The organism is Flavobacterium zubiriense (assembly GCF_041729725.1).
GTDB lineage: Bacteria > Bacteroidota > Bacteroidia > Flavobacteriales > Flavobacteriaceae > Flavobacterium > Flavobacterium zubiriense.
In genome coordinates this window covers 115343-196590 of the sequence record NZ_JBCFQL010000008.1, presented here as the reverse complement: position 1 = coordinate 196590, position 81248 = coordinate 115343, and the positions used below count along the sequence as shown (strand labels likewise).

Annotated in this window: 80 protein-coding genes, 1 tRNA gene and 1 pseudogene (1 of these 82 cut by a window edge); 30 read left to right on the top strand and 52 right to left on the bottom strand. The window is 32.5% G+C overall.

From position 1 onward, the window contains the following. The first annotated feature begins 14 nt into the window (after positions 1-14). Entirely contained in the window at positions 15-362 is a 348-nt protein-coding gene (locus AAGV28_RS09260) for a HipA N-terminal domain-containing protein (RefSeq protein WP_373406538.1), read from the top strand. Then, positions 349-1311 (top strand): HipA domain-containing protein, encoded by a 963-nt coding sequence (locus AAGV28_RS09255; RefSeq protein ID WP_413789751.1) that lies wholly within the window; start codon positions 349-351, stop codon positions 1309-1311. Before AAGV28_RS09260 ends, AAGV28_RS09255 begins: the two co-directional genes overlap by 14 nt. Before the next feature lie 177 nt (positions 1312-1488). Here AAGV28_RS09255 and ilvC read toward each other — a convergent pair whose 3' ends face one another. From ilvC to AAGV28_RS09225, 6 genes are all read right to left on the bottom strand, one after another. Beyond that, positions 1489-2961 carry a ketol-acid reductoisomerase gene (ilvC, locus tag AAGV28_RS09250; RefSeq protein ID WP_373406535.1) on the bottom strand — a complete coding sequence of 491 codons (1473 nt, stop codon included), beginning with the start codon at positions 2959-2961 and terminating at the stop codon, positions 1489-1491. A gap of 15 nt (positions 2962-2976) precedes the next feature. Further along, positions 2977-3504, bottom strand: coding sequence for an acetolactate synthase small subunit (gene ilvN, locus AAGV28_RS09245; RefSeq protein ID WP_373406534.1), 528 nt, complete (start codon positions 3502-3504; stop codon positions 2977-2979). 118 nt (positions 3505-3622) lie between these two features. Continuing rightward, on the bottom strand, positions 3623-5311 hold the full coding sequence (gene ilvB, locus AAGV28_RS09240; protein ID WP_373406533.1) for a biosynthetic-type acetolactate synthase large subunit: 1689 nt from the start codon (positions 5309-5311) through the stop codon (positions 3623-3625). Positions 5312-5435: 124 nt separating this feature from the next. Continuing rightward, a complete protein-coding gene (ilvD, locus tag AAGV28_RS09235) occupies positions 5436-7109 on the bottom strand; it encodes a dihydroxy-acid dehydratase (protein ID WP_373406532.1) in 1674 nt (557 codons plus the stop codon). A 272-nt stretch (positions 7110-7381) separates the two neighbouring features. After that, complete coding sequence (leuB, locus tag AAGV28_RS09230; RefSeq protein ID WP_373406531.1) at positions 7382-8500, bottom strand: 3-isopropylmalate dehydrogenase; 1119 nt, start codon at positions 8498-8500, stop codon at positions 7382-7384. Positions 8501-8560: 60 nt separating this feature from the next. Then, the gene (locus tag AAGV28_RS09225) at positions 8561-9736 is read right to left on the bottom strand and encodes a 2-isopropylmalate synthase (RefSeq protein WP_373406530.1); all 1176 of its coding nucleotides are present in this window, start codon (positions 9734-9736) and stop codon (positions 8561-8563) included. Between the two features lie 154 nt (positions 9737-9890). Here AAGV28_RS09225 and AAGV28_RS09220 point away from each other — a divergent pair, with 154 nt between their 5' ends. Next, positions 9891-11435 carry a hypothetical protein gene (locus tag AAGV28_RS09220; protein WP_373406529.1) on the top strand — a complete coding sequence of 515 codons (1545 nt, stop codon included), beginning with the start codon at positions 9891-9893 and terminating at the stop codon, positions 11433-11435. A 33-nt stretch (positions 11436-11468) separates the two neighbouring features. Here the strand turns inward: AAGV28_RS09220 and AAGV28_RS09215 are convergent, their stop codons facing one another. After that, positions 11469-11696 carry a hypothetical protein gene (locus AAGV28_RS09215; protein ID WP_373406528.1) on the bottom strand — a complete coding sequence of 76 codons (228 nt, stop codon included), beginning with the start codon at positions 11694-11696 and terminating at the stop codon, positions 11469-11471. A 230-nt stretch (positions 11697-11926) separates the two neighbouring features. On the opposite strand from AAGV28_RS09215, the gene AAGV28_RS09210 reads away from it, so the two are divergent. The 13 genes and pseudogenes from AAGV28_RS09210 (at position 11927) to AAGV28_RS09150 (ending at position 20853) form a co-directional block, all read left to right on the top strand. Next, positions 11927-12700: a DUF4369 domain-containing protein gene (locus tag AAGV28_RS09210; protein WP_373406527.1), complete on the top strand. Its 774-nt coding sequence runs from the start codon at positions 11927-11929 to the stop codon at positions 12698-12700. Between the two features lie 18 nt (positions 12701-12718). Then, positions 12719-13105, top strand: a pseudogene (locus AAGV28_RS09205) (TlpA family protein disulfide reductase); the annotation flags it as partial. Positions 13106-13290: 185 nt separating this feature from the next. Beyond that, positions 13291-13371: transfer RNA gene (locus AAGV28_RS09200), tRNA-Tyr, on the top strand. Between the two features lie 260 nt (positions 13372-13631). Then, positions 13632-14099 carry a Crp/Fnr family transcriptional regulator gene (locus AAGV28_RS09195; protein WP_373406526.1) on the top strand — a complete coding sequence of 156 codons (468 nt, stop codon included), beginning with the start codon at positions 13632-13634 and terminating at the stop codon, positions 14097-14099. Positions 14100-14161: 62 nt separating this feature from the next. After that, complete coding sequence (locus AAGV28_RS09190; protein WP_373406525.1) at positions 14162-14686, top strand: heme-binding protein; 525 nt, start codon at positions 14162-14164, stop codon at positions 14684-14686. Between the two features lie 20 nt (positions 14687-14706). Then, positions 14707-15114 (top strand): hydroxyisourate hydrolase, encoded by a 408-nt coding sequence (gene uraH / locus AAGV28_RS09185; protein ID WP_373406524.1) that lies wholly within the window; start codon positions 14707-14709, stop codon positions 15112-15114. A gap of 107 nt (positions 15115-15221) precedes the next feature. After that, a complete protein-coding gene (locus tag AAGV28_RS09180) occupies positions 15222-15845 on the top strand; it encodes an HPP family protein (RefSeq protein WP_373406523.1) in 624 nt (207 codons plus the stop codon). Between the two features lie 231 nt (positions 15846-16076). Then, positions 16077-17027, top strand: coding sequence for an isopenicillin N synthase family dioxygenase (locus AAGV28_RS09175; protein WP_373406522.1), 951 nt, complete (start codon positions 16077-16079; stop codon positions 17025-17027). A gap of 163 nt (positions 17028-17190) precedes the next feature. After that, positions 17191-17589 carry a GxxExxY protein gene (locus tag AAGV28_RS09170; protein WP_373406521.1) on the top strand — a complete coding sequence of 133 codons (399 nt, stop codon included), beginning with the start codon at positions 17191-17193 and terminating at the stop codon, positions 17587-17589. A gap of 73 nt (positions 17590-17662) precedes the next feature. Beyond that, entirely contained in the window at positions 17663-17992 is a 330-nt protein-coding gene (locus AAGV28_RS09165; protein WP_373392072.1) for a translation initiation factor, read from the top strand. 100 nt (positions 17993-18092) lie between these two features. Then, positions 18093-18959, top strand: coding sequence for a nucleoside phosphorylase (locus tag AAGV28_RS09160; protein ID WP_373406520.1), 867 nt, complete (start codon positions 18093-18095; stop codon positions 18957-18959). An 89-nt stretch (positions 18960-19048) separates the two neighbouring features. Beyond that, positions 19049-19900 carry a substrate-binding domain-containing protein gene (locus AAGV28_RS09155; RefSeq protein ID WP_373406519.1) on the top strand — a complete coding sequence of 284 codons (852 nt, stop codon included), beginning with the start codon at positions 19049-19051 and terminating at the stop codon, positions 19898-19900. Between the two features lie 20 nt (positions 19901-19920). Continuing rightward, a complete protein-coding gene (locus AAGV28_RS09150; RefSeq protein ID WP_373406518.1) occupies positions 19921-20853 on the top strand; it encodes a transglutaminase in 933 nt (310 codons plus the stop codon). Positions 20854-20943: 90 nt separating this feature from the next. Here the strand turns inward: AAGV28_RS09150 and AAGV28_RS09145 are convergent, their stop codons facing one another. Beyond that, positions 20944-21948 (bottom strand): LLM class flavin-dependent oxidoreductase, encoded by a 1005-nt coding sequence (locus AAGV28_RS09145; protein ID WP_373406517.1) that lies wholly within the window; start codon positions 21946-21948, stop codon positions 20944-20946. 169 nt (positions 21949-22117) lie between these two features. Here AAGV28_RS09145 and AAGV28_RS09140 point away from each other — a divergent pair, with 169 nt between their 5' ends. Continuing rightward, positions 22118-23566, top strand: a complete 1449-nt coding sequence (locus tag AAGV28_RS09140) for an FAD-dependent oxidoreductase (protein ID WP_373406516.1) — start codon at positions 22118-22120, stop codon at positions 23564-23566. A 43-nt stretch (positions 23567-23609) separates the two neighbouring features. Here AAGV28_RS09140 and AAGV28_RS09135 read toward each other — a convergent pair whose 3' ends face one another. The 30 genes from AAGV28_RS09135 to AAGV28_RS08990 form a co-directional block, all read right to left on the bottom strand. Continuing rightward, positions 23610-25919 carry a DNA topoisomerase 3 gene (locus AAGV28_RS09135; RefSeq protein ID WP_373406515.1) on the bottom strand — a complete coding sequence of 770 codons (2310 nt, stop codon included), beginning with the start codon at positions 25917-25919 and terminating at the stop codon, positions 23610-23612. Positions 25920-26588: 669 nt separating this feature from the next. Next, complete coding sequence (locus AAGV28_RS09130) at positions 26589-26792, bottom strand: hypothetical protein (protein ID WP_373406514.1); 204 nt, start codon at positions 26790-26792, stop codon at positions 26589-26591. Between the two features lie 18 nt (positions 26793-26810). After that, on the bottom strand, positions 26811-28211 hold the full coding sequence (locus AAGV28_RS09125) for an exopolysaccharide biosynthesis polyprenyl glycosylphosphotransferase (protein WP_373406513.1): 1401 nt from the start codon (positions 28209-28211) through the stop codon (positions 26811-26813). After that, positions 28201-28629, bottom strand: a complete 429-nt coding sequence (locus AAGV28_RS09120) for a VanZ family protein (RefSeq protein ID WP_373406512.1) — start codon at positions 28627-28629, stop codon at positions 28201-28203. Before AAGV28_RS09120 ends, AAGV28_RS09125 begins: the two co-directional genes overlap by 11 nt. A gap of 64 nt (positions 28630-28693) precedes the next feature. Next, positions 28694-31024, bottom strand: a complete 2331-nt coding sequence (locus AAGV28_RS09115; RefSeq protein ID WP_373406511.1) for an exopolysaccharide transport family protein — start codon at positions 31022-31024, stop codon at positions 28694-28696. Positions 31025-31031: 7 nt separating this feature from the next. Then, positions 31032-31793, bottom strand: coding sequence for a polysaccharide biosynthesis/export family protein (locus tag AAGV28_RS09110; protein WP_373406510.1), 762 nt, complete (start codon positions 31791-31793; stop codon positions 31032-31034). Positions 31794-32037: 244 nt separating this feature from the next. Then, positions 32038-32784 (bottom strand): glycosyltransferase family 2 protein, encoded by a 747-nt coding sequence (locus tag AAGV28_RS09105; RefSeq protein ID WP_373406509.1) that lies wholly within the window; start codon positions 32782-32784, stop codon positions 32038-32040. A gap of 98 nt (positions 32785-32882) precedes the next feature. Continuing rightward, complete coding sequence (locus AAGV28_RS09100; protein WP_373406508.1) at positions 32883-33827, bottom strand: UDP-glucuronic acid decarboxylase family protein; 945 nt, start codon at positions 33825-33827, stop codon at positions 32883-32885. Between the two features lie 31 nt (positions 33828-33858). After that, positions 33859-34776 carry a glycosyltransferase family 8 protein gene (locus AAGV28_RS09095; RefSeq protein WP_373406507.1) on the bottom strand — a complete coding sequence of 306 codons (918 nt, stop codon included), beginning with the start codon at positions 34774-34776 and terminating at the stop codon, positions 33859-33861. A gap of 199 nt (positions 34777-34975) precedes the next feature. Further along, complete coding sequence (locus AAGV28_RS09090; RefSeq protein WP_373406506.1) at positions 34976-35794, bottom strand: glycosyltransferase family 2 protein; 819 nt, start codon at positions 35792-35794, stop codon at positions 34976-34978. Then, complete coding sequence (locus tag AAGV28_RS09085) at positions 35787-36272, bottom strand: LbetaH domain-containing protein (RefSeq protein WP_373406505.1); 486 nt, start codon at positions 36270-36272, stop codon at positions 35787-35789. The genes AAGV28_RS09090 and AAGV28_RS09085 overlap by 8 nt, the downstream gene beginning before the upstream one ends. A gap of 61 nt (positions 36273-36333) precedes the next feature. Beyond that, the gene (locus tag AAGV28_RS09080) at positions 36334-37407 is read right to left on the bottom strand and encodes a glycosyltransferase (RefSeq protein ID WP_373406504.1); all 1074 of its coding nucleotides are present in this window, start codon (positions 37405-37407) and stop codon (positions 36334-36336) included. 328 nt (positions 37408-37735) lie between these two features. Beyond that, the gene (locus AAGV28_RS09075; protein ID WP_373406503.1) at positions 37736-38824 is read right to left on the bottom strand and encodes a glycosyltransferase; all 1089 of its coding nucleotides are present in this window, start codon (positions 38822-38824) and stop codon (positions 37736-37738) included. Beyond that, entirely contained in the window at positions 38821-39984 is a 1164-nt protein-coding gene (locus AAGV28_RS09070; protein ID WP_373406502.1) for a glycosyltransferase family 4 protein, read from the bottom strand. The genes AAGV28_RS09075 and AAGV28_RS09070 overlap by 4 nt, the downstream gene beginning before the upstream one ends. Before the next feature lie 2 nt (positions 39985-39986). Continuing rightward, a complete protein-coding gene (locus AAGV28_RS09065; protein WP_373406501.1) occupies positions 39987-41180 on the bottom strand; it encodes a glycosyltransferase family 4 protein in 1194 nt (397 codons plus the stop codon). Positions 41181-41199: 19 nt separating this feature from the next. Then, positions 41200-42501: a hypothetical protein gene (locus tag AAGV28_RS09060; protein WP_373406500.1), complete on the bottom strand. Its 1302-nt coding sequence runs from the start codon at positions 42499-42501 to the stop codon at positions 41200-41202. Further along, positions 42498-43664, bottom strand: a complete 1167-nt coding sequence (locus AAGV28_RS09055) for a glycosyltransferase family 4 protein (RefSeq protein WP_373406499.1) — start codon at positions 43662-43664, stop codon at positions 42498-42500. Before AAGV28_RS09055 ends, AAGV28_RS09060 begins: the two co-directional genes overlap by 4 nt. Further along, the gene (locus AAGV28_RS09050) at positions 43664-44680 is read right to left on the bottom strand and encodes a glycosyltransferase family 4 protein (protein ID WP_373406498.1); all 1017 of its coding nucleotides are present in this window, start codon (positions 44678-44680) and stop codon (positions 43664-43666) included. Before AAGV28_RS09050 ends, AAGV28_RS09055 begins: the two co-directional genes overlap by 1 nt. Beyond that, positions 44677-45753, bottom strand: a complete 1077-nt coding sequence (locus tag AAGV28_RS09045; RefSeq protein ID WP_373406497.1) for an acyltransferase family protein — start codon at positions 45751-45753, stop codon at positions 44677-44679. Before AAGV28_RS09045 ends, AAGV28_RS09050 begins: the two co-directional genes overlap by 4 nt. A gap of 7 nt (positions 45754-45760) precedes the next feature. Continuing rightward, positions 45761-46846: a glycosyltransferase family protein gene (locus AAGV28_RS09040; protein WP_373406496.1), complete on the bottom strand. Its 1086-nt coding sequence runs from the start codon at positions 46844-46846 to the stop codon at positions 45761-45763. Positions 46847-46867: 21 nt separating this feature from the next. After that, positions 46868-47839 carry a hypothetical protein gene (locus tag AAGV28_RS09035; RefSeq protein ID WP_373406495.1) on the bottom strand — a complete coding sequence of 324 codons (972 nt, stop codon included), beginning with the start codon at positions 47837-47839 and terminating at the stop codon, positions 46868-46870. Positions 47840-47842: 3 nt separating this feature from the next. Beyond that, positions 47843-48862: an alpha-mannosyltransferase gene (locus AAGV28_RS09030; RefSeq protein ID WP_373406494.1), complete on the bottom strand. Its 1020-nt coding sequence runs from the start codon at positions 48860-48862 to the stop codon at positions 47843-47845. Between the two features lie 64 nt (positions 48863-48926). Then, positions 48927-49409, bottom strand: a complete 483-nt coding sequence (locus AAGV28_RS09025) for an acyltransferase (RefSeq protein ID WP_373406493.1) — start codon at positions 49407-49409, stop codon at positions 48927-48929. Positions 49410-49682: 273 nt separating this feature from the next. Then, a complete protein-coding gene (locus AAGV28_RS09020) occupies positions 49683-50750 on the bottom strand; it encodes a glycosyltransferase family 4 protein (RefSeq protein WP_373406492.1) in 1068 nt (355 codons plus the stop codon). Positions 50751-50987: 237 nt separating this feature from the next. Continuing rightward, entirely contained in the window at positions 50988-52286 is a 1299-nt protein-coding gene (locus AAGV28_RS09015) for an MATE family efflux transporter (RefSeq protein ID WP_373406491.1), read from the bottom strand. An 18-nt stretch (positions 52287-52304) separates the two neighbouring features. Further along, entirely contained in the window at positions 52305-53750 is a 1446-nt protein-coding gene (locus AAGV28_RS09010) for a UDP-glucose 6-dehydrogenase (protein ID WP_373406490.1), read from the bottom strand. A 53-nt stretch (positions 53751-53803) separates the two neighbouring features. Next, a complete protein-coding gene (gmd, locus tag AAGV28_RS09005) occupies positions 53804-54928 on the bottom strand; it encodes a GDP-mannose 4,6-dehydratase (RefSeq protein ID WP_373406489.1) in 1125 nt (374 codons plus the stop codon). Positions 54929-55032: 104 nt separating this feature from the next. Beyond that, positions 55033-55986 (bottom strand): GDP-L-fucose synthase family protein, encoded by a 954-nt coding sequence (locus AAGV28_RS09000; protein WP_373406488.1) that lies wholly within the window; start codon positions 55984-55986, stop codon positions 55033-55035. 28 nt (positions 55987-56014) lie between these two features. Beyond that, complete coding sequence (locus AAGV28_RS08995) at positions 56015-57019, bottom strand: mannose-1-phosphate guanylyltransferase (protein ID WP_373406487.1); 1005 nt, start codon at positions 57017-57019, stop codon at positions 56015-56017. Then, positions 57019-57444 (bottom strand): adenylyltransferase/cytidyltransferase family protein, encoded by a 426-nt coding sequence (locus AAGV28_RS08990; RefSeq protein ID WP_373406486.1) that lies wholly within the window; start codon positions 57442-57444, stop codon positions 57019-57021. The genes AAGV28_RS08995 and AAGV28_RS08990 overlap by 1 nt, the downstream gene beginning before the upstream one ends. Before the next feature lie 565 nt (positions 57445-58009). On the opposite strand from AAGV28_RS08990, the gene AAGV28_RS08985 reads away from it, so the two are divergent. Continuing rightward, a complete protein-coding gene (locus AAGV28_RS08985; protein ID WP_373406485.1) occupies positions 58010-58477 on the top strand; it encodes a UpxY family transcription antiterminator in 468 nt (155 codons plus the stop codon). 577 nt (positions 58478-59054) lie between these two features. On the opposite strand, the gene AAGV28_RS08980 is transcribed toward AAGV28_RS08985, so the two are convergent. The 7 genes from AAGV28_RS08980 to AAGV28_RS08950 all read right to left on the bottom strand — a co-directional run bounded on the left by AAGV28_RS08980 (position 59055) and on the right by AAGV28_RS08950 (position 62420). Beyond that, positions 59055-59264: a helix-turn-helix transcriptional regulator gene (locus AAGV28_RS08980; RefSeq protein ID WP_373406484.1), complete on the bottom strand. Its 210-nt coding sequence runs from the start codon at positions 59262-59264 to the stop codon at positions 59055-59057. Between the two features lie 129 nt (positions 59265-59393). Then, positions 59394-59633 (bottom strand): helix-turn-helix domain-containing protein, encoded by a 240-nt coding sequence (locus tag AAGV28_RS08975; protein ID WP_373406483.1) that lies wholly within the window; start codon positions 59631-59633, stop codon positions 59394-59396. Between the two features lie 824 nt (positions 59634-60457). Beyond that, the gene (locus AAGV28_RS08970) at positions 60458-61018 is read right to left on the bottom strand and encodes a helix-turn-helix domain-containing protein (protein ID WP_373406482.1); all 561 of its coding nucleotides are present in this window, start codon (positions 61016-61018) and stop codon (positions 60458-60460) included. Between the two features lie 47 nt (positions 61019-61065). Beyond that, on the bottom strand, positions 61066-61407 hold the full coding sequence (locus AAGV28_RS08965; RefSeq protein WP_373406481.1) for a cupin domain-containing protein: 342 nt from the start codon (positions 61405-61407) through the stop codon (positions 61066-61068). 240 nt (positions 61408-61647) lie between these two features. Then, positions 61648-62019, bottom strand: coding sequence for a YchJ family protein (locus AAGV28_RS08960; RefSeq protein WP_373406480.1), 372 nt, complete (start codon positions 62017-62019; stop codon positions 61648-61650). A gap of 5 nt (positions 62020-62024) precedes the next feature. Continuing rightward, on the bottom strand, positions 62025-62255 hold the full coding sequence (locus tag AAGV28_RS08955) for a hypothetical protein (RefSeq protein WP_373406479.1): 231 nt from the start codon (positions 62253-62255) through the stop codon (positions 62025-62027). Positions 62256-62267: 12 nt separating this feature from the next. Then, positions 62268-62420 carry a hypothetical protein gene (locus AAGV28_RS08950; RefSeq protein ID WP_373406478.1) on the bottom strand — a complete coding sequence of 51 codons (153 nt, stop codon included), beginning with the start codon at positions 62418-62420 and terminating at the stop codon, positions 62268-62270. Between the two features lie 646 nt (positions 62421-63066). On the opposite strand from AAGV28_RS08950, the gene AAGV28_RS08945 reads away from it, so the two are divergent. Both AAGV28_RS08945 and AAGV28_RS08940 read left to right on the top strand, forming a co-directional pair. Next, positions 63067-65424 (top strand): sensor histidine kinase, encoded by a 2358-nt coding sequence (locus AAGV28_RS08945; RefSeq protein WP_373406477.1) that lies wholly within the window; start codon positions 63067-63069, stop codon positions 65422-65424. After that, positions 65421-65813, top strand: coding sequence for a response regulator (locus tag AAGV28_RS08940; RefSeq protein WP_373406476.1), 393 nt, complete (start codon positions 65421-65423; stop codon positions 65811-65813). The genes AAGV28_RS08945 and AAGV28_RS08940 overlap by 4 nt, the downstream gene beginning before the upstream one ends. On the opposite strand, the gene AAGV28_RS08935 is transcribed toward AAGV28_RS08940, so the two are convergent. Beyond that, on the bottom strand, positions 65810-66370 hold the full coding sequence (locus AAGV28_RS08935) for a hypothetical protein (protein WP_373406475.1): 561 nt from the start codon (positions 66368-66370) through the stop codon (positions 65810-65812). The two genes, AAGV28_RS08940 and AAGV28_RS08935, sit on opposite strands and share 4 nt — an antisense overlap. Before the next feature lie 87 nt (positions 66371-66457). Here AAGV28_RS08935 and AAGV28_RS08930 point away from each other — a divergent pair, with 87 nt between their 5' ends. Continuing rightward, positions 66458-66706: a hypothetical protein gene (locus AAGV28_RS08930; protein WP_373406474.1), complete on the top strand. Its 249-nt coding sequence runs from the start codon at positions 66458-66460 to the stop codon at positions 66704-66706. 161 nt (positions 66707-66867) lie between these two features. Next, on the top strand, positions 66868-67308 hold the full coding sequence (locus tag AAGV28_RS08925) for a KTSC domain-containing protein (RefSeq protein WP_373406473.1): 441 nt from the start codon (positions 66868-66870) through the stop codon (positions 67306-67308). Between the two features lie 278 nt (positions 67309-67586). On the opposite strand, the gene AAGV28_RS08920 is transcribed toward AAGV28_RS08925, so the two are convergent. Both AAGV28_RS08920 and AAGV28_RS08915 read right to left on the bottom strand, forming a co-directional pair. Next, positions 67587-68276, bottom strand: coding sequence for an SIMPL domain-containing protein (locus tag AAGV28_RS08920; protein WP_373406472.1), 690 nt, complete (start codon positions 68274-68276; stop codon positions 67587-67589). A gap of 47 nt (positions 68277-68323) precedes the next feature. Next, a complete protein-coding gene (locus tag AAGV28_RS08915) occupies positions 68324-68962 on the bottom strand; it encodes a rhomboid family intramembrane serine protease (protein ID WP_373406471.1) in 639 nt (212 codons plus the stop codon). Positions 68963-69077: 115 nt separating this feature from the next. On the opposite strand from AAGV28_RS08915, the gene AAGV28_RS08910 reads away from it, so the two are divergent. Beyond that, positions 69078-69953, top strand: coding sequence for a lysophospholipid acyltransferase family protein (locus tag AAGV28_RS08910; protein ID WP_373406470.1), 876 nt, complete (start codon positions 69078-69080; stop codon positions 69951-69953). 68 nt (positions 69954-70021) lie between these two features. Here the strand turns inward: AAGV28_RS08910 and AAGV28_RS08905 are convergent, their stop codons facing one another. From AAGV28_RS08905 to AAGV28_RS08895, 3 genes are all read right to left on the bottom strand, one after another. Then, positions 70022-70600 (bottom strand): porin family protein, encoded by a 579-nt coding sequence (locus tag AAGV28_RS08905; RefSeq protein WP_373406469.1) that lies wholly within the window; start codon positions 70598-70600, stop codon positions 70022-70024. A 17-nt stretch (positions 70601-70617) separates the two neighbouring features. Further along, positions 70618-71376 carry a membrane metalloprotease gene (locus AAGV28_RS08900; RefSeq protein ID WP_373406468.1) on the bottom strand — a complete coding sequence of 253 codons (759 nt, stop codon included), beginning with the start codon at positions 71374-71376 and terminating at the stop codon, positions 70618-70620. A 77-nt stretch (positions 71377-71453) separates the two neighbouring features. Beyond that, positions 71454-72497, bottom strand: a complete 1044-nt coding sequence (locus tag AAGV28_RS08895; protein WP_373406467.1) for a hypothetical protein — start codon at positions 72495-72497, stop codon at positions 71454-71456. A gap of 241 nt (positions 72498-72738) precedes the next feature. Here AAGV28_RS08895 and AAGV28_RS08890 point away from each other — a divergent pair, with 241 nt between their 5' ends. The 4 genes from AAGV28_RS08890 to AAGV28_RS08875 all read left to right on the top strand — a co-directional run bounded on the left by AAGV28_RS08890 (position 72739) and on the right by AAGV28_RS08875 (position 77237). Further along, positions 72739-73254 carry an RNA polymerase sigma factor gene (locus tag AAGV28_RS08890; RefSeq protein ID WP_373406466.1) on the top strand — a complete coding sequence of 172 codons (516 nt, stop codon included), beginning with the start codon at positions 72739-72741 and terminating at the stop codon, positions 73252-73254. Positions 73255-73311: 57 nt separating this feature from the next. Further along, positions 73312-74226 carry a FecR family protein gene (locus AAGV28_RS08885; RefSeq protein ID WP_373406465.1) on the top strand — a complete coding sequence of 305 codons (915 nt, stop codon included), beginning with the start codon at positions 73312-73314 and terminating at the stop codon, positions 74224-74226. Further along, on the top strand, positions 74213-76741 hold the full coding sequence (locus AAGV28_RS08880; protein WP_373406464.1) for a TonB-dependent receptor: 2529 nt from the start codon (positions 74213-74215) through the stop codon (positions 76739-76741). Before AAGV28_RS08885 ends, AAGV28_RS08880 begins: the two co-directional genes overlap by 14 nt. A 97-nt stretch (positions 76742-76838) precedes the next feature. Then, positions 76839-77237 (top strand): DoxX family protein, encoded by a 399-nt coding sequence (locus AAGV28_RS08875; RefSeq protein ID WP_373406463.1) that lies wholly within the window; start codon positions 76839-76841, stop codon positions 77235-77237. Between the two features lie 63 nt (positions 77238-77300). Here the strand turns inward: AAGV28_RS08875 and glmM are convergent, their stop codons facing one another. Next, positions 77301-78701, bottom strand: a complete 1401-nt coding sequence (gene glmM, locus AAGV28_RS08870) for a phosphoglucosamine mutase (protein ID WP_373406462.1) — start codon at positions 78699-78701, stop codon at positions 77301-77303. Between the two features lie 99 nt (positions 78702-78800). Here glmM and AAGV28_RS08865 point away from each other — a divergent pair, with 99 nt between their 5' ends. The 3 genes in view from AAGV28_RS08865 to AAGV28_RS08855 are tightly spaced (at most 34 nt apart) and all read left to right on the top strand, a layout consistent with a single transcriptional unit that may run on beyond the window. Further along, the gene (locus AAGV28_RS08865; protein WP_373406461.1) at positions 78801-79385 is read left to right on the top strand and encodes an acyl carrier protein phosphodiesterase; all 585 of its coding nucleotides are present in this window, start codon (positions 78801-78803) and stop codon (positions 79383-79385) included. A gap of 24 nt (positions 79386-79409) precedes the next feature. Further along, positions 79410-80084, top strand: a complete 675-nt coding sequence (locus AAGV28_RS08860; protein WP_373406460.1) for a DNA alkylation repair protein — start codon at positions 79410-79412, stop codon at positions 80082-80084. Between the two features lie 34 nt (positions 80085-80118). After that, positions 80119-81248, top strand: partial view of a chloride channel protein gene (locus AAGV28_RS08855; RefSeq protein ID WP_373406459.1) — the 5' portion only. 655 nt of this gene lie beyond the right edge of the window; 1130 of the gene's 1785 nt are visible here — the first part of the coding sequence; the start codon lies at positions 80119-80121; its stop codon lies off the right edge, out of view.

The following is an 81248-nucleotide window of genomic DNA, read 5'->3' as shown; positions in this document are numbered from 1 at the left end:
GATTAACTGCTATTATGAAAAAAATAAATATTGAAGATGGTTCAGAAGCCAATAAAGACTATCTGGCGGGAACACTTACAGAAACGGACGACGGTGACTACCACTTTCAATACGATGAAAATTACATTACTGAACATCCTAAAGAAAGCATCAGTTTGACGATGCCAGTTCGCTCAGAAACATACACTGACAAACGATTATTCCCTTTTTTTGAAGGTCTAATTCCTGAAGGATGGTTACTGGATATCGCTTCTAAAAACTGGAAAATTAATCCAAACGACCGCATGGGACTCCTTTTGGCTTGTTGCCAAAATTGTATCGGTGCGGTAAGTGTTCAACCAATACCAAATGAAGATGCCTAAGAAATGCTTATATTGTTACCAATCATTAAACGATACAATTGTAGGTGATTTCCACGAGCAATGCAGTCTGGAGTTTTTCGGTACTAGGCAACCACCTGCATTCGAACATTCACTCCAACAAATGTCGGAATTAGCCAAAAATGTGGTGGAAAGAAGTGTGGCTGTTCCTGGAGTGCAACCCAAGTTATCGTTATCTATAGTAAACAATACGATACAAGATGGAACCAAGGGACGTCTTACGGTAGTTGGTGCTTTGGGCGGAAATTATATTTTCAAACCACCATCCGAACATTTTTCTGAAATGCCCGAAAACGAACACCTCACTATGCGAATAGCGGAAGCTTTTGGAATTAACACCGTCCAGTCCAGCTTAATCCGATTGCAGTCAGGAGAACTGTCCTATATCACTAAACGCATCGACAGAACTGAAAACGGAGAAAAAATCCACATGCTCGACATGTTCCAAATCACAGAAGCATTCGACAAATACAAAAGCTCCATGGAGAAGATAGGCAAGGCTCTGGACGAGTTCTCAGATAACACCTTACTCGACAAACTATACTTTTTAGAACTGGGCATCTTCAGTTACCTTACAGGCAACAATGATATGCATTTGAAAAACTTTTCGATGATTCATTCGGTAGATACTTGGACATTGGCACCAACCTATGATTTATTAAACGTAGCCATAGTAAACCCAGACGACACCGAAGAACTCGCACTAACATTGGAAGGAAAAAAGAAAAAATTGAAATGGGAACATTTTAAAAGACTAGGAATCAGCCTTGGCTTAAATGAAAAACAACTAAAAGGAATCGCAAACCGTTTTCAAAAAAACAAACCCACCGCCCACCAGTGGATTGATAATTCATTTCTATCTGATTCTTTCAAAGAAAAATACAAAACACTACTAGAAGAAAGATACCATAGATTATTTGGAACAGATTAAGCAAACACTTTTTTTTATAAATTTATGCTTAATAATTGAAGTATTGAGAGAACGTTCAAAACTGCTTAGAAAAACAGTATACACCTTTGACGACTAATTCAAAGAACTTATACCCCAAAAAAAAAAGCGAAGTAACTAAATACTCCGCCTTTTTGAATTAACTATAATTGTAAAAAATTATACAATTTTCTTCATTGCAGTCATTGATTCTCTTAACCAAGCTCCCACTTCTTCAACTGGGTGGTTGCGGATGATATCATTTACTTCAATTAATTCTTTGTTATCTACTCCGTTGTTTCCATTGTTGAATGGACGACCAATTAAGTTTGATGGTGCATTTTTAACATACTCAGCGATTAACGGCTTACAAGCGTGATCGAATAAGTAACATCCGTACTCAGCAGTATCAGAGATTACACGGTTCATTTCGAACAATTTCTTTCTTGCAATTGTGTTAGCAATAAGTGGTGTTTCGTGTAATGACTCGTAGTAAGCAGACTCTTCGATGATTCCTGAATCAGTCATAGCTTCAAAAGCTAATTCTACTCCAGCTTTAACCATGGCTACCATTAATACTCCATTATCGTAGTATTCTTGCTCAGAGATTTCAACATCTCCAGCTGGTGTTTTTTCGAAATTAGTTTCTCCAGTTGCTGCTCTCCAAGACAATAAATTTTTATCATCATTAGCCCAGTCTTCCATCATTGTCTTAGAAAAATGACCAGAAATAATATCATCCATGTGTTTTTGGAACAACGGACGCATGATGTCTTTTAATTCTTCAGCAGCATTAAATGCAGCAATTTTAGCAGGATTAGACAAACGATCCATCATGTTTGTGATACCACCGTGTTTCAATCCTTCTGTAATAGTTTCCCATCCGTATTGAATTAATTTAGAAGCATATCCAGCATCAACACCTTCAGCTACCATTTTGTCAAAACATAAGATAGAACCCGTTTGCAACAATCCACAAAGGATAGTTTGCTCTCCCATTAAATCTGATTTTACTTCAGCTACGAAAGAAGAACGTAAAACTCCTGCTCTATTTCCTCCTGTTGCAACAGCATACGCTTTAGCTTGATCTAAACCTAAACCATTTGGATCATTTTCTGGGTGAACAGCAATAAGTGTTGGTACACCAAATCCTCTTTTGTACTCTTCACGTACTTCAGAACCTGGACATTTAGGAGCACACATAATAACGGTTAAGTCTTTACGAATTTGCATTCCTTCTTCAACAATATTAAAACCATGAGAATACGCTAGAGTAGCTCCTTGTTTCATTAATGGCATGATTGCAGTAACTACAGCAGTATGTTGTTTATCTGGTGTAAGGTTACAAACTAAATCAGCCGTTGGAATTAATTCTTCATAAGTTCCCACTTTGAAACCATTATCAGCAGCATTCATGAAAGAAGCTCTTTTTTGAGCAATAGCTTCAGCACGCAACGCATAAGAAATATCTAAACCTGAGTCTCTCATGTTCAAACCTTGGTTCAAACCTTGAGCACCACAACCAACAATAACTACTTTTTTACCTTTTAAAGCTTCGATTCCATTAGCAAATTCTGATTGATCCATGAATTCGCAAACGCCTAATTGTTCTAATTGTAATCTAAGTGGTAATGAATTGAAATAATTTGCCATTTTCTAATATTTAATTTATGATTTTAATTCTTCTAATAATAAACTTGTTACTTCCATTTTTTCTTTAGAAACGGATATTCTTCCTGAACGTACAAACTGCATAATTCCAAAAGGTTTTAATTTAGCATGTAATTCTTCAATTTCTGATCGTCTTCCTGATTTTGAGATTACAAAAAAGTCTCTTGATACGGTTACAATTTCAGAATGACTTTCTTTGATAATGTTTTGAATTTGTCTTTCGTCAAATAATAAACTCGAATTGATCTTGAATAAAGCACTTTCTAAAAAGATCGTTTCTTCATCGATGTGATAAAACGCTTTGATTACCTCAATTTGTTTTTCTATTTGTCCAACAATATTCTGTACCCATTTTTCAGTAGTATCTACTACAATTACAAATCTTGAAACGTTTTCAATTTCCGATTCGGATACATTTAAACTCAATATATTAATGTGACGTTTTAAGAATATTCCTGATATTCTGTTCAATAAGCCAACGTTGTTTTCTGAATAAACAGAAATGGTGAATGTTTTATTTTCCATAATTTTAGCCTCCCCCCAGCCCCCTCCAAAAGAGGGAGAGCCAAAACTGGCACAGGGAATATTTTAATTTTATACTAATATTTTTAATTCCTAATTCCCCCTTCGGGGGTTAGGGGGCTTATCTTAATCGGATGTCAGAAACCGAAGCTCCTGTTGGAATCATTGGGAATACATTGTTTTCTTTTTCTACCATAACTTCAAGGAAATAAGCATCTTTAGATGCTATCATTTCAGCAATTGCTTCATCTAACTCTTCTCTCTTAGTTACCTTTCGAGCTTTGATATAATACCCTTCGGCAATAGCACAAAAGTTAGGGTTTACCATTACTGTAGAAGCATATCTATAGTCAAAAAACAATTCTTGCCATTGACGAACCATACCTAAAAACTCATTATTTAAAACTACAATCTTCACTGGAACCTTTGTTTGATAAATCGTTCCTAATTCCTGAATATTCATCTGGAAACCACCATCACCTATAACTGCAACTACTTCGCGATCTGGTCTACCCATTTTAGCTCCAATTGCAGCTGGTAAAGCAAACCCCATAGTTCCTAAACCTCCAGAAGTTACATTACTTTTAGTCTGATTGAACTTAGAATAACGGCAAGTAAACATCTGGTGTTGCCCCACATCTGAAACCATTATCGCATCACCTTTTGAGTGTTTGTTAATCATTTCGATAGTTTCCCCCATTGAAATTCCTTTTCCGTTTGTTGGAGCCAATTCTTCGTTGATAACTGCATCCAATTCAATTTCGTATTTCTTCTTGAATTCGTTATGCCATTCTTCGTGAGAATTCTTCTCAATAAGAGGTAATAATGCTGTTAAAGCTTCTTTTAAATCGGCTAATACAGCAACTTCCGTTTTTACGTTTTTATCAATCTCAGCTGGATCAATTTCGAAATGAACTACCTTAGCTTGTTTTGCATAAGTAGCTAAGTTTCCAGTAACACGGTCATCAAAACGCATTCCTAATGCAATTAAAACATCACATTCGTTAGTTAAAACATTAGGTCCGTAATTTCCGTGCATTCCTACCATCCCAACATTTAATTCGTGATCAGTAGGTAAAGCAGAAAGCCCTAAAATAGTCCAAGCTGCAGGAATTCCTGATTTTTCAATTAATGCTTTCAATTCTTCTTCGGCCTTACTTAGAATTATCCCCTGACCAAAAATAATCATTGGTTTCTTAGCTTGGTTAATAACCGCAGCTGCTTCCTTAACAGTGTCTAATTTTAAAACTGGTTTTGGATGATAACTTCTAATATCGTTACATTTTTTATAACTAAAATCTAAAGTATCAAACTGTGCGTTTTTAGTAATATCGACTAATACTGGTCCTGGACGGCCTGAACGGGCAATATAAAATGCTTTTGCCATAATCTCAGGAATCTCATCTGCTTCTGTGATTTGGTAATTCCATTTGGTTACCGGAGTCGAAATTCCAATAATATCTGTTTCCTGAAAAGCATCAGAACCTAATAAATGTTTTCCTACTTGTCCAGTGATACAAACCATTGGAGTAGAATCTATTTGAGCATCGGCAATACCTGTAACCAGATTTGTTGCTCCTGGTCCCGAAGTCGCAATTGCAACCCCTACTTTACCTGTAGCTCTGGCAAAACCTTGCGCAGCGTGAGCCGCACCTTGTTCGTGACGCACCAAAACGTGGTGCAATTGATCTTGAAATTTATATAATTCGTCGTAAACTGGCATTATGGCTCCACCTGGATACCCATAAACCAAGTCTACTCCTTCGGCTAATAAGCATCTGATAACTGCTTCTGCTCCTGATATTTTCATCGTTTGTCTTTTTTTCCTCCCCCCAGCCCCCTCCAAAAGAGGGGGAGCCGGAACCGGCGTAGGGGAATTTATATATTATTTATTGCTCAACTCCCTCTCCCTCCCCTTCGGGGAGGGTTGGGGATTATTTGTCAGTAACACATCCTTCGGAAGCGCTAGATACTGAACGCATATACTTTAGTAAAACACCTTGTTTGATAGATGATTCTGGTTGTTTCCAATTGGCTTTACGTTTTGCGAATTCTTCTTCAGAGATTTTCATATCGATGGTATTTTTCACCGCATCAATTGTAATCACATCTCCATTTTCGATTAAAGCAATTCCGCCACCTTCGTAAGCTTCAGGAGTAACATGTCCTACTACAAAACCGTGAGAACCTCCAGAGAAACGTCCGTCAGTAATCAAAGCGACAGTGTTTCCTAAACCAGCTCCCATAATAGCAGAGGTTGGTTTTAACATTTCAGACATTCCAGGACCACCTTTCGGGCCGCAATAGCGGATAACAACTACATTACCTGGTTTTACTTCACCGGCTTGGATTCCTCTGATTACATCTTTTTCACCTTCAAAAACTACTGCTGTACCTTCAAAAAATTCCCCTTCTTTTCCACTAATTTTTGCTACACAACCTTCTGAAGCAATATTTCCGTATAAAATTTGAATATTTCCAGTTGCTTTTAATGCTTTTTGGATTTCATAAATTACTTCTTGTCCATCATGTAAATCAGGAACTAAAGCTAAATTTTCAGCAATTGTTTTACCTGTTACAGTCAAACAATCTCCGTGTAAAAAACCTTCTTTTAATAAATATTTCATTACTGCTGGTACACCACCTACATTATGTAAATCTTCCATTAGGTATTTACCACTTGGTTTTAAGTCGGCTAATAATGGTGTTTTATCGCTGATATCCTGGAAATCTTTTAATGTTAATTCAATACCTACAGAATGAGCCATTGCAATTAAGTGCATTACTGCATTTGTAGAACCTCCTAAAACAGCTACCATTGTAATAGCATTTTCGAAAGCTTTACGAGTCATAATATCTCTCGGCTTAATATCTTTTTCTAACAATATTCTGATCGCTTTTCCAGCATCAATACATTCTTGTTTTTTTTCTGGACTCAAAGCAGGATTAGAAGAACTGTAAGGCAAACTCATTCCTAATGCTTCAATTGCTGATGACATAGTGTTAGCTGTGTACATTCCACCACAAGCACCTGCCCCTGGACAGGCATTTTGAATTACACCTTTAAAATCCTCAGGTGTAATTGTATTGTTTATTTTTTTTCCTAAAGCTTCAAATGCAGAAACGATATTCAAATCCTCTCCTTTCCATTTTCCTGGGTGAATAGATCCTCCATAAACCATAATAGCAGGGCGATTTACTCTTCCCATAGCCATTAAAGCGCCTGGCATATTTTTATCACAACCGGGAACTGCAATCATAGCATCATACCATTGTGCACCCATAACGGTCTCGATAGAATCGGCAATTACATCACGAGAAACTAAAGAAAAACGCATTCCATCATTCCCATTTGAAATACCATCACTAACTCCAATAGTATTAAAAATCAATCCTACTAAATCTTCTTTCCAAACACCTGTCTTAATATCTTTGGCCAAATCATTTAAGTGCATGTTACAAGGATTTCCATCGTAACCCATACTTACAATTCCTACCTGCGCTTTTTTCAAATCTTCCTCAGTTAATCCAAGTGCATACAACATTGCTTGAGAAGCGGGTTGAGTTTCATCTTGAGTAATTGTCTTACTGTATTTATTTAATTCCATCTTATTTTTTATTTTTTTATCTGATATAATTCCAAAAAAAAACTCCCAATTGATGGGAGTTATATAATATTATTTTTCAATTATATTAATAGCTTCCCTTATGCACTTGTTGATACAACAATGACATTAACGACAGAAACTATTACAATTGAATTTTTCATTTTCTTTTTTTGATGCAACAAAAGTATAAAAACCTTTATATTTAAAAAAATAAAAAATAAAATTTTACGAATTTCTTATCATTAAACTTAATTATATGTCAAAACATTGTATTATACTATTGTTGATTGACCTAAATGTACATTATCATTATTAAAGTACATTAAATCATCCTTATTTAAAATGAAGTTAGAAACAAATTCCCCTACTTCATTGGTTCCAAATTTTGTATCTGGATTCAAATCTATTGTAACCACATTGTATTCGATTGCCTTCTCTACTCCTTCGTACACTTTTTTAGCTTCTTCGGTTAAACCAAAATGCTCTAGCAACATCGCTGCCGAAAGTATCGCTGCAAACGGATTAGCAATATTTCTTCCTTTTGCGTGTGGATAAGAGCCGTGTACAGGTTCAAATAAAACGTGTTTTTCTCCAATTGAAACTGATGCTAAAACTCCAATTGATCCTGTGATTACACTGGCTTCATCAGATAGAATATCTCCAAATAAATTTCCAGTCAATACCACATCAAATTGTTTTGGATTGGTTACAATCTGTTTTGCTGCATTGTCTGCAAACAAAAAATCCAAAGCAACATCAGGATAATCAACACTTATCTTTTTAACTACATTTCTCCACAATCGAGAAGATTCAAGAACATTAGCCATATCTACTAACGTTAATTTTTTTCTTCTTTTTTGAGCCGATTGAAAAGCCAAATGAGTAATTCTGGAAATTTCGTCTTCTGTATATTCACATAAATCAGAAGCTACAGTTCCAGCTTCGTTTAGCTTTTTTTCTCCAAAGTAAATTCCAGCAGTTAGTTCTCTATATATAACAAAATCTACTCCTTCTACAATTTCTCTTTTTAAAGGAGAAACATCTAGCAAACCTTTAAAAGGTTTAAGAGGGCGGATATTTGCAAAAAGCCCCAACTCTTTTCTTAATTTCAACAATCCTTGCTCTGGACGAACATTTGCAGCAGCATCAATACCATATTTTGGATCACCAATGGCACCTAGCAAAACAGCATCGGTATTCAGACATAGATTTAGAGTTTGCTCAGGAAGTGAAGTCCCAGTTTTATCAATTGCAATGGCACCAATAAGTGCCTCTTCAAAAATAAAATCATGTTCATAAACCACTCCTACAGCATACAAGGCTTTTTTGGCTTGCAAAATCACCTCTGGACCTATTCCGTCTCCCGATAATACAGCTATTTTTAAGTTCATGCGGATTATTTTTAATTAAAAAGCTGCAAATTTAATCATTTAAAAACGCTTAATCCCTAACTATCGTTTAATTAAATCACCTTCTATTTTAGAAGCTGCAATAATTAAATGAATATCATCATCTAAAACTTCTTTTTTAACGTCGGCAAATTTCAAAAACTCAACATAAACAACGTCTAACTGCGTTTTTGTTAATTCGTAACCTACTTTTTTAGCGCGGTAAGCTAATGCTGCTCTACCACTTCTAGCGGTAAGAACAATTGAAGATTCATTGACACCCACCTCTAAAGGATCAATAATTTCATAAGTCGCTCTATTTTTAATCACTCCATCTTGATGAATTCCTGAACTGTGAGCAAAAGCATTTGCTCCTACAATCGCTTTATTGGGTTGTACCATCATACCCATACTTTCAGAAACCAAACGACTCATTTCGTTCAACTGTCTTGTATTGATATCAGTATATAAATTCAAGTCTGGATGTTGTTTAAAAATCATCACTACTTCTTCAAGTGCTGTGTTTCCAGCTCTTTCTCCAATTCCGTTAATGGTACATTCGATTTGTCTGGCACCATTGATAGCTCCCGAAATAGAGTTAGCAGTTGCCATACCTAAATCGTTATGACAGTGGCAAGAAATAGTTACATTTTCAATACCCTTTACGTTTTCTTTAAGGTATTTAATTTTCGCACCATATTCATCAGGCAAGCAATATCCTGTAGTATCAGGAATATTAAGTACTGTTGCTCCCGATTTGATTACTTCTTCGCAAACTTGTGCCAAGAAAGCATTATCTGTTCTTCCTGCATCTTCAGCATAAAACTCTACGTCTTCTACATACGATTTTGCATGGGCTACAGCAGCTTTTGCTCTAGCTATAATATCTTCTCTAGTGGTATTTAATTTATGTAATATATGAGAATCAGAAGTTCCAATACCAGTATGGATGCGTGGTCTCTTAGCATGTTTTAAAGCTGCAGCAGCAACGTCAATATCATTTTTAACCGCTCTGGTAAGACCACAAACTGTTGCGTTTTGAACTATTTTACTAATTTCGGTAACAGATAAAAAATCACCAGGACTTGAAACAGGGAATCCAGCCTCAATAATATCAACCCCCATTCCGTCTAATCGTTCTGCTATAACGAGTTTCTGATTGGTATCTAATTTACATCCTGGGACTTGTTCGCCATCTCGCAAAGTGGTATCAAAAATTTGGACTTTCTCTCTATTCATTTTCATTTATTTAATGTAATTTCACATCTTGATAACAAAAATATATTCTTTACTTTGAATAGAAAATTCATTTTACATGAATATACTGTTTATAAGCCTACCAAAGGAGGTTTAAGTAACTAAAAATCAACTAGTTAAATCTATTTAATTTACAATGGCTAACCATCAAAAAGATTTTTTATTCGTTCTAATAAAGTCCTTATCTAAATCAGAAAAACGACAATTTAAGATTTTCGCCAGTCGATTAGAAACTAGTTCGAATACAAAATTCATTGAACTATTTAATATTTTAGACAAAACAGAGAGTTATGATGAAAAACTTATTTTAAAAAGTGGCATCATCAAAAAAGTACAATTATCGAATCTAAAATCGTATTTGTACAAGCAAATTTTAGTAAGTATTCGGTTAAATATTCCAAGTCAAAATATTCGCTATCAATTGAGAGAACAAATTGATTTCGCTACCATCTTATACAACAAAGGTTTGTATAAACAAAGTTTGAAAATTTTGGATAAAACCAAAACACAAGCTATCGAAAATGACGAAAAATTAATGGCGTATGAAATTGTAGAATTCGAAAAATTAATCGAATCGCAATACATCACCCGAAGTATTCAGGGTAGAGCCGACGAATTAGTCATTCAGGCGAAAGAACTGAATTATCAGAATACTATTTCTAGTAAATTATCTAATTTGTCTTTGCAATTATATGGCATCATGCTTAAAACAGGATATGTAAAAAGCGATGAAGAATATAAATATATTGACGATTATTTCAATAAGCACATTTCTAAATTAGACGAAAATAAATTTGGATTTCGAGAAAAATACTGGTTTTACAATGCTAATCTTTGGCGCAGTTTCTTAGTTCAGGATTTCTTAGGCAGTTATAAATTTGCGTTCAAATGGGTGACTCTTTTTTATGATAATTCGAACATGATTTTCTTAAATCCGGTGTTTTTCTTAAAAGGAAATAATTACTTATTGGAATCTTTGTACATGTTAAAATACCAAACCAAGTTCAAAAAATACTTAACATTACTAGAAGAAACCATCAAAGATCCTCGTTTTCCTAGTAATGATAATATTGCTTCATTGGCATTTTTGTACATGTACAACAACAAATTGAATTATCATATTATGGAAGGGACTTTTGCAGAAAGCGAATATTTGATTCCTGAAATTTTAAGCAAACTAAAAACACACAATGAACATTTAGATGAGCATCACGAAATGTTGTTTTTCTACAAAATTGCCAGTATTTATTTTGGAGTTGGGAAATACAATGAATCCATTTTCTATTTAGAAAAAATCATCAACAACAAGAATTTGAGTATGCGCGAAGATTTAATGTGTTTTGCCCGAATTTTATGCTTGATTGCACATTATGAATTAGGAAAAGATTTTTATTTAGAAACGCAATTAAAAAACACGTATAAGTTTCTAATAAAAATGAATGATTTGCACGAAGTACAAAAAGAAATTATTCGATTCCTGAGAAACCTGAATTCCATTTATCCAAGCGATATTAAAAAGGAATTTATTAAAATGAAAGAGCGTTTTGTTGAATTAGAACAAAACACCTACGAAAAAAGAGCTTTTCTGTATCTTGATATTATTTCCTGGCTCGAAAGTAAAATTGAAAACCGAAAAATTAGCGACATTATTAAAGAAAAAGCAAAACGAAGCAACAGATAAAACAGAAAGAGAGAAAGCAACTTCTCTCTTTTTTTATGACAATAATTCTTTCCTCCCTCTAATGATGTCTTCAAAACTGCTGCATTTAACTATTTCCACTTCTCCATCGATTAGCATTGGTAAATGAACGAACTCGACTTCCGATAAATCTTCTTTTAAGTGAAAAGCCATATCGTCTAATTTAAAAAACCATTCTTTATCAAACTGCACTTTATTTATTGTAGCATCTTTTATCAACAGTATTTCTTTTAATCGCTTCATAAAATCGTATTCATTTTTTTTATCAAAAATAAACCAGTCTTATTACAAAAACAAATCAGCAAACTCTGTCTTTCTAAATTATTATTTCATTATTGTTTTAACTAGAATATAGCATCATTCCCAGTTAACTATCAAAATTAATAATTATAACAAAAATTTAGCGAATTAAATTATTGCCATTTTATAAATTTAAATACTTTTGCACACTTAACTAATTTAACTAATTAATAATGAAAAAATTATTTTTATTACTTTCTGCTTCTGCTGTACTATTCTCTTGTAGTAAAGTTGGTAAAGACGAGTACATTATCACTGGTATTGCAAAAGGAATCGAAAACGGAAAAACGATTATTCTTCAAACACAGGATCCTAGCGGTATGGGAGGATTAATCAATATTGATACTGTAAAAGTTGAAAACGGAAAATTTGAAATTAAAGGAAAAGTTACTGAACCTTCATTCCACGTACTTCAGTTAGAAGCGGTGAATGAAAAAATTCCTTTTATATTAGAAGAAGGAGAAATCAATATCGAAGTTAACAAAGATAGTATTCAAAAATCTAAAATTTCAGGTACTTACAACAATGATGAGTATGTGAAATTCAACGAAGAAATCAAAGTGGTTCAAAAGAAATTAATTGATTTTCAATCAGCTAATATGCTGAAAATGAACCAAGCGCAACAAGCTAAAGACACTGCTGTAATTAATAGTTTGATGCAAGAATACCAAAAAATTCAAGAAGAAGTTGGTGCAAACTCGAAAACAAAATATTTGTCTTACGCAGAAACTCACCCAAAATCTTTTATTAGTGCTTTAATTCTTCAAAGTATGTTGCAAGATCCATCTGCTGACATCAAACAAGCAGAAAAAATTTACAACGGTTTTGACGAAGAATTAAAAAACACAAAACCAGGTAAAGAAATCAAACAAAGATTTACTGCAGTTAATTCTTCAGTTCCAGGTGCTGCTGCAGGTGCAACTCCAGCTCCAGGTGCTGCTAACTGAAGAGCCGATTTTTCAGCTCCAAATCCTGAGGGTAAAGTTATTTCCCTTAAAGAAAGTTTAGGAAAAGTTACTATAGTTGACTTTTGGGCTTCTTGGTGTGGTCCTTGTAGGCAGGAAAATCCGAATGTTGTAGCAATTTATAATGAACTACATTCAAAAGGATTGAACATTATAGGAGTTTCACTAGATCAAGATGCTAAAAAATGGAAAGAAGCCATTGCAAAAGATAAATTGACTTGGAACCAAGTTTCTAACTTAAAAGGATGGCAAGAACCAATTGCTGCTCAATATAAAGTAGAATCAATTCCTGCCACTTTTATCCTTGATGCTTCTGGAAAAGTAGTTGCAAGAGACTTGAGAGGTGCTGAATTGAAAGCAAAAATCATCGAACTTTTAGCTAAATAAAGCTGATTTACGTTATAAAAATAAAAAATCTCCCTAGTGGAGATTTTTTATTTTATTCAAGACCAATAGGTTAAAATAAACGATACAAAATAATGCAAAATTAGTCCAGAATTAGTTTGCAGAAACGAAAAGTGTTCCTATATTTGCACCGCTAACAACAAATAATTGTTGTACTCAAAGGCTTCGGGGAGATACTCAAGCGGCCAACGAGGGCAGACTGTAAATCTGCTGTGCAAACTTCGCAGGTTCGAATCCTGCTCTCCCCACAAAAACGCTTCAAGAAATTGGAGCGTTTTTTTTATGCTTATTTCAAAGCAGAAAAAGAAACAACACAAGAGGAAATATCAAAATCAATAAAAAAATTAATAATAGATCATTAATTTTGTAACCAATATTAGCTTGCTCATCTTAATCATAAATGTTTATGTACAGTAGACTTGAAAAATTTATAAAAACCAAAACTGATATAGATGACGAATCACTTCTCAAAATTTTTTCATGCTTTACTTTAGTAAAAACAAAGCGAATGCAAATCTTACTGAATTACGATCAAGTATGCCGTAATTATTATTTTATAAACAAAGGTTGTGTTCGTTTATTTACAAATTCTAAAGATGGTAATGAAAGTTCTAGATATTTTGCTTTCGAGGGTAATTTTGTTACCGCTTTACCAAGCTTTATTGACCAAAAGCAAGCTGAAGAATATTTACAAACCATAGAAAAATCAGAATTGCTTTGTATTTCAAGAATCGATTTTTACAAATTAGTTGAAGAATTACCGAAATTTGCAAAATTATATACCGAAATTTTAGAACTTGGCTTCATAGTCGCTCAAAAAAGAATTTATGGATTTCAAGGATTTGATGCATTAGACAAAGTCAAATGGATTATGAGTCATCAACCTCAATTACTACAACGTCTCTCAAATAAAATGATGGCATCTTATTTAGGAATGTCCCCTTCTACACTAAGCAGAATAAAATCAAAATTATAAAAACGTTGACATAGAGCAACATTTTACAACTTTCCAGCAATTAACTTTGCAGAAAAAACAATATGAGACTTCTATTTTTATATCTGCTAATTGCCAATATTAGTTTCGGGCAAAATAATAGTGCAAACGAAAAATCCCAATACACCACTGATAATTTTGTTAGATCGATTAATAATTTAACCTTGGATGCAGCATTAGAAATCAATAAACGAATTACAAAAGCAGCTGCATTACTTGATAAAAAGGTTTCAATATCAGTACTTGATGCTTCGGGAACAATTATTTTAATAAGCAGAGCAGACGGTATTGGTCCTCACAATACCGAAGCAGCAAGAAGAAAGGCTTACACTGCCCTATCTACTAAAACAGCTACACTTTCTCTCTTAAGAAATACAGAAATAAATCCAGACACAAAAAATTTAAACACTCTCCCTGAATTATTACTCTTGAGTGGTGGTGTACCAATTTGGTATAATGGAAATATAATTGGTAGTGTTGGAGTAGCTGGTGGCGGGAGTCCTGAAAATGACGACTTAATCGCAAAATCAGCGGCAATTGAATCACTTGGAATTACAACAACAAAATAATTTAAAACTTAAAATAGAATATGAAAAAATTAATCACAACATTCGTCATAACATTGTTTTCAACGGTAATTTTTGCTCAAAATACGAACTATCAGCTTTCAAGTCACATCTTGGATATTTCAAAAGGAATACCCGTAAGTGGAGTGTCCATTCAATTAGAACAATTCAATGAACAAACAAAAAAATGGTTATTTGTTGACAAAAAACAAACAGATGTAAACGGAAGAATAACTGATTTTTTAGATTCGCAAAAAACTAATTTAGGAATTTATAAACTGACCTACTACACCGCTGACTATTTCAAAAAAAATAATACAGAGAGTTTCTATCCGTTTATAGAAGTGGTATTTCAAATTAAAGATCAAAATCATTATCATGTTCCCATAACGCTTTCAGCTTATGGCTATTCAACATATAGGGGAAATTGATATGAATGATATGATACAAATAAATTGATTAGCAACAGTTCGATTGCTTCAATACACCCAGCTTTTTATAATTATTGCTTTATTAATCTTAGCAATTACTATTCTCAATGGATAAAATTAAAATTATATTAGATTATAAAATAAAGAGAGGCGTTCGCAAAACCCGATACATTCTTTACAGAGAAACATTAATTAATTATAAAGAACAATTTTGGTCATTTGTAGGTTCGTTTATAGGAATTGGACTAATTGCTTATTCACAGAGCCAACAGTTTTTAAAACAAGATATTGTTTATCTAATTGGTTCCTTTGGGGCTTCAAGTGTATTAGTTTATGGAATTATTGAAAGTCCGTTTTCGCAACCTCGAAATCTCATAGGTGGACATTTAATTTCTGCTTTTACTGGGGTAACAATACATATTTTACTGCCTGACACTATGTATCTGGCTGCACCATTAGCTGTTTCTTTATCAATTGTATTTATGCAAATAACTAAAACCTTGCATCCACCAGGAGGAGCTACTGCTTTAATTGCGATTATTAGTTCAAATAAAATTACTGATTTAGGGTATTGGTATTTACTATATCCTGTTTTAACCGGAGTATTAATATTACTTTTCACTGCCTTGATATTCAATAATGTAACTGCAAGTAGAAACTATCCTTTACCACATTACTCGTATAATCGATACCTAAAAAACCTTAAAAAATTCTTGAATCGAGACTTGTAAAACAGTCGTCTTTTTATACTTTTTTACAACTCTTTAATAATTCTATTTGTCGATATATTGTCAGCATGAAAAATAATAATTAATAAGGCTTCAAGAAATTGAAGCCTTATTTTTATGCCTATTTCTTCCAACGATTTTAGTTTTTAAAATTCTAATTAAAATAATTATTAAATACATTTGTATACCGAAAATAAAATCAGTTTCAACATCAATTAAATAAATATTTATTCAATGCAAAATATCCCTAGTGTTGATTTACGTGACTTCCTCTCCAATGACCCCATACGCAAAGAAAAATTTGTTAACGAAATTGGAAATGCTTTTGAAGATATTGGTTTCGTAGCCCTAAAAGGACATTTTCTAGACCAGCAATTGGTTGAAGAACTATATAGTGAAATCAAACAGTTTTTCAGTTTGCCATTGGAAACCAAAAGAAAATATGAAAATCCTGAATTGGGAGGACAAAGAGGCTATGTTTCTTTTGGTAAAGAACACGCTAAAGGCAGAAAAGAAGGAGATTTAAAAGAGTTTTGGCATTTTGGGCAATACGTGTCCGCTGATTCGAAATATGCCGCAGAATATCCTCAAAACATCACTGTAGACGAATTACCTCGTTTCAATGCAATAGGAAAAGAAGCATACCAAATGCTGGAAAAAACAGGAATTTATGTTTTAAGAGCTTTGGCTTTGCGTTTAGGTCTTGACGAATTTTATTTTGATAATTATGCCAAAGAAGGAAATTCGATTTTAAGACCAATACATTATCCACCAATTACATCTGAACCAGAAAATGCTATTCGTGCTGCGGCTCATGGCGATATTAATTTAATTACGCTTTTGATGGGCGCTCAAGGCAAAGGACTGCAAGTCCAGAACCACAATGGCGAATGGATTGACGCCATTGCAGCACCTGATGAATTAGTTATTAATGTAGGCGATATGTTGTCAAGACATACTAATAACCGATTAAAATCGACCATTCATCAAGTGGTGAATCCGCCGAGAGAATTATGGGGAACTTCGCGTTATTCTGTTCCGTTTTTTATGCATCCGGTAAGTGATATGCCACTGAATTGCTTGGAAAACTGCTTTGATAATGAGAATCCAAAACAATTTGAAGATATTACAGCCGGAGATTTTCTGTATGAGCGATTAGTGGATTTAGGATTGATTAAAAAGTAGTTTTTTGAACACAGATTTAAGAAATTATATTAATTTATCTAAATTTTTATATCATTGTCCTGAAAAAAATAGTATTACAACATACAGATTAATAAGCAATTTGATTTTTTAAATTTCTGTAATTTCTTAAATCTGTGTTCCGTTAAAAAATAACTAATTTGATATGAAAACATTTCCTCATCAAGATTTAACAAAGTCTATAATTGGTATTTATTATGATGTTTATAATGAATTAGGATATGGTTTTTTAGAAAGAGTATATCATAATGCAATGATTCTAGAGTTAAAAGCAAGAGGTTATGAAGTTGAAAATCAAAAAAAGTTAAATGTATTTTATAAAAAAGAAATTGTTGGAGAATACATACCAGATCTCATTATAAATAAATCGGTAATTGTTGAACTTAAATGTGTTGAATATATGATAGAAACTCATGAATGTCAGCTTTTAAATTATCTTAAAGCTACTGATTGTGAAGTTGGTTTATTATTGAATTTTGGAAAAGACCCACAATTCATAAGAAAGATATTTACAAATGAGTTTAAAAAGCATAACAGAGTATAAAAAACATAATTTTTAAAATTTTATAGATTTATAAAATTTCTAAAATCTGTGTTCCAAAAAAATATAAAAAATTATGGATTTACAAGACCAATTAAAAAACCTTTTTCCAGAGCATATTCCCACTCCCGAAGAAGAAATAGTAAAAGAAGAGAAAGAATTATGGATTCAGAAAGAGCCTATGATTTGTAAATTCGAAAAAAGAAAAGGAAAACCAACTACTATAATCGAAGGTTACGAAGGCGATGATGAAGATTTTAAGATTCTTGCCAAAGAAATCAAAACCAAATTAAGTGTTGGTGGCAGTTTTAAAGATGGAGCAATTATCATTCAAGGAGATTATCGTGATAAAATCATGAAAATTTTACAGGAAAAAGGCTTTAAAACCAAACGTGTGGGAGGCTAATAAATCCCAAATTTGAAGTTCCAAATTCCAATGATTCATTTTTGGAATTTGGAATTTTTTAAATTGGAATTTTTATAAATCTTAGTAATTTAAAAAGAAAATGATACAAGCATCAGAATTGATTCTGAATCCAGATGGTAGCATTTATCATCTGAATCTAAAACCCGAACATATTGCCGAAGACATCATTTTTGTTGGTGATCAAGATCGGGTTGAAAAAGTGACAGCGCTTTTTGATTCGATTGAATTTACAACCCAAAAAAGAGAATTTAAAACGCAAACAGGAAGTTACAAAGGCAAAAGAATCACCGTAATTTCTACTGGAATTGGTCCTGATAATATTGATATTGTTTTGAACGAATTAGATGCTTTGGTTAATATTGATTTTGCAACCCGAAAAGTAAAAGAAAAGCTCACATCGCTAAATATTATTCGAATAGGAACTTCGGGTTCACTGCAAGCCAATATTCCCGTTGACAGCATTGTTATGAGTCAGTACGCCATTGGTCTGGACAACATGCTTCGCTCCTATTGTATTGATGAAATTTCGAATACTGAAATTGAAAATGCTTTTATAGAGCAAACTAGTTGGGATTTGAAAAAAGGAAAACCTTATGTAATTGCTTCGAGCGAAACTTTAGCACACCGTTTCTATTCTGTTGAAATTCAAAAAGGTTTTACAGCAACGGCTGGCGGATTTTACGGCCCACAAGGACGGGTTTTACGATTGAACATTCAAGATCCTAATTTGAATCAAAAAATGGATCAATTTGATTTTAACGGAATCCAAATTACGAATCTCGAAATGGAAACTGCTGCCATTTATGGACTCTCAGCTCTTTTAGGACATAAAGCCATTTCGTTAAATGCAATTATTGCCAATCGAGCTGATGGAACTTTTAGTAATGATTCATACAAAACAATAGACAAATTAATTGGTTATACTTTGCAAAAGTTGAGTCAATAAAAAAATTGGAACACAGCTTTAAGAAATTTATAAAATTATTTCAATTTCTCTAATTTCTTGAATCTGTGTTCCTTAAAGAATAAAATACAATGAAAACAATAAAAATAGCTGGAGTACCAGAACATTTCAATTTACCATGGCACTTAGCCATTGAAAACAAAAAATTTGAGACTCAAAATATCGATTTACAATGGACAGATATTCCCGAAGGAACTGGAAAAATGTGTCAGATGCTTCGCGATGGTGAAACTGATATTGCCGTAATTCTTTCGGAAGGAATGGTAAAAGATATTGTAGCAGGAAATCCATCAAAAATTGTTCAGGTTTATGTTGCATCGCCTTTGATTTGGGGAATCCATGTTGCTGCAAAATCCAATTATAAAACCTTGGCAGATATTGAAAATACTAAGGTTGCTATTTCTCGTTTGGGTTCTGGATCGCAATTAATGGCTTATGTAAATGCTAACAATCAAAATTGGGAAACTGATAATCTTCAATTTGAAATTGTAAATACTATTGATGGTGCTGTGGAAGCTTTAAGCAACGGAACTGCCGATTATTTTATGTGGGAACGTTTTATGACCAAACCGCTGGTCGACAAAGGTATTTTTAGAAAAATAGCCGACTGCCCTACTCCTTGGCCGTGTTTTGTAATTGCGGTGCGTGATGAAATTTTAGAAAAAGAGCCTGAAGCCATTCAGAAAATTCTAGATACGATTAATAAAGCAACAGCTTCGTTTAAAACAATTCCAGAAATTGATGCTGTTTTGGCTCAAAAATACCATCAAAAGATAGAAGATATTCAAGAATGGCTTTCTATTACCGAATGGTCGCAAGAGCAATTATCTAAAGAAATGTTAAACAATATTCAAAATCAGCTATTAGAACTGAAAATTATTGATAAAATAGGTACTTTTGATGAAATAGTTAAAACAGTATAGTTTTTCCTTTTTTGCTTCGCATGATAAACTTTAAAAATCTTACTTTTCAAAACATAAAACAAAAACTTCAGGTCAAGAAACCTTGGGATGATGTGATTATTTTTGTCTTGAATATTTTGATTAGTGTTCCACTTTTTATCATTACCCATGAAAATTTAATTGAAATAAATTGGGCATTTAATTTAGATCGCATTTTATTGTTTATTCTTATTGTTGTTGCAACACAATTAATTTTACGTTTACTTAGAACCGTCATTATCATTTGTATTGTCATTTATATTTTGGTTTTAGTTTATGGAACTGTATTTGGTAATTATGGTTTCGAAAGTGTTTATGAAGATTATGATTCGATGATTTATACCATGTCAAACAATCCAAATCCTCAGGATATCATTATTTCTAAACTATTGCCTTTTCCAAATAAATCAAAAATTCTTCGTGCCATTGAATACAAAAATCCCAAGGTTCGAAATTTTGCAGTTATGGCTGTCAATAAGCATTTTAAAAACATCAAAGGATATTCAGATTATCGCACGATTATCCAATGTTTTGCTGTTTTTAAAGAAATTAATAGCCGCTGGAATTATGTGAGCGATCCTAAAGATGGAGATTATATTGCTACTGCTAGCGAGTCCTTAGAATTTTTATCAGGAGATTGTGATGATCATTCGATTTTAATGGCTGCTTGTGTTCGCGCTATTGGAGGAACTCCAAGATTAATTCACACCAAAGGGCATATTTATCCAGAAATCCTTATTGGAAACATGAATGATCTGGAAACAGTCAATTTTTTGATCAAAAACAAACTGTTTGTAAAAGAAAGTCACGGTAAACAGCTCCACTATCACATTGATGAGCGCAACCAAATTTGGCTGAACTTGGATTATACAGCAAAATATCCTGGAGGACCATTTATGTCTGAAGAAATATTGGGTGCTTTGACTTTGAATTAAAAAAATAAAAGTTCTCGATACATTTTTTGCTTCATTTTCATTACACAAAAAACACTCGAACTGACGTTTTAAATAATTTCATTCAAAGGTTTATTCTTTATTTAATTCTCCTAAAATTTCATACGAATGCAATCGTGCTTTGTGTTCGTAAACTGCAGAAGCGACCATCAGTTCATCAACCTGAGTAATTTCTATAAAATTTTCTAATTCTTTTTTCACTTTTTCAGGACTACCAATAAAAGTGTACTGAATCATTTGTTGCAATGCAGCTTCTTCCATTGGATCCATAAAATCTTCATTAGGTTCTTCGGGTGCTTTTAGTTGTTGTCTATTTCCAGTGATAATTCCCAAAAATAATTTTTTAAACGAAGTCGCTAATCGTTCAGCTTCATAATCTGTATCAGCTGCAATAACATTCACACAAGCAATTACATAAGGTGCTGCTAATTGTGCTGATGGTTTAAAATTTCTCCTGTAAATAGCTAATGCATTATGCAATTGAGCTGGTGCAAAATGACTGGCAAAAGCATAAGGCAAACCTAAAGAAGCGGCTAAAAAAGCACTATCCGTACTTGAACCTAGAATCCAAATTGGAATATCCAAGCCTTCTCCAGGAATGGCTCGTACTCTTCCATTCTTATTTCCTTCTGACAAATAGCGTTGTAATTCTTCTACATTAGAAGGGAATTCCATAGCTGCATGTTCGTCTCTTTTTAAAGCTGCAGCAGTAAATTGATCAGTTCCTGGTGCACGACCTAATCCCAAATCAATTCGGTCAGGGAAAAGAGTTGCCAAAGTTCCAAATTGCTCTGCAACAATCAAAGGTGCATGATTAGGAAGCATAATTCCTCCTGAACCCACTCTTAATGTTGATGTTCCAGCAGCAATATGACCAATCAATACTACTGTTGCCGTACTGGCAATCCCTTGCATGTTGTGATGTTCGGCTAACCAAAATCGGTTAAAACCCCATTTTTCGACATTTTGAGCCAAGTCTAAACTGTTTTTAAAAGTATCAGCAGCGTTTCCTCCTTCTCTAACTATTGCTAAATCGAGAACTGAAAATTTTATATTAGAAAGTGTATTTGTAGTCATAATGATTTCTTCTTATTTGTATATACAAAGGTAAGAATTGAAAAACTGGTATTGATAATCTTAAATACTAATAGAACGTTAAATAGAATAAATCCTTTAATAAATGCTTTTTTTTTACAATTGAAAAAGTAGTTTTGCTTAGAAATACTATTGGTCAAAATAAAAAGAAGTGAAAAAAGCAGAATATAAAGAAGGAAGCTGGACTGTTTGTTCTGATTGTCAAGGACGTGGTAAAAAAAGCCGAGGACTTACCCATAAAGCGAAACTTCGTTATCAGAAAGCATTGGATGAATTTGAAAAATCGAATGGTGAAGAAACAGCTCCTGTTCGTCCAAAAGGACACCTATATACCTGCACTACATGTTCCGGATCGGGCTTGATTCCTGCTGCCAATCCTCCTATTGCAGATAAAGATAGCTTTCCACATGTTGCTATTATTGGTGGTGGTATTAGCGGAGTTGCACTTGCTGTGGCTTGTTTGCACCGCGGAATTCCCTTTACTCTTTTTGAGCGCGATAATAATTTCGAAGCTCGGTCTCAGGGTTACGGACTCACGCTACAGCAAGCGAGTAAAGCAATTGAGGGATTGGGTATTTTTTCGTTAGAAGAAGGCGTGATTTCAACAAGACATTTGGTTCATGCTACCGACGGAAAAGTGATTGGCGAATGGGGCGTCAGAAAGTGGATTCAATCCGATACGAAAACCTTTCAGAAACGAACCAATATTCATATCGCACGACAATCGTTGCGTTTAGCACTACTTCAACAGCTCGGCGGACAAAATAAGCTACATTGGGGACATCAATTAGTAGATTTTAAGGAAACTGAAGATAATGTACTTCTCAAATTTCAAGTAAATACCGAAATAAAGAGTTACAAAGCAGATTTGGTGGTTGGAGCGGATGGAATTCGTAGTTCGGTACGAAGAATACTCATTGGTGAAGATGCTACTCCTCTACGCTATCTGGATTGTATTGTGATATTGGGAATTTGTCCTTTGAGTGCTCTCGAAGATATTACCAGTCCTTTATTAGACTCGGCAACTGTATTTCAAACAGCCAATGGCAACGAACGAATTTACATGATGCCTTACAATTTAGATTCTATAATGTGGCAACTAAGTTTTCCAATGAATGAAAAAGAGGCAAAAGAACTAAGTGCCCAAGGAACTCAAGCTCTAAAAGAAGAAGCTTGCCGTAGAACGAAGTGGCACAGTCCTATACCTCAAATTTTAGCAGCGACTCAAGAAGCCCAAATTTCCGGTTATCCAGTTTATGATCGTGAATTACTTAGTTCAGAATTATTATCGAAAGAGGAAAAAGTAACTCTAATTGGAGATGCAGCCCACCCGATGAGTCCGTTTAAAGGACAAGGTGCTAATCAAGCTTTACTAGATGCACTTGCGCTTGCTCGGGAAATATTCAAAGGATGCCGACCTTTATCAGAATGGCGAAATAACGGAATAAGAAAAAATGTATTAACAGAGTTTGAAGCAGATATGCTAGAACGCTCAGCAACTAAAGTAAAAGATTCAGCTGATGCAGCACAGTTTCTGCATTCCAAAATTGTACTTCATGAAGGTGATGAACCAAGAGGACGTTGTTTAAAAAAAATGTAATACCCGATACTTGATGGTAATTATTGAAAAACAAACAGATTGATTATTCCTTCAAAATAGAATAAACCAATTCTTTCGTTGGTTTTTGATCTTTTAATTTTTCTCTAACAACTTCAAAAGTAACTTTAAAATCACAACCTGATTTATAATCACTACAACCATAGGCGGTGTTACCTTTTATAATCGTTCCTTTTTGGCATTTCGGGCAAGCTAAAGCATCAGATGATGGAGCTGATACTTTCGGAGTTGTTTTTTTAGGTTCTAATTTAAGTTTGAAATTTTCATCAAAACGAAGCAAACCTTCCACTATTTCATCATTGATTTTAAAGTCTTTTAAATTGACCGTAGAGCCTTTTTGAAGTAATCGCAAGTATTGGTTTTCTGATATTTTTTTTGTCCCAAAAGTAAAAGGCAATAGAAAATCACAGCCTGCTTTATAATCCCCACAACCATAAGCAGATTTTCCTTTTATCAATGTCGCTTTTTTGCATTTCGGACAGGATTCAGCTTCCATTCCCGCCGCTTTCTTTTTTTCAACAGCAGCTTCTTCTTTTTGAATACTTCCCGCATGCGAAATATTAGCACGAGTCCTTTCACTTCTTACTTCGTATACCAAAGCATCTACCATACGCTTCATATTATTAATAAAAGCAGCAGCAGTAAAAGTTCCTTTTTCAATATCTTTTAACTGCTTTTCCCAAGAACCGGTCAATTCAGCCGATTTTATTAATTCATTTTGAATGATATCAATAAGCTGAATTCCTGTTGGCGTAGGCAAAACTTGTTTTTTATTTCGAATGATGTATTGGCGTTTAAAAAGCGTTTCAATAATATTAGCTCTTGTTGACGGTCGTCCAATACCATTTTCTTTCATCAATTCGCGTAAATCCTCATCATCCACTTGTTTTCCTGCCGTTTCCATAGCTCGCAATAAAGAAGCCTCGGTAAACTGATTCGGTGCTTTGGTTTCTTTTTCTAAAAACGAAGGTTCGTGTGGGCCTTTTTCACCCACAACAAAACTGGGTAACAAATCGGCTTCTTTTTCTTTGGCATTTGTACTGAGCGTAGACGAAGTATCGAAAACAACTCGGAATCCTTTTTTCAGAATTTCTTTGCCAGTGGTTTTGAATAGCACTTCTGCCGCTTTTCCTATTACTATTGTATTGGCAACCAAACAATCCTCATAAAATACAGCAATAAAACGTTTTACAATAATATCATACACCTGTTGTTGATTGTATTGCAAATTCGATTGCACACCCGTTGGTATTATCGCATGGTGATCGGTGACTTTTTTATCATTGAAAACCTTAGGCGATTTTTTTATCTTCTTTCCTAAAAGAACTTCAGTTAATGCTGCATAATTAGTCAATTTTTGAAGAATATCAGGTACTTTTGGATAAATATCGCTTGGTAAAAAAGTGGTGTCGACTCTGGGATAAGTCACTACTTTTTGTTCGTATAAAGTTTGAACTATTTTAAGTGTTTCATCAGCCGAAAATCCAAACTTGGTATTGCAATACACTTGCAAACCTGTCAAATCAAATAACTTGGGAGCAAACTCATTTCCATTCTTTTTTTCGACAGAAACAATTTCGAAATCACTTTCCTTGACTTTATCCGCTAAAATTGCTCCATCTTCCTTGTTTAAAAAACGTCCTTCTTCATAACTAAAAAGGGTTTCTCTATATAAAGTTTGCAACTCCCAATAGGGTTGCGGCTTGAAATTTTCTATTTCCTTAAAACGCTCTACAACCATTGCTAATGTTGGCGTTTGAACGCGTCCAATAGACAATACTTGCTTGTAACCGCCGTGTTTTACGGTGTACAAACGAGTGGCATTCATACCCAATAACCAGTCGCCAATGGCTCTGGAAAAACCAGCATAATATAAATTATCGTAGTTGGCGGATGGTTTTAAATTTTCAAAACCTTCTTTAATAGCTTCAGTTGTTAACGAAGAAATCCACAGGCGTTTTACTTCGCCTTTATAATTGGCCTCATTCATTACCCAACGCTGAATAAGTTCTCCTTCTTGTCCGGCATCTCCGCAATTGATGACCAATTCAGCTTTGTCAAATAAACTTTTTACAATTTTAAATTGCTTCTGAATCCCTGAATTCTCCACTACCTTAGTTTCAAATTTTTCGGGAAGCATCGGAAGGTTATTCAAATCCCAACTTTTCCAATACGGTCTGTAATCGTTGGGTTCTTTTAAGGTACATAAATGACCAAAAGTGTAAGTTACCGCATAACCATTGCCTTCATAATAGCCATCGTGTTTGGTATTCGCTCCTAAAACGGATGCAATTTCACGTGCTACACTTGGTTTTTCGGCAATACAGACCTTCATTTTATCTTGCTAATTTAAGGTCGCAAATTAGGAATTTAGAAATTGGAAATAAAGAGAAATCATCAGGAGTTATGAACCACCTCAACTTTCAAAATAAGCATAAACCATTTTTACACTAAAGCCGCTTCAAAATTAGTTTTGAAACGGCTTTATACCATTTAAATATAAAACAGTTTTTTGTTTTACCTCACCCCTCCCGTCCCGAGTAGTCGGGATCGGGACTCTACACTCGAGCGATAGCGAACTGGCGAAGCAAAGGAGAGGGAGTTAAAAAATTGGATTATTTTATATTTCTAAGAGCCTGTTTAAAATTCATCAAAATTAATTTGCCTATTCCGCCGTGGCGGATGTAATTTTGATGAATTTTTAAGAAATTTTTCACCCTTTAGGGACAGGGAAAAAGAAAATTTATAAAAAAAATAAATTTAAACAGTCTCTAAATGGTAATAGTCATTTGACATAAAAAAAGCCCTCAAATAGTCTATAACATTTTGGGGGCTGTGTCAGTAATCTATAATACATTTTTGTTACAATGTGTTTGATCTAAGTAAGTCGTTAGTTTTAAAGTCGTAAAGTCAAATGAAACTTTATTGATTTAAACAACTACAAGTTAATGTTTTAAACAACATTATATCGTATCAAAAAACCACATTATATAGTTTTCACTACTTACATACTCGTATTATAATTTGCTGTTTTAATAGGTTTCAAGTTTTTTAATTTTTTAATTTCATCATTCAGTTTTAAAATTCGATCCAATTGTTTTTGTTGGATCCTGTATTTTGTATAATATTTATACAATTCTTTTCCGGTAAAAAAGGTGGTCACAGAAACTCCTGTGAGCAACCCAATAAAATAATAAGTAATGTCCATAAGTTCTATTATTTAAGTTTAAAAAGCATTTTTATCTCCTTTTAAGGTTACAACAACTGTTAAAAAACAAATTTTAATATCCGTAATTAAACTCCAACGCTGTACATATTCGATGTCAGTACTTACACGGCGTTTCATGTCAGATACTTTTTTAGTTTCTCCTCTCAGACCCGAAACCTGAGCCAGACCTGTAATTCCTGGTTTGACAAAATGACGCACCATAAAATTATTAATATGATCGTTGTAGTCTGTGGTATGTTTAATCATGTGAGGACGTGGCCCTACAACACTCATATCTCCAATTAAAACATTAAAAAATTGTGGCATTTCGTCTAAACTGGTACGACGGATGAATTTACCAATTGGCGTGATTCGGGCATCCTCTTTTTTCGCTTGTTGGCTTTCATCACCCACATTGATGTACATACTTCTAAATTTATAACACCAAAAAGGTTCATTTTTTTTACCCGTTCGCATTTGTTTGAATAAAACAGGTCCTTTGCTTTGCCTTTTGATAAGAAATGCCAAGATGGGATATAACCATGACAGGATGAAAAGAATGACCAGAAGACTAAAAACAATATCGAAAATTCTTTTGGTTAAACGATTATAGGCATTTTGTAGTGGTTCATAACGAGGCAATATGACATGAAAATTATTGAAATTGCTTGCGCTAAAATGCTTTTTTGAAATGGATGAAAAATCCGGTACAAATTTCAAGCGCATGCAATGCTTATCACCCAGTTCAAAGAAATAATTCAAATCTGAAATAAAATCAGGCTTGGTTACAATGTAAAGTTCACTGACATTTTCTTCGGATGCGTTGTGAATTGCATTGGAAAGTGCAACGCTAAAATCATCTTTGGTTTCATAATTGACTGATGAATTTTCATTGAGAATACCCATAAAATGGATAAAATAAGAGTTGGTTTCCAAATGCGACGCTAATTCAATACTCGTTTTATTAAATCCCCATATTGCAACGGTATACCTTTTAACAACCCATTTTTTAATTTTTACAATTACGAGGGTAAACAAAATTCTGGATAACAAAAAATAGAACAGTAAAAAACTCAATTGAAATAAATTAGCTCTATCTCCTAAAATGTATAGTTTTTCATCATGAAAAAAGTAAATATAACTGCACCAAAGAATCCTTTGTGTTAAAAAAGCACGCCAGCTATTAGCAAAAAAATCTTCTAAACTAAAAAGCACATCCACTCGATACAATCGGAAATAAGTCACTGAAAACAACCAACTCAGTATCGTAATAGGAATCATTTTGTTGAGAAATAAAGTATTCCAACCCACCTCTTCCTGACTGGCAAAATTCAAAAATAGCATTGTGGCTACTATCATTGCTGTCATGTCGGCTACAGCACAGCAAAACATGAAAGTGAATTTATGTCTATTTCGCATTTTTTAATTTTTTAGAATTCATTAGCATAGCAACTAAATAATATCCTAATCCTCCAATGAAACTTCCTAATATTCCAAAAAAGACATCCATTACATCTGGATTTCTTTTTTGAATTAAAAACTGTCCTGCTTCGGCTATGCAAACAATAATAGTTGCAATACCTAAATTTTGCATGAAATAAGAATTTTCGTTATGATTTTTTTTATTTGAACTCATGTGTTGTGTATAGGCTTCTAAAAGAAAACCTACCGCTATAAAAGGAACAGCAGTACGCAAATTGTAATACGAATTACTCCAGTTTAAAAGCCATTTGGGCAAATAGGTTTCAGACTCTAAAGTAGGATCTGTCAACCAGGAAAAATAAAAAACAATACCAATAACAATAAGCAATAGGAACAGCACTATTTTTTTAGACATTTTTTAGTATTTAAGTTTAGAAATAAGTTCATTTTACTACTTGAAATAAATTTGTAAAAGCGAATTATGAGCTTAGGCTTCTTTTAAACCAAGGTTTTTTTATGGTTTTTTCTTGATATTGATAACTATAGTTTGAGCCATAATTATAGCCATAAGCACTTTTTTTGCTAACTCCGTTTATGACAATCCCAACATTTTTAAGTTGCCCTTTTTTGATAAAATTATTTACCTGAACTAAAGTGTTCTTATCCGTAAAATCGTATCTCGTAACAAATACTGTTACATCAGCCAAATGACTAAAATTGAGCGTATCAGACACCATTTGGACAGGAGCAGAATCTATAATTATAAAATCATACAGCTTTTTAGCCTCTTCAATCAATAATTCGAAATTGGCATTAGTCAATAATTGAGTAGGATTTGGAGGGATTTCACCCGAGAAAAGTGTATCCATGTTCTCAGAAAAATTAGTATCCTTTATTAAGAATTCTTTCCAGTCCCCGCTTTTATTAGACAGAAAATTAGACAGTCCAAAATCACTTTTTTCAAGATTAAAATATTCATGCAATTGAGGATTTCTTAAATCAGCACCAATAAGCAATACTTTTTTATTAAGATTACTAATGGTTACAGCATTATGAAAGGCGCAAAAAGATTTTCCTTCCCCCTGAATGGAAGAGCAAAACAATAATACGCTTCCTTTTTCCTCTTTCTTTTTAGGTAGTAAATAGGATATATTCGAAAATAAGGTTCGTGTAGCCTCTGCTATCATTGAACGGGAAGTAGCAGTATTATCTAACTTTTCTTTATCATCTACTTTAGGAACAATTCCTAAAAAAGGAATATGGGAATATAGTTTCTGGATATCATCTTCATTATGTATTTTAGTGTCCAACTGTAAATTAAGATATATGATTCCTAAAGGAAAAAGCAACCCAAACATAAACGCACCTACCATAAAGGATTTGGGCTGAGGAAAAATGGCAGAATAATTAGTTTGAGATGAATTTAGAGTCTTTAAATTAGATTCTAAAACGGCACCATTCAAAACGGCTTCTTCTCTTTTTTGTAATAAAGCCAAATAAGTTACCTCTTTCAAGTCTAAACTATTGTCAATATTACCCAATACCCTGTCTTTTGTAGGAATGCTTTTAGCCTCTGAATTGGCGACACTTTGTTCCGATCTATTTGCTGTATTATTTTGGTTTAGAAAGTTTAAATACCCCTCCAAAGTATTCAAAATAGCTTGTTTTTGCATTTTTAATTGTACGAGCAAATTAAGATACGTTGGGTTGTTTTTTTGTGCCCGTTGTAAAATAAGCTCGCTTTCCAGAATACTTGTATTGTAATTTAAAAGTAGTTGATTGACAGTAGGTGCTTCTAAGTTGTAGCCTGTTCCCAGAGCCGAAGTACTACTTGTTCTTCTTATATCATTTATAGCAAATCTTGTTAATGCAATTTGCCTTTCATTAAGCATAGCACTCTCTCTCTTAGTATTCTTCTCATTGGTTTTGTCAACAATGTATTTGTCCAAAACTAAAATGTCATTGTTTTGCAAATACTTCTCTTTTACGCTTTCAATAGAATCTTTCTCTTTTGAAAAAACAGATATGCGTTTGTTTAAATAAGAAACGGTATTATTAAACAGTTTTTGCTTGTTAGAAACAATATTTTTATCCAGCAATACAATCAATTGGTCTAAAATTTTTCTAGAACGTTCGGGATTTGTTCCTTCATGAGTTAGAAGTAAATTTGTATTTTGACTATCAAATGTGTCAACACTTAGTGCGGATTTTAGATTTTTTATTGCAGATACCGTAGGTTCCAGACTAACTACATATTCTTTATTTACATAAAAAGATAGATTTTGTTTAGCCTTAGGAGTCAGTTGAATTGTAAATGGTAAACCTGCAAAAGTTCGACTGGTACTATGACCGTGAATTAAATAGCTCTTTTCGATAGAAGGACTACTTATTAGGAATCCTTCTTCTACAACTTTGATATCATAGGTGGTTTGAGGCAACGAATCATTAGATACAGTGGTATTAATAACAAAAGGAACATCATTTATACTTGTATTTTGCATGTATCCCTTTTCAAAATAATTAATATTCAGTTTCAAACTGTTTACCACTTTTGATAAGAAATCATTAGACGTAACCAGTATTATTTCGTCATTCAAGTCCACCTCTTTTTTCTCAAAATCTTCTTTGCTAAAAGTGTTTATTTTTGCATTTTCCTCTTGTTTTTTATCAATATTAATTAATGCTGTAGTTTGATAAGTAGGTGAAACTGTTTTTATAAAATAAAAGGCAGCTCCCACACACACAATTAAACTAACCATAATCCAAGGCCAGTACTGGAAGTACTTGAAAAATTCTTTTTTAAAATCCATGTTGTTTTTATTTAATTAATATAAAGAGTGCTACAAGAGTGGCTAGTAAACCCACCACTTGCAATGGATCTTTGATTAAACCTCCACTATTTGTTTTTAACTTATTAGGCATGACCACAATAACATCGTTTTGTCTAATGCGATAATCTGGATTAGACATCCACGAAGCCGTTGTCAAGTCAATATGGTACACTAAACGTTTTCCATCTGACTCTCTAATTAGCTTAACATCTTCCCGAATTCCTGTGTTGGTTAGATCTCCTGCCATTCCTATTGCTTCAAGTAAACTAATAGATTCTTCGGTAAAAGGAATTACACCTGGAGAATTCACTTCTCCCAAAACGGTAAATTTATTATTGAGAACTCGAACTAATACTGTAGGATTTACTAAGTAGCCCTCTTTTATGAGACGATCTTTTATTTTAGTCTCCACATTAGCAGGAGTTAAACCACCAACATTAATTTCATTTAAAATAGGCATCGTGATATTTCCCTTAGGAGTAACTAAGTAACCTGTTAATTTCATCATTTCTACTGATGTTAGTGCGCCAACTCCTGAGGTAACATTAAAAGGGGCTGCAACTACAGGATTGAGATCACTCACATCAATTTTTAAGATATCGTTAGGCTGTATTTTAGCCGTTGCATAAGTCAAAGCCGTATTAGAATATTGATCTACATCTTGTAAATACAATATTTGTTTCTTAGTAGTACAAGACTGTAAAAGCAATAAAAGCAATACTAATATTGGGAGGATATTTTTTTTCATGGTAATTATAGATTATGTAAGTAATATTAATTTTGTTGAAATAAGGAGAATACTATTTAGTGCTAAAATCTTGTCCAGAAACAAAAAGCAAATAGATAAATAAGTAGTAAAAACTATATAAAGTCGTATATTTTGAAACGATATAATTTTGTTTAAAACATTCACTTGTAGTTTTTTAAGTCCGTAAAACCTCTTTTAACTTTACACCTTTAAAACTTTTGACTTACTTAGTTGCTGTTTTTTATTAGTGAACCAAGTACTGTTTTAAAGCAATCGATTTTTTAAGGAAGACCACTCTAAATGCAGCTAAACCGTGATATTTATAGATTTTGTAATCTTCACATAAAACTTCAAAAGCGCGTTTAGTATTGGTACTCATTCCCCCCATTCTCATTTTAACGATATAGGCATTGATGTAATTCATCTTGATTTTGTATTTGTACAAATAGCGAAGTAAAAATTCGGTGTCGGAGGCTATTTTAAAGTCAAGGTTATACAAACCATATTTATCGATTATGGTTTTCTTTAAATAAACGGTAGGATGCAAAGGCAACCAACCCGACTTGACTTTTTGTAGACTGAAAGCGCCTCCTATTCTATTGCGTATCATTCGCCCTTCAGTATCATTCGAAACATAAACACCATCACCATAAACACCGTCTATACTTGGATCGTATATAAACCGAGCTACAATTTTATTAATAGCTTTATCATCATAAAATTCATCATCAGAGTGCATTAAACCAATAACATCTCCTGTTGCTAATTGGAGTCCTTTGTTTATAGCATCATACATTCCTTTATCAGGTTCTGAAATGTAATGGGTTATTTTATCCCGATACGATTCAATAATTTCTTTCGTCCCATCAGTAGAATTGCCGTCAACAATTATATATTCAATATTGGGGTAATTTTGTTCAAAAACACTTTTCATAGCATTTGCTATGGTTGCTTTTCGATTGTAACATACCGTTATTATAGTAACTCTCATAAAATTTATTTTTGAAATTATAAAGCGTAAAAACTGCTTCCTCAATAAGAAATTGAGAAAAACTGTAGCAATAAATCAGGTCTTTATAAAAAAGTTTTTTATTGATTTAACAAAAGCTTGTCAAAATAGCTGATGGTAGTAATCAAGCCCTCACGCAATTGTATTTTAGGCTCCCAGCCATTGAGTTTTTCATTGGCTAGAGAAATATCAGGTTGTCTTTGTTTGGGATCATCTTGTGGCAAATCCATAAAAATGATTTTTGATTTGGAACCCGTCAATTCAATAATGGTTTGAGCCAATTCAATCATCGTAAATTCATTAGGGTTTCCCAAATTTACAGGTCCTAAAAAAGAAGAATCTGAACCCATCATTCGAATCATACCTTCTACCAAATCATCTACATATTGAAACGAACGCGTTTGCAAACCATTGCCAAAGATGGTAATGTCTTTTCCCTGTAAAGCTTGAACGATAAAATTTGAAACTACTCTCCCATCTACGGGATTCATGTTAGGACCATAAGTATTAAAAATCCGAATGATTTTAATGGCTACCTTATTTTGATTATGATAATCCATAAATAAAGTCTCAGCACAACGCTTGCCTTCATCATAGCAAGAACGAATCCCTATAGGATTTACATGTCCCCAATAACTTTCGGTTTGAGGATGCACCAGAGGATCACCATAGACTTCGCTGGTACTGGCTTGCAATACTTTAGCCTTGACCCGTTTTGCCAATCCCAATACGTTTATTGCTCCCATTACTGACGTTTTAATCGTTTTAATTGGATTATACTGATAGTGTACTGGAGATGCTGGACAAGCCAGATTGTAAATTTCATCAACTTCAGCATAATAAGGTGCTGTAATATCGTGTCTCACCATCTCAAAATAAGGATGATCTAATAGTTCAATAATATTAGATTTGGCTCCTGTAAAGTAATTGTCTAAACAAATCACTTCATTGCCTTCATTCAATAATCTTTTACATAAATGGGAACCCACAAATCCAGCTCCTCCAGTTATTAATATTTTTTTCATTTTGTTTTAGTTAAAGATTAAACATGCAGGTTTACGGTAATTCGGATTTTTTTATGAAGTCTCTTGATAATTTATTTTGCTTTTTTTTTAAAATAAATGATCTGGCATAGGATTTACGAATATGCCATGCTCTAACAAAATCACTATAGTTATATTTATAATATGCTTTTTTCCAATCCACATCCAAGTAACTTTTCCAAACTGAAAATCCCTTATGTAAATATCTACCAAATAAGTCCCATGGTTTTGGAGAACCTACAAAATGTAAAATACCTATTCTTCCAACAGGCCTTTTAGTATTTGCATACCAAGAAATATTAAACTTAGAAGGTAAAAAAGCAAAATTACCTGCAAATAATGCGTTTAGTATTGTTTGGTCGTGAGATGTTAATTGGTCAGAATATTTTTTTCCAAAAGTTAAACATTGACTTTTTATATCTTTTTCTCGCCAAACTTTTAAATTCATTAAAAGTATTCCTGAATTAAATACAGCTAAATCAAGATCTAATCCAATCTCCTTACATAAAAAAGGATGATCAAGAGCATATCGCATTTGTCCACCATTTACGGCAGCTATCGCTTTGCCATGAAAATCAAAACCATCTAACAATAAGACATCTAACTCTACAACAAGATCGGCATCTAAATACAGTACGGCATCGTCTACAATATAATCCTGTAATAATAATCTACCATAAGGTGTCCAATCTCCCTGTAAAGAGCTAAAAAAACCAAAATGTTCTTTTACATTAAAATCTATTAATTCTATGTTGATTAAACCGTATTTAAATAATAACTTATGAATATTCTCTTTATCCTTATAATTTAGATCAGCACACAGTATGTAAATATTTATTTTTTTAGGATTAGAACAGTTTTTTAATAGAGAATTTAAGGTCACTCCAAGACCTATCATCGCTAATCTATTAATATTAAATGCTATATTCATATTTTGATTTTAATTTCATTACCCTTCAAATTATTTTATTTCAGTTCCAAATATTTAGCATTCAACCTCTAATAGCAATTGTAAATCTGTAATTTGTCTTTTTTTTTGTGTGTTACTAAAAATGATACTATTCAATGCCTTTTTTAAATTCAACTAAAGTGTTTTTGCAAATAAAAAAAGTATGACTAATTGATAAACATTATTTCATTTTCAATGATTCTACTTTAGTCTGTATTTGAAAAAAATAATGTGACTTAAAGCGAGCCAAATAGAAGCCTTCCTTACCATCTAAAAACCCCAATTTTAAAAAATAGGCGCCCATAAAATAAACTGCAGGAAGCAATCCTGTATTGAGGAGACCGTACTTAATTTTTTGATTTAAAGACAAATCGCTGTTTTTAGATTGCTTCAATTGTAGGTATCTTTGGGCTTCCCAAGTGGAATAAGCATTGTGTTTGGCAATATAATGGTCTAAGTTTTTAAAATCTTTATGTACAACTTTGGCTTTAATCACTCCAACTTTGCCTTCTATAATGGGATGTTCGTGTACTTCCATATCCAAATGGCTCCACAAATCTTCTTCGATTTTTTCATAGACTCCTTTGGATTTCTTAAAAAGTGCCGACTTTTGAAACCCATAACCATACTTGAGTTTCTTACCCATAAAATAGTTTTCAAACTGTATGGTGTAACCATTGAAAGCAGGATCTTGGATTTTAATTGCTACTTCATCAACAAATTCATCGCTAACAAATTCATCTGCATCAAGAAACAAAATCCATTCGTAGAGAAGGTTCGCATTTTGCAGCGCCCAATTGCGTTTTTTTGGAAATTTACCATTCCATTTAAATTGTACTACTTCGGCTCCCATGGCAGTTGCAATTTCCATTGTAGCATCAGTACTACCTGAATCCACCACAATAATTTCAGCAAAACGCATTAATTTTTCTAAGCAAGATGGGAGATTGAGTGCTTCGTTTTTGACTGAAACGATTACGGTAATAGGAATTTTATTCAAAGCTTCTTAGTTTTATAATTTTTGCAGGATTACCTCCTACTATGGTATTTTCCTCCACATCTTTTACAACTACAGCACGTGCAGCAATTACCGCATTATTTCCTATGCTTACTCCAGGCCCAACAAAGGCATCTGCCGCAATCCAAACCCCTTTTTTTATTACAATTGGCTTTAATAATAAAGGGAAATCTTTTTTAGTATAGTCATGAGAAGATGCGCACAGATATGCTTTTTGTGAAACTATCGTATCGGTACCAATGCTTATTTTTCCTTGATTATAGCAATCGACTTCTGGGCCAAAAGTAGCATTAGTACCCATTTCTAAATTCCAGGGAGCCCATATTTTTACTGAGGCATAAACATGTGAACTCCATTCTATTTTTGCACCAAAACATTTCAGTACTAAAACCCTCCATTTTTTGAATAAACGGGAAGCAAATGGTCGAAATAAAATAATATAAACCAGATTCCATATCAATCTCGCAATTTTATTTTTTAAACTAAAAGAGTGACTATAGGTAGATAAATCCAAGTGGCTATTAATTAAGTATTTTTTTATACAATTCGTTTATCTTGTATGCAACAGCTTTAATTTCATATTTTTCTGCTACAAGTTTGCGTCCTTGATTTCCCATGACCTCTAAAATTTCAGTAGAGGTATGAAAGGCTTTAACTAGGGTGTTTTCTAAATTAGCAACTGATAAATCAATCCACCAACCACATTGATATACTTCTAAATCTTCCCAAGGAGTGCCTTTGGTAGTAATTACAGGAACTCCTACAGCTAAGGCTTCGGCAACCACAATTCCAAAATTTTCGCTATAAGAGGGCAACACCAATACATCTGCTGAACGTAAAAAATTCCATTTAGCTTCGCCATATTTTGCACCTACAAAATGAACGTTTTGCAAATCCTGTGCACTTTGATTTAAACTTACTATGTAATTTTCATCACCATTACCTGCAATTTCTAGCGTCCACCCTTTGGTATTGCTATTGCGCCAAGCTTCTAATAATAATTCAATCCCTTTTTTAGGATGAATGCGCGATAAAAACACCATTTTTCTAGTTCCATATTTTTTTTTAATCTCTTTTACATCAGTCAAATCAATTCCGTTTGGAATAATACTAATCGGCTTTGTAAATCCTAAAGCTTGAATATTTTGGGCTTCCATTTGTGCTGTTGCATGTATGTGTACAGCTCTTTGAATTGCTTTCTTTTGATATAAAAACAAGGCTATTTTTTTCTTCCAAGAGTTATGTGCCATAATCCAAGGTTCTAACATCCCTCTTGGAGTAATGATATAAGGTATTTTTTTTTGATAGGCCCAAAAAGCCATTACTTGAATGTAGGGGTTCCAGATATGCTGGAGATGAATCAAATCTATCTCTTTAGAAGATAATCTGGAACCAAATAGAAAAAGTTGCCAAATAGAACAAAAACGAACTGTTAAATGCGCTCTTTCGGCAAGTTTAACCATGTCAGCACTCTCTTGGGTTACCAATTCAACTGTTACATCAAGCCTAGCCAATTCAACACAAGTTTGAGGAACCGAACGCGCTGGACCTCCAGTACTTTTGTCAATGGAATTAGTTATATGTAATACTTTCATAAATCCCGTAATTTGTTATAACACTTAAAAACAACGCTTTGTGATTTATTTGAAAAAAAACAAGCATAGTAAGTAGTGATTGTACTCTTGCAACTGTAATATTGTAGATTGAATTTCAAAGCAAACGCATGAGTTTTATTTTTGCTACGAATAATACTAATTCATTTATCCGCCTTTGCTAATTCGCGTAATTAATGACATCTCAATTTGTGTTATTTGGTGCAACCTGCCTGTCGGCAGACAGGTTCGTGGCTGATTTTTTGTATCTGAAATTAATAGGTTTGCCCTACAGTGAATTCTGTATCGAATCCAGTATTAACCAATTATTTTAAACAGGTACTTTTAGCAGTTTTTTATACAAATCGTTTATCAAATGAACTACCGCTTTGATATCATATTTTTCTGCCACTAGTTTTCGTCCTTGATTTCCCATAACTTTTAAAACCTCATCTGATGTATGGAAAGCTTTTTCTAAGGCTTTTTCTAAATTAGTAACCGATAAATCAATCCACCAGCCACATTGATAAGTTTCTAAATCTTCCCAAGGAGTTCCTTTGGTAGTGATTACAGGGATTCCTATCGCTAGGGCTTCGGTAATCACAATTCCAAAATTCTCACTGTAAGTAGGTAGAACCATTACATCGGCAGAACGTAAAAAATCCCATTTTTCTTCTCCATACTTTGCACCAACAAACCAAACGTTTTCTAGGTCATTTGCATTCTGGATTAGTTTTTTTACATAAGATGGCTCTCCATTTCCTGCAATTTCTAGAGTCCAACCATTAGTATCACTATTACGCCAAGCATCTAATAATAATTCGATCCCTTTTTTAGGATGAATTCGTGATAAAAAAACCATTTTTCTAGTTCCATATTGTTCTTTGCTTTTTATTATTTCGCTCAAGTCAATCCCATTAGGTATGATACAAATAGGGTTGTTGAATCCTAAAGCTTGAATATTTGTAGCCTCCATTTGAGCAGTAGCATGGATATAGGAAGCCTTTTGGATTATTTTTTTTTGATATAAAAACAAGGCTATTTTTTTCTTAAAAGGATTTTGCGCTAAAATCCAGGGTTCCAGCATACCATGAGGCGAAACAACTACCTTAATCCCTAATGTTTGAGCCTTATATTGAAAGGCCCAATTTTGAGGACTCCAAATGCCATTAATATGTACAATGTCTGGTTTTTCACTATCCAAGAATAGATAGAATTCTTGTAACATAGAAAACCATCTTATAATATTAGTATTAAAAAATTTAATTTTTACCCCAGTAATCTCTATTGGGTCTGATGAAATTCTTGTGGCTACTATTAAATCAATATGATTTTTTAACTCCGAACTTAATAATCGTATGTACTGCGTTGTTCCTCCTTCTGTTTTATCAATTCCAGCAATAAAATGGATTACTTTCATACAATTAATTTAATTTCTTTATACATCGCTTCAATGGCATTTAAAGAATATTCTTTAGTGAATTTTTGAGACTGCTTAAAAGATTTTTGAATTGCCAATGTGCGTTGAAAGGTGTTTAGTGAAAGTACCTTTTCTAACATTTTAGCCGAATCCTCTTTCCATTGTTGCCAGTGTTTACTATCAGTCGGTTTTGGGTCAATATAAAAAGCGGTTGCTCCACCTACTTCATTCATAGGAGCTTTATTGGTAGTTATTACTGGGCATCCTGATGCCATTGCTTCAATAATGGGCCAACCAAAACCTTCATCTAAAGAAGGAAACAACAAACAGTTTGCACCAGAATAAGCATTATTGATATAATCATCCGATAAATCAGTAATAAAATGAATATCGTCTTTGAAAGGTGATTTCTGACGGAGGTAATTCAGTTCATCCGATGGCACTGAACCTATCAAGACCAAGTGCTTTTTTGTATTATAAGTGCTTCTCCAGGTTTCGTATATTTCTATTACCCCTTTTCGGTTTTTATAATACTGATTTCCTCCTATGTGCATGATATATCCCTTAGACAAGGTGATATTTAACTTTGTTTTTAATACACTACGAGAAGCTATACGAGGCAAGGAGAAAAAAGGACGACTCAAACCATTGTAACAAACTACGGAACTTACAATTTTTCCTTTATGGAATTCATGCAAATCTTGTTGTGTTTTTTTAGAAATAGATATAAAATATTTCCCTTTTGAAAAACCACTCCTAATATAATTTTGATACACCTTACCTGTAAAGGATATTGGATTTTCTGGAATAGTTCCCAATGCCGATTTCAAAGCCAAAAAATCATGACAATGCACCACATGGTCTCTATTTTTTACTAAAGGCACCCAAGGACCTAGTGCTTGATCCGCAAATACAAAAAGAGTTTCTCTGGAGCAATGGCGCAGTTTGAATTTTACCTCTATTGGAAATAAAAGATACTGATCAATATATCCTAACCATTTTTTGAATGATTTTAAAGGCAGCTTATAAAAACGAGCTTTAGGAGTCCAAACAACTACCTCGTGTCCTCTTTCTTGCATTCCACTCAACAGCATATTCGCATAACGGGGCATACTTTGAGAACCTAAAAAATCAGGATGGGTAAATAGAACTATACGCATTGTTATTTATTTTTTTTAATTCTTTTAATCAAATCCGTAAGGCATTCTCCATGCGCTCTTTTTTGAAAATCTCTGGAAATTTTCACCGAATAATTACTAAATGTTTTGTGTAAGGCTTTATCTTCGATCAACTTTATAACCTTGATGGACATTTCTTCAATATTAGCAAACTCATATACATATCCATTTTTTCCTTCTTGAACATCATCATTTTCTCCATAACTCCCACATCGATCACTTAATACAACGGGCAATCCCATAAAAATGGCTTCGCTAATGGCTAAGGAATGCGGTTCAATTCGGGCTGGATGCAAATACAAATCGCTTGCTGCATAATATTTAGGTAAATCTATTGGATCTACAAAACCAGCAAAATGCACCACATTCGATTTTAACTTGGCCGCTTCAAATTTTAATTCTTCTAAAGTGGTACCTGTTCCTAAAATAATGACATGTGCTTTTTTAGCTTTCCTTTCTAGGTTTTGTAATAAATCAATCAGATGCGATTGATTTTTCCATTCTACTAATTTACCAACTACACTGATGACAAACATGTCCTGAGGAATTCCAAATTTTTCCCGAATGGTTTTTCTATGCAATTCTTTTTCATCATATACCTTAGTGTACACCTCTATGTCAATAGGATAGTGCATCCTGATAAATGATTTCGAATTGACCCCATACAATTTGTAATAATCCTCATTGGCATTACCAACGGTAAAAAAGTAATCTATCTTTTTAAAATACCATCTTAAAGCAAAAAACTTAGCCAAATTCTTGTACCTTTTTCGGTGCTGTCTATTTTCTGCATCTGTAATATAAACAAGTGGAATGGCTTTGCTATTGGCCCATTTATGGCAGGCTCTCTGAAATTTTTGAAAGTAGCCATACGTTATAATTGCATCAGGTTGAAAAGTTTCTAATTCGTTTTCAAGAGTTGGAGCTTCTAGATTTTTATCTGAAGGTAAAACTTGATCACCATTCAAGAATACATGTTTAAACTCCTCTATTCGCAAATTATTCCATACGATTTCATTTCCAAAATTGGCATCAAAATAACGTTTGTAACCCAACATAGAGGCAAAAAACACCTTAACATTAGCATTGGGAATCTTACTCAAACTGATGTATTGCGGGCAAAAATGCTGAATAGGATGTGATACTACAATAGCAATATTTAAATTATTTTTTTTCATTCTTTAGATAGTTATCGTATTATAGTTGAGAATCATATTCGTCAAATTTTTGGATACAAATTAATGCCCCAAAACAAATCCAAAAATAAATGGCTATTGGAGGTTGTATGGTCAATGTTCCTATTAAACCTTGTACAAGAATGTAGGCAAATAGAAAAGCCCCAGCACTGTAAAAATTATTGTCTTTTATGGAAAGTAAAATTCTAAATGAAGTAAAAATCACAAACAATCGAAATCCATACCAAATCACGATTAAATAGAGACCTCCTTCCCAAACAATGGTACTGAAATCTGTTTCTGTCCAAAAACCAGCATTCCGAATTGATGCCGCATAAGAACTAATTTTATCTGAACCATTTGTCATTACCCCCAAACCATGTCCTAGAAATGAACTACTTTTAAGTTGGATAAAAGGCTCTAGAACCCTATCTAAGATCCCTTCATTTTTATTACCACTACTTCGTTCTGTATACGCTGCAAAATATTCTGGTTTCCAAATTTGAATTAGAGGAAAAACAAACAAGAAAATCAGGATAGGTATAATTGTTTTTTTTAAGGCAAAAAAAGGATTGTTTAATCCAATACAAATAAATCCGATTATTATGATTGATACAATACCTAATACTGCCGATCTTCCGCCTGTATTAAACCCACCTATCATCAATAGTAATAATACTCCCAGTTGAATAAATAAAAACAATAGAGAACTTTTTTTATTCTTGATGTTGATAAAGAAAAAAGCTAAAAAAAGGGCACAAGCAAAAACTAAAAAAAAAGAATATTGGGCTGTAAAAGAAAAGGTTGAACTAATTCTTAATAGACCAGCTGATGAAAAAGCTTCTAAAGAACCTCCTCCTACTGACCTATTCAACCAATGTGTAGCTGGTAAATTTAATTGCAAAACTCCTGTTAGAACTGTAACAACAATTAATGTTGCAAAAAGATTTGAAAAAAAGCCAAATCTATTTTTATAATTTGCCGGAAAGGCTATTGTCATTAAAATAGCCATAACAAAATACAATAGATATAATTTCCCTCCCCAAACCAATAATATGGGGTCTATAAATAAATTATAAAGCAGTAATGGATACATAAAAATAATTACTGCCTTGAAAAAATTAGCTGTTTTTTTAGAAATAACTGAAAGTTTTGTTTGTACAAAAAAATACAATCCAACAATACACAGTAAATCCTTTAAAAAAAAGATTCCAATACCCAAAACAGGTAGCGCTTTTCTCAAAACTCCTTCAAAAACAAGTACTACCAGCAAAACATATATTAATTTTCTAGCCTTTGCTTCCTGGTTTGTTATACTATTCAATTGTTTTTATTTTTTAAGAAGACCGTTTCTAATTTTTCACAGAGAATGATTCCAGTTGTATCCCAACCGTTCATACTTGCCGCTTTACTCAAAGCTGCCAATTTCATTTTATCTAACAATTTATTATCTGATGAAAGCAATTTTAATTTTTCATGAATCGCTGTAGCATCTCTTATAGGCACAATAAAACCTTCAATTCCTTCAGTAATCAAATCAATACCACCCGAATTTGTGGTTGTAATTAGAGGCAATCCATAGGACAATGCCTCTCCTAAAACTAAACCATAACCATCTTCAATGGTAGGCAAACAAAAAACATCTGCCCACTGGTATATCTTTTCTAATTGAGTTCCTTTTAATATTCCTGTAAACTCAATATCATCTGTTATTTCTATGCCTTCGATACCAGAAATTTGATCCACAGGTCCTACTATAATCAACTTTTTATTAGGTGTTTCCAGTTTTTTAAACGCTTCAATCAAATACCGAATTCCTTTTCGTACGGATATGGAACCTACATAAAGCACATTGAAAGTAGTGTGCGCTTTTCCTTCAGTATTGGCTTCATGAACCGGAATTGTATAGCCATAAGGAACTTTCAACAATTTTTCTTCTGGAAAACCTTTGGCCAAAAAGCTTTGTTTAACAAATTCCGAAGGAAGCAAAATATAATCTGCGGCAGCATATTCCTTTAATCTACGTTCTTTATCCTTTTTATGAAATGGCTTCCAAGGAAGATTTAAACTCTCATGTTCTTCCCTTAATAGGTCTTCTTGATATTCGACATGCGAATTAACAACTTCAACAACCGTTATTTTTCCCATTTTATTAGCATAATTGCAACTTGACAATCCATTGCCGTTGTAGAATACAAAAACATCCGCCCTTTTTAAAAACTTTTTACAGGCAAAATCTTGTTCGATTTTTGCCAAATATGCTAGATAATTGCTCGTTTTTTTAGATGCCCTAATTTTTAGACTTAATAAATAAATGGTTTGAAGAATATCTGCACGATACAATTTTTGCTTTAGTTCTGTTATTTTAGCCCTGGGACTCAAACGTGGAAAACCGCTAACAAATACTAGTAAAAAGTTGGCTTTATTTAAACTAGAAGCATATCGGTAATGATGGGCTCTATTAGGCGCTGTATAAATAACTTTCATTATTTTAAGGTGTCTAAAATAATGTCAAAATAGCGCTGACTCACTTTTTTTTCAGTATGCAAACTCAAATGTGCTTGCGCATACGCTAATAAGTTTGTTTGTTGTTCCTTATTTTCTAAAAGCTGAATTGTGGATTGAATTAAAGATAAAAGCGAATTTCTTTCAAACACTACTCCTGCTTTTCCTACTGCATCAGGCAGGCCTCCGCCGTCAGAAACAATAGGAATACAACCACAAGCCATACCTTCTAGCGCAACAATACCAAAGGGCTCTTCCCAACGGGACGGCACTAATAAATAACGATGCTCATTTAATTCCTTAGCGATAGCTTCTGCTTGTAAAAAACCCAAAAAACGAATCTGATTAGTTAAATTATAAGTGGCAGCTAATTTTCTAAGCTTTTTCATTTCAGGACCATCACCAATAATCGTTAAAGAATATTGATTTACATTGAAATTATTCAACTCATTTAATAAGTCAATACACATATCCGCTCCTTTATCAGATACTAAGCGCCCTACAAATACAAAGTCATACTTTTTATTTACAGCTTGTTGTAGAAAATTATTAGAATCATAAGGGTTTCCTATTACTATGGCTTTATTATAAATGAAGGTTTTAATTTTACTACTACAGGCTGTCACTACATTGTAATCACTTAATATCTGCTTTTTTAATTTTTGCTGAAACGTTATTTTCTCGTTTGGAGCACCTATCCAGGTTTGTAAGCCAACTATTTTAGGTTTACGCATTAAAAGATTAGGCCAAGTCATGCTTAAACAAGGATTGTTTTCGAATACCACATCACACCAACTTAACAAATTAGTAATTTCTTTAACTGATGGATTTCTAACAACTTGAAACGGAAATAACTGACTCCCAATTTCTTTAGTTCGCGTAACTACAATTACAGAAACATCTTGTCGATTATAAAAATTATTAGCCAACATCAATGAGATGCTTTCAATACCACCAATATTAGGGTAAAACGAATGACTGAATAAGAGAATCTTCATATTGAATTAGAGTTATATTTTTGTAAAACGAGTTTAGTTGGTCTAAGCTCTTTTGGTCTTTTATTAGTTAAAGGAGTTTCGAAATAAACAAATAACCATTTCGAAACCAGAATAGTGAGTATAAAACCTAAAATCTTAACAGATAATTTCATGAACAAACTACTGTTTAAGCTATCTGTCAAGTAATACAAAGTAAATAGTATAGGAATGTGACTCAGATAAATAGAGTACGACCACAAACTTAAATTTGTAATAGCACTTCTTATAAAAATGAACTTGTTTTCCGGAAATTTTAGTCGCTCTATTTTAGGAAGCATTAATGAAAAGGATAAAGGAATCAAGAAAAAAAGTAAAATATTTTCACTATAATCCTTATTGGAAAATAGCATTAACCCTAAACTTAAAATGAATAGCAATACACCTAATAAGGCTAAAGCATTTATTTTTTTCTCATTACAATTTAGTATGATAACTGCAACTAATACTCCTGACGTAATTGAATCCAGCCTTCCTAATGCTACCATCCTTAGATTATGGATTCCAGTTGCTAAAAGATAATTTTTAATTATAAAACACGATCCGTAAAATAGTAGAATGGTAAAACAAAATGAATTTATATTTTTGAAACCTAATTTTCTAAATACAAAAATTGGAATGGGAAATAACAAATAGAACCACTCTTCTACGCACAAACTCCAGGAGATACCATAAAAAAAACTTGATTCTTTTAATAAATTTTGACCAAAATAGAAATACTCTTTAATTACATTCCATTCTATAAAATCCTTTTTTATATAAATATGAAATAGTAGCATTAAAAATAAAAACAAAAAATAATTGGGTAAAGTTCGAAACCATCTCCTTTGCCAAAAATTAAATACAATCTTGAAAGAAGTATCATTATTAAAAACTCTCCACATAATTTGTCCCAAAAGGTAACCACTTAGAGCAAAAAAGAATTCTACTCCAAAAAAGCCTAAAACATCAATTTTTTTAAAAAAATGAGATAATAAAACTAAAACTATCGCTAATGCCCGGGCAAAATCTAAACCAAAAATTCTTTGTTGTTGCATTTAAAAATTAACTGTGAATCGACTTTAAGAACACATCACACACATTGCTTAATCTATTTGTCTCTGTTTCAGGCGTTGTAATTAATCTTAGGTTTCCCTTTTTGTAATGAATAATATCATCAAATGAAACCGAAACATCTTCCTTATCAACCCAAGGTTTAGCCACACTTATGATGTTCAATCGATGTTCGCGCATGGCAGCTAAAACACCACTTTTATCTGAAATTTTGTAAGGAGTAGAAGAAATTCCATAGTCGCCATTCATCAATACTTGTGATATTTTTTCTTCACTTGCTGAACCTAATACTTCATATTGAATAGCATACTTATCTAAAATAGTAATCCAAGTACTCAGCATTGCACCATGACGACCTACAAAAATAAATATGGTTTCTTGATTGAGGTACTGCATTTCTTTTTTTAAATCTATTACAAGATCTTCAAAAGGAGCCTTGTCATGAATTGTGGCAAAGACTACAAATACAAGCGATTCTGGATCTCTAGTCTTCGACGCAGTCACAGAGATATTTCCAAACAGCGGTAAATAATATGATGGTATCGCTATTTTAGATAAATAATGCTGATATATTTTAGATTGAGTATGCACCACTTGAGGGGCAATACTTTTTTTTAATTTTCGAATTAGTATTTTTTGCAAAAACCCGACACATTTTTTTTTAAATGCTGCTTCTCGCTCTATTCCTATCCATAATTCATGAAACATTAAATGCCACTGATGTGTTCCTTTGAGTTTGTTTAAAAAACCAGGCAACCAAAACGGCAAGCCTTTAGGATGAAAACTGTAAGGGACAAATTGGAGACTAATCCAATCGACAGGGGCGGCATTCAAAATTTCCTGAGTCCAAGCCTGCTGTTGATTATAAGAACTGCCAATGGGAATCCTACTCACAATAACAGGACTACCTTCGATAAATTGATTTTCTGTAAAAAAACAGCTAGCGTGTTTATCACACAGAGAAAGAATCTGAGCCTGATGACCTCTTCTTAATAGTTCTCCACATAAACGTCGGATATAATCGCCCACACCATCTTTACCCGGTTCAGCTGAGCCGCAAATGAAGAGAATATTCATGTTATTTTGTGTAATAAAAATTTAAACTTTATAAAACCTTCCTAGAAACTTACTAATCTTTATGGCAATTATTTTTTTAGTTTTTTCGCCTTTAGTATGGGCGAAAATAGGATGAACGGCGTACTGCCAATACCATTCATCAACAACTTTTGGTGATCTACCCTGCAATGCTTTTTGCAAAAAATTTACATTCCAAGGTTTATTACTTCCCAATGCATGATACATGGTTACTTTACCTGGACCAAATCCCATGCCTTCTTTGCCAATGTAACTAACAATGCCATTGTAGGCCTCAACAGTAGCGTTTAGCGCATCTTGATCTGATTTGTCAAAAATCTGGAATCCTTCCATTTTTAATATGGTCGAATTGTACGTTTGCTTTGAAAAAATGGATTTATCAAGACCACCTATTGCGTCTCCCATATTCTCTTGTAGCTTCTTCCATAAACTCAAAAAAGAAATATCTTTTTTAAGAAGTCCGACAAAACCACCATTAGCATAGATTTGGTTTTTGTATTGCAAATCAATATTGTAATTTTTAAAATAGTTTTTCCATCCTTGTCTGCGGGGATGAAATTCCTGCATAGGAGAATTAACATCTTCGCAAAGTGCTACACCACACTTAGCCCATTGTTCAAAACAAGACCAAGAATCATGAACAACAATATCCGGGTCAAAATAAAATAGTGCTGCTGCTTCTTTTGCCAGACCTTCCCATAATTCCAGCATAAAATCAGGCTTGAAATTAGTTAAACTATAATTAGTCATTAGAGGCAAAAAAACAAGTTGCATTCCTTCAACAGGTTTTAAAATAATGGCTTCTTTCCATTTACCAATGGACTCTTTTTTCCCTTTTAATGCCCAATTGGGTAATGCTCCACGATAGCCAACATAGATGGTTCCTCGAAAACCTTGTTTATAAAGTGAGTTAGAAAGTGTAGCAACACCATAATGGTAATTGCCCTCAAAAAGAGTACAAATTGCTGAAATCATTTTTTATTTGTTGGTTGTCATTTTTTTACTAACTAAATATCTTTGAACTCGCTTAATTTGTTTCTTTATATGAGTCACACAGAATAAATCAGCGCTTAGTATTTTAAATAAAAGCAGTTTTCGATTTTCATCCGGTTGATTTGAAAACAGTAATTCATCAATGGGTTCAGAACCTAATATTCCTCTGCCTGAGTAATGTAAATGACTTATAAATACTTTATCTGTCTGTGCTGAAGATGGCTGCTTATATTTATTTTTATTTTCTTCAGACAAACTAGCATACCAGGTTTTAAATGAAGCTATTTTTTGTGCTTCACAACTTTGAATAGCCTGAATTAAATCCAAACTATTTTTATAATCTCCAGACCAGCTGCTCAACCAATTGTGGGGAGGCTTGCATAAATTAAGTAGTTTCCAGTCTCCAAGTAAAGCTGCAATGTGCAATAAGGCTTGGTCATGTTTTTTTGGGATTTCAGGATTTTGATTAAACCAATTTACGGCGGCATTTATATCCTTAATCATTTTTGGATTTTTTTTCACCAGCATGTGTCCTGCTGTAATAGCTGAATTTAAACTGTCCTTCCCAAAAATTTCTTCTATTTTGTGAGGTTGTAAATAATTAAAAATTCCAAAAGTGGTGTACTCCTTATCGGCATGGACCAAGTCAACTCCTTCTGTAAACTCAAACATGCGTTCCCAATTCATCAAAGCAACAATATCATTGTCAGCATAAATAAATTCATCCCAGTCTGAGAACCAAGCTAAAAAACGATACAAATACCCCATTGGACAATCTGTTAAAACGGTTCTTAAATTATTAACAAAAGCTATAGCTTCCTCTGAAAAATCAGCTACCGTTAAAAATTCAACCTCCTCCAGAATGTATTTAGAGTTTACGGGTTCTCCTCCAAAGTGAATCAATCGAATAGGCAAATTACAAGCACTTTTTCGAATGGAATAAATTAAATTTTCACATTGCAACTGGCTTTTTAAGTTTGCCACTAAAACAATACCTTTTTTCATTTTATTACTTTTAAATCGTGGTGGTAATGCTCTTCTTATAAAGTGCAAATTGCTGTTTTCTATTTTATATTCTTTTTTTTATAAAACGTGCGGGTACTCCTGCCCAAACCTCATATTCTGGTATGGATTTATTTACTACTGATCCAGCTCCAATTATGGCTCCTTTACCAATTGTAATTCCTTGTAAAAGGACGGAAGATGTTCCAATCCATACATCATCTTCTATGGTTATTTTACCAGTTGTTAAGGGTTGGTTTTTTATTATTGTGTGTTTTGCATATTCATGGCCTGTATCATTAAATGTGGTGTTACTGGCTATAAAACAGTCATTGCCTATTGTTATTTCTGTACTACATACAAACTCGCAGCAACGGCCAATAAATACTCTGTCTCCAATAGTTATTGTACAGTCGTTATTAAAAGGAGAACCAATCCTAAAATCAACATTATTTTGAATATCACAATCACTTCCAATGAATAAATTATTAGGCCATTCGCATGAAATATTCCCCAAACGAGTTCCTTTTTTAACCTGTAGTCCCCTCATTTCAAAAAATAAAATTCGGAATTTATTGGAAAAATAATTTAATTTATTAAACAGCAACCCTATTTTAGTTGGATACATAAGTTGGTATATATTTAATGATAGAATTCAAAAAAATCGTAAATACTATTAGAGCCTGTTTAAAATTTATTAAAATTAATTTCCCTATTCCGCCGTGTCGGGTGTAATTTTGATGAATTTTTAAGAAATTTTCCACCCGCCGCGGCGGGATGAGGAAAAAGAAAATTTATTAAAAAAAATAAATTTAAACAGGCTCTACTCCTTTAAAACCGATTTTTTTCTTAAATCTCCTAGAATTGCTTTGTAAACCGTTACGTGCTGTTTAGCAATGACATTCCAATCCAACTGTTCTAATGCAAAATTCCGCTGTTTCACCGCAACACTATTTCTAAAATCAGAATCATTATAATACTTTGTAAAAAGGGCACTCATGGCTTTAAAGTCATTTCTTTCAATCACCTCAAATACTTCTCCTCCTCCATAAGATCGTATTCCTCCTATGTCTGTGGTTACAACTGGTAATCCTGTTGCAATGGCCTGAACAATTGCTGTATTAGCACCAGAATCAATCATGGGCATTAACAGTAAATAACTAGTTTGATAAAATTCCAGTAGTTCTTCATCACTTAAGCCTCCGTGAAAAAAGACCTTATCTGAATTAACAATTGGTGCCAATGCATCGATGTTTCTAAACGCTACAGGAATAATAAAATGAAACTCTAATTCTTTTCCAAAATCACTCTCTAAAAGCAAATCATATACTTTTATAAACATATCAAAATCACGTAGAAAATGCCCCACAAACAGAATTTTATTCTTTTTAACCAATGTTGAAAAACCTGGTTTAAAAAAATCAATATCGACCCCGTGTTTTATAACATGGATTTTTTCTCGAGAAATGTATTTACTAAATTCATCTACCTCTTCTCCATACAAAAGGATGGCGTTTTCTAAATAATTCAATTTCTGAAGCCACTCTTCACTCCATTGACTTATGGGTAAATGAATAGTAGCTACTATTTTTTTTTGCTTTTTTTGTACTAGAGGCAAAATATGAAGATGGCTTTCCATGTAAAGGATATGGGAAATATTATTCTTAGACATCTTGTTCGCAAAACTGAATTCTGCAAAAATTTCTGAAGGGCTGGTTTCATTCCATTTCTCATATTTTTGAATCAATTTACCAAAAGCCTTTTGAAAAAAATGCGAATTGGAACTGGTGATTTTTAAACTCACACTTTTAGGAAAATATTCGGTTAAGCATTCATAACCCGAGAATTTTCCAAACCAACCTATCTTATTACTGAGAATATTTAATTTCATGTTTTGTACTTAAATTATTTTGACTATCCGTTACTAATACCAACCAGGAATTTTGTTGGTTTATAAAAAAAATAAAGTTATTTTCTCTTGAACCATTTAGAAATTAAGGTTCATTAAGGATAAAAACTTAATTTTCTTAATTTCTTAATGGTTTAAAAAAATATAATAATTTTTTGGTCTGCTTAGCGGACAGTCATTTATATTATTTATTATCCGATTTGAAACTGGGAAAGTATTTTAACTATTTTTTTTTAACTTATACAGATTGTAAAAAGCAAAACCAATATTGACCAAAAAAGAATAAGCTGCTAAAAACAGATTATAATACAATGCCCCCAAAAGAGTAGTTAATTTAAAAAAAAGAGCACCTAAAATAATCCCAAATGCACCCAATGGTATTCCAATAATAGGATTGAATGCCCAACCTCTGCAATTGTATAATGAAAAAACAATTCCTGTCATCAATCCGATGCAACTTCCTACAACGCTTAAAAGCAATTCAAAAGGCAATCCTTTATAAGCATCACCAAGAAGCCAGAGAATTGGAGTTGGAAATAAATAAACTACCACGACCACTGCACTTAAGGGAACAACTAATATTCCCATAATTTGGATAAAACGTTGCGATAAAAGATTTTTATCCAAGGCCAATTTAGCAAAACGAGGAATGATTAAAGTGGTGATGATAACACTAAATAGTGAAAGCAACATATTTAATCTTCCCAAAGCTCCCAGTTGTGCTATAGAATTAGTATTTCCAAAAAAAGAAATTAACCAAATGGTAATTTGTCCCGATACACAATAGTAAATAGACGTTGGCATGATCCGTTTTACTAAACTTAAAATTTCAATACGGATTTCCTTATCGGGCTGTTGGTTCTTGTCTGCTAAATTATAACCTATTTTACTCAACTGAACATTACCCCAAATACGAGGCAAACCTGCCGCTAAAATGGCTATAAATGCCCAGGGAAATATAAACATTGTCAATCCAGTTAATACTAAGCGTCCTAAACCAACACCCACTTGGTTTTTTTGTAGTGGAAGTATCGTTTGATGTAATTTAGGTACGATTTCCAATAATGAATCGGATAAAGCTGCATAAAATGCAGGAATTAAGGCTATTGCTATAAGCAAGGTTGTTACTACACTCGCTCCGTTGTGTAATAAGAGATAACATAAAATAGGTATGGAAACCAATAAACTTGCAATTCCAAATTTTTTTCTTAAATCCAAACCTGTCGCTAAAACAGCACCTAATTTTTCTTTATCCTGCCACACCTTTCCTCCTTGAGCCATCACTCCAGTAGAAATTCCGCTATCAGCTAATACCGTCATGGTACCTAACATGGTATTCGCCAAGGTATAAAAAGCATATTCCTGAACGGGCAACAAGCGTATGATGAGAATCCCGCAAACAAATCCAACGGCCTGCACAATAATTTGGGCACTTCCTGTAATAGAAATCAATTTCCCCCAACCAACAACTGTATCGTACTGAGGATGTTGTCTTAATTTTATTAAAGTATCTTTCAAAAAACGGAAATAATAAAGTTAAAAAATAGATGTTTTTTCCAACTGAAATGAATTCACTTTTCCAATTCCTTTGATTTCGAAACCAATTTCTTTTAATTTTTCATCATCCAAAATATTACGTCCATCAAAAACAAATGCTGGCTGGTACATATTTTGATAAATTTCTTCCCAATCATAGCTTTTAAATTCATCCCATTCCGTCAAAACAGCAATGGCATGTGCCTGATCGAGCGCTTCCATAGGAGATTGATAAACAAATATTTGTTTTAATTTAGAAGTAATTCTTTGCTCTGTTAGTCCTTTTAACTCCCATAAATAACGCATGTCAGCCATAATTTTTGACTCCGAAACTTTAGGGTCGTAGATATGAATATCGGCACCGTCTTCAATCAGGTGTTCCGCTACATAAATAGCAGCCGACTCGCGGGTATCATTGGTATCCTTCTTAAAGGCCCAACCCAAAAAGGCGATTTTTTTTCCGCTAACAGTATTAAATAGTGTAGTAATAATGTTTTTTGCAAAACGATATTTTTGGTAATCGTTCAAAATAATTACTTGCTCCCAATAATTAGCGACTTCAGGCAAATTAAAATAACGACACAAATACACCAGATTTAAAATGTCTTTTTGAAAACAAGATCCACCAAAACCTACCGAGGCTTTGAGAAATTTAGATCCTATTCGACTATCAGTCCCAATGGCATTGGCCACTTCATCAACATCAGCTTCGGTAGCTTCACACAAAGCAGACAAAGCATTGATTGATGAAATGCGTTGTGCTAAAAATGCGTTCGCTGTTAATTTAGATAACTCCGATGACCATACATTGGTAGTTAAAATCTGTTTTGGTGACAACCAATGTGCATAAATATCAACCAAAGATTGAATTGCTCTTTGACCACTTTCCGTTTGGTTTCCACCAATTAAAACACGATCCGCATTAAATAAATCATTAATAGCAGTTCCTTCGGCCAAAAACTCTGGATTAGAAAGTACTTCAAATTTGACACCATTTCCTGTTCGATCTAAAATAGTCTGCAAGGTTTCGGCTGTTCGTACGGGTAAAGTCGATTTTTCGACAATAATTTTATCATTCTTCGCTATTTGGGCAATTTGGCGAGCACACAACTCAACAAATTTGAGATCAGCCGCCATCCCTTTTCCTTCACCATAAGTTTTAGTTGGCGTATTTACGGCTATAAAAATCATGTCCGCAGCATCTATTGCACTTTCTACATCTGTAGAAAAAAACAAATTCCGACCTCTAGCTTCACGAATCACTTCGGCAAGTCCGGGTTCATAAACAGGTAAATTATCTAAATCTTCGTCATTCCATGCGGCAATGCGCACTTGATTTAAATCGACAACAGTTACTTTAATTTCTGGACATTTCAAGGCAATAACCGACATTGTTGGACCACCTACATAGCCAGCACCTAAACAACAAATATTTTTGATTTTCATTTTAATGATTTTTTAAAAAAGTAGAAAATGTAATGTTGGAACTCCTTTTTCAACTATTCGAAATAATTCAAAGTAGCATAACCACCCTCTTTCAAATATTGATCTTTACACATCAGCGTTAAATCCGATTGCATCATATCTTTCACTAATGCTGCTAAGTCGTATTGGCATTCCCAACCCAATTTCGTTTTGGCTTTAGTAGGATCACCTATTAGCAAATCTACTTCTGTAGGTCTAAAATATTTGGCATCAACAGCTAATACTTCTTTACCTATTAAAACCTGATAATCTGGATTGTTACAGGTTTTTACATAGCCTTTCTCATCTACACCTTCACCTATAAATTCTAATTCAATACCTACTTCGGCAAAACTCATCCGTACAAATTCACGAACTGGAGTGGTTGTTCCTGTAGCAATTACCCAATCTTCGGGTTCGTCAGCTTGCAAAATCATCCACATCATGCGGATGTAATCTTTAGCATGACCCCAGTCGCGTTTTGCATCCAGATTTCCTAAATACAATTTGTCTTGTAATCCTAAGGCAATTCTTGAAGTCGCTCTGGTAATTTTTCGTGTTACAAAAGTTTCTCCACGAATGGGTGACTCATGATTAAACAAAATCCCGTTGCAAGCATACATACCATAAGCTTCTCTGTAATTTACAGTAATCCAAAAAGCGTACATCTTAGCCACAGCATACGGCGAACGTGGATAAAAAGGAGTAGTTTCTGACTGAGGTACTTCTTGTACTTTGCCATACAACTCTGAAGTTGATGCCTGATAAATACGAGTCTTTTTTTCTAATCCTAAAAAACGAATTGCTTCCAAAAGTCGTAAGGTTCCTAATCCATCCGCATTTCCTGTATATTCCGGAGTTTCAAATGAAACAGCTACGTGACTCATGGCCGCCAAATTGTAAATTTCATCAGGCTTGATTTCTTGAATCAAACGAGTCAAATTAGTACTATCGGTCATGTCTCCATAATGTAAAATGAAGTTCCTGTTTTCTACGTGAGGGTCTTGATACAAATGATCAATTCGATCTGTATTAAATGAAGAAGTACGTCTTTTTAATCCGTGAACGATATAGCCTTTTTTTAATAAAAATTCACTTAAGTAAGCTCCGTCCTGACCAGTTACTCCTGTAATGAAGGCTGTTTTTTGTAATGAAATCATGTTGTAATTATTAGGCACAAAGGCATTGTGGCGCAAAGTCGCAAAAGAGATAAAGTCCTAAGTGGAAAGAACTTTGAAGAGAACTAGATTGCTGAGGCAACCAATTAATAATTTTTTTGTTTGAAATTTTGGATGTTTTCCAAAAACCAAGTGTAGGTTTTTTGAATTCCGTCTTCTAAATTCACCTGATGTTTCCATCCGATGGCATTCATTTTAGACACATTCATTAATTTTCGTGGTGTTCCATCAGGTTTAGTATCGTCCCAGATGATTTCTCCAGTATGTCCTACTATTTTTTGAACCATTGCAGCTAATTCCTTGATGGATAAATCTTGTCCTGTTCCCACATTATACAAATAATCAGGAAGTTGGTTTTCTAAAGCAAAAACTACAGCTGCAGCCATATCATCTACAAATAAAAATTCTCGTAAAGGAGTTCCCGTTCCCCAAAGCACTACTACGGCATTATTATTTTGTTTGGCTTCATGAAATTTGCGAATCATAGCCGGCAAAACATGAGAACTGTTCAAATCAAAATTATCATGTGTACCGTATAAATTGGTTGGCATTAAACTCACAAAATCTTTTTCAAATTGCTTGCGTATGGCTTCACAGGCTTTTACACCACTAATTTTTGCCAAAGCATACCATTCGTTCGTGGGTTCTAAAGGAGCTGTTAGCAAATATTCTTCCTTTAATGGCTGAGGTGCTAGTTTAGGATAAATACACGAACTTCCCAAAAAAATAAACTTCTCAACTGCCGACCGATGGGCTATATCAATAAGGTTGTTTTGTATTTGCATATTTTCCATCAAGAATTGATACGGAAAATTTTTGTTAGCTAAGATACCTCCCACCTTAGCCGCAGCATCGATAATAACGTCTGGTTTTGTTTTTTGGATAAAATCCATCACTGCTTTTTGATTTCTCAAATCCAAGTCTTTACTAGAAGCGCCCACCAAATTTGTATAGCCTTTTGCATTCAAAGTTCTCCAAATAGCATTACCCACCATTCCTTTGTGACCCGCTATGTATATTATGGAATTTTTGTAAATCATGTGATTCTTACTGTTTAAAAATATTCATTTATAATAAAGGGGACTCTAATAATTCTAATTGTTGATAGACCTGTTTTACCTCTTGAGAATTTTCTTTTTTTAAAATCAATAAAGCATCATCGGTGTGTATCAACAAACAGTTTTTGAGCCCTACAAAAGAGGTATGAATAGCAGTACCTATTACAATATTTCCAGAAATATCTGTGGGATGTCCTTTAAGAACTAAGTAATCATACACCGATTCAAACGAACCTAAATCAGACCACTCAAAATGAGTGGGGACCACTTTAATATTAGTACTTCGTTCCATTACCGCAAAATCAACACTGATAGAAGGAATTCTAAGTGACAGTTCATAATCCAGAAAACCGTTTTTATTGGCTTCCCAAGCTAGTTTTGCAGCGGTATATACTTCTGGTTCTTGTTTTTCTAATTCGGCTAAAAAAGCACCTGATTTAAAACAAAAAAGTCCGCTGTTCCAAAAATAATTTCCTTTATCAAGGTACGAAGTTGCTGTTTCTAAATTGGGTTTTTCATGAAAAGCAATAACGTTTTCATTATCAAATTCAATATAGCCATATCCTGTTTCTGCTTTAGTTGGCTTAACGCCAAAGGTGACCAGAAAATTTTGATTAGCTAATACAATTGCTTGTTTTAAGGCAGTATCATACATTGTACTTCCCTCTATAACATGATCTGACGGTGTAACTAATAAAACGTCATCCCATTCAGATGCAAATGCTGCAAACGCAATAGCTGCAGCAGTATTTCGCGGAATGGCTTCTACAATATGAGTAAAGTTTTTGTCCATTTTAGACATAATCTTATTACTCATTTTATAATTTTCAATATTACCAACAACAATTATTTTATTGGATATATTTTCATTGCGAGCCACTACTTTTTCAAAAAGGGATTGTCCATCAAAAAGCTCCAGGTATTGTTTAGGTTGGCTTTTTCGGGAAAGAGGCCACAATCGACTACCTATTCCACCACTTAAAACAACATGAGTTAGAGTGTTATTAAGTTCCATTACTTTTGGCTTGAAAGTTCTTTTTTAAATACTTCCTGACGTAGACTCGTACTCGAAAAACGGTGATCTCTAGTATTAAAGTACAAGAAGATGCCCTTTTCCTCACAATATGTTCTTCCCGTGAAATCTTTTTCTTTATACTCATCGCCCACAATTCTCAAATCAATTGCAAAGGATTTTAAAATATCCTCTAAATCTTGTTCAGTAGCGTAAGGAACTATTTCGTCAACAAATTTACAGCCCTTTAGTTGTATGTAACGTTCTACAACAGATTGTGTGGGTTTGTTTTTTGTTGGTCTGTCTAAAGTTGGATCTGTTTGTAAGCCCACAATTAAATAATCACATTTTTGTTTTGCTTCTTCAAGCATTTTAATGTGTCCTGCATGTAACAAATCAAAGGCGCTAAAGGTGATTCCTGTTTTCATATGTTTAATGTTTAAAATTAAAATACCGTGTTTTTTGTACTATAAAATAGTTCTGATAAAGTATTGGGTACCTATATAGTATGATATCAATTTTTTTGGAAATTGAATAGGGGTACCCCGTGAATAGTTACATTTTAACTACTCAAAAAGAAAAAAATAAATGCTGTATCAATTAAAAAATCTGAATTTATAACTTCTACAAATTGATTCCTATTGCAGAATAAAAACTCCTGAAAAGAATCAATATTACCATTGATAATTAAGGACAAAATTAACTCAGCGATGAAGTTTAAAAACCCTATTTTGGTTGTTAAAAATCCTTAATCAGGAAAAAAAAATATAATATCAACAAGTAAATGATAAGGATAGAAATTAATTTTATGATATTGAAACTTAGTTAAAAAAAACAATAAAAATCTTAAGATTAAAAAAACAACTAACTAATAATCAAACCCCTAAAAACAACATAATATAAAGCTGACGGAGCAATACAATTACAAAAAAAACAAGAACTAAATTGAAATTATCTAAAAGTATATCCTAATAAAATTAAAAAATATAGACAATGAAATGGTACGTAGTATACACAAAACCCAAATGGGAGAAAAGAGCAACTGAACAATTAACCCGATTGGGTGTACATTGTTATTGTCCTATGATAAAAAAAATAGTAGAACGATCGGATAGAAAAAAAAAGATTGAAGTACCATTATTCAATAACTATATGTTTGTACAGTTAGCCGAAAAAGATAGAAATAAAGTTTTCCTATCTCCAGGTGTAGTAAGGTATTTATTTTGGTTAGGAAAACACGCTATTGTAAAAGACAAAGAAATTGAGATTATAAAAGAATGGCTGGATGTGGGGGATACTGCTACAGAAATTTCAGTAATGCAATATCAAATTGGACAGAAGATAAAGTTACATTCTGGCCCTTTTTGTGAACAAAATGCAATTATCCAAGACATTACTAAAACGCATTATGTTTTAATTTTAGAATCTATAGGTTATGTTTTAAAAGTAAAACACCAATAAAAATCAATACAGAGTTTTAACTAATATTTTCATTACCAGTTAATTGGGGTGAAATAATGTTATTTATTTTGACCAAATAAGTCAATAAGTTACTTATCTTACTCTAGTTTCTTAATTAATAATAAATTAGACCACATCAGGAATTGCGGTAATTTTATATGACAATACATTATTCTTATTACTTATAATAAAAACTCTTTATTATTTTTTTAATCTTTTTAGATTTAATTCCTCGAAGCTCTGCTTCATTTTTTATTTTCTCATCACAGAGCTGTCTGCCGAAAGGCAGCTTACACAGATTTTTTTGTTTGTGTAAATTTGGGTGTAACATGAAACACCTCGAGGACTCAGTTCCAATGTCTTTAAGTTAAGGATAGAAAGATAATTTGATTGCAGATGTGCGAGACTGGTAAAATCGAGGGATTTTTATTTACTAAAACAAAAATCTGAAATCAGCAATCGTTAATCTTTAATCAAAAACCCCCTTAGCTTAATGACATTGGGCTCTACACGAGTTAGTTTAGTATAAAACCAAAAGATTTTATCCTTTTTAAGCAGCAAAAAAAAAGTGAAATATTTAATAATCTAATTTAAATATTTCACTTTTTTTGACACCTAAAATCTTGACTAGTTTGTCCAGTTTAGACATTTTTAGATCGACACTTCCTTTTTCAATTTGTAAATATTTCTTAACACTCATTTCCATTTGGATAGCCATATAATCTGCACTATGCTTTTTTTGCTCTCGAAACTGTCTAATATTGTTATAGATATTTTTTGCAACCATAATCATGCTTATTAAATTATTGTTTCACCTTATCAAACTCTGTAGGTTCATTGAAGAAACTTGCTACATAAAAAGAAGATTTAGATTTATATTATTACACAAACCTTTACTTAATTTGTTCTTTAAACACTATTGTGCTTTAGTATCGTTGAAAAAGATAGAAACATCAAATTTGAAAATAAATTCTATAGAAACATCTAAAACCTTTGAGATTTCAATTAGTTTTGATACAGTCAAATCAACATCACCCCGTTCAATTTTTCCATATCCACTCATACTCATTTTCAGTTCTTCTGCGACATATTCTCTAGTTAAATTTTTTAATTCTCTTATTTTCCTGATGTTTATATATACATTAGATTTAATCATAACCAAAATTTAAATAATTAATAATGAGATTTAATTCCCCCAAAAAAAGGCTCTAGTATTAACTAAATTTTAACAAGATAAAAGTAAGTTTTTGCTACTTATTTTTGCTTATTAAAAGTGCTATTTATTCCTTAACTAGGACAATTTGGTTTATTTAAGGTATTAAATGTGTTTTTTTAACAAATCTTACTTTAGTATTTATGTTATTTGAATTAGAAACTTTCAACTGAAGTACAAAAAATCAAAAAAAAATATTCTGAATAAAACAGATAAAAAAATGCGATTTAAGCATTAAATAACATTACCCATCAACTAATTATTGTTAGAAAAACAACAAAAATATTCATGAAAAAAACCTCAAAAATGTATTTTTAACAAAACTTTATCGATTTTACCAATTATAATCTAAATTATACCGTCTTGTCCAGTTTAAAAAAATAATCCGTTTAATGGATCTTTAAATCCGATTAAAAGCTATTTTTTTAAAATTCATGAAATCTGGTGTTGATTTTTAGTTGGCTTAAATAATTTTTTGAAAATTTATAAGTAATAAACTTAAAAAATCACATAAGTCTTCCAGCATGATCTGGATTTAAGAAATTGTCTTTCTAAGGATTAAAATTTGCGTAATCCTGACATTTCTTAAATTGATCACAATAAAATGAAGTCTCATTTTAATTGAGTTCATATCGAACCACTAATTAAAGTGATTACTTACCATAATTTAGTATATAATTTTTAAAAAAACATACAACTTTATATAGTCAAAAGTAGCGCTATTTAACTAAAAGCTGTTGTACAATAACGTATTTATGTTGTACAATTCAGATATTTTCAAGTGTGATTCTTTTCTTATCTTTAAGTTGTTTAAAGTAACTAGGAGTAAGACCAGTTACTTTTTTAAATTGGCGGGATAAGTGCGCCACACTGCTGTAATTTAGCATGTATGATATTTGAGTAAGATTCAATTCATCATACAAAAGCAGTTCTTTAACACGCTCAATTTTATGAGCAATGATAAAATGTTCAATTGTAATTCCTTTTACTTCCGAGAAAATTTTTGATAAGTAAGTGTAATCAATTCCTAATTTTTCGCTAATGTAATCTGAATAATTTACTTTAGGAAGTTCATCAGTATAATGAACCATTTCGATGATAACATTTTTTATTTTTTCAATTAAAATCGCTTTTTTATCATCAATCAATTCTAAACCAGAATACAAAAGACCAACTTGTAGTTTTTCACGCTGTTCTTCTGTTAAATCTCCAATAATATCTACTGTACCTAAGTCCACAATAAAGTAGTTTAGATTTAGTTTGTCTAATTCCCCTTTCACTACCATTTTACAGCGAATGCTTACCATGTATTTGATGTAGAGTCTCATAATTATTAACTAAAATTAAACAATCAAATACCTAATAGAAGTTTGGGTTAGTCTTCGTAACCAGATTTGATGATGGTGGAAATCATTTTAAATTGCACATTGGCGTTAAAACAATGAGTAGAATGAGCAGGAATAACAATTCCTTGTCCTAAGGTAAGTTTATGAGTTTGCTCATTTATAATTATTTCAGCCGTACCATCAATAATTTGAATGTAATTATCAAAAGGCGATGTTTTTTCGGCTAACTCTTCACCTGCATCAAAAGAAGATGCCGTTATATTGCCGGTAGTTTTCTTGATTATAGTTTTGCTCAAAATAGCATTAGGGATATATTGAATAATTTCAACAATAATGTGAGATTTTTCTTTTTCGATTTCGTAAGTTTCCATATCAGTTTAGAATCTTATCTTTAATCAAAATTCACAATAAGCAGTTGTTTTGAAAATAATATTCAACACAAATGTCGGTTAATAAATCGGTTTACTGGGGTTAATTTAACAAAAGAATAATAAATAATAGTAATCAGGTTTTTCTGCATCATTAAACCTTATTACACTAGTTACAAAGACTTGTGGAAAAAAAACACTAAATCCCTAAATTCAAACCAGTTAACAACAAAAAAAATATCTTTAGTAATAATCTCCATCTACGTAATACCAAATATGGTCTTCGAGAACAAAGGTGGAAAATTCATGGTGAACGTGTGGCAATTTATTTTGGTCTAAATAATAGGCTTTAAATTCCACCGTAGTTGGAGTAGCTTTTAGCACTTCTAATTTTTGCCATTGATTGCTGGTTGCCCATAACAAAATGTCTTCTTTAGAATACAAGGCTCGTTGTGATGTATGAGTTGTTTTTAGTAAATAATCGGCTTGATGTGTTGCATAAGCTGCATATCGAGAACGCATCAAAGCTTCGGCTGTTGGTGCGTTCATAATTCCTTTTAAATAAGGTTCACAACAATCTTTAAATAATTTTTGAGAATTACAATAACATTCCATATTTGTTATACGTGTCCATTAAGTGCCACAATTTTTTGGTGTAATTGATTTAATAAAACTTGGTATTTACTAATTTCAATCAAGTCCTCATCGTCCTCAGATGTGTCTAACAAATCATCTAATTTTTCACTCACCTCTATTAGTTTATTATTTGCTTCTTTAGCATTTTTGGCAGCAATTAAATCGATAATTTCTTGAACTTCGATTTTTAATGTAGCGTACTTATCCTTTTCCATTTGGGATTTTTTTTAATTATTAGCGTCTTGATTATCCTCGTTAAACTTTTTTACAATTTCTTTCCGCTTTTCTTTTCTAAGCATTTCGGCTTGTTTTGCCTTAGCTTGCGTTTTGTGTAACTTGTCATTGTGTTTTTTTATATTCTTATCATTATTTCTTCCCATAATCCCTTTATTTAATTAAGTATAACAACACATCAAGTTTTGTAAGAGCAAACACATAAATTTTATTTTCTTCTTCGGATTAGTATTAATAGTAATGATTCTAAAATTACCCACATAATTTTTAATCCTCCTTTGGCAAATTCGTGTAATATTATAACATCCCAATTTGTGTTATTTCGTAAAATTACTTCTACTATTTACTATTATTCGAATCCTATCTGTTTTTTTCTGAAATAGCAGTGTTTTCCCTTGCCGGTTTTAAAAAAACCAAATTTAATCCAGTTGTGTAAATTTATTAAGTAATGAAAACTATATAATGTATTATTTTGAAACGATATAATGTTATTTAAGCCACTAAAGCTTCTTTTAACTTTACGCCTTTAAAACTTTCGACTTACTTATTTTCTACAAAGTTTATCATTTTTAAATAGAAAATTCAAATTTAAAGTAGCTAAATCTTAATTTTCTCAAATAAATGATTGTGAAAATTTGGCTCTTTTTTTATCTTTTACTAAAAAAACATCTAATAATGCACTTAGCTTTTAAAAAATTCCATAGATTTGGACTATAATTGCTACATTTTAATCAATACTTTATTCATTTATCTAATAATAATTTAAAAAAATTTTTTTTAACTTAAAAAATAATGAAACTAACTCCACCACCATTAAATCATTACAATTGGTTTTTAATAAAACCTAAATTGACAGGTGCGTTAGTTTTCCTGCTTTCTTGCATTATACTTTCGCTAATTGTTTCGCAACAGTATCAAATTGCAAGAAAAGCAAAGAATGATGTCATGCATGCTACTCTACAAGCAATCCATAAAAGTATTGATCAATCTTTAAAAGACTATTATGTAGATGCACTAACATTATCGTTATCTATTAATGATAGTGGTATACCTGAGAATTTTGAAACCGTAGGAAAACAAATTCTAGATACTAACCCTAATATTGATGCAGTACAACTGGTTCCAAACGGAATTATCAAATATACTTATCCCGCAAAAGGAAATGAAGCTGCAAAGGGATTTGATATTTTAAATAATAAAAGAACGCGCATCGAAGCTTTGAGAGCAATTGAAACCCGAAAAATGTATTTTGCAGGCCCTTTTGAACTAACACAAGGAGGTTTAGGGATTTTAGGTCGATTAGCTATTTACAAAAACAATCAATTTTGGGGGTTTTCAGCAATTCTTATTCGATTAAACACGCTATTAGATAAACCTGAAATAGAAAAAATTAATTCCTCAAAATATCATTTCCAATTTTCTAAAATTAATCCAATCACTCAAAAAGAAGTATTTTTTTTAGAGTCAAAAGAAAAGTTTGATCTTGAAAATTCTGTAACATCAATTATTCCTGATGGCGACTGGAAACTATATTTAATCGATAAAAGACCTAATGAATTAATCTTTCCTTTTGTAATACGCGCTTTGTTATCGTTGTTTTTAGCTGCTTTAATTGGTTTTTTAACCACTTCTTTTTTTAAAAAACCAGCCGAATTAGAAATTTTACTTCAAAAACAATCAGACAAACTTTTAAAAAATGAAATTAAATTTAAAAGTATTTTTGATCAAGCAGCAGTAGGAATTACTTATGTTGATTCTAATACTGGGAAATTCTCTGAGGTCAATAAACGATTTTGCGAATTGACAGGATACACCTTTGAGGAATCAAAAGAAATGGATTTTAAATCCATTACACATCCTGATGATATAGAAACCTCTTTGTTTTATATAAAAAAACTCTACAATGATGAAATTAGAGAATTTACCATGGAAAAAAGATACATTAGTAAATATGGTAAAACAATTTGGGTAAATATTACGGTCTCATCTTTATGGAAAACAGGAGAAACGCCTTCAAATCATATTGTAATAATAGAAGATATTACAAAAAGAAAAAAAACAGATCAAATTATCATTGATTCTCAAAAACGTATTGAATCACTTATCAATACAGTTGACGGTATTGTATGGGAATGTGATGCTAAAACATTAGAGTTTAATTTTATTAGTAAAAAAGTAGAAGCTATTTTAGGATATACTTCTGAAGAATGGATTAATACTCCAAATTTCTGGATTAATCATATTTTCCATGAAGACAAAGGATTCACTACAAAATATTGTCAAGAACAAACGGCTCGTAAATTAAATCACGATTTTGAATACCGAATGGTAGCTAAAGATGGATCAATTGTTTGGCTTCGAGATATTGTAAATGTAATTATTGAAAATGGAGAGGCTAAAAGCTTAAGAGGAATAATGATTGATGTCACTAAAACAAAAGAAATTGAAAAAGAACTCAATAATTCATTCAATTTAGTAAGTGAACAAAATAAAAGATTATTAAATTTTTCTTATATTGTTTCTCATAATTTAAGATCACATACCAGCAACATTTCTTCGATTGTTGATTTGATTGACAGCGCAGAATCAGAAGAAGAAAAAGAAGAAATGATACAGCTGTTAAAATCAGTTTCTGATTCATTAAACGAAACTATGTTAAACCTAAATGAAATTGTTAACATTCAAACCAATATAGATTTAGTAACACAAGATTTAAACTTGAAACAATATTTAGACAATACTTTAACTATACTATCAGACCAAATTGAATTGAAAGGCGTTACTGTAGTTTCATCAATTGACCATAATATTGAAGTAAACTACAATCCTGCATACTTAGAAAGTATTTTATATAATCTTATCTCAAACGCCATTCGTTACAGCCACCATGAAAGACATCCTGTAATTAATATTGATTGTTTTATAGAAAATGACAAAACAATACTTCAAATATCCGATAATGGTATAGGAATTGATCTTGATAAAAATGGTAAAAAAATATTTGGAATGTATAAAAAATTCAGTACTCACAAAGACTCTAGAGGTATTGGACTATTTATAACTAAAAATCAAATAGATGCTATGGGTGGTAGTATAACTGTAGAAAGTGAACCCAACCTAGGAACAACATTTAAAGTATTTATATCATGAAAGAGAAAACGATTTGGGTTATAGATGACGATCCTATTTATCAAATCATAATGAAAAAAATAATCCTTAAATCGGATTTATTTTTATCCAATTTTTCTTTTTCGAATGGAAAAGAAGCAATTGATTCGTTAAAAAAAATTATACAGAAAAATGAATTTTTTCCAGATATTATCTTGTTAGATATTGAAATGCCAATTCTAGACGGATGGGGATTTATGGAAGAAATAATACTGTTAAAACCTCAAATTAATACCGAAATTAAAATCTATATTTCCAGTTCTTCAATAGCTATTGAAGACAAAGAAAGAGCTAAAAATAATCCAGAGATTTTAGGGTACATGTCAAAACCTGTAACTCTTGATAATTTAATAAAAATAGCTTCTTACTAATTGGAACACTTTTGGGCAACTGCCATTTTTATTTCTTCTAATGATGTATTGGTATTGATTAAATCCTCTATAATCAAAGAACGTAAAAGAGTAATATCATCACAATCAAAATGTTTTGCCCAGGAAGTAAGCTGAATTAAATTTCGAACTTGCTTAATTCTTTTAGTCGTTTCTAAACTAGTGCGAAGTATTGCTTTTTGATTGTATTCAGGATTATTTTTATGCTGATAATTAACTGTATTCTTGACATAATCCATTTCTAAATAATATAATTTCTCCGTAGGATTATCGGGATAAAAATGTTCCCATTTTGCAAAACCTATTTTATATTTAGAAGTAGTTTCGGGCTCCATAGCCACTAACCGCCACTTACTATTGGCTAATCTTCCCCAATGATTCGAAATGCGATACATTCCTTCCTGTGTATAATAATAACTACTTCCCGCTTTACTTTCAAATTGAACTTTTAATCCTTCTATAGCATCAGGAAGCACTTCGTAAAAAACACAAAAGGTATTTTTAAAAGAATTAGGATGAGGTCTAAATATTTTTTGCATAAGCGCAAATATACTTAGAAAGAACAAAACAGCCTAAAGCCAAGAATAATTGATTAACTTTGCAGCAGAATTTTTAAATAAAATACCATGACCAAAGCTTCAGAAGGAAAGATGTTACAAAAAGGAGTATTTACAGGAATTATTGAAAAAGATGAAAATAACAACTTTTTTTGTGGCGAATATCTATTGGATTATAAAATGGTACAGGCTAAACATACTGTTGGCGATTGGATTACCATTAAATCAATTATTGAAAACCCAAGTGATATAAGCTATAATAAATATCCTAAAAAGTCTAAAAACTTTGATAAGGCTAATAACAAACCAGAACAATAAACCCTGATTATCTGAGTTTTAGAACTAAAAAAACTTTTTTTCTTTTTTTTTATTGATAAAGTAAAAACTTAAAAAAAAGTGTACCTTTGCAAAAAAATTGTCGAATTCTGAAATAGAACAACATCTGTTTCATACTAACAGACAAGTAGTTACCATAATTTATGAAAAAAATAGTTGAATACCGCAAGCTCTTAAATGTAGATAAAACTGCACAGCTAAAAGATTTAAAAACCATTTACCGTAATGCGATGAAAGAAGCGCATCCTGATAAATTTCAAGGGGACGAAGCTGGTTTAAAAGAAGCTGAAGAAAATAGTAAAAAAATCATTGAAGCTTACCACTTTTTAGTAAGCATTAATCCTGAAACTATCAAAGCTAATTTACCTGAATATAATGAAACTATTGCAACTGCAACTGTTACAGATTACAAATTTGTTGAAGGTAGGTTGATTATCAATTTTTCTAACGGTAGTGTTTACGAATACATAAGCGTTCCAAAAGCAACTTACGTAAAAATGGTAAATGCAGAATCTCCTGCAAGATTTGCAAAAAGACATATCTTTAATGCTTTTCCTTACAGAAAAACAACCAATCAAGATTAAATAGATTTATCTAATATTATAAAAAAATCCAGTAAAATTAATTTTTACTGGATTTTTTAGTTGGATATAAAGTGATGATTTGTTGGCCCCAAAAATAGTTAAAACTATGCACATTAGTGCATGTACCTTTCAGGTCCTAAAAACAGCTACCCCAAATTCGAAAATTATTTTTTTGCTTTATGTAATTTATGAATTTGCGGTCTATTTCTTCATATATTTTTTAACCTTGCAGATTTTAGTCTACTAAACAAATCTATGAACTTTCAGTCCATAGTGGTTTAGTCTAAAATAAAATTCACTGTTACATTAGCAGTAATGGTAATTTCTCCTGCTGCTAGAGTTTCTCTTGGAGCGGCACTATCACTCATTTCCATTTTTCTCATGGTCGCATATACAGGTTGTGGATAGTAGGTTTGAGAATTATCCGATATTGTCATGGCTTTACCTATTTTTTGGCCTAAAACAGAAACATAATCTTCTGCTTTGTGCTTAGCTTGTTTCATCGCTAATTTTCGAGCTTCTGATTCGTGTTGCGCTAACTTAGACGATTGAAAAACCACATTATCAATTCGGTTAATGCCTTGGTTTACTAAACCTTCCATTAATTCGTCATACTTATTTAAATCTCTAACAATAATTTCTATTGTTTGTGTAGCATTGTAAGAGGTTTTCTTTTTTTCGTAATCGTATTGTGGATTTAAACTCACGCGTTGTGTTCTGTAATCGGCTGGAGCCAAATTCATTTTTTTAATCAACTTTAAAACGGCATCTATTTGCTGATCATTTTTTTGTTTTACTTCTTTAGCGTTGTTTCCTTTTGTTTCCACAGTAGCCGAAATGGTGGCTTCATCAGGAATTACTTTTACTTTTCCTTCACCTGAAACGGTTATTTGTGGAACTTGTTTAATTTCTTGACCGTAAGACAAAGTCAAAAACATTACTGACATCAATACTATTACTCTTTTCATTTTTATAATTTTTTAAATTCTTTAGCTAATATTCAAAAGTTGTGCCATTAAATCTTTTTCATCTTTATCAAAATAAAAAGAAGAAGTATAGGAACAGTTAACAAACTGACCATCAAGGGATGTAAAAAAATTAAATTTGGATAAACTAATAATGTAATTAAATACCCACCTATTGCTCCGCCAAAATGTGCTGTATGTCCTATGTTGTCATTCTTGGCTCTCATTCCGTAAATAGAATATAACAAGTATAAAATTCCAAAAACGTAAGCTGGCATAGGAATAATAAAAAAGATACCTAACATCATATCAGGCTGCAACAATATGGCCGAATATAAAATTCCTGTCACCGCTCCCGAAGCACCTACAGCTCGATAATTATAATCGTTTTTATGCAAAACCAGCGTTAATAAACTTCCAAAAAGAAGACTAGCAAAATAGATAACTATAAACAATAGGTTTCCTAAATATGCACTAACAACTGGAGCAAAAAAATAAAGGGTAATCATATTAAAGATTAAATGCCCCATATCAGCATGAAGAAATCCAGAAGTTAACATTCTTATTTGTTCTCCCGAACGAATGCTTCCTATATGAAATTCGTATTTTCTAAAAAAAGAATAATCATTAAATCCTTTATAACTAAGAAGTACATTAGCAAGTATTAAGGCTATCAAAAAGGTATTCATAAATAATTTTTATTGTGAAGGGTAAATATAACAATTCCGCCTGAAGCAATCAGTAAGTAAGTACACTTTATTATGGTTATTCATTTTTGGCTTATATTTGCTTAAAAAATACTGCATGCAATTTTTAGCCTTTATTATCGCTTATCCTTTACTTTGGATTATATCGATTTTACCTTTTCGAATATTTTATTGGATTTCTGATATTGTCTATTTTATTGTTTACTACATCATTCGTTATCGCAAAGAAACCGTAAGAAACAATCTAAAAATTACTTTGCCTCATCTTAGCAACAAAGAGCGTTTAGTTATAGAAAAAAAATTCTATCAGCATTTTTGCGATCAATTTATGGAAATGACTAAAACCATGACTATTTCTCACAAAGAATTAGACAAACGTTTCAAGATTATTAACCTAGAATTAATGAAAGAATACGAAGCAAAAGGCAAAAGTATTATGCTCCTAGCTTCACATTACGCAAATTGGGAATGGTTAGTGGCACTGAATTTAAAAATGTCTTACCAAGGAGTGGCTGTGTATAAAAAAATAGCCAACCGCTATTTTGACAAACGCATCAAGGACATTCGTTCAAAATACAACACCGAATTAGTTTCAACCGACAAAACCATTCCATTGATGGCTAACAACAATAGAAAAGGAATCTTATCTATTTATGGAATGGTAAGTGACCAATCGCCAAAAACCGTTCAAATTGCACATTGGGAGAGTTTTATGGGAATAGAAACTCCGGTTCACATTGGTCCTGAATTATTATCTAAAAAATACAATCTCAATGTTGTTTTTGCTAAAATAAAAAAGGTAAAAAGAGGCTATTATGAAGTTACTATAGTACCAATAACTGATGATGCAAAATCACTTCCGAATTACGAAATTATTCATCGTTATATTAAAGAAGTAGAAAAACAAATCTATGAGGCTCCAGAATATTATTTCTGGACACATAAAAGATGGAAACACCAGCAAAACGAATAATAAAAGGGTAGTTAAATTGCATTTTAAGCAAGCTAACTACCCTTTTTATTTGATGCGCTTTTTTTTATTTACATATCAAATCCTAAAGAAAACATCCAAACTCTATTTTGAGCTCTATCCGAATCATAAACGTCTCCGAGTCCTAAATGGTATCTTACTCCAAAATTTATTCCCGAATTCGTTTTTATTCCTGCTCCAAAGTTCATCCCCCAATCAAAACTATCCGGATTATATTCTTCCGAACTACTAAAGAAACCATCATATTCTTCTTTATGAGTGACTGCTAATCCTATTTGAGGACCAACTTCTAAGAAAAAATTACTAACTGGATACGCTTTAAACATTAAAGGCAAATTGATGTAATTTAATTTTTGTGTAAAAGTTCCTGAGCTATTTGTAATCTCATACCCTTGTTGCGAAAACAACAATTCTGGTTGAATAGAAAAACCTTCACTAATAAAAGATTCTCCATAGATTCCAACATGAAAACCATGACGTTGTCCTGTTTCTCCATCGCCATCAAAACTAACAGCGGCTAAATTATACCCACCTTTTATCCCTCCGTGGGATTGATTTGAAACTGTTTCTTGTGCCATTATCGATGTTATTACACCTAAGAACAACATCATTAAATATGTTTTTCTCATAATTTTAATATTTTAAATTATTTTCCTCCGTTAGCACGAAGGTCTGCTATACATTGAGCGTCAAGTTGTGGAATAACTCCACCAAGTACATTATTACCTGATTCTGATTCCCAATACATCAAACAGCTTGTTACATTACAATGTCTTTTATGGGCGGCATCTTCATGGTCTGATTGCAAAGGAGTCCCTACATTAGTCAATCCTAAAATATGACCAAACTCATGATTAATTACCGTAGTTTCTAAAACCGTTCTATTAGGTTTAAAAGGGCTATTACTTAATTTTTGAACAGTGTTTTCAAAGATTACAAAAGACGTATTTCTATATGCCGTTCCTAAAACTACTGCGGTATTAGTATCTGTAGAAGATTTTGCATCGGCAAAAAATGCCCAAACTGCAATTTGACCGTCTTCGTTATAATGAATCCGATTAGCATCTTCTATAGCAATAATTTGTGCATTGGTATAGCTCTCGTTGCCTGGAGAGGGAATAGCTCTTTTTTCGACACTAATTCCTCCTGATTTATGAAGTCTATTATTCAAAAAAGAAACCAAATTGTTAATTGCTGCTGTCGAAGGTTCAAAACCTTCCACATAAACTAACTCAATTAGTATACTATCAAACTTGTCTTCTGATAATAAATCATGAGCCGAAGTTCCTAATGTTTTTTTATTATTAGCTTTTACAATGCCAATAGATTCATTTTCAGTACTGTCTTTTGAACAAGAGCTTAATACTAAAAAAGTTAAGGCAATTACAGCAATTATTTTCTTCATTTTCTATATTTTAAACAAACTACTCTTTAACGATATAAATTAAAAACAAATTAACCGCAAAAGCTAATCGTAGTCAATTATATTTGCTTTAATACCAAGGTTACAGCACTATTAGTTTTACTCTGCAAAGTAATGGTTGAAGCAGTAAAACTAGTTACCTTCCAGGTATTGTTAAACAAACTGAAGTTAGTATTACCTGTAAAACCAAATTGTAAAAATACATTTACATCTGAAGTTACTGAATAAGTTCCAGTTGCAACAGTAGTTAATGTACTCATTGATTTTACTTTCCAGTCATTAGCAAAATCAATAGTCGTATTTAAATAATTATTAGCCGAATCTACACCTGCATTAACAAAAGAGTTTACTTTAAAAGTACCATTTACTAAAATAGTTTCTAGTTTTTTCTTGTTTTCAATAGCTACATCTATTTTAGATTCAATATCTAAGGCAGCATTGACAGTCGCTTTAAATTCTGCATCACTATTCACTTGTTGAGCAGATTCACCTGTAAGTGTAACGTTTATTGGATATTTTATTGAAAAATATTCTGAACTGTTCATACTACTCACATAGGTAAATAACTGTTTTTCTGTTGTAATAACAACACTTCCTGTTTGTTGTAAACTCGAATCAAAAGTTAATATCGTAATTGGAAATTTAATATTTAATGCATTAACTGCCGCATTTCCTGAATTTTCTGCTTGACTACAAGTAGTAACAATAGCATTGTATTCTGATTGACTATTTACAGTAACTTCAGTATAATCGCTCATTTTGATTGTTAATGGAAATTGAAGAACAACTGAATCGGTATCGTTATTTGAAGCTCCAAGAATAGTGACAGCTTGCGCATAACTCAATTGACTTAAAAACTTAATTTGTACTCCATTAACTTTTGCATCAAATGGAAATACAATAGAAGAACAAGAAGAACCATCAATAAAATCATCAGATGATCCATCATACATTGAAACTTGTTTCAAATTATTGGCAGTGGTTGAATTTGCTGTATTCGTATTTGGATTGTCTCCTTGAACGTCATCCACTTCACTTTGGCATGATGTTAGACTAAAAATCCCCATCATTGCAATTCCGGTAATCAATTTTAATGTTTTCATAATTTACAAATTTAATATTTTAATAATTAGTTATAATGACGATTTATTCGCATTTCTGATAGTAAGACAACACAATAGTATTTTTCCCTACTTCAAAACATAAAAAAAATATTTATTTTTTTACAACAAATTGATTTTCAACTATTTTAAGATCTAAAAAAAACGCATTTTTTTCAAACACTATGGAATTAAAAAAATTAATCTAATTTTACAATATCCAAAAACCAATCCTATAACAAGAATGCCTGAGAAAAAAAATAGTCTTTGCGAAGAATCTTATTTTAGCGAATTTTATATAAAAAACATTCAGTCGGCTACTAATTTCGCCTATTATAAATCAGGTGACGCTGATGCTGCCTTAGATTTAGTCCAAGAAGCCTTTGCTAAAATTTGGGAAAATTGTTCTCAAATTGACTTTTCAAAAGTCAAAACCTATTTATTTACCACCGTAAATAATTTATTTCTCAATACTGTTAAACATCAAAAAGTAGTACTGGCTTTCGCCAAAGAAACGCCTAATCTAGACCGGACGAATCAAAGTCCCGAATACCTTTTAGAAGAAGAAGAATTTAAACTAAAATTACAAAACGCTATTGCTTCTTTAAGTGAAGCACAAAGAGAAGTTTTTTTAATGAATCGAATTGACGGAAAAAAATACAGAGAAATTGCTGATCTATTAGGAATCACTCAAAAAGCAGTCGAAAAAAGAATGTCTGGCGCTTTAAAAATTCTAAAAGAGCAAATAGAAAATATATAATTAATTGATAGTAGGGTAAAATACTATTGTGTTGTCTTATCACTATAGCGAGAACTAATGAAAAAGGAAAAAGAAATATTAAAATGGTTTAATGGTGAGCTTTCAAGCAAAGAAATCGAAGATTTAAAACAATCGGAAGATTTTGAGACTCTTGAAAAAATTGCTCATTATGCTGCTCATATCGCCACACCAGAAATAAATGCACAAGAAGCTTTAGCCAATTTAAAAAACAGAAAACTGACTAAGAAAACGCCTAAAGTACGACCATTGTACATTAAAAATTTCTTTAAAGTTGCAGCTGTTTTTGCGGTCGTATTAACTTCGGCTTACTTTTTATTTTACAATACGAACCAATCTTTTGAAACTGGAATTGCACAAACAAAAAGGTTCCATCTACCCGATAATTCCGAAGTAGTATTGAATGCTTCGTCTAAAATCACTTTCAATGAAAAAAATTGGGACAAAAAAAGAGCTTTAACACTAGAAGGAGAAGCGTATTTTCAGGTACAAAAAGGAAAAACCTTTAGCGTAAATACAGCTGATGGTATTGTAAAAGTACTAGGAACTCATTTTGATGTAAAACAACGTAACAATTATTATGAAGTAAGTTGTTATGAAGGACTTGTAAGTGTAACCTACAATGACAAAACTGTAAAATTACCTCCTGGAAAAACCTTTAGAGTAATCAATAAACAAATGGATGAATCTGAAGATTTTGATGCTGAAACTCCAGCTTGGTTACAAAAAGAATCCAGCTTTACTCGTGTCCCTTTACATCAGGTAATTGCCGAAGTTGAACGTCAATATGACATTAAAATCGAAACTCAAGATGTAGATACATCAAAATTATTCACTGGAAGTTTTACTCATACCAATCAAAAAACAGCTCTGGAGGCCATCACTATTCCGTTGCAGTTAAGTTACAGCATAAAAGGAAAAAACGTTATATTTTACAAATATGAAGTTCAATAAATGGATATTGTGTTTACTTTTATTAGCTGGAAATATTGGTAGCGCACAAAAAAACGTTAACAAAATTCCGCTAACAACTATTATTAAAACCATTGAAAAACAGTTTGATATCAAATTTTCTTATGCCGTAGAAGATATTTCAAGTATAAGTATCGAAAAACCTTCAAGTACCTTAAATCTTCAACAAACAATAGATTATTTAAACGCAAAAGTTCCACTAAATTTCAAAGCCTTAGACAGTCGTTATATTACCATTTCGGTTTTAAACAAAACGGTTTCCATTTGCGGAGTCATTTTCGATGAAAATCTAAAAACAACACTTCCTGGAGCTTCCATTCGAATTAATAATAGTTCTAATTCCAGTGTTGCTTCAACGAATGGTGCTTTCAATTTGGAAAACATTTCCATTGATGCAACAATTATTATTTCATATTTAGGTTATGAAACCAAAGAATTCAAAGCAAAAGACCTTTTTTCTACTGATAAAAATTGTCCAAATATCTTTTTAAAACCTACAAAAGTAGAATTAAACCAAGTCTTAATTCCAGTATTTTTAACCTCAGGATTACAAAAATCTATAGATGGAAGCACCATTTTAAATACTAAAAAATTCGGAATCCTGCCAGGATTAACAGAACCTGATATCTTACAATCCATACAAACACTTCCAGGAGTGGAAAGCACGAATGAAAGTGTGGCTAATATCAATATTCGCGGAGGCACAAATGACCAAAACGTAATGCTTTGGGATAATATCAAAATGTATCATTCGGGACATTTTTTTGGTTTAATTTCAGCTTACAATCCAAATTTAACGAACAAAATTGTTGTTACTAAAAACGGAACTAGCGCTGAATACAGCGACGGAGTTTCGAGTATGATTAACATGAGTACCAATAACGAAATTAAAAATACGGTTTCGGGTGGTGCTGGTATTAATCTTATAAGTGGAGATGTTTTTGTCGAAATTCCATTAGCAGAAAACCTAGAAATAGATCTTTCGGCTCGACATTCGATAACTGATTTCCTCAACACGCCTACTTATAACAACTACTACAAAAAAAGTTTTCAAGATAGCGAAATCAACGCCAACAATTTGGATAAAAACGCCAATTCTGACTTCTATTTTTATGATTATACCGCTAAAATCCTATATGATTTGAATGATAAACATCAATTTAGAGCTAATATCATCGGGATTACAAATGAATTGAACTATTCTGAAAACAATAATGACCAAACCCAATCTAAGACCAGTGCGCTTTCGCAAAAAAACATCGGTTACGGTGGAAATTGGAAAGCACAATGGAACAGTAAATTCAGTACTCAACTTAGCTCTTATTTTTCAAAATATAATATTGATGCTAGTGATTATCGCGTTGCAACCGACCAACTTTTAACTGAAGCAAACGAAGTAATAGAAACAGCAACAAAACTGAATTTGAATTATAATTTTAATGAAAAAATTAGAGTTTTAGCTGGTTATCAAATCAACGAAACGGGAATGCTTAACCAAACTCGAGTAAGTGCTCCATTTTATTCCAGTACTAAAAAGGATGTTTTATTAAACCATGCTTTATACGCCGAAACGGAATACAACCACAATAATACTTACTTAAGATTAGGAATGCGTTTGAATTATTTTGAAAAATTTGACAAACTAGTTTTCGAACCAAGAATCAATTTCAGACAGCAACTTTTTAATCCATTAGCAATAAAATTAGAAGGAGAATTTAAAAATCAAACGAGTACACAAATTATCGATTTTGAAGATGATTTTCTAGGAGTAGAAAAAAGACGTTGGCAATTAGTAAATAATAAAGACATTCCAATTGCAAAAAGCAAACAAGCATCTGTGGGTTTTGAATTTAATAAGAATAATTTAAACATTGAACTTACTGGATTTTATAAAATTGTTGATGGAATTACCGCTTCTAATCAAGGTTTTTATAATAATTTTCAATATAAAAACGCACATGGAAGCTACACTAATAAAGGAATTGAATTCTTAATAAACAAAACAACTCAAAAATACAGCACCTGGTTGAGTTATACTTTTAGTACTAATAATTACAATTTTGAAAGTTTTACACCTTCTATTTTTCCTAACAATGTTGATATCCGCCATTCGGTTACCCTAGGATTCAATTACAATATTCTAAATAATTTGAAAATTTCGGTTGGAGGAATTTGGCACAACGGACAGCCTTATACTAAAGTTGTTGAGGGAGAAGAAACAGTGCAAAGTGGCAATAACATCTTTGTAAATTATGATACCCCAAATAGTCAAAATCTAGATAATTTCCTTCGTTTGGATACTTCGTTGAGTTATAATTTTAATTTCAATTCGGCAATTAAAGCTACATTTCGAGCTGGTATTATCAACTTAACAAACGAAAAAAACGATATTAATCGCTATTATAAGGTGGACCCAAATGATACCGAAAAAGCAATCGAAGTCAATAATCGATCGTTAGCCTTTACTCCTAATATAAGTTTTAGAGTTAATTTTTAATAAAAATCTCAAATACAAAATGCAAATAATGAGTTGAAATCTTATCTTACTAAGAAAATATCAGTATTTTAGCTCAAAACATTTTAAAATTGAAATTATGAATAAAAACACTAGTCTAGGATTACTAATCCTTCGTATTGCTTTAGGCGTTTTAATGTTACTACACGGAATTGCTAAAATTGGAAACACCTCTTTTATTGGAGGTATGTTGACCGAGAGAGGTTTACCATCATTTCTTTCTTACGGGGTTTACATCACTGAAATTGTAGCTCCAATATTAATTCTTGTGGGATTTAGAACAAGATTAGCGGCTGCAGTATATGTTTTTGGAGCCTTATTTGCTTTATTTTTAGTACACGCTGCACAACTATTTTTACTCAACCAGAATGGTGGATGGGAACTAGAATTATTAGGATTATATATCGCTGGTGGAATTACTTTATTCTTTACTGGAGGAGGGAAAACAGCCATTTCTTCTACAAACCAATGGGATTAAACAAAAAAGCAAAACCCTTTCAAAATCAAATTTGAAAGGGTTTATTTTTTAAGAGAGAAATTATTAAATTCCCGCTATCACTTTAATTTCGTCAATAATTCGCAATGCTAAAACATCTGCTTTTTCTTGTGAAGCTGCTTCAGTATAAATACGAATAATTGGTTCTGTATTTGATTTTCTTAAATGAACCCATTCTTCTGCAAAGTCAATTTTAACTCCGTCAATCGTAGTAATATCTTCGTTTTTGTACTTCTCAGTCATAGCAACTAAAATGGCATCTACATCAATTTGTGGCGTCAATTCAATTTTGTTTTTACTCATATAATATTCCGGATACGAAGCACGCAAAGCCGAAACACTCATTTTCTTGTTGGCCAAATGCGTCAAAAACAATGCTACTCCTACCAAACTGTCTCTTCCGTAATGCAACTCCGGATAGATAATTCCTCCATTTCCTTCACCACCAATAATGGCATTATTTTTCTTCATCAATTCCACCACATTCACCTCTCCTACTGCACTGGCTTCGTAACTTCCGTTGTGTGCATTTGTCACATCGCGCAAAGCACGAGAAGATGACATATTTGAAACCGTATTTCCTTTTGTTTTACTCAACACATAATCAGCACAAGCTACCAGAGTATATTCTTCACCAAACATTTCTCCGTTTTCACAAATGAAAGCCAAACGATCTACATCAGGATCCACCACAACGCCAAAATCGGCTTTTTCTTTAACCACTAATTCTGAAATATCAGTCAAATGTTCTTTTAAAGGTTCTGGATTGTGAGGAAAATGTCCATTAGGTTCGCAGTATAATTTTACCACTTCCACGCCCATTAATTCTAACAATTTAGGAATAATAATCCCTCCCGAAGAATTCACGGCATCAACCACAACTTTAAATTTAGCCGCTTTTACTGCTTCAATATCAACCAAAGACAAGTTCAATACCTCGTCAATATGAATGTCCATGTAAGCGTCATTTTCAATAATTTCGCCTAAACTGTCCACATCTGAAAAATCAAATGCTTCCGCTTCGGCAATTTGAAGAATTTTTTCTCCTTCGATACCATTCAAAAACTCTCCTTTTTCATTCAGTAATTTTAAGGCATTCCATTGTTTTGGATTGTGCGAAGCAGTCAAAATAATTCCTCCGTCAGCTTTTTCTAAAGGAACTGCAACTTCAACTGTAGGCGTTGTAGAAAGTCCTAAATCAATCACGTCAATTCCTAAACCTACTAAAGTATTTACTACCAAATTATGAATCATCGGTCCTGAAATTCTGGCGTCACGTCCTACTACTACTGTAAATTTAGAATCTGGATTTTGTTTTGCAGAATTTTGTTTTAGCCAAGTTCCATAAGCCGAAGCAAATTTCACTGCATCCACCGGAGTCAGGTTATCCCCTACTTTTCCGCCAATGGTTCCTCGAATTCCTGATATCGATTTTATTAATGTCATTCCTTTATTTTTAAAATTTTAAGTAATTTAATATAAATTGCTCACAAATATAATAATTGACCGCTTATAAAAGTCATTTAGATTCCATATTTTAGACGAATGAACTTTCTAGCACACATCTACCTTTCGGGAGACAATGATTTGATAAAAATTGGCAACTTTATGGCCGATGGAATCCGTGGGAAACAATTTGAAAATTTCCCAAAAGAAATCCAAAAAGGAATCATCCTACATAGAGCGATCGATACTTTTACCGATGCTCATCCTGTTTTTAGAGAAAGTACAAAGCGTTTACATGAACGATACCATCATTATGCAGGTGTAATTGTAGATATTTTTTACGATCATTTTTTAGCAAAAAATTGGACGAAATATTCGAATGATAATCTAGAAGAATATATCAATCTCTTTTATCAATCCTTGCATACCAATATCGATTTTCTAACGGAAAGGACTAAAGGAATGATGCCTTACATGATTAACCAAAATTGGTTATTGAGTTACCGGACTATCGATGGTATCAGTCAAATTCTAACCCAAATGGATCATCGTACTAAAAATCAATCCAACATGCGTTTCGCTTCTGAAGAACTACAAACGTTCTACACTGAATTTGAAGAAGAATTCAGCTTGTTTTTTGAAGATTTGCGATTACATGCCCAAGAAAAATTAAACACATTATAAATTCTTCAAACATCTGATTTAAATATGAGTTTTATAAATGCTTTAGAAACGACTTTTGAAAAAAACAGCAATCCTGAAAATGCCCTTGCAATGTCTAAATACATGAAAAATAAATTTTCTTTTTACGGCATCAAAACTACTCAAAGAAGAGATTTATTTAAAACTATTTGGAAACAAAACCAACAAGAAGTTGCTGAAAATGCCAGAGTAATTGCTTTAGAACTTTTTGCAAAAGAACAGCGGGAATTGCATTATTGTGCCATTGAAATTTTAATAAAAGAACTCAAAGGGAATTATAAAAAAGACGATATTAAAATCATCGAAAAACTGATTATTACAAACTCCTGGTGGGACAGTGTGGATACTATTTCAAAATATATTTTAGGGCAATACTTCTTAGAATTCCCAGAGACTACTGAAAACAGCATAACAAAATTTTCAAATTCTAATACTATGTGGCTCAATCGAAGCGCTATTTTATTTCAATTGGGTTACAAAAAAGAAACTGATTTTGAATTACTGAAAGCCATTTGTATCCAACATCAATCGTCTACAGCATTTTTTATTCAAAAAGCCATTGGATGGGCTTTACGCGAATATGCCAAAACAGATTCTGAAGCTGTAAAATATTACGTTTTAGTTAATAACTTAAAGCCTTTAAGCCAAAAAGAAGCCCTCAAAAATTTATCTTTTGCTTAAAATAATAGTAATTTTGACCTCTTAAAACAGCAAAATGTTCAAAAAATACATTTCCAAATTAGACACTATTATAGTATGGGCACAATCCATTTTGACTGGAAAACAGTTTATTTTTCTATCCAGTATTTTAGTAGGTATTAGTGCTGCATTTGCTGTAATTGTTTTAAAATCATTTGCCCATTGGGTTTTTTCTTTTGCTACTTATATTAATGGCATTCTAAAACTAAGTTTTATCAATAGTATTCTGCCTATTGCAGGACTTTTGTTAACCGTGTTTGTCATCAAAAAAGTTTTAGGAGGTAGTATAGAAAAGGGAACTTCTCAAATTTTATATGCCGTTGCAAAAAAAGCCAGTATCATTCCACAAAAACAAATGTATGCCCATATTATCACTAGTTCATTAACGGTTGGTTTAGGAGGTTCTGCGGGTTTAGAAAGCCCAATTGTGGTTACTGGTGCTGCATTTGGTTCTAATTATGCTCAAAAATACAAATTAAGTTATAAAGACCGAACACTTCTCATTGGTTGCGGGGTTTCTGCAGGAATTGGAGCTGCTTTTAACGCCCCTATTGCTGGAGTTCTATTTGCTATTGAATTTTTATTGGTCGATGTAAGCATTTCTGCTTTTACACCCATTATGATTTCTGCCGCCACAGGTGCCATTGTATCAGCCATCACCTTAGACGAAACCGTTTTATTAAATTTTAAACAACAAGAGGTTTTTAACTATCATAATATTCCATTTTATGTATTACTGGGTGTTTTAACTGGTTTTATTTCTATTTATTATACTCGAAATTTTCAACGAACCGAACACTTTTTTCACCGACTTAAATTAACGCCTTACAAAAAAGCACTATTTGGTGCTTCTTTACTAGCCGTATTAATTTTTATCTTTCCAAAACTGTTTGGAGAAGGATATGAAAGTATCAAAATATTAGCTGAAAGTCATCCCGAAGAAATCCTTGAAAATACGCTGTTTGAAAGCTTTAAAAACAACCGTTGGGTTTTACTTGCTTTTGTAGCGGCCACTATGATGATAAAAGTTTTTGCTACCGCTATTACTTTAGGCTCGGGAGGAAATGGAGGGAATTTTGCCCCTTCCCTTTTTGTGGGTTCTTATGTGGGTTTTGTATTTTCAAAACTCATTAATTATACAGGGCT

Coding starts and splice junctions, on each gene's coding strand:
- AAGV28_RS09260 (WP_373406538.1), top strand. CDS start 15: ATGAAAAAAATAAATATTGAAGATGGTTCAGAAGCCAATAAAGACTAT.
- AAGV28_RS09255 (WP_413789751.1), top strand. CDS start 349: ATGAAGATGCCTAAGAAATGCTTATATTGTTACCAATCATTAAACGAT.
- ilvC (WP_373406535.1), bottom strand. CDS start 2,961: ATGGCAAATTATTTCAATTCATTACCACTTAGATTACAATTAGAACAA.
- ilvN (WP_373406534.1), bottom strand. CDS start 3,504: ATGGAAAATAAAACATTCACCATTTCTGTTTATTCAGAAAACAACGTT.
- ilvB (WP_373406533.1), bottom strand. CDS start 5,311: ATGAAAATATCAGGAGCAGAAGCAGTTATCAGATGCTTATTAGCCGAA.
- ilvD (WP_373406532.1), bottom strand. CDS start 7,109: ATGGAATTAAATAAATACAGTAAGACAATTACTCAAGATGAAACTCAA.
- leuB (WP_373406531.1), bottom strand. CDS start 8,500: ATGAACTTAAAAATAGCTGTATTATCGGGAGACGGAATAGGTCCAGAG.
- AAGV28_RS09225 (WP_373406530.1), bottom strand. CDS start 9,736: ATGAATAGAGAGAAAGTCCAAATTTTTGATACCACTTTGCGAGATGGC.
- AAGV28_RS09220 (WP_373406529.1), top strand. CDS start 9,891: ATGGCTAACCATCAAAAAGATTTTTTATTCGTTCTAATAAAGTCCTTA.
- AAGV28_RS09215 (WP_373406528.1), bottom strand. CDS start 11,696: ATGAAGCGATTAAAAGAAATACTGTTGATAAAAGATGCTACAATAAAT.
- AAGV28_RS09210 (WP_373406527.1), top strand. CDS start 11,927: ATGAAAAAATTATTTTTATTACTTTCTGCTTCTGCTGTACTATTCTCT.
- AAGV28_RS09195 (WP_373406526.1), top strand. CDS start 13,632: ATGCAAATCTTACTGAATTACGATCAAGTATGCCGTAATTATTATTTT.
- AAGV28_RS09190 (WP_373406525.1), top strand. CDS start 14,162: ATGAGACTTCTATTTTTATATCTGCTAATTGCCAATATTAGTTTCGGG.
- uraH (WP_373406524.1), top strand. CDS start 14,707: ATGAAAAAATTAATCACAACATTCGTCATAACATTGTTTTCAACGGTA.
- AAGV28_RS09180 (WP_373406523.1), top strand. CDS start 15,222: ATGGATAAAATTAAAATTATATTAGATTATAAAATAAAGAGAGGCGTT.
- AAGV28_RS09175 (WP_373406522.1), top strand. CDS start 16,077: ATGCAAAATATCCCTAGTGTTGATTTACGTGACTTCCTCTCCAATGAC.
- AAGV28_RS09170 (WP_373406521.1), top strand. CDS start 17,191: ATGAAAACATTTCCTCATCAAGATTTAACAAAGTCTATAATTGGTATT.
- AAGV28_RS09165 (WP_373392072.1), top strand. CDS start 17,663: ATGGATTTACAAGACCAATTAAAAAACCTTTTTCCAGAGCATATTCCC.
- AAGV28_RS09160 (WP_373406520.1), top strand. CDS start 18,093: ATGATACAAGCATCAGAATTGATTCTGAATCCAGATGGTAGCATTTAT.
- AAGV28_RS09155 (WP_373406519.1), top strand. CDS start 19,049: ATGAAAACAATAAAAATAGCTGGAGTACCAGAACATTTCAATTTACCA.
- AAGV28_RS09150 (WP_373406518.1), top strand. CDS start 19,921: ATGATAAACTTTAAAAATCTTACTTTTCAAAACATAAAACAAAAACTT.
- AAGV28_RS09145 (WP_373406517.1), bottom strand. CDS start 21,948: ATGACTACAAATACACTTTCTAATATAAAATTTTCAGTTCTCGATTTA.
- AAGV28_RS09135 (WP_373406515.1), bottom strand. CDS start 25,919: ATGAAGGTCTGTATTGCCGAAAAACCAAGTGTAGCACGTGAAATTGCA.
- AAGV28_RS09130 (WP_373406514.1), bottom strand. CDS start 26,792: ATGGACATTACTTATTATTTTATTGGGTTGCTCACAGGAGTTTCTGTG.
- AAGV28_RS09125 (WP_373406513.1), bottom strand. CDS start 28,211: ATGCGAAATAGACATAAATTCACTTTCATGTTTTGCTGTGCTGTAGCC.
- AAGV28_RS09120 (WP_373406512.1), bottom strand. CDS start 28,629: ATGTCTAAAAAAATAGTGCTGTTCCTATTGCTTATTGTTATTGGTATT.
- AAGV28_RS09115 (WP_373406511.1), bottom strand. CDS start 31,024: ATGGATTTTAAAAAAGAATTTTTCAAGTACTTCCAGTACTGGCCTTGG.
- AAGV28_RS09110 (WP_373406510.1), bottom strand. CDS start 31,793: ATGAAAAAAAATATCCTCCCAATATTAGTATTGCTTTTATTGCTTTTA.
- AAGV28_RS09105 (WP_373406509.1), bottom strand. CDS start 32,784: ATGAGAGTTACTATAATAACGGTATGTTACAATCGAAAAGCAACCATA.
- AAGV28_RS09100 (WP_373406508.1), bottom strand. CDS start 33,827: ATGAAAAAAATATTAATAACTGGAGGAGCTGGATTTGTGGGTTCCCAT.
- AAGV28_RS09095 (WP_373406507.1), bottom strand. CDS start 34,776: ATGAATATAGCATTTAATATTAATAGATTAGCGATGATAGGTCTTGGA.
- AAGV28_RS09080 (WP_373406504.1), bottom strand. CDS start 37,407: ATGAAAGTATTACATATAACTAATTCCATTGACAAAAGTACTGGAGGT.
- AAGV28_RS09075 (WP_373406503.1), bottom strand. CDS start 38,824: ATGAAAGTAATCCATTTTATTGCTGGAATTGATAAAACAGAAGGAGGA.
- AAGV28_RS09070 (WP_373406502.1), bottom strand. CDS start 39,984: ATGCGTATAGTTCTATTTACCCATCCTGATTTTTTAGGTTCTCAAAGT.
- AAGV28_RS09065 (WP_373406501.1), bottom strand. CDS start 41,180: ATGAAAAAAAATAATTTAAATATTGCTATTGTAGTATCACATCCTATT.
- AAGV28_RS09055 (WP_373406499.1), bottom strand. CDS start 43,664: ATGAAAGTTATTTATACAGCGCCTAATAGAGCCCATCATTACCGATAT.
- AAGV28_RS09050 (WP_373406498.1), bottom strand. CDS start 44,680: ATGAAGATTCTCTTATTCAGTCATTCGTTTTACCCTAATATTGGTGGT.
- AAGV28_RS09045 (WP_373406497.1), bottom strand. CDS start 45,753: ATGCAACAACAAAGAATTTTTGGTTTAGATTTTGCCCGGGCATTAGCG.
- AAGV28_RS09040 (WP_373406496.1), bottom strand. CDS start 46,846: ATGAATATTCTCTTCATTTGCGGCTCAGCTGAACCGGGTAAAGATGGT.
- AAGV28_RS09035 (WP_373406495.1), bottom strand. CDS start 47,839: ATGATTTCAGCAATTTGTACTCTTTTTGAGGGCAATTACCATTATGGT.
- AAGV28_RS09030 (WP_373406494.1), bottom strand. CDS start 48,862: ATGAAAAAAGGTATTGTTTTAGTGGCAAACTTAAAAAGCCAGTTGCAA.
- AAGV28_RS09025 (WP_373406493.1), bottom strand. CDS start 49,409: ATGAGGGGACTACAGGTTAAAAAAGGAACTCGTTTGGGGAATATTTCA.
- AAGV28_RS09020 (WP_373406492.1), bottom strand. CDS start 50,750: ATGAAATTAAATATTCTCAGTAATAAGATAGGTTGGTTTGGAAAATTC.
- AAGV28_RS09010 (WP_373406490.1), bottom strand. CDS start 53,750: ATGAAAATCAAAAATATTTGTTGTTTAGGTGCTGGCTATGTAGGTGGT.
- gmd (WP_373406489.1), bottom strand. CDS start 54,928: ATGATTTCATTACAAAAAACAGCCTTCATTACAGGAGTAACTGGTCAG.
- AAGV28_RS09000 (WP_373406488.1), bottom strand. CDS start 55,986: ATGATTTACAAAAATTCCATAATATACATAGCGGGTCACAAAGGAATG.
- AAGV28_RS08995 (WP_373406487.1), bottom strand. CDS start 57,019: ATGGAACTTAATAACACTCTAACTCATGTTGTTTTAAGTGGTGGAATA.
- AAGV28_RS08990 (WP_373406486.1), bottom strand. CDS start 57,444: ATGAAAACAGGAATCACCTTTAGCGCCTTTGATTTGTTACATGCAGGA.
- AAGV28_RS08985 (WP_373406485.1), top strand. CDS start 58,010: ATGAAATGGTACGTAGTATACACAAAACCCAAATGGGAGAAAAGAGCA.
- AAGV28_RS08980 (WP_373406484.1), bottom strand. CDS start 59,264: ATGGTTGCAAAAAATATCTATAACAATATTAGACAGTTTCGAGAGCAA.
- AAGV28_RS08975 (WP_373406483.1), bottom strand. CDS start 59,633: ATGATTAAATCTAATGTATATATAAACATCAGGAAAATAAGAGAATTA.
- AAGV28_RS08970 (WP_373406482.1), bottom strand. CDS start 61,018: ATGAGACTCTACATCAAATACATGGTAAGCATTCGCTGTAAAATGGTA.
- AAGV28_RS08965 (WP_373406481.1), bottom strand. CDS start 61,407: ATGGAAACTTACGAAATCGAAAAAGAAAAATCTCACATTATTGTTGAA.
- AAGV28_RS08960 (WP_373406480.1), bottom strand. CDS start 62,019: ATGGAATGTTATTGTAATTCTCAAAAATTATTTAAAGATTGTTGTGAA.
- AAGV28_RS08955 (WP_373406479.1), bottom strand. CDS start 62,255: ATGGAAAAGGATAAGTACGCTACATTAAAAATCGAAGTTCAAGAAATT.
- AAGV28_RS08950 (WP_373406478.1), bottom strand. CDS start 62,420: ATGGGAAGAAATAATGATAAGAATATAAAAAAACACAATGACAAGTTA.
- AAGV28_RS08945 (WP_373406477.1), top strand. CDS start 63,067: ATGAAACTAACTCCACCACCATTAAATCATTACAATTGGTTTTTAATA.
- AAGV28_RS08940 (WP_373406476.1), top strand. CDS start 65,421: ATGAAAGAGAAAACGATTTGGGTTATAGATGACGATCCTATTTATCAA.
- AAGV28_RS08935 (WP_373406475.1), bottom strand. CDS start 66,370: ATGCAAAAAATATTTAGACCTCATCCTAATTCTTTTAAAAATACCTTT.
- AAGV28_RS08930 (WP_373406474.1), top strand. CDS start 66,458: ATGACCAAAGCTTCAGAAGGAAAGATGTTACAAAAAGGAGTATTTACA.
- AAGV28_RS08925 (WP_373406473.1), top strand. CDS start 66,868: ATGAAAAAAATAGTTGAATACCGCAAGCTCTTAAATGTAGATAAAACT.
- AAGV28_RS08920 (WP_373406472.1), bottom strand. CDS start 68,276: ATGAAAAGAGTAATAGTATTGATGTCAGTAATGTTTTTGACTTTGTCT.
- AAGV28_RS08915 (WP_373406471.1), bottom strand. CDS start 68,962: ATGAATACCTTTTTGATAGCCTTAATACTTGCTAATGTACTTCTTAGT.
- AAGV28_RS08910 (WP_373406470.1), top strand. CDS start 69,078: ATGCAATTTTTAGCCTTTATTATCGCTTATCCTTTACTTTGGATTATA.
- AAGV28_RS08905 (WP_373406469.1), bottom strand. CDS start 70,600: ATGAGAAAAACATATTTAATGATGTTGTTCTTAGGTGTAATAACATCG.
- AAGV28_RS08900 (WP_373406468.1), bottom strand. CDS start 71,376: ATGAAGAAAATAATTGCTGTAATTGCCTTAACTTTTTTAGTATTAAGC.
- AAGV28_RS08895 (WP_373406467.1), bottom strand. CDS start 72,497: ATGAAAACATTAAAATTGATTACCGGAATTGCAATGATGGGGATTTTT.
- AAGV28_RS08890 (WP_373406466.1), top strand. CDS start 72,739: ATGCCTGAGAAAAAAAATAGTCTTTGCGAAGAATCTTATTTTAGCGAA.
- AAGV28_RS08885 (WP_373406465.1), top strand. CDS start 73,312: ATGAAAAAGGAAAAAGAAATATTAAAATGGTTTAATGGTGAGCTTTCA.
- AAGV28_RS08880 (WP_373406464.1), top strand. CDS start 74,213: ATGAAGTTCAATAAATGGATATTGTGTTTACTTTTATTAGCTGGAAAT.
- AAGV28_RS08875 (WP_373406463.1), top strand. CDS start 76,839: ATGAATAAAAACACTAGTCTAGGATTACTAATCCTTCGTATTGCTTTA.
- glmM (WP_373406462.1), bottom strand. CDS start 78,701: ATGACATTAATAAAATCGATATCAGGAATTCGAGGAACCATTGGCGGA.
- AAGV28_RS08865 (WP_373406461.1), top strand. CDS start 78,801: ATGAACTTTCTAGCACACATCTACCTTTCGGGAGACAATGATTTGATA.
- AAGV28_RS08860 (WP_373406460.1), top strand. CDS start 79,410: ATGAGTTTTATAAATGCTTTAGAAACGACTTTTGAAAAAAACAGCAAT.